The sequence below is a fragment of the Methylocystis sp. IM3 genome, from assembly GCF_038070105.1.
Taxonomy (GTDB): Bacteria; Pseudomonadota; Alphaproteobacteria; order Rhizobiales; family Beijerinckiaceae; genus Methylocystis.
Genome location: NZ_JBBPBZ010000002.1, coordinates 3,103,209 through 3,217,031, shown reverse-complemented (window position 1 = coordinate 3,217,031; position 113,823 = coordinate 3,103,209). Strand labels below are relative to the sequence as shown.

At 66.6% G+C, this 113,823-nt stretch carries 98 protein-coding genes and 1 tRNA gene (2 of these 99 running past the window's edge); 52 read left to right on the top strand and 47 right to left on the bottom strand.

Annotated features, from left to right (window positions below; genetic code table 11):
* The 9 genes from ccmI to WOC76_RS17555 form a co-directional block, all read left to right on the top strand.
* Window positions 1-348, top strand: the 3' end of a protein-coding gene (ccmI, locus tag WOC76_RS17595) for a c-type cytochrome biogenesis protein CcmI (RefSeq protein ID WP_341105002.1). It extends 855 nt beyond the left edge of the window; the window shows 348 of its 1,203 coding nt (coding positions 856-1,203); its start codon lies beyond the left edge, outside the window; its stop codon occupies window positions 346-348.
* A gap of 78 nt (window positions 349-426) precedes the next feature.
* Complete coding sequence (gene ccmE / locus WOC76_RS17590) at window positions 427-864, top strand: cytochrome c maturation protein CcmE (protein WP_341105004.1); 438 nt, start codon at window positions 427-429, stop codon at window positions 862-864.
* A 73-nt stretch (window positions 865-937) separates the two neighbouring features.
* The gene (locus tag WOC76_RS17585; protein WP_341108728.1) at window positions 938-2,914 is read left to right on the top strand and encodes a heme lyase CcmF/NrfE family subunit; all 1,977 of its coding nucleotides are present in this window, start codon (window positions 938-940) and stop codon (window positions 2,912-2,914) included.
* The gene (locus WOC76_RS17580) at window positions 2,911-3,417 is read left to right on the top strand and encodes a cytochrome c-type biogenesis protein (protein ID WP_341105005.1); all 507 of its coding nucleotides are present in this window, start codon (window positions 2,911-2,913) and stop codon (window positions 3,415-3,417) included. Before WOC76_RS17585 ends, WOC76_RS17580 begins: the two co-directional genes overlap by 4 nt.
* A gap of 77 nt (window positions 3,418-3,494) precedes the next feature.
* Window positions 3,495-3,740, top strand: coding sequence for a zinc-finger domain-containing protein (locus WOC76_RS17575; protein ID WP_341105006.1), 246 nt, complete (start codon window positions 3,495-3,497; stop codon window positions 3,738-3,740).
* A gap of 16 nt (window positions 3,741-3,756) precedes the next feature.
* Window positions 3,757-4,962 (top strand): FAD-dependent monooxygenase, encoded by a 1,206-nt coding sequence (locus WOC76_RS17570; RefSeq protein WP_341431520.1) that lies wholly within the window; start codon window positions 3,757-3,759, stop codon window positions 4,960-4,962.
* A 95-nt stretch (window positions 4,963-5,057) separates the two neighbouring features.
* On the top strand, window positions 5,058-5,909 hold the full coding sequence (locus WOC76_RS17565; RefSeq protein ID WP_341105009.1) for a MipA/OmpV family protein: 852 nt from the start codon (window positions 5,058-5,060) through the stop codon (window positions 5,907-5,909).
* Window positions 5,910-6,259: 350 nt separating this feature from the next.
* Window positions 6,260-6,889, top strand: a complete 630-nt coding sequence (locus WOC76_RS17560) for a transglutaminase-like cysteine peptidase (RefSeq protein ID WP_341105011.1) — start codon at window positions 6,260-6,262, stop codon at window positions 6,887-6,889.
* Window positions 6,890-7,081: 192 nt separating this feature from the next.
* Window positions 7,082-7,708, top strand: coding sequence for a transglutaminase-like cysteine peptidase (locus tag WOC76_RS17555; protein ID WP_341105013.1), 627 nt, complete (start codon window positions 7,082-7,084; stop codon window positions 7,706-7,708).
* A 4-nt stretch (window positions 7,709-7,712) separates the two neighbouring features.
* Here WOC76_RS17555 and WOC76_RS17550 read toward each other — a convergent pair whose 3' ends face one another.
* Window positions 7,713-8,246 (bottom strand): gamma carbonic anhydrase family protein, encoded by a 534-nt coding sequence (locus tag WOC76_RS17550; protein ID WP_341105014.1) that lies wholly within the window; start codon window positions 8,244-8,246, stop codon window positions 7,713-7,715.
* 284 nt (window positions 8,247-8,530) lie between these two features.
* Here WOC76_RS17550 and WOC76_RS17545 point away from each other — a divergent pair, with 284 nt between their 5' ends.
* The 3 genes from WOC76_RS17545 (at window position 8,531) to WOC76_RS17535 (ending at window position 12,320) form a co-directional block, all read left to right on the top strand.
* Entirely contained in the window at window positions 8,531-10,174 is a 1,644-nt protein-coding gene (locus WOC76_RS17545; RefSeq protein WP_341105016.1) for a heparinase II/III family protein, read from the top strand.
* Window positions 10,175-10,236: 62 nt separating this feature from the next.
* Entirely contained in the window at window positions 10,237-11,829 is a 1,593-nt protein-coding gene (gene purH, locus WOC76_RS17540; protein WP_341105018.1) for a bifunctional phosphoribosylaminoimidazolecarboxamide formyltransferase/IMP cyclohydrolase, read from the top strand.
* A gap of 164 nt (window positions 11,830-11,993) precedes the next feature.
* Window positions 11,994-12,320 (top strand): cellulose-binding protein, encoded by a 327-nt coding sequence (locus WOC76_RS17535; protein WP_341105021.1) that lies wholly within the window; start codon window positions 11,994-11,996, stop codon window positions 12,318-12,320.
* Window positions 12,321-12,380: 60 nt separating this feature from the next.
* Here the strand turns inward: WOC76_RS17535 and prfA are convergent, their stop codons facing one another.
* Both prfA and ptsP read right to left on the bottom strand, forming a co-directional pair.
* Window positions 12,381-13,457, bottom strand: coding sequence for a peptide chain release factor 1 (gene prfA / locus WOC76_RS17530; protein WP_445928476.1), 1,077 nt, complete (start codon window positions 13,455-13,457; stop codon window positions 12,381-12,383).
* Window positions 13,458-13,510: 53 nt separating this feature from the next.
* Window positions 13,511-15,775 (bottom strand): phosphoenolpyruvate--protein phosphotransferase, encoded by a 2,265-nt coding sequence (gene ptsP, locus WOC76_RS17525; RefSeq protein WP_341105025.1) that lies wholly within the window; start codon window positions 15,773-15,775, stop codon window positions 13,511-13,513.
* A 465-nt stretch (window positions 15,776-16,240) separates the two neighbouring features.
* Here ptsP and WOC76_RS17520 point away from each other — a divergent pair, with 465 nt between their 5' ends.
* Window positions 16,241-19,066 (top strand): EAL domain-containing protein, encoded by a 2,826-nt coding sequence (locus tag WOC76_RS17520; RefSeq protein ID WP_445730667.1) that lies wholly within the window; start codon window positions 16,241-16,243, stop codon window positions 19,064-19,066.
* Between the two features lie 150 nt (window positions 19,067-19,216).
* Entirely contained in the window at window positions 19,217-21,337 is a 2,121-nt protein-coding gene (gene ligA / locus WOC76_RS17515) for an NAD-dependent DNA ligase LigA (RefSeq protein ID WP_341431519.1), read from the top strand.
* Window positions 21,338-21,500: 163 nt separating this feature from the next.
* Here ligA and WOC76_RS17510 read toward each other — a convergent pair whose 3' ends face one another.
* From WOC76_RS17510 to WOC76_RS17495, 4 genes are all read right to left on the bottom strand, one after another.
* Complete coding sequence (locus tag WOC76_RS17510; RefSeq protein WP_341105029.1) at window positions 21,501-22,148, bottom strand: sterol desaturase family protein; 648 nt, start codon at window positions 22,146-22,148, stop codon at window positions 21,501-21,503.
* A gap of 5 nt (window positions 22,149-22,153) precedes the next feature.
* Window positions 22,154-23,149, bottom strand: coding sequence for a fatty acid desaturase (locus WOC76_RS17505; protein ID WP_341389178.1), 996 nt, complete (start codon window positions 23,147-23,149; stop codon window positions 22,154-22,156).
* Window positions 23,146-24,306, bottom strand: a complete 1,161-nt coding sequence (locus WOC76_RS17500) for a hypothetical protein (protein WP_341105033.1) — start codon at window positions 24,304-24,306, stop codon at window positions 23,146-23,148. The genes WOC76_RS17505 and WOC76_RS17500 overlap by 4 nt, the downstream gene beginning before the upstream one ends.
* 68 nt (window positions 24,307-24,374) lie before the next feature.
* Complete coding sequence (locus tag WOC76_RS17495) at window positions 24,375-25,619, bottom strand: aminotransferase class I/II-fold pyridoxal phosphate-dependent enzyme (RefSeq protein WP_341105035.1); 1,245 nt, start codon at window positions 25,617-25,619, stop codon at window positions 24,375-24,377.
* Between the two features lie 195 nt (window positions 25,620-25,814).
* On the opposite strand from WOC76_RS17495, the gene ccmA reads away from it, so the two are divergent.
* On the top strand, window positions 25,815-26,489 hold the full coding sequence (gene ccmA / locus WOC76_RS17490; RefSeq protein ID WP_341108729.1) for a heme ABC exporter ATP-binding protein CcmA: 675 nt from the start codon (window positions 25,815-25,817) through the stop codon (window positions 26,487-26,489).
* Window positions 26,486-27,157, top strand: coding sequence for a heme exporter protein CcmB (gene ccmB, locus WOC76_RS17485; RefSeq protein ID WP_341105037.1), 672 nt, complete (start codon window positions 26,486-26,488; stop codon window positions 27,155-27,157). Before ccmA ends, ccmB begins: the two co-directional genes overlap by 4 nt.
* An 18-nt stretch (window positions 27,158-27,175) precedes the next feature.
* Here the strand turns inward: ccmB and WOC76_RS17480 are convergent, their stop codons facing one another.
* From WOC76_RS17480 to WOC76_RS17470, 3 genes are all read right to left on the bottom strand, one after another.
* Window positions 27,176-27,967: an enoyl-CoA hydratase gene (locus WOC76_RS17480; protein ID WP_341105039.1), complete on the bottom strand. Its 792-nt coding sequence runs from the start codon at window positions 27,965-27,967 to the stop codon at window positions 27,176-27,178.
* Window positions 27,968-28,028: 61 nt separating this feature from the next.
* Window positions 28,029-30,431 (bottom strand): penicillin-binding protein 1A, encoded by a 2,403-nt coding sequence (locus WOC76_RS17475; protein WP_341105041.1) that lies wholly within the window; start codon window positions 30,429-30,431, stop codon window positions 28,029-28,031.
* 313 nt (window positions 30,432-30,744) lie between these two features.
* Window positions 30,745-31,938 carry an N-acetylmuramoyl-L-alanine amidase gene (locus tag WOC76_RS17470; RefSeq protein WP_341431518.1) on the bottom strand — a complete coding sequence of 398 codons (1,194 nt, stop codon included), beginning with the start codon at window positions 31,936-31,938 and terminating at the stop codon, window positions 30,745-30,747.
* Between the two features lie 776 nt (window positions 31,939-32,714).
* Here WOC76_RS17470 and WOC76_RS17465 point away from each other — a divergent pair.
* Window positions 32,715-35,825 (top strand): Rne/Rng family ribonuclease, encoded by a 3,111-nt coding sequence (locus WOC76_RS17465; RefSeq protein WP_341431517.1) that lies wholly within the window; start codon window positions 32,715-32,717, stop codon window positions 35,823-35,825.
* A 57-nt stretch (window positions 35,826-35,882) separates the two neighbouring features.
* Here the strand turns inward: WOC76_RS17465 and WOC76_RS17460 are convergent, their stop codons facing one another.
* Window positions 35,883-37,049: an aminotransferase class I/II-fold pyridoxal phosphate-dependent enzyme gene (locus WOC76_RS17460; protein WP_341105043.1), complete on the bottom strand. Its 1,167-nt coding sequence runs from the start codon at window positions 37,047-37,049 to the stop codon at window positions 35,883-35,885.
* Between the two features lie 120 nt (window positions 37,050-37,169).
* On the opposite strand from WOC76_RS17460, the gene WOC76_RS17455 reads away from it, so the two are divergent.
* Window positions 37,170-38,468, top strand: coding sequence for an MgtC/SapB family protein (locus WOC76_RS17455; RefSeq protein WP_341105045.1), 1,299 nt, complete (start codon window positions 37,170-37,172; stop codon window positions 38,466-38,468).
* Here the strand turns inward: WOC76_RS17455 and modC are convergent.
* From modC to WOC76_RS17430, 5 genes are all read right to left on the bottom strand, one after another.
* Window positions 38,463-39,542, bottom strand: coding sequence for a molybdenum ABC transporter ATP-binding protein (modC, locus tag WOC76_RS17450; protein ID WP_341105046.1), 1,080 nt, complete (start codon window positions 39,540-39,542; stop codon window positions 38,463-38,465). The genes WOC76_RS17455 and modC overlap by 6 nt on opposite strands.
* On the bottom strand, window positions 39,539-40,225 hold the full coding sequence (gene modB, locus WOC76_RS17445) for a molybdate ABC transporter permease subunit (protein ID WP_341105048.1): 687 nt from the start codon (window positions 40,223-40,225) through the stop codon (window positions 39,539-39,541). Before modB ends, modC begins: the two co-directional genes overlap by 4 nt.
* A gap of 51 nt (window positions 40,226-40,276) precedes the next feature.
* Window positions 40,277-40,597, bottom strand: a complete 321-nt coding sequence (trxA, locus tag WOC76_RS17440; RefSeq protein WP_341105050.1) for a thioredoxin — start codon at window positions 40,595-40,597, stop codon at window positions 40,277-40,279.
* Between the two features lie 573 nt (window positions 40,598-41,170).
* Window positions 41,171-42,706, bottom strand: a complete 1,536-nt coding sequence (locus WOC76_RS17435) for an acyl-CoA carboxylase subunit beta (protein ID WP_341105052.1) — start codon at window positions 42,704-42,706, stop codon at window positions 41,171-41,173.
* A gap of 43 nt (window positions 42,707-42,749) precedes the next feature.
* Window positions 42,750-43,427: a COG3904 family protein gene (locus tag WOC76_RS17430; protein WP_341105054.1), complete on the bottom strand. Its 678-nt coding sequence runs from the start codon at window positions 43,425-43,427 to the stop codon at window positions 42,750-42,752.
* Between the two features lie 297 nt (window positions 43,428-43,724).
* Here WOC76_RS17430 and WOC76_RS17425 point away from each other — a divergent pair, with 297 nt between their 5' ends.
* Window positions 43,725-44,060 carry a hypothetical protein gene (locus WOC76_RS17425; protein WP_341389170.1) on the top strand — a complete coding sequence of 112 codons (336 nt, stop codon included), beginning with the start codon at window positions 43,725-43,727 and terminating at the stop codon, window positions 44,058-44,060.
* A 106-nt stretch (window positions 44,061-44,166) separates the two neighbouring features.
* Here the strand turns inward: WOC76_RS17425 and WOC76_RS17420 are convergent.
* The 6 genes from WOC76_RS17420 to WOC76_RS17395 form a co-directional block, all read right to left on the bottom strand.
* Window positions 44,167-44,242: transfer RNA gene (locus tag WOC76_RS17420), tRNA-Val, on the bottom strand.
* Window positions 44,243-44,497: 255 nt separating this feature from the next.
* Complete coding sequence (locus WOC76_RS17415; protein WP_341105057.1) at window positions 44,498-44,773, bottom strand: HU family DNA-binding protein; 276 nt, start codon at window positions 44,771-44,773, stop codon at window positions 44,498-44,500.
* A gap of 288 nt (window positions 44,774-45,061) precedes the next feature.
* Window positions 45,062-47,488: an endopeptidase La gene (lon, locus tag WOC76_RS17410; RefSeq protein WP_341105058.1), complete on the bottom strand. Its 2,427-nt coding sequence runs from the start codon at window positions 47,486-47,488 to the stop codon at window positions 45,062-45,064.
* 298 nt (window positions 47,489-47,786) lie between these two features.
* Window positions 47,787-49,052, bottom strand: a complete 1,266-nt coding sequence (clpX, locus tag WOC76_RS17405; RefSeq protein WP_341389167.1) for an ATP-dependent Clp protease ATP-binding subunit ClpX — start codon at window positions 49,050-49,052, stop codon at window positions 47,787-47,789.
* 285 nt (window positions 49,053-49,337) lie between these two features.
* Window positions 49,338-50,555 (bottom strand): 6-phosphofructokinase, encoded by a 1,218-nt coding sequence (locus WOC76_RS17400; protein WP_341105060.1) that lies wholly within the window; start codon window positions 50,553-50,555, stop codon window positions 49,338-49,340.
* Between the two features lie 203 nt (window positions 50,556-50,758).
* Window positions 50,759-51,274: a helix-turn-helix domain-containing protein gene (locus WOC76_RS17395; RefSeq protein WP_341105062.1), complete on the bottom strand. Its 516-nt coding sequence runs from the start codon at window positions 51,272-51,274 to the stop codon at window positions 50,759-50,761.
* Window positions 51,275-51,670: 396 nt separating this feature from the next.
* On the opposite strand from WOC76_RS17395, the gene WOC76_RS17390 reads away from it, so the two are divergent.
* Window positions 51,671-52,648 carry a response regulator transcription factor gene (locus WOC76_RS17390; RefSeq protein ID WP_341105064.1) on the top strand — a complete coding sequence of 326 codons (978 nt, stop codon included), beginning with the start codon at window positions 51,671-51,673 and terminating at the stop codon, window positions 52,646-52,648.
* 375 nt (window positions 52,649-53,023) lie between these two features.
* Here WOC76_RS17390 and secA read toward each other — a convergent pair whose 3' ends face one another.
* Together secA and WOC76_RS17380 are read right to left on the bottom strand one after the other, a co-directional pair.
* Window positions 53,024-55,849, bottom strand: coding sequence for a preprotein translocase subunit SecA (secA, locus tag WOC76_RS17385; RefSeq protein ID WP_341105066.1), 2,826 nt, complete (start codon window positions 55,847-55,849; stop codon window positions 53,024-53,026).
* A gap of 215 nt (window positions 55,850-56,064) precedes the next feature.
* Window positions 56,065-57,048 (bottom strand): polysaccharide deacetylase family protein, encoded by a 984-nt coding sequence (locus tag WOC76_RS17380; protein ID WP_341105068.1) that lies wholly within the window; start codon window positions 57,046-57,048, stop codon window positions 56,065-56,067.
* Here WOC76_RS17380 and WOC76_RS17375 point away from each other — a divergent pair.
* Both WOC76_RS17375 and WOC76_RS17370 read left to right on the top strand, forming a co-directional pair.
* Window positions 57,047-57,484, top strand: coding sequence for a GNAT family N-acetyltransferase (locus WOC76_RS17375; RefSeq protein WP_341105070.1), 438 nt, complete (start codon window positions 57,047-57,049; stop codon window positions 57,482-57,484). The two genes, WOC76_RS17380 and WOC76_RS17375, sit on opposite strands and share 2 nt — an antisense overlap.
* A gap of 12 nt (window positions 57,485-57,496) precedes the next feature.
* Complete coding sequence (locus WOC76_RS17370) at window positions 57,497-58,480, top strand: zinc-dependent alcohol dehydrogenase family protein (protein WP_341108731.1); 984 nt, start codon at window positions 57,497-57,499, stop codon at window positions 58,478-58,480.
* Between the two features lie 29 nt (window positions 58,481-58,509).
* Here WOC76_RS17370 and WOC76_RS17365 read toward each other — a convergent pair whose 3' ends face one another.
* Both WOC76_RS17365 and mgtA read right to left on the bottom strand, forming a co-directional pair.
* Complete coding sequence (locus WOC76_RS17365) at window positions 58,510-60,015, bottom strand: bifunctional aminoglycoside phosphotransferase/ATP-binding protein (RefSeq protein ID WP_341105071.1); 1,506 nt, start codon at window positions 60,013-60,015, stop codon at window positions 58,510-58,512.
* A complete protein-coding gene (gene mgtA / locus WOC76_RS17360) occupies window positions 60,008-62,599 on the bottom strand; it encodes a magnesium-translocating P-type ATPase (RefSeq protein ID WP_341389162.1) in 2,592 nt (863 codons plus the stop codon). Before mgtA ends, WOC76_RS17365 begins: the two co-directional genes overlap by 8 nt.
* Before the next feature lie 99 nt (window positions 62,600-62,698).
* Between mgtA and WOC76_RS17355 the strand changes: the two genes are divergently transcribed.
* A complete protein-coding gene (locus WOC76_RS17355; protein WP_341105072.1) occupies window positions 62,699-63,931 on the top strand; it encodes a glycosyltransferase family 4 protein in 1,233 nt (410 codons plus the stop codon).
* Window positions 63,928-64,785 (top strand): glycosyltransferase family 2 protein, encoded by an 858-nt coding sequence (locus tag WOC76_RS17350; RefSeq protein WP_341105074.1) that lies wholly within the window; start codon window positions 63,928-63,930, stop codon window positions 64,783-64,785. The genes WOC76_RS17355 and WOC76_RS17350 overlap by 4 nt, the downstream gene beginning before the upstream one ends.
* On the opposite strand, the gene WOC76_RS17345 is transcribed toward WOC76_RS17350, so the two are convergent.
* The 3 genes from WOC76_RS17345 to WOC76_RS17335 form a co-directional block, all read right to left on the bottom strand.
* Window positions 64,782-66,182, bottom strand: coding sequence for a lipopolysaccharide biosynthesis protein (locus WOC76_RS17345; protein WP_341105076.1), 1,401 nt, complete (start codon window positions 66,180-66,182; stop codon window positions 64,782-64,784). The two genes, WOC76_RS17350 and WOC76_RS17345, sit on opposite strands and share 4 nt — an antisense overlap.
* A gap of 41 nt (window positions 66,183-66,223) precedes the next feature.
* The gene (locus tag WOC76_RS17340; protein WP_341105077.1) at window positions 66,224-67,858 is read right to left on the bottom strand and encodes an outer membrane beta-barrel protein; all 1,635 of its coding nucleotides are present in this window, start codon (window positions 67,856-67,858) and stop codon (window positions 66,224-66,226) included.
* 107 nt (window positions 67,859-67,965) lie between these two features.
* Complete coding sequence (locus WOC76_RS17335) at window positions 67,966-68,208, bottom strand: DUF2312 domain-containing protein (RefSeq protein WP_341389161.1); 243 nt, start codon at window positions 68,206-68,208, stop codon at window positions 67,966-67,968.
* 215 nt (window positions 68,209-68,423) lie between these two features.
* Between WOC76_RS17335 and WOC76_RS17330 the strand changes: the two genes are divergently transcribed.
* The 4 genes from WOC76_RS17330 (at window position 68,424) to WOC76_RS17315 (ending at window position 71,823) form a co-directional block, all read left to right on the top strand.
* Window positions 68,424-68,894, top strand: a complete 471-nt coding sequence (locus WOC76_RS17330; protein WP_341431516.1) for an RDD family protein — start codon at window positions 68,424-68,426, stop codon at window positions 68,892-68,894.
* Window positions 68,895-68,963: 69 nt separating this feature from the next.
* Window positions 68,964-69,695 carry an arginyltransferase gene (locus WOC76_RS17325; protein WP_341431515.1) on the top strand — a complete coding sequence of 244 codons (732 nt, stop codon included), beginning with the start codon at window positions 68,964-68,966 and terminating at the stop codon, window positions 69,693-69,695.
* Window positions 69,696-69,793: 98 nt separating this feature from the next.
* A complete protein-coding gene (locus WOC76_RS17320) occupies window positions 69,794-70,351 on the top strand; it encodes a LemA family protein (RefSeq protein WP_341105080.1) in 558 nt (185 codons plus the stop codon).
* A 179-nt stretch (window positions 70,352-70,530) separates the two neighbouring features.
* A complete protein-coding gene (locus WOC76_RS17315; RefSeq protein WP_445730668.1) occupies window positions 70,531-71,823 on the top strand; it encodes a L,D-transpeptidase family protein in 1,293 nt (430 codons plus the stop codon).
* Window positions 71,824-71,888: 65 nt separating this feature from the next.
* On the opposite strand, the gene WOC76_RS17310 is transcribed toward WOC76_RS17315, so the two are convergent.
* From WOC76_RS17310 to WOC76_RS17300, 3 genes are read right to left on the bottom strand one after another with little or no spacing between them, the layout of a single operon-like run.
* The gene (locus WOC76_RS17310) at window positions 71,889-72,206 is read right to left on the bottom strand and encodes a hypothetical protein (protein WP_341105082.1); all 318 of its coding nucleotides are present in this window, start codon (window positions 72,204-72,206) and stop codon (window positions 71,889-71,891) included.
* 16 nt (window positions 72,207-72,222) lie between these two features.
* Window positions 72,223-72,684 carry a hypothetical protein gene (locus WOC76_RS17305; RefSeq protein ID WP_341105084.1) on the bottom strand — a complete coding sequence of 154 codons (462 nt, stop codon included), beginning with the start codon at window positions 72,682-72,684 and terminating at the stop codon, window positions 72,223-72,225.
* Window positions 72,681-74,546 (bottom strand): methylmalonyl-CoA mutase family protein, encoded by a 1,866-nt coding sequence (locus WOC76_RS17300; RefSeq protein WP_341431514.1) that lies wholly within the window; start codon window positions 74,544-74,546, stop codon window positions 72,681-72,683. Before WOC76_RS17300 ends, WOC76_RS17305 begins: the two co-directional genes overlap by 4 nt.
* Window positions 74,547-74,819: 273 nt before the next feature.
* On the opposite strand from WOC76_RS17300, the gene WOC76_RS17295 reads away from it, so the two are divergent.
* The 7 genes from WOC76_RS17295 (at window position 74,820) to WOC76_RS17265 (ending at window position 80,622) form a co-directional block, all read left to right on the top strand.
* Window positions 74,820-75,095: an acyl carrier protein gene (locus tag WOC76_RS17295; protein WP_341105086.1), complete on the top strand. Its 276-nt coding sequence runs from the start codon at window positions 74,820-74,822 to the stop codon at window positions 75,093-75,095.
* Window positions 75,096-76,343, top strand: a complete 1,248-nt coding sequence (locus tag WOC76_RS17290; RefSeq protein ID WP_341105087.1) for a beta-ketoacyl-[acyl-carrier-protein] synthase family protein — start codon at window positions 75,096-75,098, stop codon at window positions 76,341-76,343. It abuts the gene before it with no gap.
* Window positions 76,336-76,725, top strand: a complete 390-nt coding sequence (locus WOC76_RS17285; protein WP_341105089.1) for a hypothetical protein — start codon at window positions 76,336-76,338, stop codon at window positions 76,723-76,725. Before WOC76_RS17290 ends, WOC76_RS17285 begins: the two co-directional genes overlap by 8 nt.
* Window positions 76,722-77,126, top strand: a complete 405-nt coding sequence (locus tag WOC76_RS17280; protein WP_341105091.1) for a MaoC family dehydratase — start codon at window positions 76,722-76,724, stop codon at window positions 77,124-77,126. The genes WOC76_RS17285 and WOC76_RS17280 overlap by 4 nt, the downstream gene beginning before the upstream one ends.
* Window positions 77,127-77,361: 235 nt before the next feature.
* The gene (locus WOC76_RS17275) at window positions 77,362-78,153 is read left to right on the top strand and encodes an SDR family NAD(P)-dependent oxidoreductase (RefSeq protein ID WP_341105093.1); all 792 of its coding nucleotides are present in this window, start codon (window positions 77,362-77,364) and stop codon (window positions 78,151-78,153) included.
* On the top strand, window positions 78,150-79,310 hold the full coding sequence (locus WOC76_RS17270; protein WP_341431513.1) for a glycosyltransferase: 1,161 nt from the start codon (window positions 78,150-78,152) through the stop codon (window positions 79,308-79,310). The genes WOC76_RS17275 and WOC76_RS17270 overlap by 4 nt, the downstream gene beginning before the upstream one ends.
* Before the next feature lie 7 nt (window positions 79,311-79,317).
* Window positions 79,318-80,622 carry a glycosyltransferase family 2 protein gene (locus WOC76_RS17265; protein ID WP_445730669.1) on the top strand — a complete coding sequence of 435 codons (1,305 nt, stop codon included), beginning with the start codon at window positions 79,318-79,320 and terminating at the stop codon, window positions 80,620-80,622.
* Between the two features lie 46 nt (window positions 80,623-80,668).
* Here the strand turns inward: WOC76_RS17265 and WOC76_RS17260 are convergent, their stop codons facing one another.
* The gene (locus WOC76_RS17260) at window positions 80,669-81,493 is read right to left on the bottom strand and encodes a protein-disulfide reductase DsbD domain-containing protein (RefSeq protein ID WP_341105097.1); all 825 of its coding nucleotides are present in this window, start codon (window positions 81,491-81,493) and stop codon (window positions 80,669-80,671) included.
* Between the two features lie 81 nt (window positions 81,494-81,574).
* On the opposite strand from WOC76_RS17260, the gene WOC76_RS17255 reads away from it, so the two are divergent.
* On the top strand, window positions 81,575-82,216 hold the full coding sequence (locus WOC76_RS17255; RefSeq protein WP_445730607.1) for a YqgE/AlgH family protein: 642 nt from the start codon (window positions 81,575-81,577) through the stop codon (window positions 82,214-82,216).
* Window positions 82,217-82,339: 123 nt separating this feature from the next.
* Here WOC76_RS17255 and WOC76_RS17250 read toward each other — a convergent pair whose 3' ends face one another.
* The 3 genes from WOC76_RS17250 to WOC76_RS17240 are packed head-to-tail and all read right to left on the bottom strand — an operon-like array spanning window position 82,340 to window position 84,984.
* Window positions 82,340-83,386, bottom strand: coding sequence for an aldo/keto reductase (locus WOC76_RS17250; protein WP_341105099.1), 1,047 nt, complete (start codon window positions 83,384-83,386; stop codon window positions 82,340-82,342).
* Between the two features lie 9 nt (window positions 83,387-83,395).
* Window positions 83,396-84,109, bottom strand: coding sequence for a hypothetical protein (locus tag WOC76_RS17245; protein ID WP_341105100.1), 714 nt, complete (start codon window positions 84,107-84,109; stop codon window positions 83,396-83,398).
* A 35-nt stretch (window positions 84,110-84,144) separates the two neighbouring features.
* Window positions 84,145-84,984 carry a hypothetical protein gene (locus tag WOC76_RS17240; RefSeq protein WP_341105102.1) on the bottom strand — a complete coding sequence of 280 codons (840 nt, stop codon included), beginning with the start codon at window positions 84,982-84,984 and terminating at the stop codon, window positions 84,145-84,147.
* 260 nt (window positions 84,985-85,244) lie between these two features.
* Here WOC76_RS17240 and WOC76_RS17235 point away from each other — a divergent pair, with 260 nt between their 5' ends.
* The 7 genes from WOC76_RS17235 to cysN are packed head-to-tail and all read left to right on the top strand — an operon-like array spanning window position 85,245 to window position 91,440.
* Entirely contained in the window at window positions 85,245-85,613 is a 369-nt protein-coding gene (locus WOC76_RS17235) for a 2Fe-2S iron-sulfur cluster-binding protein (RefSeq protein WP_341105103.1), read from the top strand.
* On the top strand, window positions 85,613-85,927 hold the full coding sequence (locus WOC76_RS17230; protein WP_341105104.1) for a DUF2849 domain-containing protein: 315 nt from the start codon (window positions 85,613-85,615) through the stop codon (window positions 85,925-85,927). The genes WOC76_RS17235 and WOC76_RS17230 overlap by 1 nt, the downstream gene beginning before the upstream one ends.
* The gene (locus tag WOC76_RS17225) at window positions 85,927-87,648 is read left to right on the top strand and encodes a nitrite/sulfite reductase (protein ID WP_341105107.1); all 1,722 of its coding nucleotides are present in this window, start codon (window positions 85,927-85,929) and stop codon (window positions 87,646-87,648) included. The genes WOC76_RS17230 and WOC76_RS17225 overlap by 1 nt, the downstream gene beginning before the upstream one ends.
* Window positions 87,632-88,138 (top strand): DUF934 domain-containing protein, encoded by a 507-nt coding sequence (locus WOC76_RS17220; protein ID WP_341105109.1) that lies wholly within the window; start codon window positions 87,632-87,634, stop codon window positions 88,136-88,138. Before WOC76_RS17225 ends, WOC76_RS17220 begins: the two co-directional genes overlap by 17 nt.
* Entirely contained in the window at window positions 88,135-88,893 is a 759-nt protein-coding gene (locus tag WOC76_RS17215) for a phosphoadenylyl-sulfate reductase (RefSeq protein WP_341105111.1), read from the top strand. Before WOC76_RS17220 ends, WOC76_RS17215 begins: the two co-directional genes overlap by 4 nt.
* Window positions 88,890-89,807: a sulfate adenylyltransferase subunit CysD gene (gene cysD / locus WOC76_RS17210; RefSeq protein WP_341105112.1), complete on the top strand. Its 918-nt coding sequence runs from the start codon at window positions 88,890-88,892 to the stop codon at window positions 89,805-89,807. Before WOC76_RS17215 ends, cysD begins: the two co-directional genes overlap by 4 nt.
* 1 nt (window position 89,808) lies before the next feature.
* On the top strand, window positions 89,809-91,440 hold the full coding sequence (gene cysN / locus WOC76_RS17205) for a sulfate adenylyltransferase subunit CysN (protein WP_341105115.1): 1,632 nt from the start codon (window positions 89,809-89,811) through the stop codon (window positions 91,438-91,440).
* 87 nt (window positions 91,441-91,527) lie between these two features.
* Here cysN and polA read toward each other — a convergent pair whose 3' ends face one another.
* The 3 genes from polA to eno all read right to left on the bottom strand — a co-directional run bounded on the left by polA (window position 91,528) and on the right by eno (window position 98,797).
* A complete protein-coding gene (polA, locus tag WOC76_RS17200) occupies window positions 91,528-94,521 on the bottom strand; it encodes a DNA polymerase I (protein WP_341105117.1) in 2,994 nt (997 codons plus the stop codon).
* Window positions 94,522-94,616: 95 nt separating this feature from the next.
* On the bottom strand, window positions 94,617-97,328 hold the full coding sequence (locus WOC76_RS17195) for a valine--tRNA ligase (RefSeq protein ID WP_341389874.1): 2,712 nt from the start codon (window positions 97,326-97,328) through the stop codon (window positions 94,617-94,619).
* Between the two features lie 185 nt (window positions 97,329-97,513).
* Window positions 97,514-98,797 carry a phosphopyruvate hydratase gene (gene eno / locus WOC76_RS17190; RefSeq protein ID WP_341105118.1) on the bottom strand — a complete coding sequence of 428 codons (1,284 nt, stop codon included), beginning with the start codon at window positions 98,795-98,797 and terminating at the stop codon, window positions 97,514-97,516.
* A 246-nt stretch (window positions 98,798-99,043) separates the two neighbouring features.
* Between eno and WOC76_RS17185 the strand changes: the two genes are divergently transcribed.
* Both WOC76_RS17185 and queF read left to right on the top strand, forming a co-directional pair.
* Window positions 99,044-99,811 carry a hypothetical protein gene (locus tag WOC76_RS17185; RefSeq protein ID WP_341105119.1) on the top strand — a complete coding sequence of 256 codons (768 nt, stop codon included), beginning with the start codon at window positions 99,044-99,046 and terminating at the stop codon, window positions 99,809-99,811.
* Between the two features lie 39 nt (window positions 99,812-99,850).
* The gene (queF, locus tag WOC76_RS17180; RefSeq protein WP_341105120.1) at window positions 99,851-100,312 is read left to right on the top strand and encodes a preQ(1) synthase; all 462 of its coding nucleotides are present in this window, start codon (window positions 99,851-99,853) and stop codon (window positions 100,310-100,312) included.
* A 5-nt stretch (window positions 100,313-100,317) separates the two neighbouring features.
* On the opposite strand, the gene WOC76_RS17175 is transcribed toward queF, so the two are convergent.
* Entirely contained in the window at window positions 100,318-100,953 is a 636-nt protein-coding gene (locus WOC76_RS17175; RefSeq protein WP_341105122.1) for a uracil-DNA glycosylase family protein, read from the bottom strand.
* 13 nt (window positions 100,954-100,966) lie between these two features.
* Window positions 100,967-101,578 (bottom strand): glutathione S-transferase family protein, encoded by a 612-nt coding sequence (locus tag WOC76_RS17170; RefSeq protein ID WP_341105124.1) that lies wholly within the window; start codon window positions 101,576-101,578, stop codon window positions 100,967-100,969.
* 111 nt (window positions 101,579-101,689) lie between these two features.
* Here WOC76_RS17170 and WOC76_RS17165 point away from each other — a divergent pair, with 111 nt between their 5' ends.
* The 4 genes from WOC76_RS17165 to ykgO all read left to right on the top strand — a co-directional run bounded on the left by WOC76_RS17165 (window position 101,690) and on the right by ykgO (window position 106,585).
* The gene (locus tag WOC76_RS17165) at window positions 101,690-103,246 is read left to right on the top strand and encodes a sensor histidine kinase (protein WP_341105125.1); all 1,557 of its coding nucleotides are present in this window, start codon (window positions 101,690-101,692) and stop codon (window positions 103,244-103,246) included.
* A gap of 45 nt (window positions 103,247-103,291) precedes the next feature.
* On the top strand, window positions 103,292-104,023 hold the full coding sequence (queC, locus tag WOC76_RS17160) for a 7-cyano-7-deazaguanine synthase QueC (RefSeq protein ID WP_341105126.1): 732 nt from the start codon (window positions 103,292-103,294) through the stop codon (window positions 104,021-104,023).
* Window positions 104,024-104,181: 158 nt separating this feature from the next.
* Window positions 104,182-106,368 carry a TonB-dependent receptor gene (locus WOC76_RS17155; RefSeq protein ID WP_445730608.1) on the top strand — a complete coding sequence of 729 codons (2,187 nt, stop codon included), beginning with the start codon at window positions 104,182-104,184 and terminating at the stop codon, window positions 106,366-106,368.
* A 91-nt stretch (window positions 106,369-106,459) separates the two neighbouring features.
* Complete coding sequence (ykgO, locus tag WOC76_RS17150; RefSeq protein WP_036283477.1) at window positions 106,460-106,585, top strand: type B 50S ribosomal protein L36; 126 nt, start codon at window positions 106,460-106,462, stop codon at window positions 106,583-106,585.
* Between the two features lie 84 nt (window positions 106,586-106,669).
* On the opposite strand, the gene WOC76_RS17145 is transcribed toward ykgO, so the two are convergent.
* Window positions 106,670-107,599, bottom strand: coding sequence for a histone deacetylase family protein (locus WOC76_RS17145; protein ID WP_445730609.1), 930 nt, complete (start codon window positions 107,597-107,599; stop codon window positions 106,670-106,672).
* A 258-nt stretch (window positions 107,600-107,857) separates the two neighbouring features.
* On the opposite strand from WOC76_RS17145, the gene WOC76_RS17140 reads away from it, so the two are divergent.
* Entirely contained in the window at window positions 107,858-108,466 is a 609-nt protein-coding gene (locus tag WOC76_RS17140; RefSeq protein ID WP_445730610.1) for a L,D-transpeptidase, read from the top strand.
* A 238-nt stretch (window positions 108,467-108,704) separates the two neighbouring features.
* Complete coding sequence (locus tag WOC76_RS17135; protein ID WP_341105132.1) at window positions 108,705-108,833, top strand: hypothetical protein; 129 nt, start codon at window positions 108,705-108,707, stop codon at window positions 108,831-108,833.
* 4 nt (window positions 108,834-108,837) lie between these two features.
* Here the strand turns inward: WOC76_RS17135 and WOC76_RS17130 are convergent, their stop codons facing one another.
* The 4 genes from WOC76_RS17130 to WOC76_RS17115 all read right to left on the bottom strand — a co-directional run bounded on the left by WOC76_RS17130 (window position 108,838) and on the right by WOC76_RS17115 (window position 112,473).
* Window positions 108,838-109,422: a hypothetical protein gene (locus WOC76_RS17130; protein WP_341431512.1), complete on the bottom strand. Its 585-nt coding sequence runs from the start codon at window positions 109,420-109,422 to the stop codon at window positions 108,838-108,840.
* A gap of 84 nt (window positions 109,423-109,506) precedes the next feature.
* On the bottom strand, window positions 109,507-110,919 hold the full coding sequence (gene lpdA / locus WOC76_RS17125) for a dihydrolipoyl dehydrogenase (protein WP_341105136.1): 1,413 nt from the start codon (window positions 110,917-110,919) through the stop codon (window positions 109,507-109,509).
* A 32-nt stretch (window positions 110,920-110,951) separates the two neighbouring features.
* Window positions 110,952-111,380: a DUF1772 domain-containing protein gene (locus tag WOC76_RS17120; RefSeq protein WP_341389134.1), complete on the bottom strand. Its 429-nt coding sequence runs from the start codon at window positions 111,378-111,380 to the stop codon at window positions 110,952-110,954.
* Between the two features lie 28 nt (window positions 111,381-111,408).
* Complete coding sequence (locus tag WOC76_RS17115; RefSeq protein ID WP_341105141.1) at window positions 111,409-112,473, bottom strand: GSCFA domain-containing protein; 1,065 nt, start codon at window positions 112,471-112,473, stop codon at window positions 111,409-111,411.
* A 160-nt stretch (window positions 112,474-112,633) separates the two neighbouring features.
* Here WOC76_RS17115 and WOC76_RS17110 point away from each other — a divergent pair, with 160 nt between their 5' ends.
* The gene (locus WOC76_RS17110) at window positions 112,634-113,701 is read left to right on the top strand and encodes a WcbI family polysaccharide biosynthesis putative acetyltransferase (RefSeq protein WP_341105143.1); all 1,068 of its coding nucleotides are present in this window, start codon (window positions 112,634-112,636) and stop codon (window positions 113,699-113,701) included.
* 51 nt (window positions 113,702-113,752) lie between these two features.
* Here the strand turns inward: WOC76_RS17110 and WOC76_RS17105 are convergent, their stop codons facing one another.
* A protein-coding gene (locus tag WOC76_RS17105; RefSeq protein ID WP_341105145.1) for a polyhydroxyalkanoate depolymerase crosses the window boundary here: on the bottom strand, window positions 113,753-113,823 show its end. It continues 1,186 nt past the right edge of the window; only the last 71 of its 1,257 coding nucleotides appear in the window; its start codon lies off the right edge, out of view; it ends in the stop codon at window positions 113,753-113,755.

Sequence of the window (113,823 nt, the reverse complement as noted above, 5' to 3'; positions counted from 1 at the left end):
GCGCCCTTGGCGCAAGCGCCGCAGGCGCCCTTGGCCCAGGCGCCGCGGGCCCCCATGGCGCCCATGGCGCAAGCGCCAGGCGGCGAGCAGGGCAAGGCCATCGCCGCCATGCCGGCGGATCAGCGCGAGGCGATGATCCGCAGCATGGTGGACCGGCTCGCCACGCGGCTCGAGACCAAGGGCGACGACGTCGAGGGCTGGCTGCGGCTCATCCGCGCCTACAGCGTCCTCTCCGAGTCCGAAAAGGCCAGGAAGGCCGTGGCCGACGCGCGCAAGGCGCTCGCCGGCAAGGAAGCCGAGGTCGCCCGCATCGAGGCGCTGGCGAGGGAATTGGACATCGGGGGATAATCCCTCGAACGGCCCGCTCGCGGCCCTCCTCCGCGCGGCGGAAGAGGGGCGGGGCGAGGAAATCAGGCGACGTGAAGCATGACGCGAAAAGGCAAGAGACTGACGCTGATCATCGGGGCGCTGGCGGCGCTCGGCCTCGCCGCCGGCCTCATCCTGTTTGCGCTGCGCGACAATATCGTCTTCTTCTACACGCCCTCGGAACTCGCCCAGAAGCAGGTCGCGCCCGGCGCGCGGCTGCGCATCGGCGGGCTGGTCAAGGAAGGCAGCGTCGTCAGGAAAGGGCGTGACATTTCCTTCGCCGTCACTGACCGGACGAAGGATCTCGACGTGACCTATACGGGCCTGCTGCCCGATCTCTTCCGCGAGGGGCAGGGCGTCGTCGTCGATGGCCAGTTGCAGCCGGGCGGCGCCTTCAGGGCCGACAGCGTTCTCGCCAAGCACGACGAACGCTACATGCCGCGCGACGTGGCCGACGCCCTCAAGAAGCAGGGCGTTTGGCAGGGAGAAAAGAAGTGACTCTTTGCGTAATTGGCCGGGGCAGGCCCGGCCATGACGCGGGAGACGGCGCCACTCGATGGGGCAACCGCTCATGATCGTCGAAACCGGACATTACGCCCTCGTTCTCGCCCTGGCTCTGGCGCTCATGCAGTTCGCCGTGCCCTTCGCCGGCGCGCGCCTCGACGACGCGGGGCTGATGCGGGTAGCGCGCCCGACGGCGATCGCACAGTTCCTCTTCGTCGCGCTCGCCTATGGCGCGCTCACCTACGCGCATGTCGTCTCCGACTTCTCGCTCGTGAACGTCATCGAGAATTCGCACTCGCTGAAGCCGTTCATCTACAAAATCTCCGGCGTGTGGGGGAATCACGAAGGCTCCATGCTCCTGTGGGTGCTGGTGCTCTCGCTCTGCGGCGCCCTGATCGCGATTTTCGCTTCGTCCATGCCGGACAGGCTCCGCGCCGACGCGCTTTCCGTGCAGGGCCTGCTCGGCGCGGCCTTCCTGCTGTTCATCCTGCTCACCTCCAATCCCTTCGCGCGCGTCGATCAGCCGCCGTGGGAGGGACGCGACCTCAACCCGATCCTTCAGGACCCCGGCCTCGCGATCCACCCGCCGCTGCTCTATCTCGGCTATGTCGGCTTCTCGATCGTCTTCTCCTTCGCGGCGGCGGCGCTGATCGGCGGGCGCATCGACGCCGCCTGGGCGCGCTTCGCGCGGCCGTGGACGCTCTTTGCCTGGGTGGCGCTGACGCTCGGCATCGCCATGGGCTCCTACTGGGCCTATTACACGCTCGGCTGGGGCGGCTTCTGGTTCTGGGACCCGGTCGAGAACGCCTCGCTCATGCCCTGGATCGCCGGCACGGCGCTCATCCACAGCGCGGCGGTGATGGAGAAGCGCGAGGCCCTCAAGGTCTGGACGATCTTCCTGTCGATCCTGGCCTTTTCGCTCTCGCTGCTCGGCACCTTCCTGGTGCGTTCGGGCGTGCTCACCTCCGTGCACGCCTTCGCCAGCGATCCCGATCGCGGCGTCTTCATCCTCGGCATTCTGGTCTTCTTCATCGGCGGCGCGCTGGCGCTCTTCGCCCTGCGGGCGGGGGCGCTGCCGGTCGGCGGGCTGTTCTCGCCGATCTCGCGCGAGGGCGCGCTCGTCGTGAACAATCTGCTGCTCTCGGCCGCCTGCGCGACGGTCGTCGTCGGCACGCTCTATCCGCTGGCGCTCGAGGCGCTCACCGGCGAGAAGATTTCGGTCGGCCCGCCCTTCTTCAACACGGTGCTGATCCCGATCGCCCTTCCGCTCGCCGTGCTCATGCCCATTGGCCAGATGCTCGCCTGGAAGCGCGGCGACCTGCCGGCGGCGCTCCAGCGCCTGCGCGCCACCTTCGCCGTCGGCGTGCTGGGGGCGGCGGCCTTTGGCGCTCTCTACGGGACGCCCTTCCTCTCCATCGTCACGGCGGGCCTCGCCCTTTATCTCGTCGTCGGCGGCGTGAGCGACATCGCCCAGCGCGCCGCCTTCCGCGCGTCCTCGGCGGGCGCCGTCTTCTCCCGGCTGCGCGGCCTGCCGCTCTCGGCCTGGGGCACGTCGATTTCCCACGCCGGCATGGGGCTGACGCTTCTCGGCCTCGCCGCGACGGGCTGGGGCGTCGAGACCATCGTCGCCATGAAGCCCGGCGATTTCTACGACGTCGGCCCCTACAAGCTCGCCATCGAAGCCATCGCTCCGCGCAACGGGCCGAATTATTCGGAGATTTACGCGCAGATGGCCGTGCGCGCGGGCGACAGGACGCTCGCCGAGATCGAGCCGGCCAAGCGGTTCTATCAGGCGCGCAAGATGCAGCGATCCGAGGCCGGCATCGTGACGCTGGGCCTGGGGCAGGTTTACGCCGCGATCGGCGACTCCCATCCCGACGGGACGATCGACGCGCGGCTCTACTGGAAACCGCTCGTGACCTTGATCTGGATCGGCGCGCTGGTCATGGCGTTCGGCGGCGCCTGCTCCCTCGCCGACCGGCGCTTGAGAATCGGCGTGGCGCGCCGCGCCCCGGCCGCGGCGATGCCGGAGGCGGCGGAATGAGGCGGAAGACCGAAACCTTTTCCGTCCGGCGCGTCGCGCTCGCGCTCACCGTCAGCCTCGCGCTCGCCCCCGCCTTCGCCGTCACGCCGGGCGAGATGCTGCCCGATCCGGCCATGGAGGCGCGGGCCCGCGCCATCACCAGCGAATTGCGCTGCCTCGTCTGTCAGAATCAGTCGGTCGACGATTCCGACGCGTCGCTCGCCAGGGACTTGCGCGTTCTCGTGCGCGAGAAGCTCAAGGAGGGCCTGAGCGACGCGCAGGTGAAGGACTATGTCCATTCCCGCTACGGCGATTTCGTGCTGCTGCGCCCGCCGTTGAAAGTCGAGACGATCCTGCTCTGGACCGCGCCGCTCTTCGCGCTGCTGGCCGGGGCTGCGGCCGTCTTCGTCGCCGCCCGCCGGCGCGCCATCCCGGCCGGACCCGCCGGCCTCACGGCTGAGGAGCGCGCGCGGCTCAAGGCGCTCGGCGTCGCCGACGAGGTCGACGAGACGCGCCCCCTATGAAACCGGGCCGCGCTGCAATATAGGGGGCGGCAGCATTTTTGAGCCGCCCGCGCGGCGCGAAGCGAAAGAAGCGGAACATGGCCGAACATTCCACGCCCCATTTCCACAATACGCCCGGCGTCGCCGAGATTCGCGTGGGCGCGAAGGAATTCATGTGCATCGGCGCACTGCCGCCCTTCGACCATCCGCATGTCTATATCGACATGGGCGCCGATACGCAGGCGGTCTGCCCCTATTGCTCGACGCTTTTCGTCTATGACGCCACGCTCCATGGCGGCGCCGAGCCCAAGGAATGCGTCTACCACGCCGAAGAGCCGGCCTGATATCGGCCGCCCCGGCGTGAGCGCCCCCCTCGTCATCGCGGGCGCCGGCATCGGCGGATTGAGCGCGGCCCTTGCGCTGGCCCGCGCCGGCCGGCGCGTCCTGCTTCTCGAGCGGGCGCCGAAAATCGAGGAGGTCGGCGCCGGCCTCCAGATCGCGCCCAACGCCGGCCGAATTCTCGCCGGCCTCGGCCTCGAGGAGGAGCTGCGCGCCGTGGCGCTGGAGCCCGCGGCGATCAACGTCCGGCGCGGTCATGACGGCGCGGTTCTGGCGCGGCTCGATCTCGCCGGGACCCGCGCGCGCTACGGCGCCCCTTTCCGCGTCTATCATCGCGGCGATCTTCAGCAGGTCCTGTTGCAGGCCGCGGACGACGAGCCGGCGATCGAGATTCGCACGGGCGCGCGCGTCGGCGATTTCGAGGACTGCGACGGGGCCGTGCGCCTGCGCGTCCATGCGGGAGAGGGCGTCGAGGAAATCGCGGCGGCCGGGCTCGTCGGCGCCGACGGGCAACGCTCGGCGGTGCGCGGCCATCTGCTGCCGACCGAGCGCGACGCGCCCGTCTATTCGGGCCTCACCGCCTGGCGCGCCCTCGTGCCGGCCGAAAGCGCCCCCGCCGCGCTGCGGGCGCGCGAAAGCAATCTGTGGATGCTGACGGGCGCCCATGTCGTCCATTATCCGCTGCGCGGCGGCGAGATCGTCAATGTCGTCGTGATCGTCGCGACGCCGCGCCAGGACGATCAGGCGGCGGTCCTTTCGCTCGACGGCGCGGCGCTCGCGCGCGCGCTGCACGGCCGCCGGCCGGCCCCGATGCTCTCCGCCCTGATCGAGGCCGGGGCGGTCTGGCGTCACTGGCCGCTCTTTGCGCGGCCGCCGCTTTCGAGATGGAGCCGGGGCGCCGTGACGCTTCTGGGCGACGCCGCCCATCCCATGGTCCCCTTTCTGGCCCAGGGCGCGGCCCAGGCGATCGAAGACGCCGAGGCGCTCGGCCGCGCCTTCCTGACCCTCGGGGCGAGCGTCGAGACCGCGTTTTCGGCCTATGAAAAGAGCCGCATCGACCGCGCCTCGCGCGTGGTGCGCGCCTCCCGGCGGCAGGGAGATTATTTCCACCTCGGCGGCCTCGGCGCCGTCGGCCGCGATCTCGCCATTCGCGCGCTCGGCGGGCGCGGTATGCTCGCCCGCAACGACTGGCTTTACCGTCAGCCCCGTGGCCAAAGCGCAACATAGGGAGAGGAGTCGTGATTTTCGCGCCATAGTCAGTAGCGCGGCGCCGCGCGGCTTGTTAGGAATTTGTCAAGAAATCTGAAACGGGGCTGTAATCCTTGCGATTCGGGGCGATACATCTGGCCTGCGGCGCCGCCTGGCTTGGCTTCGCCGGCGCGACAGCCGCCGCCGAGCTGACCCCGCCGCCCAAGACGGACGCCAAGGGCTGGATCGTCACGGTCAGCGCCATCGGCGCGGTGACGCCGAGCTTCCCCGGTTCGGGCCAGATGCGGCCTTATCCCTTTCCCTCGGTCTCCTTCCGCCGGGTGGGCGAGCCGGAGAGCTTCTCGACGCCCGACGAAGGCTTCGGCCTCGATCTCCTCGATCTCGGCTATATGAAAGCCGGACCGGTGGCGAATTTCGTGTTCCAGCGCGGCCAGCGGGACGGGCTTTTCGGCATGCGCCGCATCGGCTTGACGCATGAGATCGGCGGCTTCGTCGAACTCTATCCCGTCGACCATTTCCGCGTCCGCGCCGAGATGCGGCAGGGCATCGACGGCCACAAGGGCTTCGTCGCCGCCTTTTACGCCGACGCCTATCAGAACTTCGGGCCAATCCGGCTTTCGGTCGGGCTGCGGCTGAATTTCGGCGACAACACCTACGCCAACGCCTATTATTCGGTGACGCCGCTGGAGGCGATGCTGAACGGCCGGCTCACGCCCTATTGGGCCACGGGCGGCTTCACCGCCGCGGGCGGTATGGCCACGGTGCGCTACGACATCAACGAACTGACCAACGTCTCGATCTATGGCGGCGGCCAGCGCCTGCTCGGCAGCGTCGGCGCGAGCCCCATCCCGAATGTGATCGGCTCCCGCAGCCAGTTCACCGCGGGCCTCGCCGTCTCGCGCTCCTTCGTCGTCGACCCGAGCGACTATCTGCCCGACCTGCCGCAACTGCCGAAGGTCTTCTGAGGGGCGCGCGCCTCCCCTGTCTTTCCAATTTTCGCCGCATCCGCGCCACAGGACTTGACGCCCGGCCGGCCCGTTAACCAGCAACGCGCCGGGGCGTTAACGGCCGCCACCTCGAAGTCCATCCCGAGAAAAGCGAGAGGCCGCCCCAAGGCCGCGGTCTCTCTGACAAAACCGTTCAGAATCATGCCGTTACGAAGTAAGCATCGCATTTTAGCTATTTCATTCGCTGAAAATTATACTTACGAGAGATCGCCGCATTTCTGAATCGATCTGCGTAAAATGCGGCGGAATTACTTTCAAGGACGGCAAAAGGAGAAATCTATTCTCGCCTCATCGAATGGAGGCGGGCAATGCGTCGCGTGGTCGTCAACTGGCTTGTGGCTCTCGGACTCTGCAGCGCGGCTCTCGTCGGCCAGACGACGGCGGGCGTCGCCGGCGCGGACTTGTCGAGCTTCGCGACGCTCGGGTCCGAGACGAGCGTGCCCTATGGCTGGGTCGATTTCTGCAGCCGTTATCGCGGCGAATGCCCCGAGGAGACGACGGCGCCGCGCGATGTCGACCTCACCGCGGCGGCCCTGCGCCAGATCGCCCGGATCAACGGCTTTGTAAACAAGACCATCGACCCCGTGACCGACAAGGATCATTGGGCGGCCGTCGACGCCTGGGACTATCCCACGGACGGAAAAGGCGATTGCGAGGACTATGCGCTGCTCAAGCGCCGGATGCTGATGGAGGCGGGCTTCCCGCGCGAGGCCCTGCTCATGACGGTCGTGAAGGAAAAGAATGGCGACGGCCATTCCGTTCTGACGATCCGCACCAATCGCGGCGAGTTCGTCCTCGACAATCTCACTGACGCGGTAAAGCCCTGGACGCAGACGCCCTACCGTTTCGTCAAGCGCCAGTCCCAGGAAAACCCCAATGTCTGGGTCGCGATCGGCGCGCCGACGACAGCGCCCGCCTATGTCTCGAACGAACGCTAGAGGGCGCTTGCGGCGGCGCTGAACCGGGAGCGGAGCCAAGTATAGTTTCTTACTCGACAAGCCTGCCCGCGACGGGGCGCCGGCTCCGCCGTAAACCATAAGTTAAGAACTTCTTAACGCGGACCTTGGCAAAGCCGCCCTACTCGTTAAAGCTTTCTTAACGACGGGTTCGCGGGCGAAGGTTGCGTTAAGATGTGTGTTGCGCGTCAGTTCTCCAGGGTTCTGCTTCTCGGCCTCTTCGCCGTGAGCCTCTCGCCTCTCGCCGCCGCCGCCGGCGTCCGCCTTCCCGCCTCGTCTCTCTCGCCGCTCGGGCCGGAGACCAGCGTGCCCTTCGGCTGGGTGGATTTCTGCCAGCGCTACAGCGGCGAATGTGACGAGGCGCAGAGCGCCCCGGAGACGATCGAGCTGACGCCGGCCGCGCTCCAGAGGATCGAGACGATCAATGCGAAGGTGAACGCCAGGGTCGATCCCGTCGCCGACGCCGACCATGCGGGCGTTCCCGACGCCTGGGACTATCCCGACGACGACAAGGGCGATTGCGAGGACTATGCGCTGCTCAAGCGTCGCCTGCTGATGGAGGCGGGCTTCCCCCGCGCCGCCCTGCTCATGACCGTGGTGAAGGACGCGCATGGCGACGGCCACGCCGTGCTCATGGCGCGCACCAGCCGCGGCGATTTCGTGCTCGACAATCTCACCGACGAGGTGAAGCCCTGGACGCGCACGGCCTACCGCTTCGTGAAGCGCCAGTCACAGGAAAACCCGAATATGTGGGTGTCGATCGGCGCGCCGGTCAGCGCGCCGATGTATGTGGCGAAATGAGCCCTCAGGGCGCGATCTCGACGAGGCCCTTCAGGTAGCGCCCGGCGTTTTCCACATAATGCCGCGCCGATTCGAGATGGCTCGCGCGCGACTCGTCGCCGAGTTGGCGCACGACCTTGGCGGGTGAGCCGACGATCAGCGAATTGTCGGGATATTCCTTGCCGCCCGTCACCAGCGCATTGGCGCCGACGAGGCAGTTCCTGCCGATCTTGGCGCCGTTCAGAATGGTCGCGCCCATGCCGATCAGGCTGCCTTCGCCGATCGTGCAGCCATGCAGGATGACATTGTGGCCGATGGTGCAGTCCGGCCCGATGTCGAGCGGAAAGCCCATGTCGGTGTGCAGGATGCTGTTGTCCTGAATATTGGTGCGCGCGCCGATCGTGATCCATTCGTTGTCGCCGCGCAAAACGCAGTTGAACCACACATTGGCGTCTTCCGCGAGCTCGACCCGGCCGATGAGATGCGCGCCGGGCGCAACGAAATAACGCCCCGGCTGGGGCAGGCGCGGCGCGACGCCGTCGAGCGTGTAAAGCGGCATTTTCAGGATTCTCCTTGCATATGTCCGGCGCGACATTGCCATTTCTCGCGGCGCGAGCGAAAGGGGGCTCGCGCAAGGCGACGGCCGCTACAAAGCGGCCGAGCCAAGCGGCGCCTTGACGTCGCGCTCCTGGTCAAATTCGCCTGATGGCGAAAAACGTATATAAACAGCCATGCGCGCCGCGCATCCCGTCAGGCGCCGGCAAATGATCGTGGAATCTGCCGCTGACGCGACGCGCCGGCGAATCGGAGGAAGAGGACCTGAACGGCGGTTTGCGGGATCGGATGCGGCTCGCCGGCGCTTTCGCCGCGAAGACTTTCGCGCGCCGCGCGAGCGCGCCTTATCACATCGTGAAATCCATGGCGATCGCGCCGCCGGAGCGGCTGCGAATCGCGCCCCCCGACATTCGCACCGCCGATCCGACTGTCGCCGACGAGATCTATGCGGGATATTTTTCTTTCGCCGGCAAGACGGCGCAAAGCTATGGCGCGTCTCCCTTCGCGCTGACGCCGCCCTCTCCCGCCTGGCGCCGGGCGCTCACGGGCTTCTCCTGGCTGCGGCATCTGCGCTCGGCCGACAAGGCGCTGGCGCAGGCGAACGCTCGGGCGCTCGTCGCGGAATTTCTCGCGATCCGCAAACTCGCGCCCGACGATCCGGCGCTCGAGCCCGCCGTCGCCGCGCGCCGGCTCATGTCGTTTTTCGCGCAGTCGCCCGTGTTGCTCGACGGCGCGGAGCCGGAATTCTACGACGCCTTCATGCAGTCCCTGGCGCAGGGCGCGCGGCTGTTGTGGCGGGCGCTTGCCACCGGTCAGGCCGAGGGCGCCGACCGCGCCTTTTGCGCCATTGCGCTCGCCGAGTTCGCCGTCTGCGCCGACACTGGCCGCAAGATCGCGCCGCAGGTCTCGCGCCTGCTTTCAGCCGAGCTCGAGCGCCAGATTTTGCCCGATGGCGGCCATATCAGCCGCAATCCGCAGGTCGCGGTCGATCTTCTGCTCGATCTCTTGCCCCTGCGGCAGGTTCTCGACGCCCGCGGCCTTCAGCGGCCTTCAGCCCTGCGCGCCATCGACCGCATGATGCCGGCCTTGCGCATGATGCAGCATGGCGACGGCGCGCTGGCGCTGTTCAACGGGATGGGCGTGACCGAGCTCGACCGCGTCGCCAATGTTCTCGCCAATGAGGATACGCGCGGCGCGCCGCCGCTGAAGGCGCCCTATTCGGGCTATCAGCGCCTCGTCGCGCGCGACGCGGTGGCGATCGTCGACGCCGGCGCGCCGCCGCCGCCGGAATTTTCCCGAAGCGCCCACGCCGGCTGTCTCTCCTTCGAATATTCGCTCGGCGTCGAGCATGTCGTGGTGAATTGCGGCGCCCCCGCGCCGCCGCACGAGGAGCTGCGCGAGGTGGCGCGCGCCACGGCGGCCCATTCCACGCTCGTGATCGACGACCGCTCCTCCGCCCGCGTGGCTGCAAAAGATGCGCGCGCGGGCCGGATCGTCGCGGGGCCGCGGCAAGTGGAGGCGGAGCGGCGCGAGGCGCCCGCCGGCGTGACGCTCTTGCTGTCGCACGACGGCTATGCGCGCGACTTCGGCCTTCTCCACACCCGCGAGATCATGCTCGCCGCAGATGCGGGTTCGCTCTCCGGCTGCGACCGGCTGCGCGCCGCAAATGGCGGCGGCAGGGCGGGGGACGCCGAATTCGCGGTGCGCTTCCACCTCCACCCGCGCGTGCGCGCGACGGCGCTGGGCGAGGCGGTGGAAGTGGCGCTGGCGAGCGGCGAGACGCTCATTTTCGAGGCCGACGGCGCCTTTCCGCAGCTCGAGGAAAGCATATTTTTCGCCGCGTCCGGCGGGGCGCGCAAATGCGTCCAGATCGTGCTGCGCGGAAAGGCCGCGCCCGGCGCCGAGGTCAGCTGGTCCTTCCAGCGGGTCTGAGGCGTTCCGCCGCCTGCGGATGTGTGATAAGCGCGGCCAATTACAAGGGAGGATTCGAGCACATGCCGGTGGATCAGCGTAAAGTCGCGCGGGCGCTTCTCTCCGTCTCCGACAAGACGGGCCTCGTCGAATTCGCGCGCGCGCTCGCCGGCCATGGCGTCGAGCTGGTCTCGACGGGCGGCACGCGCAAGGCGCTCGCGGATGCGGGCCTGGCCGTCAAGGACATTTCCGACCTCACCCATTTTCCCGAGATGATGGACGGAAGGCTCAAGACGCTGCACCCGAAAGTACATGGCGGCCTGCTGGCGATCCGCGAGAATCCCGAGCACGAGGCGGCGATGCTCGCGCATGACATCGCCCCGATCGACCTGCTCGTCGTCAATCTCTATCCCTTCGAGGCCACGCTCGCGAAGGGTGCGCCCTTTGACGAATGCGTCGAAAATATCGACATCGGCGGCCCGGCGATGATCCGCGCGGCCTCCAAGAACCACGACGACGTCGCCGTGGTGGTCGACCCGTCGGATTACGCCGCCATCGTCGACGAGATGACGGCGACGGGCGGCGCGACGCTCATCGCCACGCGCCGGCGCCTCGCGCAGAAAGCTTTCGCGCGCACCGCCGCCTATGACGCGGCGATCTCGAACTGGCTCGCGCAGCATCTGGGCGAGGCGTCGCCGCCCGTGCGCGCCTTTGGCGGCCGGCTGGCCGAGCCCATGCGCTACGGCGAGAACCCGCATCAGGCGGCGGGTTTCTATCTCACCGGCGAGGCGCGGCCCGGCGTCGCCACGGCGCGGCAGGCGCAGGGCAAGCAGCTCTCCTACAACAATGTCAACGACACGGACGCGGCCTTTGAATGCGTCGCGGAGTTCGATCCGGCGCGCACGGCCGCCGTCGTCATCGTCAAGCACGCCAATCCCTGCGGCGTGGCGGAAGGCGCGTCGCTCGAAGAGGCGTACCGCAAGGCGCTGCGCTGCGACCCCGTCTCCGCCTTCGGCGGCATCGTCGCGACGAATCGCAGGCTCGACGCCGCGGCCGCGCGCGAGATCGTGAAGGTCTTCACCGAGGTCATCATCGCGCCGGACGCCGACGACGAGGCAGCGGCGATCGTGGCCGCCAAGAAGAATCTGCGCCTGCTGCTGACCGGCGGCCTGCCGGACCCGCGCGCCTCGGGGCTCGTGTTTCGCAGCGTGGGGGGCGGTTTCCTCGCGCAGTCGCGCGACAACGCCGTCGTCGACGACATGGCGCTGACGGTCGTGACGAAGCGCGCGCCGACCGAGCGCGAGCTTGCCGATCTGAAATTCGCCTATCGCGTCGTGAAGCATGTGAAGTCCAACGCGATCGTTTACGCCAAGGACCTCGCGACGGTCGGCATTGGCGCGGGGCAGATGTCGCGCGTCGACAGTTCGCGCACCGCCGCTCACAAGGCGGGCGAGGCGGCGCAGGCGGCGGGTCTCGCCGAGAGCCTCGCCAAGGGCTCGGTCGTCGCCTCCGACGCCTTCTTTCCCTTCCCCGACGGCCTGCTCGCGGCGGCGGCGGCAGGAGCGACCGCCGTCATTCAGCCCGGCGGCTCGGTCAACGACAAGGACGTGATCGCCGCCGCCGACGAACAGGGCCTCGCCATGGTGTTTACGGGCGTGCGGCACTTCCGTCATTAGGCGCGTTCCGCCGAAGGGGAGACCGGTTCGGCGGCAGAAAGCGCGGCGAAACAAGAGGCTGGAGCCTTTTCCGATCAGTTCCATCGGACCGGAAAAGGCTCTAGCGCAGGCATACCGGTTCCGGCTAAGGTGTTTTGGAGATTGTATTCTTTCTGGAGTTCGCCATGCGCCGCGCGGTTCGATTGTCTCTTTGTGTCGCTCTGGTCTCGGCGTTTGCCGGCGGAGACGCCGCGCTCGCGAAATCCCGCAAGCCGGCGCCGGCCCCGCAAGGGGCCGTGTCGCAGGATCCGAACGCCATTCCGCTTCCCAAGGATCTGACCACCAACAAGGACTGGCTCGACGACGGCGCGGGCAATCCGGCGAGCGGGACGCTCAAGCCGAACGCGCAGAACAACGACAATTATTTCCTCGAGCAGCGCGGCGGTTACGATCCGACCTGGTACACCGAAAACGGCAGCATCATGGATAACGGGACCGTCCCCGGCTGGTAAGGGAATCCAGCCTCGATCATTGCAAGGGGTGGCCGCGCTGGGTGCAGACGAGCGCGGCGCTCACGCCGCGCTTTGCGCCAGAAGCTTCTGCTGATGGTCGGTCAGCAGCGCGTCGATGATTTCATCGAACTCGCCTTCCATCACGCGGTCGAGCTTGTAGAGCGTCAGATTGATGCGGTGGTCCGTGACGCGCCCTTGCGGAAAATTATAGGTGCGGATGCGCTCGGAACGATCGCCCGAGCCGACCTGGCTCTTGCGGTCGTCGGAGCGCTCCTGATCGAGACGGCTGCGCTCGGCGTCGTAGAGGCGTGAACGAAGAAGAGTCATCGCCTTCGCCTTGTTGCGGTGCTGCGAACGCTCCTCCTGCATCATCACGACGATGCCGCTCGGGATATGGGTGATGCGGATCGCCGATTCCGTCTTGTTGACGTGCTGGCCGCCCGCGCCGCCCGAGCGCATCGTCTCGATGTTGAGGTCCTTGTCGTCGATGGTGATGTCGACGTCCTCCGCCTGCGGCAGCACCGCGACCGTCGCGGCGGAGGTGTGGATGCGCCCCTGCGTCTCTGTCGCGGGCACGCGCTGCACGCGATGGACGCCGGACTCGAATTTCAGGCGCCCATAGACGCCGCGCCCCTGAATCTCGGCGACGATTTCCTTGAAGCCGCCGAGCGCGCCGGGGCTCTCCGAGACGAGTTCGACGCGCCAGCCCTTCAGCGCGGCGTATTTCTGATAGGCGCGGAAGAGATCGCCGGCGAACAGCGCCGCCTCGTCGCCGCCCGTGCCGGCGCGCACTTCGAGAATGACGCCCTTTTCATCCGCCTCGTCCTTCGGCAGCAGGGCGAATTGCAGCGCCTTTTCGGTCGCCTCGCGCCGTTCGCGCGCCTCGTCGATCTCGGCTTGGGCGAGGGCGCGCATGTCGGGATCGAGCCCGCCGTCGGCGAGCATGGCGTCGAGATCCTCGACCTCGCGCTCGGCGGCGCGATGGGCGCGGATCGCCTCCACCACCTCGTCGAGGCTCGCGCGCTCGCGCGAGAGGGCGACAAAGGCCTGCCCATCGGCGCCGCTGGCGAGTTTCTCGCCGATTTCCTCATAGCGGCGCATGATGAGGTCGAGCTTGTCTTGTGCGAACATCTTGATCTTTTGAGAGAGGATAAAGGGGCGCGGCTTTTTTGGGCGGCAAGAAAGCGCCGCTACAAGGGCACGCCGCGCGCCAGCGCATAGTCGCGCAGCTTGTCGCGCAGCGAGGGCGCGCCGTCATTGGCCGCGAGCAGCGTCGCGAGATAGACCTGCGCCTCGTCGAGATCGAGGCTCAGGATCATCGACTTCACCGGGCCGATGGCAGAGGGCGACATGGAAAGCGAGCGGTAGCCGAGCGCGAGCAGGGCGAGCGCCTCGAGCGGCCGTCCGCCCATCTCGCCGCACAGCGTCACCGGCGTTCCGGCGCGCTTCCCCGTATCGGCGATGCGCTCCAGCGCGCGCAGCACGGGGGGCGAGAGATTGTCGTAGCGTTTCGACACGCGCGTATTGTCGCGGTCGGCGGCGTACATGTACTGGACCAGGTCGTTCGAGCCGACCGAGAGGAAATCGGCGCGCTCGGCGATGAGATCGAGCTCCCACAAAAGCGAGGGCACTTCCACCATGGCGCCGAGCCGGAGCGTTTGCGGCTCGGGATGGCGATGGCGCCTCAGATGCTCGAGCTCGCGCAGGGCGATGGACTTGGCCGCCTCGAACTCCGCGACATTGGCGATCATGGGAAACATGATGCGCAATTCGCGGCCCGCGCCCGCCTTCAGCATGGCGCGCAACTGCATCCGCAGCAGGCCCGGCCGGTCGAGGCCGATGCGGATCGCGCGCCAGCCCAGCGCCGGGTTTTCCTCGTCGATCTTCGCCATGTAGGGAAGAATCTTGTCCGAGCCGATATCGAGCGTGCGGAAGGTCACGGGACGATCCGGCACGGCGTCGAAGACGCCCCGGTAGAAGCGATATTGCTCGTCCATGCGCGGAAAGCGCGAGGCCAGCATGAATTGCAGCTCGGTGCGGAAGAGGCCGATCGATTGCGCGCCGGTCTCGTGCACATGCGGCACGTCGATGGCGAGCCCCGCATTCATGTGCAGGGCGATTTCGACGCCGTCCTTGGTCACGGCGGGCACGTCGCGCAGCCGGGCGTATTGCTCCTGGCGCCGCGCGCGCAGCCGCGCCTTCTCGGCATAGGCGCTCTGCACGTCGGGCTGCGGCCGCACATGCACTTCGCCCGTCGAACCGTCGACGATGATCGGGTCGCCCGTCTCGACGAGATCGATGATCCCCGGCACGAGGCCCACGGTCGCGACGCCGAGCGCGCGGGCGACGATGGCGACATGGCTCGACGGGCCGCCCTCCTCGAGCACGAGGCCGCGCAGCCGCGCGCGGTCGTAGTCGAGCAGCGCCGCCGGCCCCATGGTGCGGGCGACGATGATGGCGTTCTCCGGCACGCTGTCGCGGTCGGCGACGTAGCTTTGGCCGGTGAGCTGGTGCAGGAGCCGGTTGGCGATGTCGTCGAGATCGTGCAGCCGGTCGCGCAGATAGGGGTCGGTCTGGCGCTGCATGCGGGCGCGGGCGTCGCTTTGCACGCGCTCCACCGCGGCTTCCGCCGTCAGGCCGGATTTCACCGCCTCGCGCAGGCGGCGCACCCAGCCGCGGTCATAGGCGACCATGCGCACGGTTTCGAGCACGTCGCGATGTTCGCCCACGCCCATGCGGTCGCCATGGGCGACGAGCTCGTCGATCGACGCGCGCATGGCGTCGACCGCCTGCTCCAGACGAACGAGCTCGCGCGAGAGATCCTCGGCGACGAGCTGCTTCACGACGACGCGCGGCTCGTGCAGCAGCACATGGCCGAGGCCGACGCCCTCGCACATGGGGGCGCCCCTGAGCGTCGCGGGGCGGTAGAGGGCGAGGTCGCGCGGGTCCTCGATCGCCTGCAGCTCGCCCGAGGCGATGAGTTCGGCGAGCAGCATCGCCGTCGTCTGCAGCGCCTCGACTTCCTCCTCGGAATAGACGCGCCGGACCTTGTTCTGCACGACGAGGACGCCGAGCGTCGAGCCGCCGCGCAGGATCGGCACGCCCAGGAAGGAGTGATAGGCCTCTTCGCCCGTTTCCGGCTTGTAGGCAAAGGCGGGGTGATCCTGCGCCTCGGAAAGCGCCAGCGGTTCGGCGCTGCGGGCGATGAGGCCGACGAGGCCCTCGCCGGCGTGCATGGTCGTCTGGTGGACGGCCTCGCGGTTCAGGCCCTCGGTCGCATAGAGCTCGAGGCGCTGATCGGCGCGCAGCACGTAAACGGAGCAGACCTCGGCGACCATGTTGGCGGCGATCTGCACGACGATCTTGTCGAGACGCGCCTGCGCGCTCACCGACTCCGCGCTGATCTCGCGCAGCCGGCGCAGCAGAAGGCGGGGACCGCCGAGAGCGCTACGCATGCTCAATTCATTCCCATCCACAAGGCGACGCCCGCGGCCGGACCGTCGCGAAACCGCCGTTCGCCCTTTTTCGGGAAATCCGCGCGCGCCGCGCTGCTACGTCTACAAGGGTATATTGGCCGCCTTCGCCATTCGCAAGCGCGGCCGACCTTCCCTCGCAAGGAGCATACCGCATTTTCCCCGGTTTGAATCCGGCTTGCGGAAGAGGCTGGGAGGCACTAGTGCTTTAGGGTGAGAGCGCGCCTCCGGGCCCGGCAGGGCGGGGGTGGGCGGCCCGAGGAACCAGGGCCTCGGGCAAGTTGAGCGCCATGGGCTTCATTTTCGCCCAGCCTTTGTCGCGACCTGGCCGCGATCCGCGATTAGTGAACGCCTCCCGAGGAAGAGAAGAGCCGGCCCGCAGGCCGCAGCCGAGAAGAGAATGTGCGTCTTCAAAAGCTTCTGATCGCCCTTTTCGCCCTTCTGGCGATGACGACCGCGGCTTACTGCGTTGAATCGGTGCGCGTGCCGCAGGGCGCCCATGCGATCGACCTGACCCACGTCGTCGAAAAGCATTCCTCGCAGAGCGACCGGCTGCAGGTCTCGACCGCGCCGGGCTCGGACGGCATCGTGCGCCGCATCGAGGTCGGCGCCCGCGAGGCGGGCAGCCGTCCGAACTGGATCGTCTTCGCGCTGACGAACGATACGGACGAGCAGATCGAGCGCCTGCTCGTCGCCCCGCATTTCCGGCTCCAGGGCTCCGGCGTCATTTGGCCCGACCTCGGCTCGACCCGCATCTCCGCCATCACGGCGAGCCAGGGCTTCCCGCCCGAGGCCGAGGATTCCGCCGACGCCGACGTGTTCCGCCTCACCCTCGACCCCGGAACGACGGTCACCTATGTGGCCGAGCTGCGCACGCCGAACCTCCCGCAGCTCTATCTGTGGGAGCCCGAGGCCTATAAGGACAAGGTGACGAGCCTCACCCTCTACAAGGGCATCGTCATTGGCATTGCGGGCCTGCTCGCGCTCTTCCTCACCATCGTCTTCGTGGTGAAGGGGGCGGTGATCTTTCCCGCGGCGGCGGCGCTGGCCTGGGCGGTGCTCGCCTATGTCTGCATCGACTTCGGTTTCTGGGACAAGATCTTCGGTTCGGACGCCAATGCCGATCGCGTCTGGCGCGCGGGGGCCGAGACGGTGCTCTCGGCGACCCTTGTCGTCTTCCTCTTCGCCTATCTCAATCTCGCGCGCTGGCATGTGCGCGCCTGGCATGTCGCGGCGCTGTGGCTGCTGATCCTGCTCGATCTCGTGGGTCTCGCGCTCTTCGACGCGCCGGTCGCGGCCGGCGTCGCCCGCATTTCGCTCGCGACCATCGCCGTGGTCGGCTTCGTGCTGGTGCTCTATCTCGCCTCGCACGGCTTCGAGCGGGCGATCATGCTGATCCCCACCTGGTTCCTGCTCGTCGTCTGGGTGGCGACCGCGGGTTTCGCCGTCGCGGGCTGGATGACGAACGACCTCGTCTCGCCCGCGCTCGTCGGCGGCCTGGTGCTCATCGTCATGCTGATCGGCTTCACGGTGATGCAAAACGCCTTTGCAACAGGCGGATTGTCGCAAGGCGCGATCGGCGACGTGGAGCGCAAGGCGCTGGCCATGACCGGCGCCAATGAGATCGTCTTCGACTGGGACGTGCCGGCCGACCATATCTATGTGAGCCCGGAGGCCGAGGCGGCGCTCGGCCTCGACCGCGGCGGGCTCGAGGGCGCCGCCTCCTCCTGGCTCGATCTGCTGCATCCTTTCGAGCAGGACCGCTACCGCGCCTGTCTCGACGCGCTGCTGGAGCAGCGCCGGGGGCGGATCAATCAGGAGTTTCGCCTGCGCGCGGCCGACGGTCATTATCTTTGCTACCGGCTCAGGGCGCGGCCCGTCGTCGGCCCCGACGGAGAGGTGATCCGCGTCGTCGGCACGCTGACCGACGTCACCGATGAGCGTAACGCCCAGGAGCGCCTGCTCCACGACGCCGTCCACGATAATCTGACCGGCCTGCCCAACCGGGAGCTGTTCTTCGACCGGCTCGAGGCGGCGCTCGTCTTTGCGCGCATGGAGAAGGACGTGCGCCCGACGGCGCTCGTCATCGACATCGACCGTTTCCGCCAGATCAACGAGCAGGTCGGCGTCGCCATGGGCGACAGCATCCTGCTGACCGTCGCGCACCGCCTCACGCGCCTTCTGCAACCGCAGGACACGCTCGCGCGTCTCAACGGCGACACTTTCGCGATCATCCTCGTGTCCGAGACCCATCCGGATCATGTGATCACGCTCGCCGACTCGGTCCGCCGGTCGCTCGCGACGCCGGTGCGCTTCGCGGATCGCGAGATCGCGCTTTTCGCCTCGATCGGCATCGCGCTCTACGATCAGCAGGTGCATCCCGGCGCGAGCGACATGCTCGACGACGCCGAGATCGCCATGCGCTTCGCCAAGCGCACGGGCGGCAACCGCATCGAGGTGTTCCGCCCCTCCATGCGCGTGCAGCGGTCGGACCGGGTGACGCTCGAAGCCGACATGCGCCGGGCGCTGGAGCGCGGCGAGGTGAAGGTCTTCTTCCAGCCGATCGTGCGGCTCGAGGATCGCACCATTGCGGGCTTCGAGTCGCTCCTGCGCTGGGACCATCCGCGGCTCGGCCGTCTGGAGCCGGCGCAGTTCGTGCCCGTCGCCGAGCAGACGGGGCTCATCGTCGATTTTGGCCTGCTGGCGCTCGAGCGGTCGGCGCGCGAACTCGCCGCCTGGCAGCGGGCGCTCGCCGTCGATCCGCCGATCTTCGCCTCGGTCAACGTCTCATCGCGCCAGTTGCTGCGCCACGATCTGCTGCGCGACGTGAAAAGCGTGCTGATGCGCCACAATGTCGTCAAGGGCAGCCTCAAGCTCGAGCTCTCCGAGGGGCTCGTGATGGAGAACCCGGAATATGCCGCGCAGATGCTCGCGCGGGTGAAGGAACTCGGCGCCGGCCTCGTGCTCGACGATTTCGGCACGGGCTATTCCTCGCTCGCCTATCTGCAACGCTTCCCCTTCGACACGATCAAGATCGACCGCTCCTTCGTGAAGCAGAGCGGCAAGGGCGCCCGTCCCGTCATTCTGCGCTCGCTCATCGCGCTGGCGCAGGACCTCGGCATGGATGTCGTGGCGGAGGGCGCCGAGACCGAGGCCGACGCCATCGAGCTCTATCAACTCGGCTGCGGCTATGCGCAGGGCTACGCCTTCGGGCGCCCGATCAGCGCGCAGGAAGCAAGGCGCCTCGTCGGCGCGGCGCCGGAGGCGGCGTAGGCTCTCGCCGAAAGGCCCCGCGCGCGATAGGCTGCGGCTGACTGCTTCGTTTCTCCCGTCATTGCGAGCGAAGCGAAGCAATGCGCGGGCGGCGTCGACGCTGCGGCGCCGCTTCGCCCCTTCGCGCCGACGGCCGGGCCTTCACGCGAAATGACAAGAAAACCCGCCGATTCCGAATTCACGCCGCCCGAACGGCTCACGCTCCGTCAGGCCCGCGCCGAACATGCCCGCCTCGGGCAGGAGATCGCCGGGCACGACCGCCGCTACTATCAGGACGACGCGCCGGTCATTTCCGACGCCGACTATGATGCGCTGCGCCGCCGTTACGAGGCGCTGGAAAAGGCGTTCCCTCAGCTCGCGACGGCGGAGTCGCTCACCGGAAAGGTGGGCGCCAAGCCGTCCGAAAAATTCGCCAAGGTGAAGCACGCCGTGCCGATGCTGTCGCTCGGCAATGTCTTCTCCGACGAGGATGTCGAGGACTTCGTCGCGCGCGTGCGCCGGTTTCTGGGCCTGCCGCAAGGCGCCCCGCTCCCCTGCACGGCGGAGCCGAAGATCGACGGCCTCTCCTGCTCGCTGCGCTATGAGAACGGCCGGCTCGCGCAGGCGGCCACGCGCGGCGACGGCTTCGAGGGCGAGGACGTCACGGCCAATATCCGCACCCTCGAGGAAGTGCCGCAGACGCTGCGCGACGGCGCGCCCCAGACTCTCGAGGTGCGCGGCGAAGTCTATATGACCCACGCCGATTTCGCCGCGCTCAACGAGCGCCACCAAGCGGCCGGCAGGCAGATTTTCGCCAATCCCCGCAACGCGGCCGCGGGCTCCCTGCGCCAGCTCGACGCAAGGGTCACTGCCGAGCGGCCGCTGCATTTCTTCGCCTATGGCTGGGGCGAGGTCAGTGCGCTCCCCGCGAAGACGCAATGGGGGATGCTGGAGGCGTTCGAGGCGTTCGGCCTGAAGATCAATCCGCGGACGCGGCTCTGCCGGAGCGTCGAGGAGATGCTGGCGCATTACCGAGCGATCGAGGCCGATCGCGCGCGGCTCGGCTATGACATCGACGGGGTCGTCTACAAGGTAGACGACATTGCGCTTCAGGAGCGGCTCGGCTTCGTCTCGCGCGCGCCGCGCTGGGCGGTCGCGCACAAATTCCCGGCCGAGCGCGCGACGACGCTTTTGCGCGACATCGAGATTCAGGTCGGCCGCACCGGGGCGCTGACGCCCGTCGCGCGGCTCGAGCCCGTGACGGTCGGCGGCGTCGTCGTCTCCAACGCGACGCTGCACAACGAGGACGAGATCGCCCGCAAGGACATTCGCATCGGCGACACGGTCGTCGTGCAGCGCGCGGGCGACGTCATCCCGCAGATCGTCGAGGTCGTGACGGAGAAGCGGCCCGCCGGCGCGAAACCTTACGCGTTCCCGCATGTCTGCCCGCGCTGCGGCTCGGCGGCGCTGCGCGAGATCGACGAGAAGACCGGCGAGGCCGATGTGGTGCGCCGCTGCACGGGCTCGCTCGTCTGCCCGGCCCAGGCGGTGGAGCGTTTGAAGCATTTCGCCTCGCGCAACGCCCTCGACATCGAGGGGCTCGGCGACAGGCAGATCGAATATTTCTACGCGGAGGGCCTCATCCGCACGCCGTCCGACATTTTCAGGCTCGAAGAACGCGACCGCAAAAGCCTGACAAAGATCAAGAACCGCGAGGGCTTCGGCGAAACCTCGGTGAAGAATCTCTTCGCCGCCATCGAGGCGCGGCGGCGCATTCCGATCAATCGCTTCCTCTATGCGCTGGGCGTTCGCCATGTCGGCGAGACCAACGCCCGCCGCCTCGCCCGCCATTTCGCCGATTTCGAGTCGCTGCGCGAGACGGCGCGGGAGGCCGCGCCCGGCTCCGAGGCGCGGGCGCGCATCGACTGCATCGACGGAATCGGCCCCGTCGTCGCCGAGGCGCTACATGATTTCTTCGCCGAGCCGCACAATGAGACGGAGCTCGACGCGCTGCTCGCGCAGGTGACGCTGGAGCCGATGCCGGAAATCGCCTCAACCTCGCCCGTCGCCGGCAAGACGGTGGTCTTTACCGGCTCGCTGGAGCGCCTGACCCGCGACGAGGCCAAGGCGCAGGCCGAACGCTTCGGCGCCAAGGTCGCGGCGTCGGTGTCCAAGAAGACGGACCTCGTTGTCGCGGGCCCCGGCGCGGGGTCGAAGCTCGCGAAGGCGCAGGAACTGGGGATCGAGGTGATCTCGGAAGACGAGTGGTTTACGCGGACGGGGCAGGGGTAGGAGAACGATCGTCTCAACCGTCATGGCCGGGCCCGTCCCGGCCCTCCACGCCGGGCCGCAACAGCGCCGCCGAGTGGCGCCGTGGATGCCCGCGACAAGCGCGTGCAGGACGCGGGAAAGGTTGGCGTCCTTGCTTCGCCGACTTGGATCAAGCCTTTGTGGCTCAGACCGCCTTCGTCCCCGGCGTCTCTTCCTTCCGATAGGCCGTGCCGAAGACGTAATCCCACCAGATCGCGTGGACGCCGAAGCCTTTCTCGGCGTCGCGGAAATGGTGAAGCATATGGAGCCGCTTCACCCACTTGCCGAAGTCCGAGGTCGGCTGGCCGTGATGCGTCCAATAGTGCACGCAATCATAGATGACATAGCCCGTCATGAAGCCCGCGAGCACCGGCCAGCAGAAGCTCGCGCCGAACAGCGGGCGGATGATCGCGAGCGCGATCAGCATGATCGGCGCCGAAAGGAGCGGGGGCATCACGAGCCGCAGCGGGTCGTTGGGATAGATGTGATGCACGCCGTGGATCAGGAACTGGAAACGCGGTCCGAGCCCGAAGGGCAGCGAAAACACCGTATGGAAGAGATAGCGATGGCCGAGATATTCGGTCAGCGTCCAGGCGACATAGCCGATGAGGAGTCCGGCGAGCAGCAGTCCGGCGCCGACGGATGACAGCGAATAGAAGGTCAGGCCCAGAATGATCGGCGTATAGACGATCACCGGCGTGAGATGATGCACGCGCGAGAGCTTGTCCAGAAGGTCGCTCTCGAACAGGCGCGGCGAGGCGTCGAGCGCTTCGGTTCTGGTGTCCTGCGTCATTTGGCTTACTCCGCGGGGGCCGCGACCGGAGGGGTAGGTTCGGCCGCCTGCGTGACATTTTCAGAACGCGTGCCGAGCGAATAGGTCGGATCGAAGACGAAAGTGACGAGCAGCGCCACCCAGGAACGGTGGGCGCGCAGCGTATCGTAGAATTCCGGCGCCATCGCCTTCAGCTCGGGGAGACGCGTCCACGGAATTTCGTGAAAGTCGTGGTGCTCGTTGTGGTAGCCGATGTTGAGCGCGAGCCGGTTCAGCGGCCCGTAATAGTCGAAAGTACCCTGATGGGGTCCGAAGGCGAAATGCTCCTGAAGCCAGCGCGCGCTCAACGGATGCAGGCCGCCGACCGAAAACCAGAAGGAGAAGAAGAGATAGAGCAGGGCGTTGGGGCCGAAGGTCCAGAGCATGAAGAGATCGAAGGCGACGATGACCGCGATGTTGATATAGGTCCATTTGCCCATGATCGGCACGGTCCCCTTCAGCCGCGACAGGCGCGCGAGCTGAATGGCGGGGAAGCCGAAGAGCCAAAGCGCCTTTCGCCATGTGCTGTTGCCCACCCACTCGACTTCCCATTCGCTCGGAATGTCGGCGTCGTAATCATAGGCCGAGAGATGCGAATGGTGCTTGATGTGGTAGCAGCGAAAGCCCATCGCGGTCGGAAAGGCGTTGGGCAGATCGGCGAGGATCGCCGTCCATTTGTTGGCGAGCGGGCTCTCGAACACGCAATTGTGAATCGCGTCGTGAATGACGACGAAATTGGCGTGATTGGCGAAGGCGCCGACGCAAATCGCGAGGATGAGCGACAGCCACCAATAGGAGAGGCCGAGCCAGCCGAGCCAGGCGGAGATGGCGAATTGCAGGGCGAATATGCCGGCGGTGATCCTGAAGGTAACAGGGTCCTTGCCGAAGAGCTCCCGCACCTGCGGATATTTTTCGAGGATCTGGCGCCGGCGTTCGACATGCGAGCGGTCGGCGCCCTGGGCGGTGACGGAAATGCCGGTCATGAAGATGCTCCCGAACTGTCGAGACGCTTCTCGTAAATGCGGTGGATCTTGTCGATCTGCCCGCCGAACATTTCGATCGGACGGCGCATGGCGATATTGTCCTCGAGCACCCAGCCGGCTTCGAGATTCCTGAGCGAGGCCGAGGCGCCGCGCCGGCGCATCTCCTCGATCATGCCGAGCAGAACGGCGCCGCCGGTGGCGCTGTTCTGCAACGCCTTGCGCGTGCCGAGCAAAACGATGCGCGCCGCGTCGAATTTGTGGTTGCGCATGCGTGAAATCAGCTTCGGCAGGCCGAAGGGGAAAAGCCGGCCGTCGAAATCGGAGACGATCTCGAAGAGATTAGGCAGCGCGATGACGAAGGACTGCGGCTTGCCGTCGAGCTCGGCGACGACGCCGAATTCCGGCGGCATGACGAGCTTGAGCGCGTCGGCCGTCGAGTCGAACTCCGCCTTGGTGAAGGGCACGAAGCCCCAGTTCTCGCTCCAGCCGTCGTTGAAGAGCTCCTCCATCAGAGCCGTCTCGCCGGTCTTGAGCTTCGCCATATCGAGCGGGCGAAGCGTCAGGCGGTCGCGCCATTCCTTGCGGCTGGTGATGCGGGGCTTCTCGTTGAGCAGGGCCTCGTCGATGGCGAAGCGATAGGAGAGGAGATCCTTGGCCTTGCCATAGCCCAGCGCCTCCAGATGGCGCGAGAGATAGGGCGGGTGCCAGGGCATGAAAATCATGGGCGTCGCCTCGAAGCCCTCGACCAGCATGCCGCATTCGCCATTGATGGTCGGCGAGAAGGGGCCGTTGATTCGGGTCGCGCCCTTTTCCGCGAGCCAGCCCTCGGCGGCCTCCGTCAGCGCCCGGACGACCGCGGGATCATCCACGGCGTCGAGCGCGCCGAATTGCGCCGGGCTCGCGCCGACGGGCGTGATCCCGTCCTTGTAGACATGGGCGGAGATGCGGCCGACCCATTCCCCGTCGCGGCGGGCGAGGAATTTCTGGTCCTCGACGAGCTTGTAATGCGGATTGAGGAAATGGGCGAAGAGCGTCCAGCGTTCGAGGTCGAGCGGCGCCGCGAAACCCGGCGCGCCCTTGTAGAGAAGGCGCGGCAGCTTGCAGAAGGTAAGAAAATGCGAAAGTCCCGCGACCGGAACGATGTCGATTCGCGCCATATCTCAAATTCCTACTCTTCAAAAACTCTGCGCAAAAGGGCGTCAAGATGACGCGGAAGGCGCCGCGTTCACGCGGCGGCGCCGGACATGGCGGCGGCCACGATGCGCTGCGCTTCTTCAGAGACGGGCGGAATCTCGCGCAGCGCCTGGACCACGCCGCGGATTTCGGCCTCCGTGTGATTGGCGGAGAAGAAGAAACGAAGACGCGGCCCATCCTTGGGCACGCCGATGCGCACGACCGGGGGCACGTAATAGCCCTTTTCGAGCAGGTGACGCGCCGCCCACATGGTTTCGAGGTCGCTCTCGAAGAGGATCGGCACCACGCCGCGGCCGATGGCCGGGCCCGTCGAGAAGCCGTTTTCGTGCGCCACCTGTCGGAAGAGTTCGGCGTTTTTCGCAAGCTTGTCGATGCGCCAGGTCTCTTCCTGCATGAGCGTCAGCGCGGTGCGCGCCGCCGCGAGAACGACGGGCGAGAAGCCGACGCTGTAAACGAAGCCCGGCAGCGTGAAGCGGAACCAGTCGATCACTTCCTTTTTGGCGCAGACATAGCCGCCGCAGGACGCGAGACTCTTTGAAAGCGTGCCGATGATCAGATCGATGTGGCCCGGATCAACGCCCTGATGCTCGGCGAGGCCGCGGCCTGTCGCGCCGAGGACGCCGAGGGAATGGGCCTCGTCGACCATCAGCCAGATCTTGTATTTGTCCTTGAGCGCATAGAGGCGCGGCAGGTCGGCCGTGTCGCCGTCCATGCTGTAGACGCCCTCGACCACCACGAGCACGTTGCGATATTCCTCGCGGTGGCGGGCCAGCAGATGGTCGAGATGGTCCATGTCGTTGTGACGGAACTTCACGACATGGGCCGGCGCGCCCTCGGCGCCATAAACGATGCTGTTGTGCGCGAGCTCGTCGATGAAGATGGCGTCGCGCTTGCCGTTCATGAGATAGGCGATGGTCGTCACATTGGCGAGATAGCCGGAGACGAGCGCCAGCGCGCTTTCCATGCCGATGAATTTGGCGATCTCGGCCTCGAATTGCTTGTGCGTCGTGCGTTCGCCGCCGACGAGCCGCGAGGCGAGCGCGCCAATGCCGAGTCCGTCGACCTCCTCTTTGGCCGCCTCGCGGATGCGCGGATGGTTGGCGAGGCCCAGATAGTCGTAATTGGCGAAGCTGACGAAATGGACGCCATTGGCCTCGAAGTCCGCCTTCAGCTTGTCGATCTGGGCGAAGAACGGATTGTTGAATTCGAGGAGGGCGTTGCCGGCAAGGCGGAATCGCCGCGACGCGTAATCCGAGAGGCTTCTGTGTCTCGTCACTGAATTCGCAGTCCCTGATGGCCTGGCGCGCCGCGCGCACATGTTTCACGAAGAATCGGGGCGGAAGGCCCCCTTGAAGTGATCGCGTCCCTTATCACCCCGAGCCCCCGCGCGCCAGTGCGCCTCTCCGCCGGGCAGGCGGGCGGGCGCGGCGCCTATGGCGCTTTGGCGCGGCTTTCTCTATTGGCTTCCCCGATGGAGACAAGCCCGAAGCGCCCTCACGCCGCTCCCCACGCCGAGCGCCACGCCGTCCCGAAGCTCAGGGTCGAGAATCTCGCCGTCGCGCGCGGCGGCCGGCCCGTCTTGTCGGGCGTGAGTTTCTCGCTTTCGGGCGGCGAGGCGCTGGTCGTGACCGGGCGCAACGGCGTCGGCAAATCCACCTTGCTGCGGGCGATCGCCGGCCTGCTGCCCATGGCGGCCGGAACAGTCGCGCTCGAGGGGGCGGGAGAGGATCGCGAGCTTGCCCAGTCGGCGCATTACCTTGCCCACGCCGACGGCATGAAGGCGGCGCTCACGCTCGAGGAGAATCTCGATTTCTGGGCGAATTATCTTGGCCGGGGGGAGGATCGCCGCAGCCGCCCGGTCGCCGAGGCGCTCGCGATGGTCGGGCTCACCCATGCGCGCCATGCGCCTTTCGGGGCGCTGTCGGCGGGGCAGAAACGGCGCGCGGCGCTCGCGCGGCTGCTCGTCGCCTTCCGGCCGCTGTGGCTGCTCGACGAGCCCCTGACCGCGCTCGACCGCGCCTCGCGCGAGAAATTCGCCGCCGTGCTGCGCGATCATTGCGCCCTCGGCGGACTCATCGTCGCCGCGACCCACGAGCCATTGGGGCTCGAGGAGGCGGGCGAACTGCCGCTCGGAGCCCCGCAATGACCGCGCCGCTTTCCGCCCTCTTCCTGCGCGAATGGCGCATCGCCCGGCGGGTCGGCGGCTCGGGCGCCATGGGCGTCGTGTTCTTCCTCACCCTCGTCGCCATCGTGCCCTTCGCGGTCGGGCCGGACCCCAATCTCTTGGCGCGCATCGGTCCGGCGATCCTGTGGATCGCGGCGCTGCTCGCGAGCCTTCTCGCCTTCGACCGGCTGTTTCAGGCGGACGCCGAGGACGGCTCGCTCGATCTCCTGCATCTTTCCGATACGCCGCTGGAACTCGCCGTGCTCGTCAAATGCGCGGCGCATTGGGCGGCGACGGGGCTGCCGCTCATCGTCGCGGCGCCCTTTCTGGGCCTGATGCTCCAGCAGGAGACGATGGCGCTCGCCGGCGTCGTGGCGACGCTCCTCGTCGGCACGCCGGCGCTGACCCTCATCGGCGCGATCGGCGCGGCGGCGACCGTCACCGTGCGGCGCGGCGGCCTGCTCATGGCGCTGCTCGTCCTGCCGCTGACGATCCCGGTGCTGATCTTCGGCGTTTCGGCGTCGGAGGCCGCGACGGGGGGCACGGTCTCCTTCCTGTCGCCCTTCTCCATCCTCTGCGCCATCACCCTCGTCGCTTTGGCGCTTTGTCCCTTCGCGGCCGCCGCGGCGCTGCGCAATCTCGGGGAGTGAGCCGCCGCGCCCGGCCGCTCAGCCCCAGGCCGGCGCGCGCTTTTCCAGAAAGGCCGCGATCCCCTCCTTGGCGTCGTCGGCCAGCATGTTCTCGGTCATGACGGCGCTCGCGAGCGCATAGGCTTCGGCGAGCGGCTTCTCGCGCTGGGCGTAGAAGGCGCGTTTGCCGAAGCGGATGGCTTCCGGCGATTTTCTGGCGATCTGCTCGGCGAGGGCCAGCGCGCCGGTGCGTGCGCCGTCGGGAGAGACGCGATTGACGAGCCCGATGCGCAGCGCCTCCTCGGCCCCGATGGGCGCGCCGGTCAGAAGCATCTCCATCGCCTGTTTCGGCGCGACGGCGCGGGCGAGGGCGACGGCGGGGGTCGAGCAAAAGAGGCCGATGTCGACGCCCGGCGTGCAGAAGCGCGCGCGCGGACCGGCGACGGCGAGATCGCAGCTCGCCACGAGCTGACAACCCGCGGCCGTGGCCATCTCGTCGACGGCGGCGATGACGGGCTGGGGCAGGGCCACGATGCTCTGCATCAGCGCGGAGCAGGCGCGCATGGTCTCCTCGAAGAATGCGCGGCCGCGGTCGGGGTCATTGCGGCGGGCGGTCAGCTCCTTGAGATCGTGGCCGGCGCAAAAGGCCGGACCCTCCGCCTGCAGCAAAACGACCCGAATGCCCCGCCGCGCGGCGACATCCTCGAGCGCCGCCGACAAATCGGCCATAAGCGCGCGCGACAGGGCATTGCGCGAGCCGGGGCTGTTCAGCGTCAGCGTCGCGATTGGGCCGTCGATCGCGATCTCGACCGGCGAGGCTTCGGGGGTCATCGGGGCGCTCCGGAAAAGAAAACGGCGGATGACGCCTTTTGGCCTCATCCGCCGTTCGGGATCAATAGAGCCCGCCGGTTCCGGTGCCGACGCGCTGGTCGACGTCCTGCGTATTGACTTGGCGCGGGCCGTCGCCGCCGCCCGAATAGGAGTCGGGCGGGGCCGTTCCGGGCTTGAAGGGCCAGAGCTCGCCGCCGCTCGCCGTGCGCAGGCCCGAGCTCGGATTGACCGAGATGAGCTTGATGCCCGGCGGCACGCGGAAGGGCGTGTCGGGCTTGTCCTTCAGCGCGACCGTCATGAAGTCGCGGAAGATCGGCGCGGCGAAGAGGGCGGCCTGGGCGTGGCTGCCGAGCGAGCGCGGCCGGTCGTAGCCGATATAGACGCCGACGCAGAGATCGGGCGAATAGCCGACGAACCAGAGATCCTTCGCCTCATTGGTCGTGCCGGTCTTGCCGGCGAGGTGCTTGCCCACCGACTTGATCGACACGCCCGTGCCGCGCTGGACGACATGCTCCATGATGGTGGTGATCTGATAGGCGGTGAGCGGGTCGAGCACCTGCTCGCGCTTGTCGATCAGCTTGGGTTCGTTCTGATTGTCCCATTTCTCGGCGTCGCAGCCGAGGCACTGGCGCTCGTCGTGGCGGTAGATGGTCTTGCCCCAGCGGTCCTGCACGCGGTCGATCAGCGTCGGCTTGATGCGCTTGCCGCCATTGGCGAACATCGAATAGCCCGTGACCATCTTGAGCAGCGTGGTCTCGCCCGCGCCGAGCGACAGGGAGAGATAGGGCCCCATGTCGTCGTAGATGCCGAACCGCTTGGCGTATTCGGCGATGAGCGGCATGCCCACGTCCTTGGCGAGACGCACCGTCATCATGTTCTTGGAATGCGCGACGCCATAGTCCAGCGGATGCGCGCCCGTGCCGTGGCCGCCCTCGAAGTTCTCGGGCGTCCAGTAGCTGCCGTCGGCCTGCTGGATCGAGATCGGCTCGTCCAGGATCGAGGAGGAGGGCGTATAGCCATTGTCGAGCGCCGTGGCGTAGACGAAGGGCTTGAAGGACGAGCCCGGCTGGCGCAGCGCCTGGGTGGCGCGGTTGAACTCCGACTGGTCGAAGGAGAAGCCGCCCACCATGGAGAAGACGCGGCCCGTATAGGGGTCCATCGCCACCATGGCGCCGGAGATTTCGGGGATCTGGCGCAGCCGGTAGCGGCCCGGCGCGCCGATCATCGGCTCGACATAGATGACGTCGCCGACGGTGAGCGCGCTCTTGGGGCTGCGGCCCGTCCAGCGCATCCCTTCGGCGGTGAGCGTCCCCGTCTCGCGCTCGCGGGCGACCTCGCCCGAGGCCTCGCGGCCCGGCTGGAGGCCGATGCGCGCGCCGGCGTCGGTGAGATCGAGCACGACGGCGAGCCGCCAGGGCTTGATGTCGCCGAGCGAAGGGATGTTGGCGAGCGGCGCGCCCCAGTCGGACGAGACGTCGATGTGGTTGATCGGGCCGCGGAAGCCATGCGCCTCGTCGAAGCGCACGAGGCCGTCGGCGAGCGCCTTGCGGGTCCAGGCCTGCATCTTGGGGTCGAGCGTCGTGCGCACCGACAGGCCGCCCTCGTAGAGGCCCTTCTCCTTGTAACGCTCCAGCAGATCGCGGCGCACTTCCTCGGCGAAATAGCCGGCGACATAGGTATTGGGCGAGAGCGCGCGCGGATTGACCCCGAGCGGCTCGGCCTTGGCCTTCGTCGCCTCCTCATGGGTCACGAAGCCGTCGGCCTCCATGCGGTCGATGACATAGTTGCGGCGCTCGATCGCGCGGTCGCGATGCTGGAAGGGATGATAGTTGTTCGGCCCCTTGGGCAAAGCCGCGAGATAGGCGGCCTCGGCCAGCGTCAGCTCGTTGACCGATTTGTTGAAATAATTGAGCGCGGCGGCCGCGACGCCGTAATTGCCGAGTCCGAGATAGATTTCGTTGAGATAGAGCTCGAGGATGCGCTCCTTGGAATAGGCCGCCTCGATGCGGAAGGAGATGAGCGCCTCGCGAATCTTGCGGTCGATCGAGCGCTCGTTGCCGACGAGGAAGTTCTTGGCGACCTGCTGGGTGATCGTCGAGGCGCCCTGCACGTGGCGGCCGCCTTCGAGCAGCACGCCGACGGCGCGCAGCACGCCCTCGGGATCGACGCCGTTGTGCGTATAGAAATTCTTGTCTTCGGCGGAGATGAAGGCCTGCTTCACGAGCGGGGGAATCGCCGAGCTCGGCAGGAACAGGCGGCGCTCGCGCGAGTATTCGGCGAGAATCGAGCCGTCGCTCGCATGGAGCCGCGTCGTCACCGGGGGCTCGTAATTCTGGAGCTGCGCCGTGTCGGGCAGATCCTTCGAATAATAATAGATCAGCCCGGCGCCGGCGACGGCGGCGATCAGGAAGACGATCGTGCCCGTCGCAAAGACAAAACCTAGAAATCTTGCGAGAAGTCGCATGAAAATCTTCCTCTCAAGCGGTTAGCGAACCGCTCCTCTTCCGGCGCCTGCCTCTATATGGCGCCTGCCTGCCCCTTTTTCAGGGAGCTCCAGCGGGGCGCGCCTGCGCCGTTTGGGGCTGCTTGCTTGCGTCGTCGCGGGCTCGCTCAGACACGGCGAACGCCGTCCATTTCCGTTGCGCGCGGCACTGCCTTAGCATTGCCCGCGTCCGTCGATCCAGTGGCTGCGGCCCCTCGCCGCAAGCCCGCTCACGCGGCCGGCGGAGCCCCCGCTCCGAATCCGGTCGATCGCCCAAGTGACGCGATTTTGTGTTTTATTGTGGGCGCGGCTTTTCGGGCGCGCGCGCCTCGCGCGAACGCGCCGCGAAAAAGGCCTCGATCGCCTCGGCGGTCTTGCCGGCCGCCTGCTCGCGCCATTCCGGCGAGGTGAGCCGCGCGAGATCCTTTTCGCTCGACAGATAGCCGAGCTCCAGCAGCGCCGAGGGAATGTCGTAGGATTTCAGCACGACGAAGCCCGCCGAGCGGGCGGGGTTCTTGTTGAGGCTGCCGGCCTCCTTCCAGCGGGCGATCAGCGATTGCGAGAATTGCGCGCTGAACGCCCGCGTCTCGCGCTGGGTGAGGTCGAAGAGAATGTCGCCGACCTGCCCGCTCTCTTCCTTGCTCTCAAGGCCCGCCGCCTGATCGGCGAGATTTTCCTTCTCGGCGATGCGCGCGGCTTCCGCGTCGGAGGCCCTGGCGGAAACGGTGTAGACCGTCGCCCCCTCGACATGGCCCTCGGCGAGCGTGTCGGCGTGAATCGAGAGAAACAGCGCGGCGTTGTTGTGATGGGCGATGCGCACCCGCTCGGCGAGCGGCAGGAAAATATCCTCGTTGCGCGTCATCACGGCTTTGATTCGACCGCCCTGCTCGATCTTGGCCGCGAGAGCGCGGGCGAATTCGAGGACGATCGTCTTTTCCTGCTCGCCATGCTTGCCCGTCGCGCCCATGTCGACCCCGCCATGGCCGGGGTCGATCATCACCACGGGCTTGTCGGAGGGCGGCGGCGCCGCGGTCTCGGCGCGCGTGGCCGGCTGCTCGGCAGGGGCGGCGGCGGCGCTCTGCGCGACGGCCGCATTGAAGTTCGCTTCCGTCGTTGGGGCGAGATCGATGATGAGACAATTCCCTTCGACCCCGGCCTTCATGATCCGCGCGGGAGAGAGAAGATCGACGACGACGCGCGACCGTCCGGCCGCGAACTGGCCGTAACGGTAGGATTTGATCAGCTTGGAGCCCGCGGCCGACCGACCCTGGCCGGGGTCGATGCGAAAGGCCACTTCGGGCAGATCGACGATGATCCGGGGCGGATTGGCCGCCGGATGGGCCCGCGCCTCGACCGCGCCCGTCAGGTCGAAGACGAGGCGGGAATGGTCGGGGGCGGCCTCGACATGGCTGGAAATCGCGGAGACAGACTTCTCGGCCTCGGCCGCTTCGGCGACGCCGAGTCCGAGGCCGAGACCAATAAAAATCATTCCCGCCGCGTCGCGAAGGCGCCGGGCGGCCCTCTTCCGGTAAAAGGGCGGATGCGTCATGGCCAGGGTCCCGCAGGTTTCAGGCTCGCTCATATATAGGCAGATATTTCGAGCCTGTCCGTTGAGGTTTCGTTAACTCCCACAGCTTGCGCCACCCTTGCCGGGCGCCGCCGACGGGATGCAGCGGCGGCGCTTGCGCGTTTCGCGGGCGACCGCTATGAAGGAGCGGCGCTCTCTGGGAGTCGGCTGGCGCGCGCCGTCAGCGGCGCGTCTCGCCATTATGGCCGGCGCCTTCCAGGATGGGCTGAGGTCTCTTGTGTCGCCAGCGGCTTCCGGCCGGATGCGACGCAAAATCGCCGCCTTCAGGCGTCGCGAAAGGTTTTTTGACGATCTCATGGCCAGGACCATGATATGCGCAGCAAGTGAAGTTCGCCTCGCCGGGTCCGTCCGCGCGGCGCGTCCCGCTTCACGCCGCGCGCCTCCCGGTCCGTTTTCCGGCGCTCGCGCCGCGAAGGATCTTCGGGCTTGGGGTCGTCATCTTGTCCGGCTCTGCGCCGTAGGGGCGGGTTTGCGCCCGCTCGCGGCGACGAGCCCAGCCTATCTGTGCGCCGGTCAAAGCGCCGGCCAGAGCGTTACGGGCCTGCGGCCCTTCCCCTTTTCTCGCACAACATGCGTTCGCGCCCGCTGGCCCCGCCGAGCAGCGGCCGCCGCGTCCCCGACCGGACTGCGGCGCCCTCCGGCGGCCGCCGCGCGCGCAGCGCCCCAAAGAGTCCCACATGGCAAACAAGATGCTGATCGACGCCTCCCACCCGGAGGAAACCCGGGTGGTGGTGCTGCGCGGTAACCGCGTTCAGGAATTCGACTTCGAGGCCGCCGACAAGAAACCGCTCCGCGGCAATATTTATCTGGCCAAGGTAACGAGGGTGGAGCCCTCGCTTCAGGCCGCTTTCGTTGATTACGGCGGCAATCGCCACGGCTTTCTGGCCTTCGCCGAAATCCATCCGGATTACTATCAGATCCCGGTGGCCGACCGTCAGGCGCTCCTCGAAGAGGAGAGCCGCGCTCATCGGCAGGACGAGGAGGAGGAGCCGCAGCATCGTCCGCACGGGCGACGTCGCTCCCGCCGTCGTCAGCAGGAGGGCGCCGAAAAGCGCGCCGGCGCCGACGAGACGCTGGTCAGCGAGCCCGTCGACCTCGAGGCGCTGATCGAGGCCGCCGACGAGACCGAAGGGTCCGGCCAAGAGATCGCCGAAGAGGCTGGCGAAGAGGCCGTCGTCGGGTCCGAGGCCGTCGCCGCCCTTGCTGCGGAGCCGGCCCCTGCGCAGACCGAGGCGCCCACCGACATCGAGGTCGAGGCCGAGGCGGTCGAGGCGGTCGAGGCCGCCGGCATCGTCGAAGCCGACGAGGGCCATCACACGATTTCCGTCGATCCGTCAGGCTTCGGCTCCGTGGAGGAAGGCGCGGCCGAGGAATTCGTCGAGGCGACGGCCGAGCCGGACCACGAGCTGAAGGCGCGCCGGCAGGACGAGCGCGACGAGGAGCGCGAGCGCGCCCGCGAGGAAACCGAGGAAGCTGGAGAAGGGGCCGAGGACTCCGGCGAGGCGGAAGCGGCGGGCGAGAGCGAGGCGCTCGAGGCTCGCGCGCCGCGCGGGGAGCCGGGCGACGAGGACCACGAGGACGAAGAGCACGACGAGGAAGAGCACGTCGAGCATATCGGCGGCGACGCCATGGACGAGGCGCCGTTCCGGGTCGCGCGCCCCCGCCGCCAGTACAAGATCCAGGAAGTCATCAAGCGCCGCCAGGTGCTGCTCGTCCAGGTCGTGAAGGAGGAGCGCGGCAACAAGGGCGCGGCGCTCACCACCTATCTCTCCCTCGCGGGCCGTTATTCGGTGCTGATGCCCAACACTGCGCGCGGCGGCGGCATCTCCCGCAAGATCACCGACGGCGCGGACCGCAAGCGCCTCAAGGAGATCGTGCACGATCTCGAAGTGCCGGAGGGGATGGGCGTCATCCTGCGCACGGCGGGCGCGACGCGCACCAAGGCGGAGGTCAAGCGCGATTTCGAATATCTGCTGCGGCTGTGGGAGAGCGTGCGCGAACTGACGCTGCGCTCCAGCGCGCCGACGCTCGTCTATGAGGAAGGCTCGCTCATCAAGCGCGCCATACGAGACCTTTATGGCCGCGACGTCGAGGAGATCGTGGTCTCCGGCGAGGACGCCTATCGCGAGGCCAAGGATTTCATGCGCATGCTCATGCCGAGCCATGCGAAAAACGTGAAGCAGCATCGCGAGCCCTATCCGATCTTCGCCGAGGCGGGGGTCGAGGCGCAGCTCGACGCGATGTTCTCCAATCACGTGACGCTGAAATCGGGCGGCTATCTGGTGATCAACCAGACCGAGGCGCTGGTGGCGATCGACGTGAACTCGGGCCGCTCGACGCGCGAGCACAATATCGAGGACACGGCGCTGCGCACCAATCTGGAGGCGGCGGACGAAGTCGCCCGCCAGCTGCGCCTGCGCGACCTCGCCGGTCTGATCGTCGTCGATTTCATCGACATGGAGGAGAGCCGCAACAATCGCGCCGTCGAGCGCCGGCTCAAGGACGCGCTGAAGAACGACCGCGCGCGCATCCAGGTCGGCCGCATCTCGCATTTCGGCCTCCTCGAAATGTCGCGCCAGCGCATCCGCGCCGGCGTCGTCGAGGGCTCGACCGTGCCCTGTCCGCACTGCGCCGGGGCGGGCCATGTGCGCTCCACCGCCTCCATCGCGTTGCATGTGCTGCGCGTGCTGGAGGAGGCGTTGATCAAGAGCGCCGCGCATGACGTGACGCTGCGCACGCGCGGCGTCGTGGCGCTCTACATCCTCAATCAGAAGCGCGCGCATCTGCATGCGCTGGAAAGCCGCTTCGGCGTCCACATCACCGTCGCCGCCGACGACACGCTGACGGGCGCGAATTATCATGCGCTGGAGCGCGGGGAGCTTGCGAGCGGACCGCGCGTCCCCTCGGCGCCCGCGCCGCTGCGCGTCGATTCGATCCGGGCCGAGCCGCTCGAGGAGGACATTCTCGAGGAAGAGGCGCTGGCCGAGGAAGAAGCCGCCGCCGGCGGAAGCCAGGAGACCCGCGCCGAGGGGCGCCGCGACCGCGAGCAACGTCGCTTCGCGGGCGAGGAAGGCGAGGAGGGCGCTGGGCGCGGACGCCGCCGCCGTCGCCGCCGCGGCCGTGGCGGCGCCCAGAATGGCGAGGTGTTCGCGCCGGGCGCCGAGCAGCCCTCGGACGAAGGCCTCGCGATCATGGCGGAGATCGAAGGCGCGCCGGCGCCGCGCGAGCCTCGTGAGCCGCGCGTCAGCCGGGGACGCGGGCCCGGCCGCTGGCGCCGCTCCGCGCCGCTGCCGGAGGAATTCCGCGATCCCTCCGCGCTTTTCCCGCTGGATGAAGGCGCGCAAGAGGCGCAGACTTTCGTTTCGCCGCAGGAGGCTCATATCCCGGACTTCGCTCCGGCGCCGGAGGCCTTCGCCCAGACTCCGATCGAGCCGTCCGCTCCGGCGGCGCCCGCCGGAGATGTCGAGGGGGCGCCGGCCGCAGCGGCGGACGCCGTTACGGCAGTCGAGGCGGCTCCGCCCGCGGCGCGTGAAGCAGAAGCAGCTCCGCCGCCGGTGCAGGAGGCTGCGATCCAAGCGGTCGACCAGCAAGCGACGCCTGGGCAAGAAGCAGGCGCGGTCTATGAAGCCGCGCCGCAGCCGCCCGAGACGACGCCCGAAGCGCCCGAGCCCGCCGCTGCGCAGGAGCCCGCCCCCCCGCGCGAGCCGACTCAGGTCGTCATCACGCAGGCCGACCCCAACGCGCCCAAGAAGGGCGGTTGGTGGAGCCGCGTGCGCGCGCCGGAATAAGGCGCGCCTCACGTCGAGAAAGCAGCCCGGTCCGGCGTCGTCGGACCGGGCTTTCTTTTACTTCGCGCGCGATAGCCAATCGCCGAGCCGCGCGACGCCTTCCGCCACATCGAGCTCCGCGCCGGCGTAGGAGAAACGCACGCTGGTCGCGCCGCCGCGCGGGTCGAAATCGACGCCCGGCGTCGCTGCGACGCCCGCCTCGGTGAGCAAACGCGCGCAAAAATCCATCGAATCTCGCGTGAAGGCCGACACATCCGCATAAATGTAGAAGGCCCCGTCGGGCGGCGCGAAGCGGTCGAGCCCCATCCACGGCAGGCGCTCCATCAAGAGCGCGCGGTTGCGCGCATAGGCCGCGCGGTTTTCTTCGAGCTCCTCGGTCGCGTCGAATGCGGCGAGCGCCGCGCGCTGCGAGATGGTCGGCGCGCAGATCGCCAGCGACTGCTGGAGACGCTCCAGCGGCCGCACCAGTTCCTCGGGCGCGACGAGCCAGCCGAGCCGCCAGCCGGTCATGGCGTAATATTTCGAGAAGGAGTTGATGACGATCGCGCGGGGCGAGAAGCGCAGGGCGGTCTCGGCGGGCGCCGCATATTCGAGCCCGTGGTAGATTTCATCCGAAATGAAGACGATCCCCGCCTCCTCGCAAAAGGCGCAGATGCGGGACAGCTCCCCGGCGTCGATCATGGCGCCCGTCGGATTGGCGGGGCTCATCAGCAGCGCGCCGCCGAGGGGCCTCTCGCGATGCGCGGCCTCGAGCATCGCGGCCGTCGGCGCGAAGCGGGTCGCCTCGCCGACGGGCAGGGGCGCCGCTTCGAGGCCGAGAGAGGACAGGAGATTGGCGTAGGCCGGATAGCCCGGCGCCGTGACGGCGATGCGCGCGCCGGGATCGAAGGCGGCGATCAGCGTCAGCATGAAGGCCCCCGACGAGCCCGTCGTCACGATCACCCGATCGGGCGCGATCTCGACGCCATAGCGCGTCAGGTAATGGCGCGCGATTTTGTCCCGAAGCGCCGCGTCGCCCATGGCTTCCCCGTAGCCGAGGCCCCCGGAGGCGAGCGCCGATTCGGCGGCGGCGCGCACGCGCCGGGGAACCGGCGCGCCAGGTTCGCCAAGCTCCATATGGATGATGCGCCGGCCCGCCCGCTCCAGGCTCCGCGCCTCGCGCAGGGTCTCCATCGCCATGAAGGGGGCGACGGCGGATCGGCGTGACGGGCGCAGGCGCGACATTTTTCGACCTTTCGGTTGCGGGGCGGCGGTTGATAAGGATTTTGCGCTAGTGAAACTCTCTAAGGCGCCTCGATTTTCCATGCGAGTGTTTGCATCGCGCCGAGCGGAAGGCTTTTGGAAATGTATGAGATGGGCGCGGCTGAAATCATTCGGCGCCTGGCCTATGCGTTGGCCATCGGCCTGCTCATCGGTCTCGAACGCGGGTGGGGCGCGCGCGCCGAGCAGGAGGGCGAGCGCACGGCGGGCGTTCGAACCCATGGCCTCGCCGCTTTGCTCGGCGGCGTCTGGGGGGCCATCGCCCTCCAGTTCTCGCGGGATGGCGGCGCGATGGCGCTCGGGCTCTCCTTTGTGCTTTTCGGCGCGGCGATGGCGGTCTTCCGCTTCCGCGAGACGGAACACGACAAGACCTTCGGCGCCACCTCCGTCGTCGCCATGATGCTCGCCTATGGGCTCGGCGCCTATGCGATCGTCGGCGACGAGGCGGCGGCGGCGGCGGGCGCCGTGGCGGCCACGACCCTGCTGGCTGCGAAGGGCCTGTTGCACGAATGGGTGCAGAAGCTCACCTGGGAGGAATTGCGCTCGGGCCTCGTGCTGCTGGTCATGAGCTTCATTCTCCTGCCCGTTCTGCCCGACCGCGACATCGACCGCTGGGGCGCGGTCAATCCTCATGAGTTGTGGCTGATGACGGTGTTGATCGCCGCTGTCTCCTTCTGCGGCTATCTCGCCGTGAAGGTCGTGGGCTACCGGCGCGGGATCGCGGTCGCGGGGCTGGCGGGCGGGCTCGCCTCCTCGACGGCGACGACGGCGGCCATGGCGCGTCTCGCGGATGAAAATCCGGGCGCGGCGGGCGTGCTCGCCGCGGGCGCTCTTTTCGCCAACGCCGTCATGGGGCCGCGCGTGCTCGCCATTCTCGGCGTGGTCAATCCCGGCTTGGCCCTGCGCCTTGCGGCGCCGCTGATCGCGATCGGCCTCGTCTATCTGCTGGCCGGGGCGCTGCTCATCGGACGCGGCGCGAGTCCGGAGGACAGGGCGCGCAACCCCGCGGCCTCGGGGAATCCGCTCGATCTGCCGGCGGTGCTGAAATTCGGCGCGCTTCTCGCCGCCGTGATGGTCCTTTCCAAGGTCCTCACCAGAGTCGCGGGCAGTTCGGGCGTCTATGCGCTGGCGGTCGTGTCTGGCCTCGCCGACGTCGACGCCATTTCGCTGTCCATGGCGCGGCATGGCGCGCAGGAGATCGGCTGGACCGCCGCCTCCCTTACCGTGCTCATCGCCGTCCTGAGCAATACCGCGACCAAGGTCGGGATCGCCTGGTTTCTGGGTGGCGCGGCCATGGGGCTCAGGCTCGCCGTCGCTTCGATTCTGGCGCTCGGCGCCGGCGCGGCGGCGCTCGCCTTCGTCCCTGCGCCTGCCGGCCTATAGCGCGCGTTCGTCGAGCGCGACGGCCTTGACGAGCGCAAAGACTTCAGCCCCGCTCTGCAACCCGAGGTCGTCGAGCGCCAGACGCGTGACAGCGGCGACGAGCCTGTCGCCGCCGACGAGTTGCAGCGTGACGAAGGCGAGGGCGCCGTCGCCGGCGTCGATCCGCGCGATGCGCCCCCGCAGAATGGTGCGCACGCTGGTGTCGGCGGGCCGGGATTTCGCCAGCGCCACATCCGTCGCCCGAATGGCGACGCGGGCCGTGCGCATCTGGCTGAGCCGCGCAGTCACGAGAATTTCTCCCGCCGGATGGGCGAGGCGGGTGACGCCATAGGCCGCATCGACCGCTGCGACGCCGGCTTCGAGCGAATTCACGAGCCCGAAGCGCCCGCCCTCGATCAGGCGGCTTGCGCCAGGCAGAACGTCGAGCGGCGGACCCTGGGCGACGACGCGGCCGCGGTCGATGATCACCGCCTCGTCCGCGAGCCGGGCGATTTCCTCGGCGGAATGGGAGACGAAGACGATCGGCGTATCGAAGGCGTCGCGCAGCTTTTCGATCAGGCCCATGATTTCCTGGCGCCGCGCATGGTCGAGCGCCGCCATGGGCTCGTCCATCAACAGCAGCCGCGGCGAGGAGAGAAGCGCCCGCGCCAGCCCCACGCGTTGGCGCTCGCCGCCCGAGAGCGTCGCGGGACGCCTCTCGAGGAGCGGGCCGACGCCGAGCGTCTCCACGATCGCCTCGTAAGGAGCCTGGCGCTCGGCCCTCGGCGTGAAGAACCGGCCAAAGAGGATGTTTGTCCGCACGCTCAGATGCGGAAACAGCAGGGCGTCCTGAAACACCACGCCGATGCGCCGCCTCTCGGGCGGCAGAAAGACACGGCGCGCCGTATCGACGAGCGTGACCCCCTCGACGACGATCGAGCCCTCATCCGGGCGCAGGACGCCGGCGATGAGATGGGCGAGCGTGGATTTGCCGGCGCCCGAGGGGCCGTGCAGCGCCAGCGCCCGCGCGCGGCTCTCGAAGGCGCAGGCGAGGTCGAAGCCGGGGCGCCGGAAGCGCAGGTCGAGGGAGATCATCTCGGCGGACCGAGTCGCGACTGCAACGCTTCAGAAGCGAGCAGCGCCCCGACGGCGATCGCCGCCGCAATGGCGGCGAGTCGCAGCGCCGAGGCGTCGCCGTCGGGCGTCTGGAGCAGCGCATAGATGGCGGCGGGGATGGTGCGCGTTTCGCCCGGAATGCTGGAGACGAAGGTGATCGTCGCGCCGAATTCGCCGAGCGCCTTGGCGAAGCCGAGAATCGCGCCGACCAGCACGCCATTGGCGGCGAGAGGAAAGTCGATGAGCGCGAAGCTCCACAGGGGGCTCGCGCCGAGCGAGCGAGCGGCGGCGGTCAGGCGCGGATCGACGGTCTCGAAGGCGAGCCGCACCGGCCGCACCATCAGCGGGAAGCTCATCACAGCGGCCGCGAGCGCCGCGCCCGTCCAGCGGAAGGCGAAGACGAGGCCCAAATGGTCGGCGAGAAAGGCGCCGATGGGACCACGCCGCCCGAACAGCAGCAGCAGCGCAAAGCCGGTGACGACCGGCGGCATGACGAGAGGCAGGTGGACAGCGGCGTTGAGCGCCGCGCGGCCCGGAAAGCGCCAGCGCGCCAGCGCATAGCCCACGAAGACGGCGACGGGGAGAGAGGCCGCGACCGCCACGGTCGCGACCTTTACGCTCAATCCGATGGCGACGAGATCTTCCGACGTCAGGTCGAGCACAACGCCGCCATTCGCTTCGCGGGGCGCTTATCCGGCCCTCGCAAGATTGGTTCAGACGGCGGCGGAGATCCAGCGCGTCAACTCGCCCTTCGGCGCGGCGCCGACCTTCTGCGCGGCGGCCTTGCCGTCCTTGAACAGAATGAGCGTCGGGATCGAGCGGATGCCCAGCGTGCCGGCGACAGCAGGATTCTCATCGATGTTGAGCTTGACGATCTTGACCTTGCCCTTCATCTCGGCCGCGATCTCCTCGAGCGCGGGGGCGATCATGCGGCAGGGGCCGCACCACTCGGCCCAGAAATCGACGACGACGGGCTCGGCGGATTTCAGGACTTCCTGCTCGAAAGTGGCGTCGGTAATTTTCTGCGTGGACATGAGAGCGCTTTCGTTGCGGGCCAGGACAGGTATGGCGGACAGGTGAGGATTCGAGATGGAAACGTAGGAACGGGCCAACCGCGCGTCAAGCAGCGGTCCGAGGCGGAGCGGGCGTGGCGCCTATGGCGCGAGAGGGAAATTCTATAATGCCCCCTCAAACACAAAGAGCGGGGACGGCCGGGCCGCACCCCACTCTTTGGCACCCTGTCCTTTAACCGGAATCCACGCCTGGCCTCGAAGTCTTTGCGCTCCGATAACCGCTTGCCTCGGCTCGTCTCTCGAACCCTCGCAAGCTGCGTTTTCTCCGGCGTCCTCCCCGACTTGGACCGTTGCTGGGAACAGAAAGCTAAACGCTTTAAACGCTTAGGCTTACCCAACCAACTTGGCGAGGGGGACATTATGCCAAAACCGAAAGTCTGTCATCCGAAAATCGAGCAGTCTGTCGAAATTTCGAAAAGGGCGCCCGGCGTTTGGGCAGGGTAGCAGGACGCCGTTCCAAAAGGGCACAAAATGAAAATGGCGCGGCGATAGGCCGCGCCAATTCAACTTACCAGAAGTTGTGACAACTCGCCGTCACAGCGGAATGTTGTCGTGCTTCTTCCAGGGATTCTCCAGCTCCTTGTGACGCAACAGCGCCAGCGCGCGCGCGATTCGCCGACGCGTCGAATGCGGCATGATCACTTCGTCGATATAGCCGCGCTCCGCCGCGACGAAGGGCGAGAGGAAGCGGTCCTCATATTCCTTCGTGCGCTGCGCGATCTTCTCCGGGTCGCCGAGGTCGGCGCGGAAGATGATCTCGACGGCGCCCTTGGCGCCCATCACGGCGATCTGCGCCGTCGGCCAGGCGTAGTTCACATCGCCGCGCAGATGTTTGGAGCTCATGACGTCATAGGCGCCGCCGAAAGCCTTGCGGGTGATGACCGTCACTTTCGGCACGGTCGCTTCCGCATAGGCGAAGAGCAGCTTGGCGCCGTGCTTGATGAGGCCGCCATATTCCTGCGCCGTGCCCGGCAGGAAGCCCGGAACGTCGACGAGCGTGACGATCGGGATGTTGAAGCAGTCGCAGAAGCGAACGAAACGCGCCGCCTTCTTGGAGGCGTCGATGTCGAGAACGCCCGCGAGCACCATCGGCTGATTTGCGACGAAGCCGACCGTGCGGCCCTCGACGCGGCCGAAGCCGACGACGATGTTTCTGGCGTGCGCCTCCTGAATCTCGAAGAAGTCGCCCTCGTCGACGATCTTCGAGATCAGCTCCTTCATGTCATAGGGCTTGTTCGGATTGTCCGGGATGAGCCTATCGAGGGACGTGTCGAGACGGTCGACGTCGTCGAAGCTCGGCCACTCCGGCGGCTCCTCCGTGTTGGAGGAGGGCAGGAAGTCGATGAGCCGGCGCATCTGGAGGAGCGCCTCGACGTCATTGTCATAGGCGCGGTCGGCGATGGAGCTCTTGGTCGTGTGCACCGAGGCGCCGCCGAGTTCCTCCGCCGTCACGGTTTCATTGGTGACGGTCTTCACCACGTCCGGGCCGGTGACGAACATGTAGCTCGTGTCGCGGACCATGAAGATGAAATCGGTCATCGAGGGCGAATAGACGTCGCCGCCGGCGCAGGGGCCCATGATCACGGAAATCTGCGGAATGACCCCGGACGACAGCACATTGCGCTGGAACACCTCGCCATAGCCGCCGAGCGCCGCGACGCCCTCCTGGATGCGCGCGCCGCCGGCGTCGAAGATGCCGATGATCGGCGCGCGATTCTTCAGCGCCATGTCCTGAAGCTTGATGATCTTCTGCGCATGCGTCTCGGATAGAGAGCCGCCGAAGACGGTGAAGTCCTTGGCGAAGACGAAGACCGCGCGGCCGTTGACCGTCCCCCAGCCGGTGACGACGCCGTCGCCCGAGGTCTTCTCGCCCTGATCCATGCCGAAGTCCGTGCAGCGATGCGTCACGAACATGTCGAACTCCTCGAAGGAGCCCTGGTCGAGGAGAAGTTCGATGCGCTCGCGCGCCGTGAGCTTGCCGCGCGCGTGCTGTGCGTCGATGCGCTTGTGGCCGCCGCCGAGGCGCGCCGAGGCGCGGCGCTGTTCGAGGCCATCGAGAATATGTTTCATGTCCAGCCCTGCTTCTGTTCTCTCGTTTTTTGCTGCGCTTCTCTTAGAGCTTGCGCGACCCGAGCCGCCAGCGCGCGATGTCCTTGCCGCTCAGCATGTAGAGCTGATCCGGCGAGGTGCGTTCCGCGAGATTGACGAGTTCCGGGGAAACCCCCATGCCGCTGGCGTAATGCGAGAGCATCTCGCGCATGCCGCCGTCGTCGTAATTGCGTTCCTTCACGAGACCCTCGGAAAAATCGAAGCTCGTGGAATAATTGAACATGCGGTGAATGCCAACGCGGCTTTCGGGCGGAATCACCCGCCGCTTGCCGCCCATCAGCGCATAGACGCAGGCGGAGTAGCAGCGCCCCGAGACGAGCGCCACGGAATCCCCCGACTGCGCCGCCGGGCGCGCCACGATCACCGCCATGCCGAGCCGGCGGAGCGCCTGGCCGAGCTCCATGGAGGCCACGACCTTGCCGCCGGGCGAGTCGAGAAGCAGAATGCCGTGCAGATTTCCCGAGCCGACATTCTCGCGCACGAAGTTCACGAAGGCGTCCGGCGTCCCTTCCCCGATCTCGCCCTGCGCGGCGATCATCTGCGGGCAGCGCGCGCCGCAATTTCCGCCAGTGGCGCCGACCAGGCGGAAGCTCATTTCCTCGGCCCGCGCGGGAGCGGCGACGAGGCCCGCCTGAGCCAGAAGGCCGAATGCGCACAGAGCCAGGAACCTCAGTCTCGTCATGATTGCGGACGCCTCGTGAATCCGAACGGATCTCAAGCCTAATTGCTCGTCTGCGCGCGGCAAAGGACTTTCGCACGGCGCCGCGAAAAGCGGGCGCTCTTTACCGCAGTTTCGCGCAACCGACCAACCCCCGCAGCGCTACGGGCCTCGAGCGGGCGCGTCAAGCCATCCGGAGCCTCCGGGACGATGGCCGACGATCTTCCGCCCGACAGCCCGGCGCTCCCCTTCCGGGGGGCTGGACAGCCCCCCTTGAAAAGAGCCATGTTTTTGCAAAATGGCCTGTGGCGGGAGAAAGCTATGCTCAAAAAAATCTTGCAGGCGACGGCGCTCCTCGCGGCCATCGCCGCGCCGCTCCCCGAAGCGGCGGCGCGCGCCGGCGCCGCGCATGGCAAAAACGCCTACCATCGCGGCTTCCATGTCGGATACCGGAATGGCTATGTCGCCGGTTATCGACAAGCCTATCTCGGCGGGGGCCCACAGGTGTCCGCCGCGGGCGCATCCTCCGCCGCGGCCTTCGGCGCCGCGCTGCTGGGCGCGACCTATGGCTATTGGAGCGACGGGGTGCGCACCTACGGGGGCGATCCGTGCTATGTCTACAATGATCGGGACTGGGACTTCGAGCGGGTCTGCTAGAGTCTTTTCCGAGGCTCCAGCTTATTGTTCCGTCGCGCTGTCTACCGCCGAACCGGCTCCCGCTTCGGCGGAAAGCGCCGCGCTAGAAGCAAGCGTCGGATGTCGATGGTGGGCGGTGAGAGGTTCGAACTCCCGACATTCTCGGTGTAAACGAGATGCTCTACCAGCTGAGCTAACCGCCCGGCGCGCTTCGTCGAAGCAATGAATCTGAAAGGCCGGCGGCCTTTCTCTCCCGCCCGCGCGACCATGCGGGCGGCTGCGCTTCGACGAGGCGGCGGCAGGGTTTTAAAGAGGGCGAGCGCCAATGGCAAGCGCCGAAGCGCCCTTATGGAAAGCGCTGAAGCGCCCATATGGCGAGCGCCGAAGCGCCGCTGACGGCGGAACGGCCGCCGAGATCGCCCGGCGGCCGTGCCCGTAAAACGAAAGCCGTGGTCTTTCTACTTGTTCAGCTCGCCCTTCAGCGCGGCGCCGGGCTTGAAGCGGGCGCTCTTCGAGGCCGGAATATCGATTTCGTCGCCGGTCGCAGGATTGCGGCCCTTGCCGGCAGCGCGCTCCTTGACAGAAAAGGTGCCAAAGCCGACGAGGCGCACTTCGTCGCCGTTCTTGAGCGCATTGGTGATGCCCTCGAGGACGGCGTCGACAGCCGCCGCAGCCGCCGCCTTGGACGTCTCCGTCTCGGCCGCGACATGCTCGACCAGTTCCAACTTGTTCATGGCCTATTCCTTTTATTGACGCGCTGGGAGGCCGGCGATCAAACGCTTTTCAACCGGCAATCTCGAATCGTCGGCGCGCAGCGACGGCGAGTGTTGGTGCTGAATTCAAGGAAAAGCAAGGCGTTCACCGCCCCGCCCTTCAAAAAATGCCGGAAAACCGGGGGAAATCGCCGGGTGCGCTGCGAAAAAGCTGCGAAAATATGACGTTCCCGAGGATTTTCCGCCGCGCGCGCGCGCGAAAAAGCCCCGTCCGACGGACGGGGCTCTTCTGGCCTGCGGCCGCTTGCCTCAGTGGGCGCGGACGCCCGTGTCGTCCTCGGCCAGGGCGGCGGTCCGCTTGGAGAGGGCGGAGGCGTCCTCTTCCCAGACGATCGGCGTCGGCTGGGAGACGAGGGCGTGCTGGAGCACTTCCTCCATGCGCGCCACCGGCACGATTTCGAGGCCGTTCTTCACGGCGTCTGGGATCTCGGCGAGGTCCTTGGCGTTCTCCTCCGGGATCAGCACCTTCTTGATGCCGCCGCGCAGCGCCGCGAGCAGCTTCTCCTTCAGGCCGCCGATCGGCAGCACGCGGCCGCGCAGCGTGATCTCGCCGGTCATGGCGATGTCCTTGCGCACCGGAATGCCGGTGACGATCGAGACGATCGCGGTCGCCATGGCCACGCCCGCCGAGGGACCGTCCTTCGGCGTCGCGCCTTCCGGCACGTGCACATGGATGTCGCGGCGGTCGAAGAGCGGCGGCTCGACGCCGAAATCCACCGCCCGCGAGCGCACATAGGACGCGGCCGCGGAGATCGACTCCTTCATCACGTCGCGCAGATTGCCCGTGACCGTCATCTTGCCCTTGCCGGGCATCATCACGCCTTCGATCGTCAGCAGCTCGCCGCCGACCTCCGTCCAGGCGAGGCCGGTGACGACGCCCACCTGATCCTCGAGCTCGGCCTGGCCGAAGCGGAACTTCGGCACGCCGAGATAGTCGGAGATGTTCTCGGCGGTGACGACGATCTTCTCGGTCTTCTTGAGCAGGATCTCCTTGACCGCCTTGCGGGCGAGATTGGAGACCTCGCGCTCCAGATTGCGCACGCCCGCCTCGCGGGTGTAGCGCCGGATGAGTTCGAGCAGTCCGTCCTCGGTCACCATCCATTCCTCGGGCGCGAGCCCGTGCTTGTGGACGGCGCTGGGGATCAGATGCTTGCGGGCGATCTCCAGCTTCTCGGCCTCGGTGTAGCCGGCGATGCGGATGATCTCCATGCGGTCCATCAGAGGCGCCGGAATGTTGAGCGTGTTGGCCGTCGTGACGAACATCACATTCGACAGGTCGTAATCGACCTCGAGGTAATGGTCGTTGAAGGTCTGGTTCTGCTCGGGGTCCAGAACCTCCAGCAGCGCGGAGGAGGGGTCGCCGCGGAAGTCCATGCCCATCTTGTCGATCTCGTCGAGCAGGAAGAGCGGGTTCGACGACTTCGCCTTGCGCATCGACTGGATGATCTTGCCGGGCATCGAGCCGATATAGGTGCGCCGGTGGCCACGGATCTCGGCCTCGTCGCGCACGCCGCCCAAGGACATGCGCACGAACTCACGGCCCGTCGCCTTTGCGATCGACTTGCCGAGCGAGGTCTTACCGACGCCGGGCGGGCCGACGAGGCACAGGATCGGGCCGGTGAGCTTGTTGGCGCGGCTCTGCACGGCGAGATATTCGAGGATGCGCTCCTTGACCTTCTCCAGGCCGAAATGCTCGGCGTCGAGCACCTCCTCGGCCTGCTGGAGATCGCGCTTCACCCGCGAGCGCTTGCCCCACGGGATCGAGAGAATCCAGTCGAGGTAGTTGCGCACGACGGTCGCTTCCGCCGACATGGGCGACATCTGCCGCAGCTTCTTGAACTCGGCGACCGCCTTGTCGCGGGCCTCCTTCGACAGCTTGGTGTTCTTGATGCGCTCCTCGAGCTCGGCGAGATCGTCCTTGCCGTCCTCGTCGCCCAGCTCCTTCTGGATCGCCTTCATCTGCTCGTTGAGATAGTACTCGCGCTGGGTCTTCTCCATCTGGCGCTTGACGCGCGTGCGGATGCGCTTCTCGACCTGAAGGACCGAGATTTCGCTCTCCATCAGCGACAGGCACTTCTCCAGCCGCCTGGCGACGTTCAGCGTCTCCAGAACGTCCTGCTTGTCGGGGATCTTGACCGAGAGATGCGAGGCGACCGTGTCGGCGAGCTTCGAGGGGTCGTCGATCTGCGTCACCGCGCCGACGATCTCCGAGGAGACCCGCTTGTTGAGCTTCACATAGCTTTCGAATTCCGAAACGACCGAGCGACCCAGCGCCTCGACCTCGACCGGCGAGCCGGCGTCGTCGGCGAGCGCCTCGGCTTCCGCCTCATAGAAATCATCGGCGCGCGTGTAATCGCGCACGGCGGCGCGGGCCACGCCCTCGACCAGCACCTTGACGGTGCCGTCGGGCAGCTTGAGAAGCTGGAGCACGGAGGCGAGCGTGCCGATGGAATAGATGGCGTCCGTCGCCGGATCGTCGTCGCCGGCGTTCTTCTGTGTGGCGAGAAGAATCAGACGGTCGCTCTTGGTGACTTCCTCGAGCGCGCGGATCGACTTCTCCCGCGCGACGAAGAGCGGCACGATCATGTGCGGAAACACGACGATGTCGCGCAGGGGAAGGACGGGATAGCTTTCGACCGACCCCGGCGTAATGGCTTCGCGCTTTTCGTTACTCATCTTCGTGTCCTGCTTTCGTCTGCGCACCCCGCTCGGCGGCGATGCGAAAAAGCGAGCGATCAGTATGCGTCGAAACTAGCAAGACGTAGGCCGTCAAATTCGACCGGCGATCCCTAGTCAGACCCTGGCCGCCTGGACGTTCGCTCTTTCGTCCATGCGCCATCGATGAGGCTGCGGCGTTCAAGCCCAAACGGCCCCGTTAACGCAGGAAATGGGATACGCGAACAACTGATTCAAGGACGGCGATTGGCCGCAAATCGCGGCCTGTTCGTCTGAAATCGCCGCGGCGCGCGCGACTTTACGCGCTCGCGCCGCTTTTTTCGTTGCGCTCGGCGTAGATGTACAACGGCCGCGCCTTGCCTTCCACGACTTCCGGCCCGATCACCACCTGCTCGACGCCCTCGAGGCCGGGCAATTCGAACATGGTGTCGAGCAGGATGCCCTCCATGATGGAGCGCAGGCCGCGCGCGCCGGTGTGGCGCTCGATCGCCTTGCGGGCGACGGAGGAGAGTGCGTCGTCCTGGAACGTCAGCTCGACATTCTCCATCTCGAAGAGGCGCTGATACTGCTTGACCAGCGCGTTCTTGGGCTCGGTGAGGATCTTCTTCAGAGCCTCTTCGTCGAGGTCCTCGAGCGTCGCGATCACCGGCAGACGGCCGACGAACTCGGGGATGAGGCCGAATTTCAACAGATCTTCGGGCTGCACCTGGCGGAAGATGTCGCCCGTGCGGCGCTCGTCGGGAGCCTGGACATTGGCGCCGAAGCCGATCGAAGTCGACCGTCCCCGCGCGGAAATGATCTTCTCGAGCCCGGCGAAGGCGCCGCCGCAAATGAAGAGGATGTTGGTCGTGTCGACCTGCAGAAACTCCTGCTGGGGGTGCTTGCGGCCGCCCTGCGGCGGTACGGAGGCCACTGTGCCTTCCATGATCTTGAGCAGCGCCTGCTGCACGCCCTCGCCCGACACGTCGCGGGTGATCGAAGGATTGTCGCTCTTGCGCGAAATTTTGTCGATCTCGTCGACATAGACGATGCCGCGCTGGGCGCGCTCGACATTGTAGTCGGAGGCCTGGAGCAGCTTCAGGATGATGTTTTCCACATCCTCGCCGACATAGCCCGCCTCGGTGAGGGTCGTGGCGTCGGCCATGGTGAAGGGCACGTCCAGAATGCGGGCCAACGTCTGGGCCAGCATGGTCTTGCCGACGCCCGTGGGGCCGATCAGCAGGATGTTCGACTTGGCGAGCTCCACGTCCCCGTGCTTGGTCGCGTGGTTGAGGCGCTTGTAATGGTTGTGGACCGCGACCGAGAGCACGCGCTTCGCCTGCGCCTGGCCGATGACATAGTCGTCGAGGACCTTGCAGATTTCGCGCGGAGTGGGAATGCCGTCGCGCTGCTTGACCAGCGAGGATTTGTTCTCCTCGCGGATGATGTCCATGCAGAGTTCGACGCATTCGTCGCAAATGAAGACCGTGGGGCCGGCGATCAGCTTGCGAACTTCGTGCTGGCTCTTGCCGCAAAACGAGCAGTAAAGCGTATTCTTGGAATCGCCGCCGCCGACTTTGCTCATGATTTTCTCCTGATGAATCAATCCGCCGGGCGAATCGATCCAAACATGTGATACCGGCTTGGGCCTAACAAAAGGTGGAAAGCGCCCCTCGACGTTCCCCCACCCCTGCCGGTCCGAAATGGGCGGCCCCGCCGGGGCGCGCCCAAAACCCCGCGCGGGCCGCTCGCTCCCCCGCGCAAGCGCCTAGTCTATTTTAGGCCCGCCCGAATTTGCAACCTTTCCGCAATCTGGCGGCGAGCGCAAGCTCGAAACCCCGCCGGGCGGCCGTTTTCCGGGCGCGCCCGGTCAGCCAAGAATCTTCGGCACCCGGTTGAGGCGCAGCCGGAAGGCGTCCGGCATGCCGCTCCCCAGAAGCGGCCGCAGATACATTCTGAAAGCGTCCGTTACGTCCGTGCCGCACGGGCTGATGAATTCATCGGGCATGACTTTTGTTTTCGCCGCGATTTGTTCAAGGGGCGTGAGCTGATAGTCGACCGAATAAAAGCCCGTGCGGTGGATCGTCACGGAGCCGTCGCGATCTCCCCAAAGCGCATATTGGACGGCCTTCTCGCCCACTTCGCGGGCCTCGCGCTGGTCCACGTCCGAGACGCAGCCCACGAAGCTGCGCTGGACATAGCCGAAAGTATCCGCCCGGACGCGCTTGAAGCCGAGCTTTTCCTTGACGAGCTGGGTCAGTTCGTCCGCCAGCGCGCCGCCACCGAGATGGACGTTGCCATGGGCGTCGCGCTCCACCTTTTTGGCGAGCTTTTCGGCGATCGGCACATGCTTTTCGTCGCTTATGCCTTCGGACACGGCGACGACGCAGCGGCCGTATTTGTCCATGGTCGCCTTCACGTCGGCCAGGAACTTGTCGATGCTGAAGGCGCGTTCGGGGAGATAGATGAGATGGGGGCCGTCGTCGGGGAACTTCTTGCCGAGCGCCGAGGCGGCGGTGAGGAAGCCGGCGTGCCGGCCCATGACGACCGCGATATAGACGCCCGGCAGCGCCCAATTGTCGAGATTGGCGCCGGCGAAGGCCTGCGCCACCCAGCGCGCGGCCGAGGGGAAGCCCGGCGTGTGGTCATTGACCATCAGGTCGTTGTCGATGGTCTTGGGGATATGGACGGCCCGCAGCGGATAATTGGCGTTGCGGGCCTCCTCCGAGACGATGCGGACGGTGTCCGACGAATCATTGCCACCGATGTAGAAGAAGCAGCCGACGCCATGGGCGCGCAGCACCTTGAAGATTTCCTGGCAGTATTTCAGATCGGGCTTGTCGCGGGTGGAGCCGAGCGCCGAGGAGGGGGTGCAGGCCACGAGCTCCAGATTGTGCGTGGTCTCCTGGGTGAGGTCCACGAACTCCTCGTTGACGATGCCGCGCACGCCGTGGAAGGCGCCGTAAACGCGCTCGACTTCGCGGAACTTGCGGGATTCGAGAACGGCGCCGACCAGCGACTGGTTGATCACGGCGGTGGGACCGCCGCCCTGAGCGACGACGACCTTGGAAAAATCGATGGACGACACGCGAAGCTCCTGTCGAGGCGCCGGTTGACTCGCCGCATCGGAGACGGGCGGCGTTGGCGGCGGTTTGAACGGCCGGGGCGGGCGGCGCGAGCCCGGCGGGATGAATCGCCGTCCTTCGCATGAAGTAGCGGGCGCTCGCCGCGCGGCACTCTTATTACCAATCGGGCGTCTTTTCCACGAGAAATCGTGGGGAAACCTTGCGCCTAGATCAGCGGCCGGATCGCCCGGCCGAGCCTGACGATGCGGCGTATCTCACGCTTGGTGAAATCCTCGAGGCTGGACGCTACGTCCACATGGCCGTTGGAGATGGCCATGCGCCAGGTCGCGCGCTCGGTCTTCTCGATCCAGCCGCGCGCCTCGAGGGCGACGAGCTTGCGCCGCACCGTTTCGCGCGACATGCCGGTCTGGGCGGCGATGCGGCTCGCCGAAACGGCCCGCCGCTCCGGCGCGCCGCCGTTCTCGTGGGAAACCCGGTCCCGCAAATAGCGCTGCGCGACCACGGTGAAGACTTGCATCTCGTGCAGATCGCTGAAGACCGCGCAGCAGTCGGCGAGATGCGCGGCCATGAAGTCGACGACGTGAAGATGGAAAAGCCCGTTGCTCTCCCGCAGGATGCGGTGGACGGCGGCGTCCAGATCCTCCGTGGCGCCGTCGTCCGTCGTGGCGGCTTCTCGCGCCTTCGCCGGCGCTGCGGACCCGTTTCCCGCCATCAGGCGCATGAATTAGCTGTCACGATTTGCATAGCTCTTCAACTGCGCCGCCTCATAGATCGTGCGCGATAGTCTCGGTTGCACCCTATCATATTAGCGGCGTTGGCGCGACATGGCGGCAGATCAACCACGCAGAGATGCATTGACTGCCAATGTGACGAGAGCGGCTGTCGGATCGCTGTAGAGGAGATGTTGTGGTTAACGTGCAGCTTCACATGCCGTGTAACACGACATTGATGCGGCTGGAGTAGGGAGATTTTTGGGCTATCTGCATAAGATCTCACCTAAAATCATGACTTTATGATGGGCAGCTGTTTTGTCGCCATAGCTACGATATGCATCGCTGTTTTGCGCTCAGGTAGATGTCGGAAGTTGAAGTCTGTGTTCTGTTAAACATAGCTGGTCGTGGTCTATCTTTGTTTCAATAAAGAGGTGGATGCGACTGGCGCGAAAATGGCGCTGTTACTGGCTCTAGCGTGTAAGGCGAAATTATGTTACACACAGTTGTTCAAAGTTGCGTTCTTTGAAAGACGCCCATTTTTAGTGGAAATAGAAATGCCTGCGGTAAGCCCATCGGTCAAAATACTCACAGCAAGCGACCTTAATCGGAAAAGCATTTTGTTGGCGGAATGCGGTTCTACTTTTGGCGCGAAAGTTCAGTCGAGCCTCATAAAGCATGGGTATGAAGTCAATGCAACAGCATCTGGCTCCGAAGATTTGCGTTTTATAGCTGAAAAAGATCCAGACATAATAATTCTCAACCTCGACATTGAGGGTTGCGACGAACTTGAGATTTTGAGGAAAATGCGCGAATTAACTGATGCGACTATCATCGCCATCTCAGCCGCGGAAGACGAAACAGAAGAAATATTGGCTCTTGAAGTCGGCGCTGATGATTACATCAAAGTGCCATGCAGAACAAGAATGCTGCTTGCGCATCTCCATGCAAACTTCAGGCGACATCTACGGATTTTAAACAATAATTCGGCGCCGAGCAGGGATCGGACTGGACAAATACAATACGCCAATCACCAACTTGATGGGAGCGCAGAGAATGGGCGAAAGGTGCACGCATTTGCAGGCATAATCTACGACGGGGATGGAATTAATTTCAGGACCAAAGACGGCGTTGCTATAAATTTTACCGGATTAGAGCTCATGTTGCTGCAGCGTCTGATTAAAAACGTTAATGCTTATGTGTCGCCACGTGATCTTCAAAAACAATTGTATAATATTCGAGGCGCGAGTAATTCACCCAGGCTCCGCATGCAGGTCAGCAGACTAAGGCGCAAACTGGAACGGCATTCAACCAACGGCAAGCTAATTTTTAACTCGAATGGACGAGGCTACATGCTGGCAGCTGATATAACGGAAATTGAATAGGCGTCGGTAACGGTGTCGAATCTTCGGTGCTCTGGATGTCTGGCACGGATGGAGTAGTAACATGGTTTTGTTTGCAATATAGGCAGATATGTATTTGGAGATGCGCTCAATTTGACTGTGTACCAGCGCGTTTGAATATATTAACGCCGTCCCGAACATGGATAGAGTTGGTATCAATGACTGCAGCCGTCGTGGCAGTGCTAGTCTTGTCAATGACTGCATGAAATAGTTGTTCTGTTTGTTGACTTGTTGGTTGTCATTGGAAGATGCCACGCTTTTGTGAAAAAGCACCGCATATCTACTTAAAGATATGCAGTGCTTTGGCGTTTTTGCATAACTTTGCATAACCGCCAACGGCGGTTAAGTCATTGTTGTTTAAGCTTCTCCGAGCTTGCCGTGACAATGCTTGTATTTCTTGCCCGAGCCGCAGGGGCAGGGCTCGTTGCGGCCGACCTTGCCCCAGGTCGCCTGATCGGACGGATCGCGCGCCGGCGCCGGGGCGAGCGCCTGCGTGGAAAGGTCCATGCTGGCGAGACGGGCGTTCAAATCCTCGAGCGCGGTCTGCTCGACGCTCGCCGTCGAGGACAGCGTGACCGGGCTGGGGTGGGACATTTCCATCGGGGGCAGTTCCGGCGGCGCGGAGGGCGGCGCCTCGAAGCTCACCTCGACGCGCATGAGCTGCGCCGTGACGGATTCGTCCCAGTGGCTCATCAGGCTGCGGAACAGCTCCAGCGCCTCGGACTTGTATTCGTTGAGCGGGTCGCGCTGGGCCATGCCGCGCCAGCCGATGACCTGACGCAGATGGTCGAGCGCCACGAGATGCTCGCGCCACAGCGTATCGAGCGACTGCAGGACCACCTGTTTCTCGATCATGCGCATCAGCGGCGGCGTGTTGCGCTCCACGCGCTCGGCATAGGCCGCGTCGGCGGCTTCGAGCAGCCGGTCCTTGATCTCCTCGTCGGCGATACCCTCTTCCTTCGCCCAGTCCACGACAGGGGCGTCGACGTTGAGCTTGGCGCGCACATCCTCTGCGAGCCCCTCAACGTCCCAGGCCTCGGCATAGGCGTCGTGCGGAATATGGCGCGAGACGAGATTGTCCACGACCTCGGCGCGCATGTCGCCGACCTGCTCCTCGACGCTCTCCTCGCCCATGATCTCGCGCCGGCGCTCGAAGATGACCTTGCGCTGGTCGTTCATGACGTTGTCGAATTTGAGGATGTTCTTGCGGATGTCGAAGTTGCGCGCCTCGACCTTGTGCTGCGCCTTCTCGATCGCCTTGTTGATCCAGGGATGGACGATCGCCTCGCCCTCCTGCAGCCCGAGCTTCACGAGCATGCTGTCCATGCGCTCGGAGCCGAAGATGCGCATCAGATCGTCCTGAAGGGACAGGAAGAACTTGGAGCGTCCGGGATCGCCCTGGCGGCCCGAGCGGCCGCGCAGCTGGTTGTCGATGCGGCGGCTCTCGTGGCGTTCCGTGCCGATGATGTAAAGGCCGCCGGCGGCCAGCGCCCGCTCCTTGAAGTCGGCGATTTCGGCGCGGATTTCGGCTTCCTTCGCCGCCCGCTCGGCGCCCTCGAGATCGGCGCATTCCTGCGCGACGCGCATCTCGACATTGCCGCCGAGCTGAATGTCGGTGCCGCGGCCAGCCATGTTCGTCGCAATCGTGATCGCGCCGGGAACGCCGGCTTCGGCGACGATATAGGCTTCCTGCTCGTGGAAGCGCGCGTTGAGCACTGCGAACATCTTCGAGGGCTCGCCGGAGCGCGCCGCCGCATAGAGCCCCGACAATCCCTTGGGATCGGCGAAGTCGATCATCGTGTAGCCCTGCTGGATCAGGAATTCCGCGAGCTGTTCCGATTTCTCGATCGAGGTGGTGCCGACGAGGAGCGGCTGCATCCTCGAGTTCGCGTCCTTGATCTCCTCGAGGATCGCGCCGAGCTTTTCCTTCGCCGTGCGATAGACTTCGTCGTCGTCGTCCCGGCGCTGCACCGGGCGGTTCGTCGGGATTTCGACGACGTCGAGTTTGTAGATCTCGGCGAATTCATTCGCCTCGGTCGCCGCCGTGCCGGTCATGCCGGCGAGCTTGTCGTAGAGGCGGAAATAATTCTGGAAGGTGATCGAGGCGAGGGTGACGTTCTCGGGCTGGACCTGCACCCGCTCCTTCGCCTCGAGCGCCTGATGCAGGCCTTCCGAATAGCGGCGCCCCGGCATCATGCGGCCGGTGAATTCGTCGATGATGACCACCTCGCCCTTGCGGACGATATAGTCCTTGTCCTTCTGGAAGAGCTTGTGGGCGCGCAGCGCCTGATTGACGTGATGGACGAGGGTGACGTTGTGCGCTTCGTAGAGGGCGCCGTCGGTCAGCGCGCCGACCTCGATGAGCAGCTCCTCCATATGCTCGTTGCCGGCGTCAGTGAGGTGGATGGTGCGCTGCTTCTCGTCGAGCTCGAAGTCTTCCTTCAAGAGCTTGGGAATGAGCCGGTCGATCGTATTGTAGAGGTCCGACTTGTCGTCGACGGCGCCGGAGATGATGAGCGGCGTGCGCGCCTCGTCGATGAGGATCGAGTCCACCTCGTCGACGATCGCGAAATTGTGCCCGCGCTGAACCATCTGCGCGAACTCATATTTCATGTTGTCGCGCAGATAGTCGAAGCCGAATTCGTTGTTCGTGCCGTAGGTGATGTCGCTCGCATAGGCCGCGGAGCGCTCCTCGTCGCTGATGTCGTGCACCACGCAGCCGACGGACATGCCGAGGAAGCGGTATATCTGGCCCATCCATTCGCTGTCGCGCTTGGCCAGATAGTCGTTGACCGTGACGACATGCACGCCCTTGCCGGCGAGCGCATTGAGATAGACGGCGAGGGTGGCGACGAGGGTCTTGCCTTCGCCGGTGCGCATCTCGGCGATGGCGCCTTCGTGCAGCACCATGCCGCCGATGAGCTGCACGTCGAAATGGCGCTGGCCGAGCGTGCGCTTGGCCGCCTCGCGGACGGTCGCGAAAGCCGGGACGAGAAGGTCGTCGAGGCTCGCGCCAGCCGCGAGCTGCTCGCGGAACTGGACCGTGCGGGCGCGCAGCTCGTCATCGGTCAGGGCCGCGACCTGCGGCTCCAGCGCATTGATGGCCTTGACTTTCGGCGCATAGGTCTTGAGGCGGCGGTCATTGGCCGTGCCGAAAATCTTCTTGGCGAGGGCGCCGAGCATTCCCGCGAACCTTTCTCGATGGCGCGCCGCGAGAGCCTGCGCCAAGTCGAGGGGCGGCCAAAGCGGAGCGTCGCAAATGCTTTGGAAAAGCAACCGCTTGCGACAGCGTCCGGGACTCCGGGCGTTCAGGCCGACGCGGCATTTCCGCCGGACAGATAAGGGGAGGGGCAACCCTTGTCAATGTAAGCCAAAGGGGCGCGGGCGGCGCGGGCGCCTCACGGCGCCTCGTTGATCGCCCGGAACGGCTTCGGCATCCGCCCGCTCTTGAGCAAGCGCGAGAAGATCTGCAATCCGCCCGGCTCGTTGCCGTTGGGATGCACCAGCACGATGGAGCCGGCGCGCGGCGGCGGGCCGAGTGCGAGCCAGCTGTCCGCCCCGAGCGCCACGAGATGGCGCGACTCGAGCCTCTCCAGCAGGGCGCTGTCCGAGACGAGGCCGGGGAAGCGGAAGAAGACGGAGGGCGTCTCGCCATGGCTGATGAGAAGCTTCTCGGTCTCGAAAATCTCGGCGTCGAGGTCCACGCCGGGGCGCAGCAGATAGTTTTGCGCATCCGCGCGCCCGCGCACGTAAGGGTGCGTATAGGAATGGTTGGCCCAGGCGATATCGAGCGCGCCGGAGCGGCGCTTGTCCTGAAGCCAGGCGAAATCCGCGGCGTGATGGGCGATCCAGCCGCCGGAGACGGCGAGCGTGATCGGCGTCCCCGGCCCCTGCGCCGCCACCTCCTCGATGAAGGCGCGGTCGAGCGGCTTCTGGCTCGGGCAGAGGTCGCCCGTCACATAGGAGCCCGCGCCTTGCCCGTGAACGTGCCCGGCGTTGACCAGCGTCGGCGGCCGGTCAGGGTCGGCCGGCGGGCGCACGGCCTTCATGAAGCGCGTTTCGGCTTGGTCCGCGTCGCTCGTCTCGACGCAGCGCCAGCAGGCGGCGGGTTCGAGCGCGGTGGCGAGGCTTTGCGGATCGACTGTCAGCAGCAGCGCGTCGCCGTCGATCCGCATCCGGCGGGTGGCGAGCCGCGTCGCCTCGCCTCTTGCGCAGCTCTCGAAGACCGGCGTGTATTCCGTAATCTGCGCGCCCGACGAGACGGCCGCCGGCCCGCACGTCTCCTCCCCGCGCGCCGTTGCGGCGGCCGCGAGCGAGGCGCAAAATAGGAGCAGGAGCGAAGCGGGTTTCACGGTCGCGATGTGTAGCAGAAACTCTGCCATGGAAAAGCCGGGCCTCGAGATGGAGGCTGTGGAATCAGCCGAGGTCGCCGCCCGCCTCGGGGCGGAGATCGCGGCGCGCTACGGCCCGCGCGAGGAGGCGCCTCTCTCCCTCGTCATGCGCGACGGGGCTGGCGCGCTCGTCGCCGGGCTCAACGGGCTTACCCATTGGCGCTGGCTTTATATAAGGCATCTGTGGGTCGCGCCCGCTCGCCGGCGCGAGGGTCTGGCGTCGCGGCTGATCGAAGCGGCCGAGCGCGCCGCTTGCGACCGCGGCGCCATCGGGGCCTATATCGACACCTTCGACTTGCGCGTCGCCGCCTTCTATCTGCGGCGCGGCTTCTCGCAGGTGGGGGAAATCGCCGATTTTCCGCCGGGCGGCCAGCGGATTTTCCTGAGCAAGCGGCTGGCGCCTCAGGGAGACGCCGGGGAGGGGTAGATGCCCGAGACGATGTCCGCCATGGTGCTGCGGGAACCCGGAACGCCGCTCGCGATGGAGGAGCGCCCGCTTCCTGCGCCCGGCGCCGGCGAGCTGCTGCTGCGCATCGAGGCCTGCGGCGTCTGCCGAACCGATCTTCACGTCGTCGACGGCGAGCTGACGCGGCCGAAGCTTCCGATCATCCCCGGCCACGAGATCGTCGGCCGGGTCGCGGCGGTCGGGCCGGGCGTGACGGGCGTTGCGCTCGGGAGCCGCGTCGGCGTGCCCTGGCTCGGCCACGCCTGCGGCCATTGCCCCTATTGCGCCAGCGCGCGCGAAAATCTCTGCGACGATCCGCTCTTCACCGGCTACACGCGCGACGGCGGCTACGCCACGCATACGCTCGCTGACGCGTCCTTCAGTTTTCCGCTGCCCGAGGGGGCCGACGCCGCGACGCTGGCGCCGCTGCTCTGCGCGGGGCTCATCGGCTGGCGCTCGCTCAAGATGGCGGGCCCGGCGCAGGCGATCGGCATTTACGGCTTCGGCGCGGCGGCGCATATCATCGCGCAGGTGGCGATCCTTCAGGGCAAGCGCGTGCACGCCTTCGTGCGGCCCGGCGACGATGCGGCGGCCGCCTTCGCCTTGTCGCTCGGCGCGGCGAGCGCGCAATCGTCGAACGCGCCCGCGCCGGAGCCGCTCGACGCCGTGCTGATCTTCGCTCCCGTCGGCGCGCTGGTCCCGCAGGCGCTCGCGGCCGTGAAGAAGGGCGGCGCCGTCGTCTGCGGCGGCATCCATATGAGCGACATACCGGCCTTCCCCTATGCGCTGCTGTGGGAGGAGCGCCGGCTCCTCTCCGTCGCCAATCTCACCCGCGAGGACGCCCGCGAATTCCTCGCCCTCGCGCCGACCCTGCCGCTCGAGATGCACGCCGTCCCCTATCCGCTGGCGCAGGCGAACGAAGCCCTGAGCGATCTGCGCGACGGGCGCCTGCAAGGCGCGGCGGTGCTCGTGCCGTGAGCCCTCTCCCCCGCTGGCGGGGGAGGAGGTCACGCGCGGCGTAACGAAGCCGGTAGAGAGGCGGAAAGCGCCGCCGCCACTTCGCAAACTTCGCCGGCCGCCTCGATCCGCCGCCAGCCGATTTCGCCCGTCTCCTTTTTGATCTGCGCCTCCAGCACCTCAGCCGTCGCGTCCGACACGTCGCCGATGCGGCGCTCGACGCGGGCGAGGCGGTGTCCAAGGTCGACATCGAGCCAGAAGCCGAAGAAGGGAACGCCGGCCGTTCGCGCCACCGCCTCGATCGCCGCGCGGTCCTGCGGCCGGTCGAAGACCGCGTCGACGACGACCGGCCATCCGGCCGCCGCGACGCGCGCGGCGCTCGCGAACATGTCCGAATAGACTTTCGCGGAGACGGCGCTTTCATAGGCCGCCGCCGGCAACCGCTCGGCGGGGGCGGCTTCGAACAATCGCTTGCGGATGCGGTCGCTGTTGAAAATGCGCGCGCCCGGCGCGGGCATGAGGGTCGGCGCCAGCGCCGCTGCGACGCTCGATTTGCCGGAGCCGCTGAAGCCACCGATGGCGACGACCGCGCCGGCGCTCGGACGCAGCAGGGCGCGCGACGACAGGAAAAAGGCGCGCGCCGTCTCGCCATGGCCCTGCGCGGCCTCGACATGGGCGCGGATCGTCGCGCGCAGCGACATGAAGACGGGCAGGAGCGGCAGCCCGTCGTCCTCTTCCTCCCGCCGCGCGTCGAGATAGCGGTTGAAGGCGACATTGGCGAGGGCGGGAAGGCCCATGCGGCAAAGATCCATCAGCAGGAAGGCGATGTCGTAGAGAACGTCGATCGTTGAAATATCGTCGGAGAATTCGATGCAGTCGAAGGGCGTGGGTTCGCCCTCGAAGAGGCAGATGTTGCGCAGATTGAGATCGCCGTGGCAGGGCCGCACAAGACCCGCGCGCCGCCGCGCGTCGATCAGCGCGCCCGTCTCGGCCAGCGCGCCGCGCAAGCGGGAAAGATGCGCGTCGGTTTCCTCGCCGTCGCCCGCGGGCGCCTGCCGCAGGCTTTCGGCCATGCTGTCGATGATGCGCGCGATCGCCTCCGCGCCGCCGCGGCTTCTGTCGGGCGGCGCCGCGTCATGGGACTGCGCCACGCGCCTTGCGAGGCGTTCGATCAGCGCCGGCGTTAGCCGGCTCCGGCGGGCCATGTCCTCGAAGAGCGCGTCGTCGGCGAAGCGGCGCATATCCACGACGGCGTCGACGAAGGCGCCGGCGCCGTCGAGCGCGAGCGCGCCGTCGGCTTCCCGCGTTACGCGGCGCGCACCGAGATAAAGCGCGGCCGAAAAGCGCCGGTTGAGCGCAACCTCTCGCGCGCACATGTCGAGCCGCCGCGCCGGCGTCGAAAAATCGAGGTAGGGCAGACGCACGGCGCGCTTGAGCTTGTAGACGCGCGTCGCGCCGAGCATCACGACCGAGATATGCGTCACGATGATGCGTGTCGCGCCGAGGCTATTTGCGAGAAACTCGACGGTCTCCTGTTGCGGACCGAGATCAGTCATCGTCGAACTGCCGGAAAAAGGCCGTCTTGGCGAGATGCGCGAGGATGGCGTAGCCGAGCAGGAAAAGACCGACCGCCGGCCAATAGGATGCGGGCAGGGGCGTGAAGCCGAAGATCGGCGCGAAGGACGAGAAGGGAAGAACGGCGCCGACAAGACAGACGACGATCGTCGTCGTGATCAGCGCCGCGCTCGCGCGGCTCTCGATGAAGGGGAGCTTGCGCGTGCGGATGATGTGGATGATGAGCGTCTGGGTGAAGAGCGACTCGACGAACCAGCCTGTCTGAAAGAGCTGCGGCTTGTCCCAGGCGTTGAAGGCGACGAGCATCAGGATGAAGGTCGCATAGTCGAAGATCGAGCTCACCGGCCCGAGATAGAGCATGAATTTCGCGATGCCGCCAATGTCCCATTTGCGGGGATGGGCGAGAAACTCTTCATCCACATTGTCCGTCGGGATCGCCGTCTGTGAAAAATCATAGAGCAGGCTGTTCGTCAAAATCTGGATCGGCGTCATCGGCAGAAAGGGCAGGAAGACGCTCGCGCCGAGCACGCTGAACATGTTGCCGAAGTTGGAGCTTGCGCCCATGCGCACATATTTGAGGATATTGGCGAAGACCTTGCGGCCTTCCAGCACGCCGTCGTTCAGCACCGAGAGGCTCTTTTCGAGCAAGATAATGTCGGCGGATTCGCGCGCGATGTCGACCGCCGTATCGACCGAGATGCCGACATCCCCCGCTTTCAGCGCGGGGCCGTCATTGATGCCGTCGCCCAGATAGCCGACGACATGGCCGTTGCCGCGCAGCGCCGCGACGACGCGCGCCTTTTGCGGCGGCGACAGCTTGGCGAAGACCGTGACGGCGGAGACGCAGCGGGCGAGCGCCGCGTCGTCCATGGCGTCGATATCGGCGCCGAGCAGAAGCGCATCGATGTCGAGGCCCACGTCCCGGCAGACCTTGCGCGTGACGATGTCATTGTCGCCGGTCAGGATCTTCACGGCGACACCGCCCTTGCGCAGATCGGCGATGGCGCGCGCCGCGCTTTCCTTGGGCGGATCGAGGAAGGCGATATAGCCGAGCAGGATGAGGTCCTGCTCGTCGGCCGCCGTATAGACGTGCTGCGGCGACACCGTCCGATAGGCGACGGCGATCACGCGGAAGCCGTCGGCGTTGAGTTCGGCCGTCTCGCGCTGGGCGCTTTCGAGATGGGAGGCGTCGAGCGCGCCGCTCGTTTGCGCGGTCTCGAAGCGGGTAGAGACGGCGAAGATTTCCTCGACGGCGCCCTTGCAGATCAGCAGGTGTTCGCCATCTTCGCTCTCGACCACGACGGAGAGCCGGCGCCTCTCGAAGTCGAAGGGGATTTCGTCGATTTTCCTGAAACTTCTGTGGGGCTCGAGCCGCGCCTCGATCTCGGCGTGCTGGAGAACGGCGACATCGAGGAGGTTGCGCAATCCCGACTGAAAATGGCTGTTGAGATAGGCGAACTCCAGCACGCGGTCGAAGTCCTCGCCATAGATGTCGAGATGGCGCTTGAGGATGATGCGGTCCTGCGTGAGCGTGCCCGTCTTGTCGGTGCAGAGCACGTCCATGGCGCCGAAATTCTGGATGGCGACGAGGCGCTTGACGATGACCTTCTCGCGCGAGAGCGCCATGGCGCCCTTGGCGAGATTGACGGTGACGATCATCGGCAGCATTTCCGGCGTGAGGCCCACCGCGACGGAGATGGCGAAGAGAAAGGCCGCCAGCCAGTCGCCCTTGAAATAGCCGTTAATGAAGAACACGGCCGGCGCCATCACCGCCATGAAGCTGATCATCAGAAGCGTGAATTTCTTCACGCTCTCGTCGAAGGCGGTGGAATCCTCTTCCTCGCCGATCCTGTCGGCGATCTCGCCGAAGGCGGTGTGCGCGCCGGTGACGACGACGACGGCCTCGCCATAGCCGCTCACCACATTGGAGCCCATGAAAGCGAGGCAGGGCGCCTCGAACGGCTCATGCGTCGGCGCGGCGGCGGCGAATTTCTCGACGGGCATGGACTCGCCGGTGAGCGTCGATTGATTGACGAAGAGATCCTTGGCGACGATCAGCCGCACGTCGGCGGGGATCATGTCGCCGGCGGTGAGGCGCACGATGTCGCCGGGGACGAGCGCCTCGAGCGAGGTTTCGACGAAGGGATCGTCTCCCGCGCCGGGGCGCCGCACGGAAGCGTGGGTCCGCACCATGGCGCGCAGCTTCGCGGCCGCCGCGTTGGAGCGATGCTCCTGCACGAAGGCCAGAAGCACGCTGAGCACGACCATGGCGGAAATGACGATCGCCGCGCGCCGGTCGCTGAGCGCGAAGGAGGCGGCGGCGAGCGTCAGCAGCAAGCCGTTCAGCGGATTGAAGACATGCCGGGCGAGTTCGCGCAGCGCGCCGCCGCCGGCTTCGCGCGCGACTTCGTTCGGGCCGACGCGCCTGAGGCGACGCGCCGCTTCCTCCTGTGCGAGGCCGTCGCGCGACGCGTCGAGCGCCTGAAGCAGCGCGCCGGGATCGGCGGCGGCGGCCCGCAAAAGCGTCGCGCGCGTGGCGCTGTCTTCGTGGGGGAGGAAATTCATTGCGCTCCTTTCGGGCGGCGAACTGTCAGGTTCACGTTCGCGTAACCTGCGCGTTCTAGGATAGAGGCGTCGTTTTCACGGGAAAAGTCCAGCAGCGCGGTGACCGCACGCCTCGTCGTCATCAATGACCATGCGTATATCAACGGCGGCGCGGCCAAGGTCGCCATCGACAGCGCGATCGGTTTCGCGCGCCGCGGCGTCCGCGTCGATTTTTTCGCCGCGGTGGGGCCGGTCGAGCCGGGACTGATCGAGGCGGGGGTGGACATCACCCTGCTCGCCCAGTCCGACGTTCTTTCCGCCTCGTCTCTGACGCGCTTCGGCGCGCAGTGGCTGTGGAATGTGACGGCGGCGCGGCGGCTTTCCGCGCTGCTTGCCGGTTGCGACCCGGAGCAAACGATCGTCCATCTGCATGGCTGGGCCAAGGCGCTGTCTCCTGCGATCGGCCCCGCGCTCATGCGCGCGCGCCTGCCTGTCGTCGAGACGCTGCACGAATATTATCTCGCCTGCCCCAATGGCGGCTTCTACGATCACGGCGCGGGGCGCGATTGCGGACGCATGGCGATGTCGCCGCGCTGCGTGCTGCACAATTGCGACTCGCGGGGCTACCCGCGCAAGGTGATGCGCGTCGGGCGTCATGCGCTCATGCGCCATGCGAGCGGCCTCACGAGCCTCGCGCGCCATGTCGTCACGCTTTCGAAATTGCAGCGCGCGGCGATGGCGCCCTATCTGCCGGGCGCGGTTTTCCACGAGATTTCCAATCCGATCGACGTCGCCGATCCCGGCCCGCCCGACGGCGCGGGCGCGACGGACTTCCTCTTCGTCGGGCGCCTGTCGGCGGAGAAGGGGCCGCGTTATTTCGGCGAGGCCGCGCGGCTCGCCGGGGTGACGCCGGTCTTTGTCGGCGACGGGCCGGAGCGCGCCGCGCTGGAGAAGGAATTTCCGCAAGCGCGCTTTCTTGGCTGGCTCCCGCCCGCCGGCGTGCGCGACGCGCTGCGACGCGCGCGGGCGCTGGTCTTTCCCTCTGTCTGGTACGAAGGCCAGCCGCTCACGATCCATGAGGCGCTGGCGCAGGGCGTCCCCGTGATCGTGAGCGATCTCTGCGCCGGGCGCGAGACGGTCGCCGACGGCGAGACGGGCTTCTGGTTCGACTGCGGCGACGCGCGGTCGCTCGCCGCGCGCATCGAGTTGCTGAAGGATGATGAATTGGCGCGGCGCCTGTCGCTCGCCGCCCATGCGCGCTACTGGGCCGAACCGCTTACGCTCGACCGCCATCTCGACGCGATCGCGGCGGTCCATGCGGCCGCGCGCGCCGACTGGGACGCCCTGCAATGAGAATCGTCGTCGTCATTGCGACGGCGGGCCGCCCTGCCATCGCCGGCCAGGCGCTCGCGCGGCTCTCGCGGCTCCGGCGCCCGCCGAGCGATCTTCTCGTCGTCGGCGCCGCGCCCGAGGATGCGCCAGAGGCGCTCGGCCCAGCGCGCTATGTCGTCGCGCCAAAAAGAGGCCTCGCCGCCCAGCGAAATCAGGCGCTCGACCTCATCGGCGCCGAAGCCGACATCGTCGTTTTCGTCGATGACGATTACGCGCCGGCGCCCGGATTCGTCGAGGGCGTCGAGCGCCTGTTTGCGACGCATCCGGATATCGTCGCAGCCTCCGGCCATCTCATCGCCGACGGGATCAACCGGGGCGGCCTCACCTTCGAACAGGCGGACGCCCTGATCGCCTGTTACCGCCCCGCGACTCCCTGGCTGAAAGACTCCTCGGGAACCTATGGCTGCAACATGGCCTTTCGGCTCAACGCGGCGCCGCATCTGCGGTTCGATGAAAATCTGCCGCTCTACGGCTGGCTGGAGGATACGGATTTTTCCGCGCGGTATGCCGCCTTCGGGCGCGTCGTGCGGACCAATCATTTCGCGGGCGTGCATCTCGGCGCGCGGACGGGGCGCCTGTCGGGGGTGCGGCTCGGCTATTCGCAGATCGCCAATCCGCTCTATCTCTGGCGCAAGGGGACGGCGTCGGCGCGTTTCGCGCTCCTGACAGCCTTGCGCAACATGCTCGCCAATCTTGTGCGGTCGCTGCGTCCCGAGGCGCATATCGATCGGCGCGGCCGCCTGCGCGGCAATCTTTTGGCGCTCTCGGACATGCTGAACGCAAGATGCGCGCCGGTGCGCATTCTCGATCTTTAGGCCGAGCGTTTCACCATGGCGCGAAAGCCCGCGATGTCGAAGGCGAAAGCCAGCGCGCCGTAGAGGCCTGCGCCCGCGACGAGCTGAAGGGCGAGCGTCGATGCGCCGGGCGGCAGGGCGCGCAGCGGCAGCCCAGCGGCGAGCATGACGCCGGTCGCGGCGAGGGCGCCGAGAATGTCGCGCGCGCGGGGCCACATGGGCTCGAGGACAAAGAGCATGGCGACAAGGACGGCGAGCCCGCTCATGCTCGAAACCGACTGCGCCACAGCAAAGCGCGCGGCGCCGGGCGAGGCTGGCAGGAGGGCGAGGGCGAGAAAATTCGCGAAGACGGCGACGAGCGCTGCGATGACGAGCGGCCGGAGCCGCTGCGCGAGCTGGAAAGCCGTGTTGACGCCGTAATTCACCATGCCAAAAGCGAAGAGCGCGGGCGCCGTCAGCGTGAAATACGCCGCGAAGGCGCCCTGAAAGGCGCGCGGCGCGAACAGCGCCTCGAAGCTCGGGAGAATGAGCCAGGCGCCCGCGACGGCAGGCAGCAGAAGGGCGAAGACCGCGCCGAGATTATCCGCGATCTGCGCGCGCGCCGCCCCGGCGCCGTCGGTTCTTTCCCTGTGCACGGCGATCTGGAACAGGATCGCGTCGATCGCCGAGCCCACGGCGCCGACGATCCGGACGCCGGTCTCGAAGGCGAGGGACAGGAGGCCCACCTCCGCGAAACCGCCGGAATGTGCGAGCAGCGCGCGGTTGGCGAGGGGCACGCTCTGATAGAGTGCGGCGGCGAGGATGATGGGAAGGCCATAGGCGAGAAGACGCGCGAGCAGAACGCGCTCGGCCTTGTGAAGGCTGGCGCCGGGATCGATCAGATGGCGCCGGCTCGCGGCGAGGGCCGCGAGAACGGAGATCATCATGCCGACGAGCGCCGCCTTTGCCGAGCCGAAGAGAAAGGCGCCGCCGACCGTCGCGAGAAGCGCGAGGCCGTTCTTGGCGATCACGAGCCGTCCATAGGCGGCTGTGTGAAAACGCGCCCGCAGCAGGGCCGCCGCAAAGTCGAAAAGCGCGTTGGTCAGCGAAACGCCCACGGCGAGCGCCGCGAGACCGGGGTCGAGCGGCAGGCGGGGTCGAAAGAATGCGATGGCGAGCGCGAGGAGGATCGCGAAGGCGGCGAGCGCCGCGAAGGACGCGTCGAGCGTTGCGCGGATTTCCGGCCGTTCGTCGCGGTCGCGCGCGGAATAGAAGCGCGTCGCGGCGAGGCGCAGCCAGTCGAAGAGGAGCGTCTGCAAGACGATCGCGACGGCGAGCGCCAGCATGAAACGGCCATATTCGGAAGGCCCCAGCGCCTTCGCCACCATGAGGCCAATGGCGAAGTTCAGCAGGCTGTTGAGGAGAAAGGGCGTCGCCATTCCCCATGACCCGCCGCGTCCGGCTGCATGCGGCCCAAGGCTCAAAGCTGGAATCTCAGGCCGGCCGAATAGACGTTCGCGGTATAGTCGGCGTTCGGATAGGAACTGTCGAGCATCTCGCGCATATAGCCGCCACGAAGCGAGACGCTTCTCGTGATCTTGTATTCGAGCCGCACGCCGACGCCGCCGCCGCGTTCCTGCACATCCGTCCCCTGATAATTATTGGTGAAATAATCGCCGGTGAGGGTGACGTTGAGATTGCGCAGGAGGTCATGCGACAAAGTCGCCGTCAGCGAGCGACTGAGCGCGCCGCTGGCGCCGGCCAGCGTCGTTTCGTTCAGGCTCGTCGCGCCGCGCAGCGTCACGGTGGTCAAAGCGGACGGCGTATAGATCAGCGCCGCGTCGATGACCGGGCCGCGCAGCGGCGTCAGGCGCGGGTCGGCATAATCGCGCCGCCCATAGCCGCCCGAAATCTCGCCTCTGACCAATGCTGTGAGATTGACGTCGGCCCCCGCGCGCAGCACATAGCCTTTGCTGTCACGATAGAAGCCGTTGAAGTCGGTGGGCGCATCGTGAATGCGCCGGTCGAGCGTTGCTTCGACGAAGGGCTCGGCGTCGGGCGTCGCCTCATAGGAGACGCGCAGCAAGCCGCCGAAGTCGTTGTAGCTCGAGCGCGCTAGTTCGAGAGTGGAGCCGTCCGAATAGCGCCCGTTCTCGTACCAGACGCGGTCGAAGAGGCCACGCAGCGAGACATTGAAGCGCCCAAACTTCTGCCGAGGTCCGGCCTGCGCGCCAACGCCCAGCACGACCGGACGGTTGACGACGTAAACGCTCGGCAGGCCGGAGGCGAGCGCGGGCGCGCCGGGGCGCATGGTGTCAAGCGACAGACGGCCGCGCAGATCGAGGGCGGCGTCGCGCGTCACGTCGAGGCGCGCCGCCGCCTGGCCCGTCGCGTCGGGGCGGCTCGCTTCGGCGTAATCGACATATTCCGAATAGCCGCCCCGCAGTTCGCCTTCGAGACTGTGGCGGTCCCAGCCGGATTTGACCCTCACGCCGCCTTCGCCCCGGAAAAAGGCGGAGGGGCGCGGGTTGAATTCCGGGGCGAGGCGATTGGGATTGTCGTCGTAGCCTCCGCTGGCCTGGACATAGGGGAAAAGCAGCGTCGAGCCGACCGCGACGCCAAGCGGATCGAAAGGATTCTGCTCTGCCTTTGGCTTGGGCCTCTGCTTCGGCGTCGGCGTCACGGCGACCGTCGGCGGCGGCGTGACGGCGGGCGGCGTCGCGTTCGGGCGCAGGCGCAGGTTTTGGCGCGCGACATAAGACGTCCGGTAGGACTCGAGCGGCGGCAGCGGGGTCTTCGGCGCGAAGGGCGGCGGATAGGGCGCGCGGGGCGCGGGATAGGGCGCAGGGTAGCCCTTGGGGCGCCGCGCCGGCGCCGCATCGGCGCTGGCGGCGAACCTCGGCCCGCCGTCCTCCAGGGATCCGCGCAGGGGCGGCGCGGGCTCCGCCGGGATCGACACGTCGTCGCCCGGATCTTGGGCTGGTGCGACGGGCGCGAGGGTCGACAGGGGGGCGTCTGAACGGGATTGCGCACCGGCCGGCGCGGGGGCGAGCGCCAGCAGCGCCGCGCAAAGCGCGGCGGAGGCAATGCGGCTCCGCGGTGTTTCAGACGGCACGTCGTCCCTCGCCAAGGCGCGCGCGGAAGCGCAGGCGCGGCCTTAGCAGTAGGGAGGCATGGTTAACGCAAGCTTACGGGCGGGCTCACTCCGGGCGCACTCCGGCCTCACTCCATGCCGAGCGCGGAGAGATAGAGGCCGAGAATCTCTTCCTCCTCCTGCCGCTTGTGCTTGTCCAGGCGGCGCAGTGAAACGATCTTGCGCATCACTTTCGGGTCGAAGCCCGTGCCCTTGGCCTCGGCGTAGACATCCTTGATGTCGTCCGCGATGGCGCGTTTCTCCTCCTCGAGCTTCTCGATTCGCTCGATGAAGGCGAGCAGATGGCCGCCGTCGACGCCGTTGGTGTCCATGTCACTTTCCCGATGAAGGTTGCGCCGGAGCCGACCTCCGCCGGCTGGGTCGCGGCGAGGGTTGCGACAGCTTCGTGACCGCGTCAAGGCGCGCGCCCGCCTAATCCCCATAATCCCGAGGCGGCGGCGGCCTTGAAAGCCGCGCCGGCGCGTCCGACATTGGGGCGGCGGCGGGCGCCCCGCAATGGGCCGGGACCCCGCCCGGAGCAAGGAACATGACCGGCGATTTTCGTGGGAATTACCCCCATTCCCCCCCGCAGACTCAGGCCCCCTACATCCCGGCGGCGGCGCTCGAAGGCGTGCGCACGCGCCGCGTCATGGCGGTTGGCCTGGATCTCATCCTGGTGTCGGGCCTCTCCGTGGCGATCTTCCTCGCCCTCTTCATTCTGAGCTTCGGCATGTCGGCCCTGCTGCTGCCGCCGCTCTTTCCCATCGTGGCCTTCTTCTACAACGGCCTCACCGTGTCGGGCTGGCGCATGGCGACGCCCGGCATGGCCTTCATGGATCTCGAGATGCGCACCATGCAGGGCGCGCCCGTTCCGTTCCTTCAGGCGGCGGTCCATGCGGTGCTGTTCTATGTGACGTGGATGTTCCCGCCGCTGTTCCTGCTGTCGCTGGTGACGCGCGACAAGCGCTGTCTGCACGACATGCTAGCGGACGTCGTCGTGCTTCGCCGCTCCGCATAAAAAGAGACATTGGCGGGCCGACGGTCGCCGCCCTATTCTCGAAAGAGCAAGAGAGCGAACGAGTCGAGCGTGACCAGAGAACCTCGCGATGCGCCGCAATTCTACCTGACCTCGCCTGCGCCTTGCCCCTATCTGCCGGGCCGGGCGGAGCGCAAGGTGTTCACGCATCTCATCGGCCTGCGGGCGCCCGCGCTCAACGACTCCCTGACCCAGGCGGGCTTCCGACGCTCCCAGACGATCGCCTACCGCCCGGCCTGCGAGCATTGTCGGGCTTGCGTCTCCGTCAGGGTCAAGATCGTGGAGTTTTCGCCCTCGAGGGGCCTGCGCCGCGTGCTGCGCCGGAACGCCGACATCGTGGCCGAGGCGCGGCCGGCGCGCGCCACGCCGGAGCAATATGCGCTGTTTCGGCGCTATGTCGGCGTGCGCCACGCCGACGGCGGAATGGCCGACATGAGCATGGTCGATTACCAGATGATGATCGAGGACAGCCATGTGGAGACGCGGCTCGTCGAATACCGCCTGCGGGCGGATGCGAACGGCGCCGGCCGCCTCGTCGCCTGCTGCCTCACCGACCGGCTCGCCGACGGCCTGTCCATGGTCTATTCCTTCTATGAGCCCGAGTTTGTCGAGCGATCGCTCGGCGCCTTCATGATCCTCGACCACATGCGCCGCGCCAGGGCCGCCGGCCTGCCGCACCTCTATCTCGGCTATTGGGTCGAGGGCTCGCGCAAGATGGATTACAAGGCGCGCTTCCTGCCCCAGGAGCGGCTCGGCCCCGAGGGCTGGATACGCATCGGGTGAGGCGGGTCATTCTTTGATAACCATGCGCCGAAAGGTTCCGACAAGGTAACTTTTTTGCAAGCGCCGGCGGGCGATTATGCTCCTCGAAGAGGCTCGCCATGCTGTTTTTCTCGATTGCTTTCGCCGTGATCGGCGTCGCGGGGGCGGTTTTGCTGAACGCGCGGCGCCGCCTTCTGGCGCTCGATGCGCGCTGCGTCGACGCAGCGGCCGACGTCGAGGCCGCCTCCTTGCGCCTGCATTCCCTCTTTCCCGCGCTCGTCGGCCTGATGCGCGCCTTCGCGCCGCAGGAGCGCGTGGCGATCGACGCCGTCGCCACCGCCTATGCCGGCGCGCGCCGGGCGCATTCGCCGCAAGCCCGGCTCTTCGGCGAGACGCGTCTGGCCGATGGGGTTCACGCGCTTCTGGGCCGGGCGCAAGGCGTCCCGCAAATCCAGACCCTCGATGACTTTCGGGAGCTTCGCATCCGCATGGACGAAGCCGAGCGCCAGCTCGCCGCCGCGCGGCGCGGCCTCAAGGCGGCGACCGACGCCTATAATGAGGCGCTCTGCCAGTTTCCGGAGAGCCTGTTCGCCGTTCGGCTGCGGCTCGCGCCGCGCCCGTTCTACGACATCGGGGAGGAGCAGCCCGACGGGGAAGGCTCCGGCCCGACGGGGTGACGGCCGAGGCCAGGTTTTGCGACGCCACAAAATCGCCCGGTGTTATCGCTTTGTTAAGTTTAAAAGCGGTGATTTGCAGAAAACCGCATTCGACGTCTCGGCGCGGCCGCGTCCCCGGGACGTTTTTTCTCTAACGCCGTCGTGAAAGACGGCGGCGACTGGAGCGACTGGTGCAGAAAATAGCGATTCTCCCGCTTTCCCTTTTCCTCGCGCTCGGCTCGGCGCTTCCCGCGCGGGCGGAGACCGGCCAGGCCGAATGGGCTCAGCGTTACGACGCCGACGCGCGCCTGACCGTGTCGCGCTCGACGACGCCCATCCTCTCCGAACAGACTGTCGCGGCGACTGAAGCCGCCATCGAGCGTTACCGCCAGATCGTCGAGTCGGGCGGCTGGCCGACGGTGCCGAATCAGACGCTGCGGCTCGGCTCCAACAACGGCGCCGTGTCGGCGCTGCGCCGCCGTCTCATCGTCTCCGGCGACATCGGGTCCGAGACCGGCACGAGCCCGATTTTCGACTCCTATGTCGAGGCGGCGGTGCGCCGCTTTCAGGCCCGCCACGGCGTCATCGAGACCGGCGTCGTCAATCAGCAGACGCTCGCCGCGCTGAACGTTCCAGCCGAGACCCGCCTGCGCCAGCTCGAGACCAATCTGGTGCGGCTGCGCAGCTTCTCGCGCGACCTCGGCGCCCGCTACGTCACCGCCAATATCCCGGCGGCGCAGGTCGAGACGGTCGAGAACGGACAGGTGGTCACGCACCACATCGCCGGCGTCGGCAAGATCGACCGCCAGTCGCCGGTGATGCAGACCAAGGCCTATCAGGTCAATTTCAATCCCTTCTGGACCGTGCCCGCCTCGGTGATCCGCAAGGATCTCATCCCCAAGATGCAGGCGGATCCCAATTATCTGCACGACAACCACATCCGCGTTTACAACAAGGAAGGCCAGGAGCTTCAGCCCGAGCAGATCAACTGGCGCTCGCTCGACGCGATGAACTACAAGTTCCGCCAGGACATTGGCGGCGACTTCAACTCCCTCGGCGTGGTGCGCATCGACATCGCCAACCCTTATGGCGTCTATATGCACGACACGCCGGCCAAGGGCGTCTTCGGCGACGACTTCCGCTTCGTCTCCTCGGGCTGCATTCGCCTCCAGAACGTGCGCGACTATGTGGCCTTTCTGCTGCGCGAGACGCCGGGCTGGGACCGCGACGCGATCGACCGCGCGATTGCCTCGGGCGAGCGTATCGACGTGAAGATCCAGCCGGCCGTCCCGGTCTATTGGGTCTATGTGACCGCCTGGGGCACGCCCGACGGGATCACCCAGTTCCGCGAAGACATCTATCAGCGCGACGGGCTGAATTCTGCGCGCGCAGAGCCGCCGGATTATTCCCAGGCGCCGGCGCCCGTCACGCAGCAGGCCGCCGCGCCGCGTGCGACGCGCGAGCCGCTCCTCCCGCGCGACGACGAGAATTAACGGGCGACCAACGGCCGGGACCTGCGCCCCGGCCGCATTGGCGTGACGCGGGCAAGCTCCGCCTGTCACCGCGTGATCAGCCGCGCGCCGCGATGGTAGGTGAAATAGGCCGCGATCCAGCTGATGGCGACGAAGAGCCGGCTGCGCAGATTGACCAGAAAATAGACGTGGACGACGCTCCAGAAGAGCCAGCCGACGAAGCCTGTCAGCTCCAGACGGCCGAGTTTCACGATGGCGGATTTTCTGCCGATCGTCGCCAGAGTTCCATGGTCGCGGTAGCGGAAGGGTTTTCTGGGCGCTTCGCCTTTCAGCCGCCGCCGGATGGCGCGGCCCGCATACCAGCCCATCTGCTTGGCTGACGCGGCGAGCGCCGGAATTGGCACGCCGAGGCGCCCGGTCTCAGCGTTGCGCGCTCGCGCTCTCGTCCGCGAGATGGGCGAGCGGGGAGGAAAGGGCTGATTTCTGACGCTCGGCGCGCCAGGTGCCGCCGCACATGTCGGTCGAGGAGGACCAGGCGCCCGCGCCCTTGCCACCCTTCAGAGCGCCGTGGAAGCGGGCGACATGCTCGCCTTCGCCTGTGAAGCGCGCGACGATGTTGCCCGCGTCGTCCACATAGCCCCAACTCGCGATCCTGGCCCCGCCGGCGTCGGCGATCCGGTTGTCGGCGACGGTCAGATCGGTCGGAATCAGCGACGGGCACTCGCCGACGGTCGTCGTCGCCTCGATCGTCCAGGATCCGTTGGGACCGGCGGGCGCCGTCGCCAGCGCGGGCGACGCGGCCGGCTTGTGGTATTTATGGGGTTTCGCCATGGCGCCGCCCGCCACGAGCGACGCCGCAAGACCAACGGTAAGAAATCTCATTTCGCCTCCTCCAGCGCATGCTGAAGCACGTCATACATGTCGCAGCCCACGTAGATGAACTCTGCGACGCCTGCATTACGCAGCGTCTCTTCGAGCTCGCCGGGGCGTCCGGCGGAATAAAGCCGCGCGCCGGCGCCCCTCAGGGCGATCGCGGCGGGCGCGGCGACATCTGCGTAAATCCGATCGGACGAGCACAGGCAAGCGATTTTCGCGCCAGACTCGCGGAAAGCCGCGGCGAGCTCGATGGTCGACTCCGTTTCGGGTCCAAAAACAGCTTCGATTCCGCCCGCCTCGAAAAAATTCTTGGCGAAATTGGCGCGGGCCGTAAAGGCGGCGACCGTGCCGAGATTGGCCAGAAACACTTTCGGCCGCCTGCCTGTTTTCTGGGCATAGGCGTCGGAGTCATCGCGTAGGCGCTCGAAAGGTTCGGCGAGGCGGCGGGGCGGGAGCGGCGCGGACCTCACGGCGCTGGCCGGCGCCTCGGCCGTCTGGCGCGACGCGTCGAAGGGGGCGAGCACGTCGAGCGCCTTTTCGTGGATGTCCGGAAACTCGTTGGCGCCGATCACCTTTTCGCGGGCGCGCGCCACCCGCTTGGCGCGCTCGCCGGCGGTCGCCGCCACGCGGCCCTGGAAGCTTCCCTTCTCCAGCGCCGCGGGCAGGCCGCCCTCGGCTTCGATCTCCTGAAAAGCGGCCCAGGCGCGGGCGCAGAGATCGTCCGTCAGCGCCTCGAATCCGCCGGCGCCGCTCGTCGGATCGTCGACCGCGTCGATGTGGGATTCATCCTGAAGAACGAGCTGCGTGTCGCGCGCGAGGCGGCGGGCGAAGCCGTCGGCCGCGCCGAAAGGCTGCGTGAAGGGCAGGACCGTGATCGTATCGGCGCCGCCGACGGCCGCCGAGAAGGTTGCGAGCGTGCCGCGCAGGATGTTGTTCCAGGGGTCGCGGCGCGACATCATCCGCCAGGCGGTTTCGGCGAAGATGAGGACGGGCGCGGGCGCGAGGCCGCAGGCGTCCTCGACGCGGGCCCAGAGGCGGCGCGCGGCGCGGAACTTGGCGACGCCCATGAATTCGTCCGCGTCCGCCGCGAAGCGCAGCGCGACGAGCGAACGCGCGGTCTCGATGTCGAGGCCGTTGTCGGTCAGCGCGCGCAGATAGGCGACGCCGGCCGCAAGCGCGAAGGCGAGCTCCTGCGTCTCCGATCCGCCCGCCGCATGCACGACCCGCGCGTCGGCGACCGCGACGCCCGCCTTGTAGCCAGCCCTGCCGATGGTCTTCGCCGCCTCGGCGAAGGTCTTCGACGCTTGTGTCCACGGCGCCGGCGCGAAACCGTGCAGCGCCTGAAGCCCGAGCGGATCGAGCCCGAAGGAAATGCGCGTGATCGAGGGGTCGATGTGTTGGGCGTCGACATGGCGCATGACGGCCGCCGCGGCATGGGCCGCGCGCGGCGACGCCTCCACGAGCAGGGGAATGCCGTAGTCGAGCCGAATGTTGGCGAGGAGCTGGGCGATCGTTCCGTCGCCGTCGCTCGTCAGGCCCGCGCCATAGGCGCCCTGCGATCCGGCAAAGACAATGTGCAGCCCGTCGGCGCCGCCCTCGAGGTCTTCGAGCGCCAGCCGATTGGCGGCCTCCGCGTCGGCGAGGTCCACGCGGCCGAGGATCGACCAGCGTCCCGGCGTGCGGCGCAGCGCGCGCGGGCCGGCCTCCTTCGCGCGGGCGTAGAGCGGAGCGATCGCCGCGCCGTCATAGGTCCTGGAGACGAGCGCGTCGAATGAGCCGCCTTTCAGAGCCTTGTCGACGAGCTTGCGCCACTGCTCCTCGGTCGGCTGTGGAAAAACCCCGGCGATGGCTGTCTCATTGGCGCTCATTTGGACCTGACCCCTCGTGTTTTGCGGCCTTTTGCCACGAAGCGCCCGCTTGGGGAAGCGGCCCCGCCGCCGCAGGGCCTCGGGCCGGGCTTTATTTTCGCATCCAAAACCCGTAACCAAGACGCATCCGCGCGCGCCGGGTGGCGAAGGGGCCGCGCGGCGCGCGCCCCCGCCTGCGTCAATGCGCCGCGTGCGGCGCACAAGACTTGTAAAAGCGCCGCGCGAAGGCCCTTGCTCTTTCGCGGGACCGCGAGACCTAACGGAGCCATTTTCGTGACCGATCAACCCCAGGACATTGCCAAGCTCAAAGAAGAGATCATCGAAGTCATTGCCTCGGAGGGAATGGTCGACCGCAGCAAGGTGACGCCCGACGCGACGATCGAGAGCCTCGACCTCAAGTCCGTCGACATCGTCATGATCCTCACCGCGCTCGAAGAGAAGTTCAACGTCTACATTCCCATGGATGGCTCCCTGCAGGAGGCGAAGACGGTCGAGGCTCTCATCGGCGCGATCGCCGAGCACATCCAGAAAGAGCGCGAGAACCAGTAAATGGCGGTTTCGCTCGGGGGAGCTTCGCTGGGGGGAGGGCGAGGACGCCGCGTCGTCGTCTCCGGCATGGGCGCCGTTTGCGCCTCGGGCGTGGGCGCGCGCAGGCTGTGGGAGGCCGCGCGCGACGGCGTCTCGCAAATCCGCCCCCTGAAGACGGTGCGTCCCTATGACGGGCGCATCAAGATCGCGGCTCAGGTCCCCGATTTCGATCCGGCCGCCTTCATCGAGCCCAACGTCCTGCCCTTCTGCGACCCCTTCACGCAATTCGCCGTCGTGGCGGCCGACGAGGCCATGGCGCAGGCGGGCTTCGGCCGCAAGGACATCGCCGGGCCGCGCACCGCCGTCATCATGGGCACCGGCATCGGCGGAATGACCACGATCGAGGACGGCATCTACAAATATTACGTCGAGCATACGCGGCCCGATACGCTGAGCGTGCCAAAGCTCATCCCGAGCGCCATGCCCACCACCATCGGCGCGCGTTTTTCGGCGCTCGGGCCGACTTTCGCCATCGGCAGCGCCTGCTCCTCGGCGAGCCAGTCGGTCGGCCTGGGCATGCAGATGATCCGCTCCGGCATGGTCGATCGCGCCATCGTCGGCGGCGCCGAAGCCTGCGTCATCAACGCCACCATCCGCGCCTGGGAGGGCCTGCGGGTGATGACTCCCAGTCTGTGCCGCCCCTTCTCGAAGGGCCGCAATGGCATGTCGCTCGGAGAGGGCGCCGCCGCCTTCGTTCTGGAGACCGCCGAGGCCGCGCGGGAGCGGGGCCACGAGCCGCTGTGCGAACTCGCGGGCTACGCCACGACGAGCGACGCCAAGGACCCCGTCCGCCCCGATCTCGACGGGGCGTCGAGCTGCATCGCGCTGGCGCTGGAGGATGCGGGCCTTTCGCCCCGCGACGTGCATTACATCAACGCCCATGGCACGGCGACCCACGCCAATGACATCACCGAGTCGGAGGCGATCCTGCGCGTCTTCGGCGATTACGGGCGCGAGGTTCCGGTTTCCTCCACCAAGCCGATCCACGGCCATGCGCTCGGCGCGAGCGGCGGGCTCGAACTCGCCATCACGATTCACGCGCTGCGGGAGCAGATCGTCCCCCCGACGATCAATTTCCTCGAATTTGATGAAAGCTGCCCGATCGACGCCGTGCCCAATGTCGCGCGCAAGCGCCGGATCGAGGCGGCGATCTCCAATTCCTTCGCCTTCGGCGGCATCAACGCGGTTCTGGCGGTGCGTCATGCCTGACGCGCTGGCCATTCTCGGACCCTTTCGTTTCCGGGTCGATCCCGCGCGCGCCGCCGCCTTCGCGCGCGAGACCGGGGGCGACGGCGCGAGCGTGCCGCTTTCCTATCCCGCGATCTGGATCGCCGATCCGAGGCTCTTCGATCCGGTGCGCGATCTCTGCGCGGTCGAGGGCGTCGTCCCGGTGCACGAGTCGCAGAGCTTCTCCTTCCAGGCGCCGCTTCGCGCCGGCGCCGACTATGACGTGACGGTCGCGCTGCGCCGCGAGGAGACGCCGCCGCGCCTCATCCTCGACGCGACCATCGCCGCCGACGGCGCAACAGTGGCCAGAGCCGAGACAATGCTGCGTCTCGTGCCGCGCGCGGGCTTTGGAGAGGGGGCATGAGCGGCGAGATCAAGATCGGCGACAAGCTGCCGGAGACCGTCATGGGGCCCTTCGACGCCGAGGCGCTCGCGCGCTACGCGGAAGTCTCGGGCGACGACAATCCGCTGCATCTCGACGACGCGGTGGCAGCGAAGATCGGCCTCGCCGCGCCGCCAGTGCACGGCATGAAGCTGCTCGCGGCCTTCGAGCCGATGATCAAAGGCTGGCGGAATGATCTCCGCCTCGTCGGGCTTTCGGCGAAATTCATCCAGCCTATCCTGCGCGGCGAGACGGTGACGCTCTCCGGCCGGGTGCTGCGGGCGTCGGACGATGAAGTCTTCGTCCGCCTCTTCGCCCATGGCGCGGCCCGCACGCCGGGCGTCATCGGCGAGGCGACGCTGCGGCGTGGGACGCGGTCGTGATCGGCTTGTCTACCCCCACCCCTAGCCCCTCCCCGCAAGGGGGAGGGGAATCCAAGCGGCGCGGCGGTTCATTGGCGATGGAGGTGCGGGCGGCTGCTAGACCCGAGTCAAAGCCCTCGCCCTTGCCGATGATCCCCTCCCTCCCCCTTGCGGGGACGGTCGGGGTGGGGGAAAGCCGCAATACCCCCCGTCGATCGTCGGCGCGCACTTCTTCCCAGCCTCAGGAGGGGCGCTCGTGACGAAACGCCTGCTCATCACCGGCGCCTCGTCGGGCATTGGCCGCGCTTTGGCGCTGGCGTATGCGAAGGACGGCGCCAGTCTCTTTCTGCTCGGGCGCGACAAAACGCGGCTCGAGGCCACGGCCGAGGCCTGCCGCGCCGCCGGCGCCGCCGATGTCGAGACCCGCATCGCCGATGTGCGCGACCGCGAGACCATGGCGCGGCTCGTGGAGGCGGCCCATGCAGCGCGCCCGCTCGATATCCTCGTCGCGAACGCCGGCGTTGCGACGGGGCTGTCGCCCGGCCAGATTCTCGAAACGTCCGACGCCGTCCGCGCCATGATGGCGATCAATGTCAACGGAGTCTTCAATACGGTCGAGCCGGCGATTCCGACGATGTGCGCACGGGGCGCGGGTCAGATCGCCATCGTCGGCTCCATGGCCGGCGTGCGGAGCCTGCCCTATTCGCCCGCCTATTGCGCGGCCAAGGCCAGCGTTCACATGTGGGCGGATTGCCTGCGCGGGCGTCTGGCGCCGCATGGCGTGAGCGTGAGCCTCATCGTGCCGGGCTTCGTCGAGACGCCCATGGCGGCGCGCACCAAATCCTGGCAGCCGGGCGCAATGTCGGATGCGAGAGCGGCCGAGATCATCAGGCGCGGGCTCGACCGGCGCCGCCCGGTCATCGCCTTCCCGGGCTATATGTATCACGCCATGCGCTTCTTCACCCTGCTGCCGCCGGGCCTCGTCGATGGCGTCATGCGCCGTTTCCATGTCGAGGTGCCGGAAACGAGCGAGCGCGAGGCCTCGTGACCTTTTCCGACATTCTGACATGGGCCGCCGCCGCTTATTGGGTCGTGGCGATGGGGCTTCTCGTCATTTCGGTCGTGGGCACGATCCTCCAGCCGCGGATCGCCGCTCGCCGCGCGACGCGGCGCGATCAGCCGCCGGTCTCCATCGTGCTGCCGGTGAAGCTGCTCGAAGACGGTTTCGATCGCACGCAGGAGTCCGCCTTCGCGCAGGCCTATCCCTCCTTCGACGTGACCGTCTCCTCGGCGGAAGCGGAGTCTCCGGCGGTGCGAAGGATGCGGGAGATTTTCGCCCGCCATCCGGAGCGGCCCTCGCGCGTGCTGCTTTCCACCGCGCGTTTCGCCGCGAGCCCTAAGGTCGACAATCTCTTCGCGCCCTTCATGCAGGCGCAAAACGACGTGATCCTGATGAAGGACGCCAATGTGCTGCTGGAGCCCGACGCGTTGGCCCAGCACATGCGCCAGCTCACCGACGAGGTCGGCCTCGTCTGCGCCATCCCCTATTGCGCCGGGCTCGAGAACTTCGCGGCCCATGTCGAGGCCGCGATCATCAACGGCCCCCATGCGCGCATGCTGTTCCTGGCCTCCTGCCTGGGGCAGGGGCATGGCGTCGGCAAGATCATGCTGTTCCGCCGCTCGGATTTTCTGCGCGCGGGCGGTTTCGACGCGATTTCGCACACGGTCGGCGAGGACAATGCGCTCGCCAAGGCGATGCGGCGAATCGGGCGGCGGCCGGTCTTTTCGCACCGGCCTGTACGGCAAAAGCTGGGCGCGCGCGCCTATGGGGATGTTTATCACAGGCAATTGCGCTGGAGCGTGATCCGCCGCAACGACGAGCTTCTGTCTTTCCTGCTGGAGCCGATTTGCCAGGCTTTTCCGGCGGTTATCGCCGGATCTCTGGCCGCGCCGCTCCTTGGCGCCTCTCACGCCGCAGGCTTTGCGGCGACCTTTCTGGTCTGGTTTGCGCTGGAGACATTGCTTTCCGTGGCCAAAGGATGGCAGTTATCGGTAGCGGCGCCAGCGGTTTTTATTGTCCGCGAGGCTATGATGATCGCGGTCTGGGTGAACGCCTGGATGACCGACCGGGTGGTCTGGGCGAAGGACAAGGTCCATGCGCGCGTCGCGGCGCCGCCGGCGCCCCCCGCGCAAGAAGAAGGATAACCTTTTGCTGCTCGGACTCCTCCAGTTCCTGGTCGACGCGGTCGCCTATCTCTGCGTCTCGATCCTGGTCGCCATCGGGCTCGGCTATCTCGTCGTCATAGGCCGCTTCCTCTATGACTGGATGCGCGGCGCGCGCGACCCGGAGGCGCCCGCCGTTCCCGACGCCGAGCTGCCGCATGTGCTGTTGCAGATTCCGGTCTTCAACGAGCCGCTCGTCACCGAACAGTCCCTGCGCTGCGTCGCCCAGCTCGACTGGCCCAAGGACAGGCTGCGCATCCAGCTTCTCGACGATTCGACGGACGAGACCACGGCCCGCGCCGCCGCCGTTGCGGAGGAACTCCGCGCGAATGGGACGATCATCGACCATGTGCGCCGCACCGACCGCTCGGGCTTCAAGGCCGGGGCCTGCGCCCATGGGCTGACGCTGACGAACGAGCCCTTCATCGCCATGCTGGACGCCGATTTCCGTCCCCCGGCGAATTGGCTCAAGCGCACCGTGCCGCTCTTTCTCACCGACCCGCGCGCCGGCTTCGTGCAGTCGCGCTGCGAATTCCAGAATTACGAGACCAACTGGCTCACGCGGGCGCAGGGCCTCATTCAGGACGGCCATTACATGGTCGAGCAGCGTTCGCGCGCGCTTGCGGGCTGGCTGTTCCAGTTCAACGGCACGGGCGGAATCTGGCGCCGCGCGACCGTCGAGGACGCCGGCGGCTGGTCGGATTATTCGCTCTGCGAGGACCTCGACCTTACCGTGCGCGCGGAGCTCGAGGGCTGGCACGGGCTCTTCGTCTCGGAGCCGCCCATTCCCGGCCAGGTGCCGGACGGCATTCGCGACTTCCGCCGCCAGCAGCGGCGCTGGTCCAACGGCTTCGTGCAGGTCGCGCAGAAGACCATCCTGCCGATCTGGGAAGCGCCCTGGCCGCTCGCCAAGCGCGTGATGGCGATCTCGCTCATCGCGCATCAGATTTTCTTTCCCTCGGCGGCGATCGGGCTGATCGCGCTCCTCATCGGCTCCCTGCTGCATGGTTCGGTCGCGCCCTATTACGGGCTTCTCGGGCTCGTCGCCGTCATGACGCTGATGGTGGCGCTCGGCATCACCCTTGCGCCATATCTCGCCCTCAAGCGCGGGACGGTCGTGGATTACGCCAAGACCGTGGGATCGGTTCCGCCGCTCTTCATTTATCTGGCTTTCGCCAATGGGGCGAAGATCCTGCAAACGCTGCGCGGCCGCAAATCCACTTTCAAGCGCACGCCCAAGCAGGAGACGGCGCCCGCCGGCGAGGCCGCCCCCTTCGACGCCGAGGCGGAATAGGGGGGAGCCCCGCAATCAAGGGGAAGGGGCCTGTCCGCCCCTTCTCTTACTCCAGCCGCACCGGCGCTTCGAAGGCGCCCTTGTCGGTGACGATGGTCAGGGTTGCGTCCGCGCTTTTCTGCGATTGGCCGGCGCCGAACAGCGTCAGCGAAAAAGCGTCGCCCTCTTTCTTGGCATCGAGGAAGAGCGGCTCCTTCACCTCCGCGAAGACATCCTGCGCCTTGCCGGAGCCGGAGAGGCCGACGCGCCAGACCCCCTCGCCGGTCTTCGTCACGGCGAGCCGCTTTCGCGCTTCAGCGGCCCCGATCTTAACGGGCGCCTGTTTTTCGGCCGCCGCAATGGCGCCCGCATAGGGCGAGGCGCCCGTCTGCGGCAAGGCGAGCGACAGCTCCGCCTTCGCCGGCAGGCAGATCTTGCCGCAGGCGGCGTAGTCGAGCTTCATGGCGAGCGTCGCCGGCGCCTTCGGGTCTTTCGGGGTGACCTTCAACGGGAAGATCACGGTCTCGTCATAGCCGGCGACGATCGTGCCGGCCTCGTCGATATGTTTGGGGAGCGGGAAGACGGGCTCGACGCTGGCGACATTCGCGGATTTCGAGAAGTCGAAGACCGGCGGCGAGCCGGCCTCTCCCGGCTGGCGCCAGTAGGTTACCGTCTTGGGATCGAGGGCGATCTCGACGCCGGCGCGATAGGCGCCGTCCTGCATCGGCCCCGCCGACAGCAGGCGGACGGCGGAGACGCTGCCCTTTGCCGGGGCGGTGGCGAAATCGGCCTCGGCGGCCAGCCCCGGCCCGACGGAGAGCGCCGCGCCGGCGGCGAACAGGGCGGCGGGGAGGGCGCGGCGAGCGCGCATCTTGAACCTTGTCTCGGGCATTGCCTCTCACGTGGGTGGGGACGCTTGCGATGTTCCCTTACGCCGCTTGTTAAGGGGGCGTTGCGGGCGTAGCATGACCCTATGAGCGCATTGCACAGGAAGCAAGAAGTGGCTGGACCGGAGCGGTTCGCTGGGAATGGCGGGCGTCGTTTCCTCGACGGACAGCTTCTGGTCGCCATGCCCGGAATGTCGGACGAGCGTTTCGCGCGCTCGGTCATCTATCTCTGCGCGCATTCGGAAGAAGGCGCCATGGGCATCGTCGTCAATCAGCCGTCCCGGGTGAAGAACTTTCCCGAGCTTCTCGTCCAGTTGCAGGTGATTGCGCCGCAGGAGCGCATCAGCCTGCCGCGCGGCGCGGAGGAGATTCAGGTCCTCTCCGGCGGCCCGGTGCAGACCGACCGCGGCTTCGTCTTGCACACGCCCGATTTCTTCCTCGACAATTCGACGCTTGCGATCGACGACGGGGTGTCGCTCACCGCGACCGTGGACATTCTGCGCGCCATCGCGGCGGGCGAGGGGCCGGACAGGGCGGTGCTGGCGCTGGGCTACGCCGGCTGGGACGCGGGCCAGCTCGAGGATGAGATTCAGAGAAACGGCTGGCTGCATTGCCCGGCCGATCCGGCGCTGCTCTTCGACCGCGATCTTTCCAGCAAATACACGCGCGCCCTGCGCTCCATGGGCGTGGACCTCGAGCGGCTCTCGTCGAGCGCCGGACACGCTTAGGCGTTCCGGTCGCGGATGGCCGGGACGAGCCCGGCCATGACCTTGGGCGAGGACGGATGGCTCCAACGCGCCCCACCGTGACGTTGACGCGTCATGCAGCGCTCGTCGCGGGCATCCCGCGCCTCACGGGGCCGGATTGCTATGGAGCTGGTGGATCTCATCGATCCGCGCTTCGATCTCGGGCGTGATCGTCACCTGCGCCGAGGCGAGGTCTTTCTCCAGTTGCGCCATCGTCGTCGCGCCGATGATGTTCGAGGTCACGAAAGGCCGCGACGTCACATAGGCGAGGGCGAGCTGCGCCGGATCGACGCCGAGGTCGCGGGCGAGCGACAGATAGGCGTCGATGGCGGCTTCCACGCCCGGCTTTTCATAGCGCTGGGCGCGTTCGAAGAGCGTGGTGCGCGCGCCCGCCGGCCGAGCGCCGCCCTGATATTTGCCGGTCAGATAGCCCTGCGCCAGGGGCGAATAGGCGAGAAGGCCCACCTGCTCGCGCTCGGCGAATTCCGCGAGCCCCATCTCGAAGGCGCGGTTGATGAGATTATAGGCGTTCTGGATCGAGACCACGCGCGGGCCGTGGCCGAGTTCGGCGGCGCGCAGAAAGCGCGCGACGCCCCAGGGCGTCTCGTTCGAGAGGCCGACATGGCGCACGAGGCCGTTCCGGACCAGTTCATCGAGCGCCTCCAGCGTTTCCTCGATGGGAACTTCGGCGCGTCTGGAGGGCGGCCGATAGGTCGTTCCACCCGCGCCCCAGAGCGGCAGCGAGCGGTCGGGCCAGTGCAGCTGGTAGAGATCGATGTAATCGGTTTGCAGGCGCTTCAGCGAGCCCTCGATCGCGAAACGGATGTTCTTGCGGTCGAGAACGGGCGCCGCGCCCTCGCGCAGCCAGCGCGCGTCGCCCCGGCCTGCGACCTTGGTCGCGATAATCGCCTTGTCGCGGTTTTTCCGCGCGGCGAGCCAGGAGCCGATGATGCGCTCGGTCGAGCCCTGCGTCTCGGGACGCGGCGGGATTGAATAGATTTCCGCCGTGTCGATGAAATTGACGCCCTGCGCAAAGGCGTAGTCGAGCTGCGCATGGCCTTCCTCTTCCGTGTTCTGCTGACCCCAGGTCATGGAGCCGAGACAGAGGGCGGAGACGGCGAGGTCGGTGCGGCCGAGCTTTCTGTATTCCATTGCGCGATCCTAGCGAAGAAACTGGCTCGATTGCAGCGCAAGGCGCAATTCGAAGCTCTGGAGCTGAGTGAAGATGGGCAGGAGCCAGTTGCGGATGGCGGCCCGCACGACGAGCGACATGGCGGGCGGCGGCTGGCGGAGGAATTCGGACAGCAAGAAGTCCGGGTCGTCCAGAAATCTTGCGATGGGGCGTTCGAGCTTCGAGATCACGAGCTTGCCGCGCGCCCGATAGTCCGCGAGCGTTTCCCGCGCCTCGAGCCCGAGCGGCGAAGCGCCCTCGTTGTGGACGACGGTCACCCACAGCTCGGGCCAGGTCGCGCCCAGGATGCGGCAATGGTTCGCCGCCATTTGCGACATGTCGGCCTGGAACATGACGACGGGCGTCACCCCGGCGCGCGCCGCCTCCTCGAAGAAGCCGATCTCGGAGATGATGGCGAAGAGCTGATCGAAGGAGTAGCTCCACACATCGACGACCTTGGGCGCGTCGTTTGGCACGAGCAGCCTGTCGAAGAGGGCGATCTGGCCCCGCACGTCGAAAATGTCGACGGCCTGCGCCAGGCCCGGAAAACGCTCGGCGTAGGAGGGTTCGCGGGCATCCGTGTCGAAGCCTTCGACCGGGACGCCGCGCGAAAGATAATAGTCCGTGACCAGCCGCGCCGTGGTTGTGACGCCGGTGCGCGAATGAGGCGAGCAGACGAAATAGACGAGCGTGCGGCGACTCATATGATCCTCGCGGACGAGGCGGCGCCGCCATCGCCTCAGGCCTTCGCTGCTCCGTTGATGAGATCGAGGAGGCCGACCCGCTCGAATTCGTCCGCGACGCGCGACAGCCAGCTCTTGACCTTGCCCCGCAACACGAAAGAGTAATTCGCCGCCTCGCCCGCCGACGTCTGATTTTCGATGAAGGTCATGAAGGGCGCGCCGGCGAGTTCGACCTGCTCATAGGCGAGCGCATCGAGCTTGGGGATGGTGATTTCGCCCGTCGTGACCACTTCCTCGAAATATTTCGCGTGGGTCTGCGGGTCCCACTCGAAGAACGTCGTATCGTTCACATGGTTTTTCACCATGAAATAATTCGCGTCGGTCATATAGGGCGCGATTTCGGCGATCTCGTCCAGCGACGCGATCGACGGGCCGATGACATGCAGCAGGATAAAGCGGAATTCGCCCGCAGCGACGGCGTCGAAGAAGCCGATTTCGTCGAGCGCCTCGAGCGCGGGGCTCAGGCCGCCGGCCCGCACGTCGATGACGCTGACTTTCGTGTCCGCCGAGTTGAGCGTGTCGATGATCTTCATCTGGTCGGCCGTCGAGGTCAGATCGACGATCGCCGTTTCATCGGGGTGGAAGCGGTAGAGCGTGCCGCGCGGCGTCTCCGTGTCGAAGGCGCGGGTCTCGATGCCGTTGAGCGAGAGGAAGTCGAGAATGGCGCGGGAAATCGTCGTCTTGCCGACGCCGCCCTTGTCCGCGCCGACGACGATCACCGTCGGTCGGACATCGACGACGGGCGCCTTCTGCACCGGTTTCGTCTCCCGGCGCGGCTCCGGCTCCGGCTTGGGAGACGGCGTCTGCTTCACGGGTTTCATTGGCCTTTTAACCATGCGGTCTCCTATGGCGCTCGAGCGTTGCGCCGCTCCTTGTACCTGTGATTCTCGGCAAACATACAACGCGCATGCTTGCCATGCCCCAGCTTTCTCGGCATTGCAAAAATCAATTCAACGTATTTTGAATGTTGATTGTGGCATAGGGCGCTATTGGAAAGTGAATTGACTTGCGTGCGATTTAAGGTATCTAACCGTTCGAAATACAGAACGCCAAGGCTGTTGGCGGCGAGGTTTTCGAAAGATCGAAGAACGAGCCCATGAGTATTGCATTGGACATAGTCGACACGCGCGCTGCGCCGCTGGAGCCCGAGACGCCCGTTTTGCGCGTCGAGGACCGCAATGGCGTCGTTCATGAGCTCGCGGCCGTGGAAGGCTGGAGACTTATGGAAATCCTCCGCGATTACGGCATCGGTATGGAGAACACCTGCGGCGGCGCGCTCGCCTGCGCGGAATGCCATGTCGTGCTCGACGCGAAATCGGCCGCCCGCGTGCCGCCGCCGCGCGAGGACGAATTGGAGAAGCTCGACGAATTGCCGATGCTTTATGAAAACTCCCGTCTGAGCTGCCAGATCATCTGGTCGGACGAGATGAACGGGCTCACGCTCAAGCTGGCGCAGGAGACATGATGTCGGCGCTCAAGAACCCCCAGATTCTGCTCGCCTCCAATCTCGCCGACGGCGAGGTCGTGTTTCTCGGGCCTTCGGGCTGGGAGCGCGATCACGCGCGGGCGCGCGTCGCGCGCGACAAGGATGAAGCCGCCGCGCTCGAGGCCTTCGGCAAGGCGGAAATTGCAGCCAATCGGGTCGTCGACGTTTATCTCGCCGATGTGGCCCTTGGCGCCGACGGCGCGCCGACGCCGATGCATTATCGTGAAAAAATGCGCGTGAAGGGACCGAGCGTGCGCCTCGATCTCGGCAAGCAGGCCGCGGGAGCCGCATGATGACCGCACATGATCCAAGCCTCGCCCGGCCGAATGCGCCGGTGACGACCTATCGCTACGACGATTTCGACGCCGCCTTCGTGCGCGAGCGCGTCGCCGAATTTCGCGAACAGGTGAGACGGCGCCTCGACGGCAAGCTGACCGAGGACGAGTTCCGGCCCTTCCGTCTGATGAACGGCCTCTATCTGCAGCTCCACGCCTATATGCTGCGCGTCGCCATCCCCTATGGCACGCTGACCGCGCGGCAGATGCGCCGCCTCGCCGACATCGCCGACAAATACGACCGCGGCTACGGTCATTTCACGACGCGCCAGAATCTCCAGTACAACTGGCCGAAGCTCGTCGACACGCCCGACATTCTCGAGGCTTTGGCCGAGGTCGAGATGCACGCCATCCAGACCTCCGGCAATTGCATCCGCAACGTCACGGCCGATCACTTCGCCGGCGTCGCGCCGGACGAGATCGAGGACCCGCGCGCCACGGCTGAATTCCTGCGCCAGTGGTCGAGCGCGCATCCGGAATTTTCCTTCCTGCCGCGCAAGTTCAAGATCGCCGTCACCGGCGCCGCGCATGACCGCGCGGCGATCATGGTGCACGACATCGGCCTCGCGATCGTGAAGAATGACGCGGGCGAGATCGGCTACAGGGTCGTCGTCGGCGGCGGCCTCGGCCGCACGCCTTTCGTCGGAAAGGTCATTTCCGACTTCGTGCCGCGCGCCGAGCTCCTCGCCTATCTCGAGGCGATCATGCGCGTCTACAACCGCTTCGGCCGGCGCGACAACAAATACAAGGCGCGCATCAAGATCCTCGTTCACGAGAAGGGGATCGACGAAGTGCGCGCCGCCGTCGCGGCGGAATACGCGGCGATGGACCGCTCGGTCTTCTCCTATGATCCGGCGGAATTCGAGCGCATCGCGGCCTTTTTCGCGCCGCCGCCCTATGAGGCGCTGCCGGCCGAGTCGCAGAAGCTGCGGGCCGCTCGCGTCGAGCATCCGGCCTTCGGCAATTTCGTCGAGGTGAATGTCGCGCGTCACAAGACGCCGGGCTACGCCATCGTCACCGTGTCCCTGAAGCCCATCGGCGGCATTCCCGGCGACGCCACCTCGGCGCAGATGCGCCTTCTCGCGGAGGCGAGCGAGCGTTTCGGCTTCGGCGAATTGCGCATCTCCCACGAGCAGAACGTCATCCTGCCGCATGTGAAGCAGGACGACCTCTTCGATCTGTGGCGGATGCTCGACGCCGCCGGCCTCGCCACTGCAAACGCCGGGCTCGTTTCCGACATCATCTCCTGCCCCGGCCTCGATTACTGCTCGCTGGCGACGGCGCGCTCGATTCCGGTCGCGCAGGCGATCTCGAAGCGGTTCTCCGATCTCTCGCGCCAGCGCCGCATCGGCAAACTCGGGATCAAGATTTCGGGCTGCATCAACGCCTGCGGCCATCATCACGTGGCGGCCATCGGCGTTCTCGGCCTCGAAAAGAAAGGCCAGGAATCCTATCAGATCACGCTCGGCGGCGATCCGACCTTCTCCGCCTCGATCGGCGAGATTCTCGGCCCCGGCGTCACGGCCGAGCAGGTGCCGGACGTGATCGAACATCTCGTCGATTTCTATCTGGCGGAGCGCCGGGAAGGCGAGGCCTTTATCGAAACCTGGCGGCGCGTGGGCCATGCGCGCTTCAAGGACGTTCTGCGTCGGGAGGGCGAAGATGGCGCTGATATCTGACGGCCGCTTCGTCGAGGACGGCTGGCGCCGGCTCGCCGAGGAAGAGGCGCTGCCCAAGACCGGCAAGGTCATCGTGTCGCTTTCGCGCCTTCCGCATGCGCTGGAGGTCCACGGACCGGGCGTCGATCTCGGCGTCATCGTCCCGAACACGACCGAACCCGCGGCGCTGGCGGAGGCGCTGCCCAAGCTCGGCCTCGTCTCCATCGTTTTCCCGGCCTTCGCCGACGGGCGCGGCTTTTCGCTCGCGCGTCTCATTCGTCGCGCGGGCTTTACGGGCGAATTGCGCGCCAGCGGTCGTCTGCTGGCGGACCAATACGCCCATGCGCTGGGCTGCGGCTTCGACACGGTCGAGATCCCCGACGACATCGAAGAGCGGCAGGATGAATCGCAATGGCGCGCGGCGCGCGACGCCCATGCGCGGACCTATCAGCGCGGCTATGTCGCGCAAGGCTCGATCCTCGACGCGCGGCGAAAGGCGCTCGCGCGATGACGGCTTCGATCCCGGAAATTCTCGCGCCGCGCCTCGCGCCGCTCGATCTCGATCACCGGCTCCAGCTGGTGCGCGAACTCATCCCCGGCCGCATCGTCTTCACGACGAGCTTCGGCATAGAGGATCAATTCATCACCCATTCGATCTTCACCCAGGGTCTCGACATCGACGTCGTGACGATCGACACGGGGCGGCTCTTTCCCGAGACCTATACGCTCTGGGAGGAGACCGAAGCGCGTTACGCGCGCCGCATCCGCGCGGTCTATCCGCAGGCCGAGCCGCTCGAGAAACTCGTCGAAGCGCAGGGCGTGAACGGTTTCTATAAATCCGTCGAGGCGCGCAAGGCCTGCTGCCATGTGCGCAAGGTCGAGCCGCTCGGGCGGCTTCTGCATGGCGTCTCCGGCTGGATCACGGGCCTGCGCGCCGATCAGTCGGCCGCGCGCGCCGACGTTCAGATGGTCGCTTTCGACGCCGCTTACAGGACGATCAAGATCAACCCGGTTCTCGATTACACGCGCGACGCCATCGCGGCCGCGACGGAAGAGTTTTCCATCCCCGTGAACGCCCTTCACGGACAAGGCTTCCTGTCCATCGGCTGCGCGCCCTGCACGCGGGCGATCGAGCCCGGCGAGGATGAACGCGCCGGCCGCTGGTGGTGGGAGCAGGACGACAAGAAGGAATGCGGCCTGCATGTCGGCGAGGACGGCGTCCTGCGCCGCGGGCCGTCGCAGAAGTCGCCGGAGGCGTTTCAATGACGGCTATGCCCACGCGGTCCCTCGGCCATCTCGACCGGCTCGAGGCGGAGAGCATTCACATCATGCGCGAGGCCGTCGCCGAATGCGAGCGGCCGGTGATGCTGTTCTCGATTGGCAAGGATTCCATGGCGATGCTGCATGTCGCCATGAAGGCCTTCTATCCCTCGAAGCCGCCCTTCCCGTTGATGCACGTCAACACGACGTGGAAGTTTCGCGAGATGATCGAGTTTCGCGACCGCATCGTGAAGGACTGGGGCCTGGAGCTCATCGAATACATCAATCCCAAGGGGATCGAGATGGGCATCGGGCCGTTCAGCCACGGCTCCAAGCTCCATACCGAGATCATGAAGACGGAGGCGCTCAAACAGGCGCTGGACAAGTATAAATTCGACGCGGCCTTCGGCGGCGCGCGCCGCGACGAAGAGAAGTCGCGCGCCAAGGAGCGCGTGCTCTCCTTCCGCACCGCGCAGCACCGCTGGGACCCGAAGAACCAGCGCCCGGAATTCTGGCGCCTCTACAATACGCGCAAGGCGCCGGGGGAGAGCCTGCGCATCTTCCCCATGTCCAATTGGACCGAAGCGGACATCTGGGATTACATCGCGCGCGAGAACATCCCCGTCGTGCCGCTCTATTTCGCCAAGGAGCGGCCGGTCGTGCGCCGCAGCGGCACGCTGATCATGGTCGACGACGACCGCATGAAGCTCGAGCCCGGCGAGGTCATCGAGCACAAGATGGTGCGCTTCCGCACGCTCGGCTGCTATCCACTGACCGGCGGCATCGAGAGCGAGGCGGCGACCCTCGACGAGATCATCACGGAAATGCGCGAGAGCCGCTCTTCCGAGCGGCAGGGCCGCCTGATCGACCACGACGGGTCGAGCTCCATGGAACAGAAGAAGCAGGAAGGGTATTTCTGACATGCAGGGCGTCGAGCTCATCGAAGGGGCCGCCCGGACGGCGGCCGCGCGCGTCCCCGCCGACAAGCCGCTCCTGCGCTTCATCACCTGCGGCTCGGTCGACGACGGCAAGTCGACGCTGATCGGCCGCCTGCTCTATGACGCCGATCTCGCGCCCGACGATCTGATCGCGGCGCTCGAATCGGATTCGAGGAAGCACGGCACGCAGGGCGACGATCTCGACTTCGCGCTGCTCGTCGACGGCCTCGCCGCCGAGCGCGAACAGGGCATCACCATCGACGTCGCCTATCGCTATTTCGCGACCGACAAGCGCAAGTTCATCGTCGCCGACACGCCCGGTCACGAGCAATATACGCGCAACATGGCCGTCGGCGCCTCGACGGCCGATCTCGCCATTCTGCTCGTCGACGCGCGCAAGGGCATTCTGCCGCAGACGCGCCGGCACAGCGTCATCACCTCCATGTTCGGCGTGCGCCATGTCGTCGTCGCCGTCAACAAGATGGACCTCGTCGGCTACAGCGAGGAGACCTTTCGCAAGATCGAGGCGGATTTCCGCGCCTTCGCGAAACATCTGCGCTTTTCCTCCATCTATGTGCTGCCGCTCGTCGCCAAGGACGGCGACAATCTCGTGCATGGCGCGAAGACCATGCCCTGGCACGACGGCCCGCCGCTCCTGACCTATCTCGAAGGCGTCGCGGTCGAGGATGCGATGCGCATCGCGCCCTTCCGTATGCCGGTGCAATGGGTCAACCGCCCCAATCTCGATTTCCGCGGGTTCTCGGGCTTCATCAGCGGCGGCAACATCCGCCCGGGCGACATCGTCCGCATCTTGCCCTCGGGGCGCGACACGCGCATTTCCCGCGTCGTGACCTATGACGGCGATCTCGACAGCGCGGTGTCCGGCCAGTCGGTGACGCTGACCCTGACCGAGGAAATCGACTGCTCGCGCGGGGACATGCTGAGTTCGCCCGTGTCGCCCGCGAAAGTCGGCGACAGGCTGGAGGCGAAGCTTCTGTGGCTCGTGCGCGAGCCCCTCGCCATCGGCAAGAGCTATCTCCTCAAGATCGGGGCGAAGACCACACCGGCGAACGTCGCCGCCGTCGATGCGCGCATCGAGATCGAAACGGGACTCGCGGCGCCGATCCCCGCGGGCGAGACGCTCGCCTTCAACGAAATCGGCGAGGCGAGCCTCTCGCTCGAAACGATGGTCGCCTGCGACCCTTACGTCGAGAATCGCGAGACCGGCGGCTTCATCCTCATCGACCGCATCACCAATGAGACGGTCGCCGTCGGCATGGTGAAGACCGTCGCCGCCTCGACGCGCCGCGCCGAGACGCCGCTCGCCGATCTGAGCTACGCCTCCATGGAGGGCGTCGAGATCGAGCGCGAGAGCTATCGCCCCTCGCCCAGGCGCAGCCTGGCCAAGGCGGCCACCTGGCTCCTGCCGGCGAGCGTCTCGACCTTCTTCGTCGCCTACGCGTTTCTCGAAGACGCGAGCCGCGCCGTCGAAATCGCCGGCATTGAGGCCGGGATCATGTTCCTGCTCTATTACCTCCACGAGCGCCTCTGGACGCGCGTCGCCTTCGGCCTCGAAAGCGACAAGCCGCCGCCGGCGAACGATCCGTCGATCTGAGGCGGGGCCTCATTCGCCACGCCTCGCGGGAGAGGGCGGCCCTCGCGTCAGCGAGGGTTCACAGTCACTCTATGCGCCTCGTCCCATTCAATGCGCCTCGTCCCAATTGTGCGCGGCGCGGGCGTCGACCTTGAGCGGCACTGTCAGCTCGACGGCGGGGAGGGCGGCCTGCTCCATCACGCGGCGCGCGAGCGCGATCGTCGCCTCGGCTTCCGCCTTCGGCGCCTCGAACACCAGTTCGTCGTGCACCTGCAACAGCATTTGCGCGGACAGGCCGGCGCCGGCCAGCGCTGCGTCCATGCGCGTCATGGCGCGGCGGATGATGTCGGCGGCGGCGCCCTGGATCGGCGCATTGATCGCCGCGCGCTCGTAGAAGGCGCGATCGGACGGATTGGCCGAGGCCATGCGCGGAAAATGCAGGGCGCGGCCGAAGATCGTCGTCACGCACATCTTCTCGCGCACGGTCTTCTTCGTCGCCTCCATATAGTCGCGGATGCCGGGAAAACGCTCGAAATAGCGCTTGATATAGGCGCCCGCCTCCTCGCGCGGGATGGAAAGCTGATTGGCGAGGCCGAAGGCCGAAATGCCGTAGATGATGCCGAAATTGATCGCCTTGGCGCGGCGGCGCACCTCGGGGGACATAGCCTCGACCGGCACGCCGAACATTTCGGAGGCCGTGAGGGCGTGAATGTCGACGCCGTCGGCGAACGCCTTTCTCAGTTGCGGAATGTCGGCGATATGCGCGAGCAGGCGCAATTCGATCTGTGAATAATCGGCGCTGATCAGCACATGGCCGGGGGCGGCGACGAAGGCCTTGCGAATCTTGCGGCCCGCCTCGTTGCGCACCGGAATGTTCTGTAGATTGGGCTCCGACGAGGAGAGCCGCCCCGTCGTCGTCGCGGCGAGCGAATAGCAGGTATGGACGCGGCCGGTCTCGTTGTTCACGAAACCGGGCAGGGCGTCGGCATAGGTGCTCTTGAGCTTGGCGAGCTGCCGCCAGTCGAGAATGCGGCGGGCGAAGGCGTTGCCCTCATTGGCGAGGTCCTCCAGCACGCTCGCCGAGGTGGACCAGGCGCCGGTCGCGGTCTTCTTGGCGCCCGGCAGACCCATCTTGCCGAAGAGAATGTCGCCCAGCTGCTTGGGCGAGCCGAGATTGAACGTCTCGCCGGCGAGTTCGAAAATATCGGCCTCGAGCCGGGCCATGTCCTGCGCGAAATCGCCCGAGAGGCGCGAGAGCATGTGGCGGTCGATGGTGATCCCGCGCCGCTCCATGCGGGCGAGCGTTTCGACCATGGGCCGCTCCAGCGTCTCATAGACGGCGGCCTTGTGTTCGGCGGCGAGGCGCGGCTTCAGGGCGCGCCACAGCCGCAGCGACACGTCGGCGTCCTCGGCGGCGTATTCCGTCGCCCGGTCGAGCGGCACGCGGGCGAAACCCTTGAAGTTGCGCCCCGTGCCGGCGACTTCGCCGAAAGTGATGTTCTGATGGCCGAGATGTTTTTGCGCCAGCTCGTCGAGGCCGTGATTGTTGCGGCCCGTATCGAGCGCGTAAGAGATCAGCATCGTGTCTTCGATCGGCGCGACGCCGACCCCGTAGCGCGCGAGCACGAGCAGATCATATTTCATGTTGTGCGCGACTTTCAGCGTCGCGTCGTCCTCGAAGAGGGGTTTGAGTTTTTCGAGCGCGGTCTCCAGTGGAATCTGGCCGTCGACCAGCTCGGCGCCGCCAAAGAGATCGCCGTCTCCCGCCTCGCGATGCTGCAAGGGAATGTAGCAGGCGCGGCCGGGCTCCAGCGCCAGCGAGACGCCGACGAGCTCGCAGCTCATGGGGTCGAGCGAGGTCGTCTCGGTGTCGAGCGCGACGACGCCGGCGGCGAAGGCGTCCGATATCCATTGATCGAGCCGCTCGCCCGACAGGACCGTCTCGTAGGTCGAGCGGTCGATCGTCGCAGCGAGGGCCTGCGCCTTTCGTTCCGCGGCGAGCGTCGAGGGGGCGAAGGCTTTGGCGCTTGCCGGGGCGGACGGTTCGGCGGCTTTCGGCGCGGGGCGCGGGGCGCCGGCGGCCTGGCCGTTACGCGCGCGCCAGCCTGCTTCGCCGACGAACTCCGCGTCGGGCTCCACCTCGTGAACGTCGACGCCGTAAAGCTCGCCGACGCGGCAGGTGATCGTCGTGAACTCCATCGCCTGAAGGAAGGCGACGAGCTTTCTGGCGTCCGGCTGATGCAGGCCGAGATCGTCGATCGCCGTTTCCAGCGGAACGTCGCGCACGAGTTCGACGAGCCGTTTCGACAGGCGAATGAGCGCCACCGCCTGCGGGTCGGTCAAAGCCTCGCGGCGCTTGGGCTGCTTGATGGCGTGGGCCTTTTCCAGCAGCGCGTCGAGATCGCCATATTCGTTGATGAGCTGGGCGGCCGTCTTGACGCCGATGCCCTTGGCGCCTGGCACATTGTCGGTCGAATCGCCCGCGAGCGCCTGCACGTCGACGACCCTGCCGGGCGGCACGCCGAAATAATCGACGACCTCGGCCTCGGTGATGAGCCTTTCTTCGCGTGCGCCCTTGGCGCCGGCCGTCCCGGAGGCGGGGTCGTACATGGTGACGCCGGGGCCGACGAGCTGCATGAGGTCCTTGTCGGCGGAGACGATGAGGACATCCGCGCCTTTCTTGCGCGCCTGATCGGCATAGGTCGCGATCAGATCGTCGGCCTCGTAGATATCCTGCTCGATGGGCGTGAGGCCGAAGGCGCGCACGGCCGCGCGCATCAGGGGAAACTGCGGGACGAGATCTTCCGGCGGTTCGGTCCGATGCGCCTTGTATTCGGGATAGATCTCCTTGCGGAAGGAGTTCTCGCTCTTGTCGAAGATGATGGCGAGATGGGTGGGCGTCACCCCCGCCGCGCCCTCGCGCACGAATTGCAGGAGCTTGGTGCAGAAGAGCCGCACCGCGCCGGTTGGCAGACGGTCCGAGCGGTAATTATATTTCGCGTCCTGCCGGATAGACTGGAAATAGGCGCGAAAGACGAAAGACGAGCCGTCGACGAGGAAGACGTGGCTGCCGGGGCCGACAGGTTTGTGCGTGAGGGTCATGGCCTATTGTAGCCTCCCGTCTTTTCGGCGTCTCCCCTTGCTTTGCTTGCCTTCCGTCATGGCCGGGCTTGTCCCGGCCATCCCTGCGACCGGCCTTACCCCAACCGCCCGAGAGCAGCGGTGAGCTTCTCGATCCGCGCGAGCGCCTCCTCGCGGCGCTCCTTGTGCTCCTCGATCACGTCTTCGTCGGCCTTGGACATGAAGCCCGGATTGCCGAGCTTCGCCTCGACCTTCTTCACCTCGCCCTCGAGCCTGGCGATTTCCTTGGAGAGGCGGGCTTTCTCGGCGGAAAGATCGATCACGCCTTCGAGCGGCATGGCGACGACGCCGCCACGCACGATGATCTGCGCCGAGGATTTGGGCGCCGCCTCCGCGAAGCCGATGCGCGACAGGCGCGCGAGCTTGCGGATCGTCTCGTCCCAGCGCGAGGCGCGCGCCTCGACCTCGACATTCGCGCCGATCAGCAGAAGCTCGGTCTCGCTCGTCAGATTCATCTCGGCGCGCAGCGACCTGATTTCGGAGACGAGGTCGACGACCCAGCCGATTTCGCTCTCCGCGAGCGAATCTTCGAGGCCATGGAGCGACGGCCATTCGCTGAGCGCCAGCAGAGCCTCGCGCTTGGGGCCTTCCGCGCCCTTGATCGCCCACAGCTCCTCGGTGATGAAGGGCATGAAGGGATGCAGCAGCGCATAGATCTGGTCGAGAACGAAAGCGGCCGTTGCGCGCGTCTCGTCCTTCTGCGCGCCGTCGGCGCCCTGAAGCAGGGGCTTGGCGAGCTCCAGATACCAGTCGCAGAAGACGTTCCAGACGAAGCGATAGACCGCCGCCGCCGCCTCGTTGAAGCGATAGGCGTCGATGGCGGCGGCGACATCCTGCGCGGCGCGCGACGCTTCGCCGACGATCCAGCGATTGAGCGTGACCTGATTGGCGCGGGGGTCATAGCCCGAGACGCGCGCGCAGCCGTTCATCTCGGCGAAGCGCGAGGCGTTCCAGAGCTTCGTCGCGAAATTGCGGTAGCCTTCGACGCGCTGGGTCGAGAGCTTGATGTCGCGGCCCTGCGCGGCCATCGCCGCAAGCGTGAAGCGCAGCGCGTCGGCGCCGTAGTCGTCGATGAGATGCAGCGGATCGATGACATTGCCCTTCGACTTCGACATCTTCGCGCCCTTCTCGTCGCGGACGAGCGCGTGGATATAGACGTCGCGGAAGGGAATCTCCTTTTTGAAATGGAGGCCCATCATCATCATGCGGGCGACCCAGAAGAAGATGATGTCGAAGCCGGTGACGAGCACATTCGTCGGATAGAAGCGGGCGAGCTCCGGCGTCTCCTCCGGCCAGCCGAGCGTCGAGAACGGCCAGAGCGCGGAAGAAAACCAGGTGTCGAGAACGTCCTCGTCGCGCGTGAGCGTCACATCCGAGCCCGTCCGGTTGCGCGCGGCGGCGTGGGCCGCTTCCTCGCTCTCCTCGACATAGACATTGCCGTCGGCGTCGTACCAGGCGGGAATGCGGTGGCCCCACCAGAGCTGGCGCGACACGCACCACGGCTTAATGTTTTCGAGCCAGTCGAAATAGGTCTTTTCCCAGTTCTTCGGCACGAAGGTCGTGCGGCCCTCGCGCACGGCGGCGAGCGCCGGCTGGGCGAGCGTCTTGGCGTCGACATACCACTGGTCGGTGAGGCGCGGCTCCAGCACCGCCTGCGAGCGGTCGCCATGCGGGACCATGTGCCTGTGATCGTCGATCCCGTCGAGCAACTCGCGCGCCTCCATCATTTCGACGACGCGTTTGCGCGCGGCGAAACGGTCGAGCCCGTCGAGTTCGGCGACGGTGGCGACAAGTTCGTCCGAAGACGCCACGCCCTCATGGAAATCGGCGTTGGCGGCGAGCGTCATGCGCGCCTGCGCGTCGAGCACATTGACGAGACGCAGCCCGTGGCGCTTGCCGACTTCGAAATCGTTGAAGTCATGCGCGGGGGTGATCTTCACCGCGCCCGTGCCTTTTTCGGGGTCCGAATACTCGTCCGCGACGACCGGAATGAGGCGCCCGACGAGCGGCAGGCGCAGGCGTTTGCCGACGAGCGCCGTGTAGCGTTCGTCCTCGGGATGCACCGCGACGGCCGTGTCGCCCAGCATGGTCTCGGGGCGCGTCGTGGCGACGACGATATATTCGCCCGTCTCCTCGCCCGCTTCGTCGACGACCGGATATTTGAAGCGCCACAAATAGCCCTTCACGTCCTGCTGCAAGACTTCCAGATCGGAGATCGCCGTGTGCAGCACCGGGTCCCAGTTGACGAGGCGCTTGTCCTTGTAGAGCAGGCCGTCGCGGTAGAGCTGCACGAAGACCTTCACGACGGCGCGCGACAGACCCTCGTCCAGCGTGAAGCGTTCGCGCGACCAGTCGCAGGAGGCGCCGAGGCGCTTCAACTGCTCGACGATCTTGCCGCCCGATTCCGCCTTCCACGCCCAGACGCGCTCCAGGAACTTCTCGCGGCCCATCTCGCGGCGGCCCGGCTCCTGACGCTCCATGAGCTGGCGCTCGACCACCATCTGCGTGGCGATGCCGGCGTGATCCGTGCCCGGCTGCCACAGCACGTCCTCGCCCTTCATGCGGTGATAGCGCACGAGAATGTCCTGCAGCGTATTGTTGAGCGCGTGGCCCATGTGCAGGCTGCCGGTGACGTTGGGCGGCGGAATGACGATGGAATAGGGCGCGGCCTTCGCCCGCTCGGGGCGCCCGGCGCGGAAGGCTTGCCGCTCTTCCCAGGTCTCGCGGATGCGGCTCTCGATGGAGCGGGGGTCGAAGGTTTTTTCCATGGTCATGGGTGAAGCCGGGTGTCTGTTACAAAAATCCCTCCCCTTTACGGGGAGGGTGGCCCGGCGAAGCCGGGTCGGGTGGGGAATGTCGCAATAGACTGAGCCGGACCCCACCCGGCTCGCTGCGCTCGCCACCCTCCCCGTAAGGGGAGGGAGAGAGCGGCCAGATCGGTTTTTGCAACCGATCAGGCCAGCGCCTTCAGCGCGCTCTTGCCGGCGTAGATCGCCGCGTCGCCCAGTTCTTCCTCGATACGGATGAGCTGGTTGTATTTGGCGGTGCGGTCGGAGCGGGCGAGCGAGCCGGTCTTGATCTGACCGCAGTTCAGCGCGACCGCGAGATCGGCGATCGTGGAGTCCTCGGTCTCGCCCGAGCGATGCGACATCACGCTGGTGTAGCCGGCGCGATGGGCCATATCGACCGCCGCAATGGTCTCGGTGAGCGAGCCGATCTGATTGACCTTGACGAGGATCGAATTCGCCGTGCCCGTCCTGACGCCCTGCGAGAGGCGCGTGACATTCGTCACGAAGAGATCGTCGCCGACGAGCTGCACCTTCTTGCCGATGGCGTCGGTGAGCTTCTTCCAGCCCTCCCAGTCGTCCTCGGCCATGCCGTCCTCGATCGAGACGATCGGATAGCTCGAGGCGAGCTTGGCGAGATAGGCGACCTGCTCGTCGATCGAGCGCGTCACGCCCTCGCCTTCATAGACATATTTGCCGTCCTTGAAGAATTCGGTCGAGGCGCAGTCGGCGCCGAGCAGCACGTCGACGCCCGGCTTGAAGCCCGCCGTCTCGATCGCCTTCATGATGAAGTCGAGCGCCGCCTCGGCGGAGGGAAGATTGGGCGCGAAGCCGCCTTCGTCGCCGACCGAGGTCGAGTGGCCGGCTTTCTTGAGCGCGCTCTTCAGCGTGTGGAAGATCTCGGCGCCCCAGCGGATCGCGTCGCGGACGCTCTCGGCGCCCGTCGGCAGGATCATGAATTCCTGGAAGTCGATGGGGTTGTCGGCATGGACGCCGCCGTTGACGATGTTCATCATCGGCGTGGGCAGGACGCGGGCCTGCGTGCCGCCGATGTAGCGGTAGAGCGGGAGGGTGGAGGCTTCCGCGGCGGCCTTGGCGACGGCGAGCGAAACGCCGAGAATGGCGTTGGCGCCGAGACGCGCCTTGTTCGGCGTGCCGTCGAGCTTGATCATCGTCTGGTCGATTACGACCTGATCCTCAGCGTCGAGGCCGAGCAGCTCGCCGGCGATCTCGTCGTTCACATTGTCGACCGCCTGGAGCACGCCCTTGCCGAGATAGCGCTTCGGGTCGCCGTCGCGCTTCTCGACCGCTTCATGCGCGCCGGTCGAGGCGCCCGAGGGAACGGCCGCGCGGCCGAAGGAGCCGTCCTCGAGCGTCACATCGACCTCGACGGTAGGATTCCCGCGCGAGTCGAGAATTTCACGGGCGTGGATGTCGATGATCTCGGTCATTGGAAGGGCCTCTTTCAGATGCGCCGCGAAGCAGCGCCGCCTTTTAGCCTTATTAATCGGCGCGGGAAAGCCTCGGCGCGCGCCGAATGAGCGGCATTTGGCCTCCCCCCGCCGCTTCATGGCGGGGAAAGCGGTTGACTGGCGCGAGGGGGCGGTTACCTTGAGCTTTATCAAGAAAAACGCGGGCCTGCGCCGAGTTTTCCGGCCTCTCGCGGATAAACATAAGAAAAAAGCGGGAGAGGAAAGATGACGTTCGGCGCAAGAACGTGGGCGCTCGCCGCTGCGGCGCTCATCGGCGGGCTCGAGGGCGCTTCGGCGCAGACGGCGGAACATGCCGCCGCGGTAAAGGCCGTCTTCGACAAATCTCCCGTCCGGGCGGGCGCCTGCGCGCCCGTTTCCGAGGATTTCATGGGCTGGTCGGCCTCGCTCGTGCAGCGCTGCGAATATGCGCAAGGGTCGGCCCAGAACGTGGCCTATGTCCTCGACGTGAAGCCCGAGACGATGGCCAAATGGATCGAGACCGGCTGCGCCGCACATATGTCCGGCGTCTCCGCCTGTTTCGACCGCATGCTCAAATGCGCGGTGGAAAAGTCCAACGCCACTTTCGTCATCGGCGGCAATCTCGCCGCCGAGCGCAAGGGGGCGGTGACGAACCTCTTCTATCGCAATGGCGTCGTCGTCGCCGCGCCCGCGAACGGCAAGGCCGAGGCCGTGTCGGCGGCCGAGCAGGAGAAGCTCGCGCGCCTGCCCGAATCGGCGATCGAGGCCATGCCGGGGGGCGGGGCCGTGGCTTTCTGGCACACCCAGCCCTTTCAGTTCGCGGTGAAGGCGATCGACCTCGGCGTGCCGGCGGAGATGAACACGCTCGACCGCCGGCAGAAATGGCTGGAGGTCATCCGCCTCGAAATGCAGGCGGCGCTGAAATCCGACGCGAACCGCTTTCTTTCCGGCTGGATGACCGCGCATCCGATCACCCTGCGCACGGGCGAATGCGCAGATGATCGCGACCCGTGAGAGCTTGACGCTGCCGGCGCGGCGTTATCTCTAGCCCTCATGACCAAAATCCATGAAGGCGCGTCGCTTCTCGGCGCGCAGACGAAGCTTCCCGCCTCGCCGGACGAGGCGGAGCTCGACCTCGTGCCCAATCCGCACAAGGGCGTCGCCTATCTCGTGCGATTCACCGCGCCCGAGTTCACCTCGCTCTGCCCTGTGACGGGTCAGCCCGACTTCGCGCATATCGTCATCGACTACGTCCCCGGCGAATGGCTCGTCGAATCGAAGACGCTGAAGCTCTATCTCGGAAGTTTCCGCAATCACGGCGCCTTTCACGAGGACTGCACGCTGCGCATCGCGCGCGACCTCGTGGCGGCGATGAAGCCTCAATGGCTGCGCATCGGCGGCTATTGGTATCCGCGCGGCGGCATTCCGATCGACGTGTTCTGGCAGACCGGCCCGGCGCCCGAGGGCCTGTGGCTGCCCAATCAGGGCGTGCCGTCCTATCGCGGCCGGGGGTAAGGCCGTCAGTCGCGCGTCAGGCGCGCGACCTCCGCGCGCAGGGTCGGCAACACTTCCGCCTCGAACCAGGGATTCTTCTTGAGCCATCCGGTATTGCGCCAGGAAGGATGCGGCAGCGGGAAGACGAGCGGCTTCGCGCCCTGAAACTCCCGCCAGCGGGCGACCGTCTCGGAGACGCTGGCGCCTTTCGGCAAGGCGTGGCCGAGCCGGGCGAAATGATAGGCCTGCGCATAGCGGCCGATAACCAGCACGGTCTCGATCTGCGGCATGGCCGCGAAGAGGGCGTCGTGCCAGAGATGGCGGCATTCGGGGCGCGGCGGCAGGTCGCCGCCGGCCGCGTCATTGCCGGGAAAGCAGAAGCCCATCGGCACGATGGCGACGCGCGAGACGTCGTAGAAGGTGTCGCGATCGACTCCCATCCAGGCGCGCAGCCTTTCGCCCGAAGGATCGTTGAAGGGGATGCCGGTCTGATTGACGAGATTGCCCGGCGCCTGGCTCGCCACGAGAAGCCGCGCCGTGGCCGAGACCCGGAACACGGGACGCGGGGCGTGCGGCAGGGGCGCGAGCGCCTGCGCGCAGTGGCGGCAGGCGCGAATCCGCGCCGCCAGTTCGTCCAGGGTCTCGGCGGCGTCGCGCCTCATGCCGGTCCGATTCTCACGCGGCCGCGCTCGGCCGCGCCCCCACATCCGCGCGCCACCGCGCGAGATGCGCCAGCTCCTCGGGAATGTCGAGGCGGGCGAGCGGCGTCAGCTCCAGGGCGACGAAGGCGGTGATGTCGGCGATGGTGAAGGCCTCGCCCGCGACATGGCGGCGCTCCGCCAACTCGCCGTCGAGCCAGCGCATCGAGCCGCCCGCCCGCGCGCGCTGCGCTTCGGCAAATTCAGGAAACTGCGGCTGCTCCAGCGCGGCGAGCCGAGGATGGCTGTGGCGGAAGGCGTGCGCCACCGGCATGAACAGCTCGAACTCCATCCGCCGCTGCCACATGTCGACGAAGGCCGCTTCGCGGCCGTCGCGGCCGAAAAGGTTGGGCTCGGGATAGAGCGTCTCGATATAGCGGCAGATGGACACGCTTTCGGTGAGCACCGCGCCGTCGTCGAGCACGAGGGCCGGCACGCGCATCAGCGGGTTGATGCGAGCGTAATCGTCGCCCTTGTGCTCCAACGCCATGAGATCGATCTCGCGGATCGGGACAGGGACGCCCTTTTCCGCGAGAAACATGCGAACGCGCCTGGGGTTGGGCGCGCGCGGCGTGTCGTAGAGAAGCATGAGGACTCCTACCATCGCAAAGGCGCCAGGTTCAATTCGAACCGCAGCTTGAGCGTGTCATTAAGATTTGGAGCGCAGAGTCCCTGTTCGTCGTTTCACCGCAGTGTGAGCATGAGCGAAGTCACCGCCGAGATGATCGAACGGGGCCGCGGCCTCGACCCGCAGACCGCGACCCGCAAGCGCCGCATGGGCGCGCGCCTGCGCGAGGCGCGCGAGCGCCTGACGACCTCCGACACGGGCCGCCGGGGCGCCGATCTCGAGCTGCTGCGCGCCTACGCGGAAACGCGAGACAATTCGACGCTTTTTGCGGCATGGCTCATTCTGGCGATGGCGCTTCTCGCCTGTTTCTGGGTTCCCGGCCAGAGGATGCTCATCTGGATCGCGCTCGCTTTTTCGAGTCTGATCCTCTGCCGCTTCATGGCGAGGAGCCTGCGCGGCCTGGAGGATTCCAGGGTCTCCGTGAGGGAGTGGCGGACCAAATTCATGGCGGCCGAATTCCTGCATGGCGCCGTCTGGGCCGGCTATGCGGCGATGCTGCTCAGCGTCAAGAATCCGGACGCACGCACGCTCGTCGTGGTCATGCTCCTGCTTTCCTCCGCCTTCAACACAATGATCACGGCGACAGTGCCCGCCGCGGTTTACGCGGCGATCGCGCCGAGTTCGATCACGGCTGTCGCCTATGTCGCCTTCATCAATCGCGGCGCCGCAGAGACGCTCGTGGCCCTGCTGGCCATGGTCGCGTCCGCGCAGTTCTTTTTCTACAGCCTGGCCAGACGCTTCCATCATCTCGCCTCCGAGAGCCTGTTCGTCCGCGCCGAGAAGAACGAACTGATCGCGGAGCTCGAGCAGGCCAAGGCCAATTCCGACGAGGCGCGCCGGCGCGCGGAGGAGGCCAATCTGGCCAAGTCGCGCTTCCTCGCAACGATGAGCCACGAGCTTCGGACGCCCCTGAACGCCATACTGGGCTTTTCCGAAGTGCTCAAAAGCGAGCTGTTCGGCGCCCACGCCAATCCCGCCTACCGCGACTATTCCGCAGACATTCATGCGAGCGGCCAGCATCTCCTGATGCTCATCAACGAGATTCTCGATCTCTCGCGCGTCGAGGCGGGGCGCTACGATCTCAAGGAGGAGAGCGTCTCCCTCATCGCCATCGCTCAGGATTGCCGTCATCTTCTCAACCTGCGCGCCGAGAAGCGGGACATCGAGCTGATCGAGGCGGTCGAGCCCAGCCTGCCGCGCATCTGGGCCGACGAGCGCGCGGTGCGCCAGGTCATCCTCAACCTGCTGACCAATGCGATCAAATTCACGCCGCGAGGCGGGCAGGTGACGCTGAAGGTCGGCTGGACCAGCGCCGGCGGCCAATATATCGCCATCACCGACACGGGTCCGGGCATTCCCGAGGAGGAGATCGCCGTCGTCATGTCCTCCTTCGGCCGGGGGGCGCTGGCGCAGAAGAATGCAGACGAGGGCTCCGGCCTCGGCCTGCCGATCGTCAAGGGGCTCGTCGAGCTCCATGGCGGGCAGTTCATGCTTCGGTCGAAGGTGCGCGAGGGCACGCAGGCGATCGTCATCTTCCCCCCGCAACGCGTCATGAACGCTCTGCCAAGGTTCGATACGACAGGTCGTCAGCGAGGCAAGGACGCCGGCGCCAATCGCCCGGCGGCCTGACGCCGGACTTCTGACGGGCGCAAAACTGGTCTAGGCTCGCGCGCCATGACATCCCACGACGCTCATCCTTCTCCCGACTCCGCCGCTCTGGTGCTCTTTTCGGGCGGACAGGATTCGACGACCTGCCTCGCCTGGGCGCTCGCCCATTTCGCCCGTGTGGAGACGGTCGGTTTCGACTATGGGCAGCGCCACCGCATCGAGCTCGCCCAGCGCGAGAAGTTGCGCGACGGCCTCGCGGCGATCTCGCCGCTCTGGCGCCAGAGGCTCGGCGAGGATCATACGCTGTCCCTCGAGGCGCTCGGCGCCATCTCTGACACGGCGCTGACCCGCGACGCGGAAATCGCCCTGCGCGAGGACGGCCTGCCCAACACGTTTGTGCCGGGGCGCAATCTCGTCTTTCTCACTTTCGCGGGGGCGCTCGCCTATCGCCGCGGCGTGTCCGATCTGGTCGGGGGCATGTGCGAAACGGATTATTCGGGCTATCCCGACTGCCGCCATGAGGCCATTCGCGCCATGAACCGCGCGCTCTGTCTCGGCATGGCCGCCGAAATCGAAATCCACACGCCCCTGATGTGGCTCGACAAGGCCGCGACCTGGCGGCTGGCCAAGGAGTTGGGCGGCTCTGCGCTGGTCGAGCTCATCGTCGAGGAAAGCCACACCTGCTACCTCGGCGAGCGCGGCCGCCGCTTCGACTGGGGCCATGGCTGCGGCGAATGCCCCGCCTGCAAGCTGCGCGCGGCCGGATGGCAAAAATTCTCGGCCGAGGCGGAGACTTGACCGGCTGAGACCATAAAATGTTATAACGTGCATGTTATAACATTACATGGGTGAGCGCCTTGCTGTTGCGCGATGTCTCTGCCGGAGCCGAGAGGAGCGCCGCGCGCGCCGGGTCCGCGTCACGGGGTTCGAGATTTGGCGTCGCGGCGCTCCTTGCGATGGCGCCGGGCTTGGCGGATGCCCAGCAGGCGCTGCCAGCGATCGAGATCGGCGCCGCGAAGCGCCGCCCACCAGCGAAGATCGCAAAAGCGCAAAGCGCCACGGCGCAACGTCGTCCCGCCGCTGCGCCGGTTTTGCCCGCCACCGCCCCGCCGGTTGCGCTGCGAGACGATCTGCCCATCGTGGCGGACCAGATCGGTTCGACTCTGGTCGTTTCCAGAGAGGCGCTGCGGCGTCTGCCCGGCGCGACGCTTGGCGACGTGCTCTTCGACAAGCCTGGGGTCACCGGGTCGAGCTATGCGCCGGGCGCCGCGAGCCGCCCCGTGGTGCGCGGGCTCGACAATTACCGGGTCCGGATTCAGGAGAACGGCGTCGCCGCCAGCGGCGTCTCGGAACTGGGCGAGGACCACGGCGTCCCGCTCGATCCGCTGGGCGCCAATCGCCTTGAGGTGATCCGCGGCCCCGCGACCCTGCGCTGGGGCGCCGCCGCCATGGGCGGCGTCGTGAACGTCGAAAACAACCGCATTCCCGACCGACCGCCCTGCGACGACGCCGTCCGGTTCCGCGAGTCGGGATGCGCGGCGGTTGAAACTCGCGCCGCCGCCTCTACCGTCGACGGCGCGCTGGAGAACGCCACCCTGCTCGACGCGGGGCGCGGCGCCTTTCTCGTCCATGCAGATGTCGCTGGCCGTCGCGCCGGCGATTACGCCATCCCCGCCTATCCCTATCTCTTCCCGCCCGATCCGCCGCCGCCGGTCTATGGACGCCAGCCCAATTCGGCGATGCGCATGGGCTCGGCCGCGCTCGGCGGAACCTATCTCTTCGACGCGGGACGCGTCGGCTTTTCGGTGACGCAATTCGCCAGCCGCTACCACATCCCCGGCGTAGAGCCGAGCGAGGCGGATGCGCGGATCGACATGCGCCAGACGCGCATCGCCTCGAAGGGCGAAGTGCGGCCCCGCGGCGGCCATGTGCGCGCCATAAGGTTCTGGGTGGGCCTCGGGGACTACAGGCACAATGAAATGGCCTTCGCCGACGGCTTGGACGGGGCCCAGCAGACCTTTACCAATCAGGAGCTCGAGACGCGGGTCGAGACGCTGCTCGAGCCGGTGGCGCTGCCCTTCGGGACGCTCGAGACCTCCTTCGGGCTCCAGGGCGCCCATCAGGCCCTGACGGCGTCAGGCGCGGAAGGCGGGCTCTTCGATCCCAACCGCACGAGAAGCGTCGCAGGCTTCCTGTTCAACGAGCTGATCTTCAACCCGGCGCAACGCCTGCAATTCGCCGGCCGGGTCGAACATGCGCAAATTCTCGGGGCCATGCCCGATTCGCGGATCGACCCGGGCGTTTCCTTCCCGCGCAGCCGCGCCTTCACGCCCGTCAGCGGCGCGCTGGGTTTCCTGCAGGACCTGCCGGGCGACATGACCGCGAGTCTGACGGCGCTATACGCGGAGCGCGCCCCGCGGGCGGCCGAGCTCTTCTCCCGCGGCCCGCACGAAGCGACCGGCACATTCGACATCGGCGACCCCAGGCTGAACATCGAGGGCGCGAAAACCTTCGAGCTCAGCCTGCGCCGCGCAACGGGAGGGCTGCGCTTCGAGGGCAGCCTTTTCTATACGCGCTTCGATGATTTCATCTTTCGCAATCTCACGGGCGAGAGCTGCGCGGCTCTTGCCGCAAGTTGCACGCCCTTGGGCGAGGGCGGCGATCTGGCGCAGGCCTTCTATGCGCAGCGCGACGCGGTTTTTAGAGGCGCAGAATTCCAGAGCCAGATCGATCTCGCGCCGCTCGCGGGCGGGACCCTCGGCGTCGAGAGCCAGTTCGACGTGGTGCGGGCGAGCTTCACGGGCGGCGGCAATGTGCCCCGCATCCCTCCGGCGCGGCTCGGCGGCGGCCTCGTCTGGCGCGACGCCCAGTGGGTCGCGCGGGTCAATCTGCTGCACGCCTTCGCGCAGAACGCGATCGCCGAGACAGGTGAGACGCCCACGAAAGGCTATGATCTGCTGAAGGCGGAATTGAGCTACCGCATCGCCTTCGCCCCCGGCCACCCGGTCGCCCGGGAGATGACTCTCGGCCTCGCCGGCAATAATCTCCTCAATGCGGACATCCGCAACAGCGTCTCTTTCCGCAAGAACGAAGTCCTGCTGCCGGGGGCCAATCTGCGGATGTTCGTCAATATCCTGTTTTAGCTTGATCCGCGGCGCGAAATTTGGCATAGGCGTCGCCAACGAGGCGCTGGGCGTTATCCCCGGCCAGTGTTCTATTGCCGAGGATAGAAAGATGAAAGTCCGCAACTCTCTGAAGTCCCTGCGTTCGCGCCACCGCGCCAACCAGATCGTGCGCCGCAAGGGCCGCGTTTACGTCATCAACAAGGTCCAGAAGCGCTACAAGGCCCGCCAGGGCTAAAAGCCCCCGCCCAGCCCTTCGAGCCATTTCAAAAACCGCGAGACGTCTCGTCTCGCGGTTTTTTGTGTTTTTCGATCGCGCCGCTCAGGCCCCCATCAGCGCGCGCACATGCGCCGAGACGCTGCGGGAGAGGCCTTCGAGGTCGTAGCCGCCTTCGAGCAGCGACACGATCCGGCCGCCGCATTTTCTGTCCGCGACATCCATGAGGCGCTTGGTCGCCTCGCTGAAATCCTGCTCGGTGAGGCGCAGGCCGCCCAGCGGGTCGCGCTCATGGGCGTCGAAACCCGCCGAGATGAGAATGAGATCGGGGCCGAAGTCGCGCAGGCGCGGCAGGATGCGCTCGGCCAGCGCCTCCTGGAAGACGTCGCCCGTCGAGCCGGCGCGCAGCGGCGCATTCACGACCGTGTCGTGCTCCCCGGTCTCGTTGTAGCCGCCGGTGCCGGGATAGAAGGGCGCCTGATGGGTCGAGCAGAACAGCACGCTGTCGTCGGACCAGAAAATATCCTGCGTGCCATTGCCATGATGCACGTCGAAATCGACGATCGCCACCCGCTCGGCGCCATGGGCGGCCTGCGCATGACGCGCGGCGACGGCGACATTGTTGACGAAGCAGAAGCCCATCGGATTGCGGACGCCCGCGTGGTGGCCCGGCGGGCGCGCCGCCACGAAGGCCGTGTCGGCGGCGCCGCGCATCACCTCGTCCACGGCCGCCACGGCCCCGCCGGAAGCGCGCCAGATGGCTTCCAGCGTCCTGGGGCACATCACCGTGTCGCTGTCGAGCGCCGCATAGCCCTCCCGCGGCTGCGCCTCCTGGAGCGCCGACAGATACTCCTGCGGATGCACCCGCAGCAGCGCCTCGAAGGGCGCGGCGGGGGCCTCGACGCGGCTGAGGAACTGGAAGGCCTCCCCCTCGAGCTCGCGCTCGATCGCGCGCAGCCGATCGGGGCGCTCCGGGTGGCCCGGACCCATCTCGTGCGCGAGGCCGCTCGCATGTGTGAAGAGAAGGGTTTTCACCAGCTCGCCGCTTTACCGGCCGCCACCCGCGGACCGCCTTTTATTGGGCTGTTTTTCGCCAATGTCCATGAAAAATGGAAGACGGTCCTTCGGCCTCCCCGTTCCCGAGGCGGCCGCGGACGGGGGGGCCTTCCCGTGGCGCTCGCGCAACACCTCCAAGATTATTGGCGATAGCAGGGCGGAAAGCGGACTATGGGCGGCGGGTTCGTGGTAAGGGATTTTCAAGAATTGGGACTTGCGGCGGAGAGGAGCGTGCTGATGAAGTGGGAGACTATGGCTGCGATTTCGCTGTCCGCACTCGTTTTGGCGGGCTGCTACAGCGGCGTTCGGGTGCCTGACCCCAAACTCTCAGCGCGCGACGCGGAATTTCTGGCCCTTGCCCCCAAGGCTCAGATCAGTTCGGAGTTCGACCGCTACCTCGTCGATTACAAGACGAATGAGCCCGTGGGCTCGATCGTCGTCGATTCCCGGTCGCATTTCCTTTACTACATCATGCCCGGCGGCAAGGCCGTGCGCTACGGCGTGGCGACGGGGCAGGAGGCGATGGGCTGGACCGGTCGCGCCTATATCGGCGGCATGCAGGAATGGCCGCGTTGGGTTCCGCCCAAGGACATGCTCGAGCGTTGGCCGCATCTCCAGCCAACGGCAGACGCCGGCGGCCTGCCCGGCGGTCCCGACAATCCGCTCGGCTCGCGCGCGCTTTATCTTTATCAGGGCGGCAAGGACACGCTTTACCGCATCCACGGCACCAACGAGCCCGAGAAGATCGGCCAGGGCGTTTCCTCCGGCTGCATCCGGATGCGGGACATCGACGCGATCGACCTTTACAACCGCGTCAAGGTTGGCACGCCTGTCGTTGTGATTTAAGCGCCTGAATTTGCATTCGGAGAGCCCTTCCCCGGCGCGGGGAGGGGCTTTTTTGCGCTGAACGAGCAGCGCGGCGTCCACAATAATTTTTGCAAGCTTGGCGAATATTTACGGAACGGAGGCGCGACCACGGCGTTATCCGGGCGTTCTCGTCCGGCTGAGCAAGAGACGCCGGGACGGGGCCGTCGGGAGCATTGCGACCCAAGTTGATTGCGACGAGACAGGGCGGGAGGGAAGAATGAGAAAAGCCGCTATTTTTGGGATTATAGCTTTTCTGCTGGCGGTGAGCTTCGCGAGCGCCGCGTCGATGATCAAGCCTGCGGACAGCGACGAGGATTTCTGCTTCGGCTACGCGGTCTGCGAATAAGAGTTCAGGCGGGGGGCTTCTGGCGCAAAGCGTTCCGCAACAGAGCGGCGCGGCGCAGGAAAACCCCGCCGTTCTTTCCCATGATGGCGACGGCCCTGGCGCGTACACGTGCAAAAGAGGCCATCGCGCGCAACTTCAAGGGCCTTACCAACGCCAGAGACCAGTCGCGTATCTCGATGACGATCGAATAGAGCCGCGCGAACCACGCCATTTGCAGGAGTTTGTCGCGGCAGATGTCGAAGAGGAACGCCTCGACGCCCAGCGTCAGCGACTTCGAGAAAAAGATGAACAGAACGCCGAGAAAGACGTGACCTGATGCCAGCAGGGCCAGCGCCGCGACCTTGATCGGCAGCACGCCCACCATCGGAACCGCGAACAGCGCCAGCGTCATCGGCGGCGACAGCCGGTCCACCAGATCCGAAAGCCAGGGCTCGATGCGCTCCAGCCCGAGCGCCCGTTCGAGCTGGCGCAGCCAGTCCCGCACATGGTCCCATATCCAGGCCTCGATCAGGAAAACGATCGCGAGCGTCAACCAGAACATGCGGCCGAGAAGAGACTTCAGCCGATCCATAACTTCCGGGCCTTCCATGCCGTCGCTCCTTCCAGCTGGCGGGGCGCCGCCGTCTCGAGCAGCATGTAGGCGCAAAGGCGGACAGCGCCAAGGTCTGGGCGATCAGATGTGAAGCGCCCGCTTCGCCACCGCCAGCGCCGCCTCCTTCATTGCTTCCGACATGGTCGGATGGGCGTGACAGGTGCGCGCCAGATCTTCCGACGAGCCGGAGAACTCCATCAGCACGGCGGCTTCCGCGATCAGCTCCCCGGCGCCGGCGCCGAGAATGTGAACGCCGAGCACGCGGTCGGTCACGGCGTCGGCGATGATTTTCACGAAGCCTTCGGTCTCCCGCATGGAGCGCGCGCGGCCATTGGCCGAGAAGGGGAATTTGCCGATCGCGACATTCAGCCCTTGGCCCCTTGCCTCTTCCTCGGTGACGCCGACGGAAGCCACCTCCGGCGAAGTGTACACGACCCCCGGAATGACCTTGTAATTTACATGACCGGCCTGGCCCGCGAGAATTTCGGCGACGGCCACGCCCTCGTCCTCCGCCTTATGGGCGAGCATCGGACCGCGCACAACGTCCCCGATGGCGTAGACGCCGGGGACGTTGGTCGCGAAATGCGCGTCGATGACGATGCGTCCGCGCTCCAGCGCGACGCCCGCCTCTTCGAGCCCGAGCCCTTGCGTATAAGGAATGCGGCCCGTGGCGATCAGCACGACATCGGCCTCGATCTTGTCGGACGTCGCGCCATCGACGGAAGAATAGGAGACGACGACGCTTTCGCCCCCGCTCGCGACGCTCGTGACCTTGGAGGAAAGCTTGAAGGCGAAGCCCTGCTTTTCGAGAACCTTCTGAAAGCGCGACGCGACTTCGAGATCGAAACCGGGCAGCACGCGGTCGAGATATTCGATCGCCGTCACCTGCGCGCCGAGCCGGCGCCAGACCGAACCGAGCTCGAGGCCGATGACGCCCGCGCCGACGACGACGAGCCTTTGAGGAACCTTCTCCAGCGCCAGCGCCCCGGTCGAGGAGACGATCGTCTTCTCGTCGATGGGGATGTCGGCGCCCGACGCGTCGCGCAACGGCGCGACCGCCGAGCCCGTGGCGATGACGACGTTCTTCGTCTCGAGAGTCTGGATCGCGCCGTCCGGCCCGGTTACGACGACCTTGCCGGGACCGGCGAGGCGGCCGACCCCGCGATAGGGATCGACCTTGTTCTTTTTGAAGAGAAAGGCGACGCCAGTGACATTGGCGCCCACCGTGTCGGCCTTGTGCTTCATCATCGCCGGGAGATCGAGCCGGGGCGGATCGACGATGACGCCGAGCGGCGCAAGGCCATGGGCGGCCTCGTCGAACATATGCGAGGCGTGAAGCAGCGCCTTCGAGGGGATGCAGCCGACGTTCAGGCAGGTCCCGCCATAGGTCGCGTCCTTCTCGACAACGGCTGTCTTCAGCCCCAGTTGCGCCGCCCTCAGAGCGCAGACATAGCCGCCCGGCCCGGAGCCGATCACCACGAGATCATAGGTCATGAACGCCGCTCTTCAAAAATGGCGCCGAAGCGTCAGCCCGCCGCCCAGACGAAAATCGCGAGGCCCAGTACTCCGATCGCGGTCTGCCCCAGCTCCAGCCGGCCCCACAGGTCGATGACCTTGCGGGCCTCATGGGCCGCATCGGCCCCGATGAGGCCCAGGATGCGGTTGTTGAGCGGCACGATCGCCCAATAGGTGTAGGGCCATGAGGCGAGCATGACGAGGGCGCCGAAGAGCCAGCGCAGATCATCGAGCTCGCGATAGGCGATGAAGCCGAAAATTGCGGCAGCCGCCGCCAATCCGGCGAGCAGGAGGAAGCCGCGATGATCGGAGGGCTCCCACTCCTTGATGAGCGCGTCGTCGCTTAAGGCCAGACGCGCGGGCTGCTCGACATAATTGACGTAAAGAGACGCGCCGGTGAACGCGCCCGCCGCCGCGAGCGCAAGCGAACCAATGATCATCCTGCAATCCTTGTATGAGGTGAAAAGCTCAGGCCGACTCGATTGCTTCCTCGTCGCAGACGACGCGGGCGTTGGCTTCGGCCTCGGCGGCCACATCGACCTTGAGCGCGCGCACCGCCTCCTCTTCGCGCGCGCGGTCGGTGAAGTGATCGAAGAACATCTTCATCGTGCGGTCGATGCCGTGCGAATTGATGCGCCGCGTATCCTCCCGATAGAAGCGTCCGGCGTTCGGCGAGACGTTGACGAGATCGTAAGAGGGGAAATAAGCGATGTTCGGCCGCGCCCGCACGACCTCGTCGGCGGCCGCGCGCAGGATCGACTTCACCGCCGTATTCGATACGACGACATGCCGGTCCTCATAGGTCGCGATGATGCCGACGGGCGAGACGCTGAGAATGATGCGCACTTTCGGATTGACGGCGCGGATGCGGTCCACGGCGGCGAGGAAGTCGCGGACGACCTCGCTCACCGTCATATTGTAGAACTCGTAGACGCTATCGTCCCACGTCCCGCCGGCGACGCCTGGCGCGAGTTGCAGGATCGCGCCGTCCGCCTTGTGGCGCCAGGTCTCCGTGTGCCCGAAAGTGAAGACGAAGACGTCCATCGTTTCGAGCATGTGGCGCACGGCGGCGAGGTGACCCTCGCGGTCGGCCCGCATGTCCTCCAGCGTGGCGTAGCCCTCAGGTTCGATCCGCGGGCGGAAGGGATCGACGAATCGGCCGTCGTCCGGGCTGTTCCAGTAATCGAGCGACGGCTTGAAATCGCCGTAAGCGCGGTCGAGGAGCTGGCGGAACTGCGCGGTGGTGTAGATATTGCCGTAGCGGCAGGAATACATCGAGTAATTGCGGCGCAGCGCCTCCTCGGCCGACATGCCCTGCGGCGGCTTTTCGGCGAGATAATAGGTGTAGCCGCTCGTCTGGAGGCGGTGGGCGATTTCCTGCGCGAAGCAGCTTCCGGCCGTCGCCACGCGATCCTCGCGCGCGATCTTGAACGGCGTCGACATCAGCGGATCGATGGCGAAGGGCGGCAGACCGGTCACAGCCTTGCGCCAGAAGCGATGGTCGGGTAGGGAGCTATAGGGATTGTCCGCCACGGGGCAAACTCCTGATCGCGGTGTGAATCAAGTCACGGATGGCGCTTGGCGTGTTGTTGTGGCGCGCCATCGCTCGTGAGCGGACCATAGACGAAGGCGCCGCCGCTTGTCACCAGCCGCAGGCCGGCGGACGACGCGGCCCAGGCGGCAAGGCCGGTGAATGACCCAAATGTTCTCCCAGATCGAGAAGCAGATTTTCAAGTCCTGGATCCAGTACGCCATCGAGCCGCGCATAGCCAAGCTGACCGGGCGCCAGATCCGCACCACCGGCCCGCGCATCGCGGTGATGGGCAATTGCCAGGCGTTCGGCGTCGCCTATGCGATGAAGGTCATGGACCCGAGCGCCACCGTCCATCATTTCTCGGCGATCGGGCATTCGCGCTTCGCCAATTTCGATCTCTTGGTCAAGACGCTCGAAACCTATGATTACGTCTTCTCCCACGAGTTCCTCTCGGGTCATTTGCGCGGGCCGGGAGATTCGGCCGAGCTGCGCCAGCGCCTGCCGCGCGTGACGCGGCTGCCGGCCGTGACCTTCGCGGCCTTTCATCCCGATCTCATTTACATCCAGGACCCCACGCAGCCGCTGCACGGCTTCATCTTCGGGCCGCTCGGCCCCTATCATTCGGCGATCGCCGTCTTCGGCTATCGGGCGGGCCTGTCGCTCGACGAGACGCGGGCGTTGTTCAACGAAAACGTCTTTCAGGCGGCGGGCTATCTCGACATCTGGAACGACGCGGCGCGCGAACTGCTCGAAACCACCAAGCGGGATTTCGACGTCGATCTCTCGACGGAGCTGATGAAGTGGTCGCGCCGCGGCGTCTTCATGTTCAGCCTCGTGCATCCCATGCATTACGTGCTCTTCGATATCGCGAAGATCATGTGGGAGAAGGTCGGGCTGAAGCCGCCGGCCACGGATTTCAGCTATTATCAGATCCACGATCTCGCCCGCGCCGAGATTTTTCCGGTCTATCCGCCGATCGCGAAACACTTCGGCGTGCAGGGCGGCTATCTGTTCAAGCTGCAAAATCACCATCTCGCCAATGACGTGGGCGATTTCCTCACGCTGCCGCAATATCTCGCGGCCTGTTTCCGCACCTATGAAAAAGAAGGCGCCGCGCGTCTCGGCAATCCGCGCGTCGACGCCTGGCTCGCCGACGAGAAGACGAAGAACCTGCTCGTCGGCCTCGCGCGGGAGAATCTGAAGGCGGGTCGCCTGCCGACGCTCTGAGGGGAGAGGCTTCGCCCTCTCCCTGCGAGCCGGGAGAGGGCTGAGGACGCCTTACGCCTCGACGCGCTCCATGTCCCCGGTGAAGGCGCAGATGCGCGGCGCAATGTCGCGGCGAAAGCGGG

Excerpts from the sequence above, each read along its gene's own strand:
- WOC76_RS17290 (WP_341105087.1), top strand. The coding sequence starts at position 75,096 with ATGGCGGTTTCGCTCGGGGGAGCTTCGCTGGGGGGAGGGCGAGGACGC.
- ccmA (WP_341108729.1), top strand. The coding sequence starts at position 25,815 with ATGGAGACAAGCCCGAAGCGCCCTCACGCCGCTCCCCACGCCGAGCGC.
- WOC76_RS17550 (WP_341105014.1), bottom strand. The coding sequence starts at position 8,246 with ATGCCGCTTTACACGCTCGACGGCGTCGCGCCGCGCCTGCCCCAGCCG.
- WOC76_RS17305 (WP_341105084.1), bottom strand. The coding sequence starts at position 72,684 with ATGAGATTTCTTACCGTTGGTCTTGCGGCGTCGCTCGTGGCGGGCGGC.
- WOC76_RS17185 (WP_341105119.1), top strand. The coding sequence starts at position 99,044 with ATGACGTTCGGCGCAAGAACGTGGGCGCTCGCCGCTGCGGCGCTCATC.
- WOC76_RS17195 (WP_341389874.1), bottom strand. The coding sequence starts at position 97,328 with ATGGAAAAAACCTTCGACCCCCGCTCCATCGAGAGCCGCATCCGCGAG.
- WOC76_RS17285 (WP_341105089.1), top strand. The coding sequence starts at position 76,336 with ATGCCTGACGCGCTGGCCATTCTCGGACCCTTTCGTTTCCGGGTCGAT.
- purH (WP_341105018.1), top strand. The coding sequence starts at position 10,237 with ATGCCGGTGGATCAGCGTAAAGTCGCGCGGGCGCTTCTCTCCGTCTCC.
- WOC76_RS17375 (WP_341105070.1), top strand. The coding sequence starts at position 57,047 with ATGGAAAAGCCGGGCCTCGAGATGGAGGCTGTGGAATCAGCCGAGGTC.
- ligA (WP_341431519.1), top strand. The coding sequence starts at position 19,217 with ATGACAAGAAAACCCGCCGATTCCGAATTCACGCCGCCCGAACGGCTC.
- WOC76_RS17170 (WP_341105124.1), bottom strand. The coding sequence starts at position 101,578 with ATGCTTCTCTACGACACGCCGCGCGCGCCCAACCCCAGGCGCGTTCGC.
- cysD (WP_341105112.1), top strand. The coding sequence starts at position 88,890 with ATGACGGCTATGCCCACGCGGTCCCTCGGCCATCTCGACCGGCTCGAG.
- WOC76_RS17370 (WP_341108731.1), top strand. The coding sequence starts at position 57,497 with ATGTCCGCCATGGTGCTGCGGGAACCCGGAACGCCGCTCGCGATGGAG.
- polA (WP_341105117.1), bottom strand. The coding sequence starts at position 94,521 with ATGACCCTCACGCACAAACCTGTCGGCCCCGGCAGCCACGTCTTCCTC.
- WOC76_RS17425 (WP_341389170.1), top strand. The coding sequence starts at position 43,725 with ATGCTCAAAAAAATCTTGCAGGCGACGGCGCTCCTCGCGGCCATCGCC.
- WOC76_RS17110 (WP_341105143.1), top strand. The coding sequence starts at position 112,634 with ATGACCCAAATGTTCTCCCAGATCGAGAAGCAGATTTTCAAGTCCTGG.
- WOC76_RS17130 (WP_341431512.1), bottom strand. The coding sequence starts at position 109,422 with ATGGAAGGCCCGGAAGTTATGGATCGGCTGAAGTCTCTTCTCGGCCGC.
- ptsP (WP_341105025.1), bottom strand. The coding sequence starts at position 15,775 with ATGCGTAGCGCTCTCGGCGGTCCCCGCCTTCTGCTGCGCCGGCTGCGC.
- WOC76_RS17585 (WP_341108728.1), top strand. The coding sequence starts at position 938 with ATGATCGTCGAAACCGGACATTACGCCCTCGTTCTCGCCCTGGCTCTG.
- secA (WP_341105066.1), bottom strand. The coding sequence starts at position 55,849 with ATGCTCGGCGCCCTCGCCAAGAAGATTTTCGGCACGGCCAATGACCGC.
- WOC76_RS17320 (WP_341105080.1), top strand. The coding sequence starts at position 69,794 with ATGCTGTTTTTCTCGATTGCTTTCGCCGTGATCGGCGTCGCGGGGGCG.
- WOC76_RS17260 (WP_341105097.1), bottom strand. The coding sequence starts at position 81,493 with ATGCCCGAGACAAGGTTCAAGATGCGCGCTCGCCGCGCCCTCCCCGCC.
- WOC76_RS17230 (WP_341105104.1), top strand. The coding sequence starts at position 85,613 with ATGTCGGCGCTCAAGAACCCCCAGATTCTGCTCGCCTCCAATCTCGCC.
- cysN (WP_341105115.1), top strand. The coding sequence starts at position 89,809 with ATGCAGGGCGTCGAGCTCATCGAAGGGGCCGCCCGGACGGCGGCCGCG.
- WOC76_RS17520 (WP_445730667.1), top strand. The coding sequence starts at position 16,241 with ATGACGACCGCGGCTTACTGCGTTGAATCGGTGCGCGTGCCGCAGGGC.
- WOC76_RS17575 (WP_341105006.1), top strand. The coding sequence starts at position 3,495 with ATGGCCGAACATTCCACGCCCCATTTCCACAATACGCCCGGCGTCGCC.
- WOC76_RS17225 (WP_341105107.1), top strand. The coding sequence starts at position 85,927 with ATGACCGCACATGATCCAAGCCTCGCCCGGCCGAATGCGCCGGTGACG.
- WOC76_RS17175 (WP_341105122.1), bottom strand. The coding sequence starts at position 100,953 with ATGAGGCGCGACGCCGCCGAGACCCTGGACGAACTGGCGGCGCGGATT.
- WOC76_RS17535 (WP_341105021.1), top strand. The coding sequence starts at position 11,994 with ATGCGCCGCGCGGTTCGATTGTCTCTTTGTGTCGCTCTGGTCTCGGCG.
- WOC76_RS17475 (WP_341105041.1), bottom strand. The coding sequence starts at position 30,431 with ATGCGACTTCTCGCAAGATTTCTAGGTTTTGTCTTTGCGACGGGCACG.
- modC (WP_341105046.1), bottom strand. The coding sequence starts at position 39,542 with ATGATCTCCCTCGACCTGCGCTTCCGGCGCCCCGGCTTCGACCTCGCC.
- ccmE (WP_341105004.1), top strand. The coding sequence starts at position 427 with ATGACGCGAAAAGGCAAGAGACTGACGCTGATCATCGGGGCGCTGGCG.
- WOC76_RS17465 (WP_341431517.1), top strand. The coding sequence starts at position 32,715 with ATGGCAAACAAGATGCTGATCGACGCCTCCCACCCGGAGGAAACCCGG.
- WOC76_RS17510 (WP_341105029.1), bottom strand. The coding sequence starts at position 22,148 with ATGACGCAGGACACCAGAACCGAAGCGCTCGACGCCTCGCCGCGCCTG.
- WOC76_RS17580 (WP_341105005.1), top strand. The coding sequence starts at position 2,911 with ATGAGGCGGAAGACCGAAACCTTTTCCGTCCGGCGCGTCGCGCTCGCG.
- WOC76_RS17460 (WP_341105043.1), bottom strand. The coding sequence starts at position 37,049 with ATGTCGCGCCTGCGCCCGTCACGCCGATCCGCCGTCGCCCCCTTCATG.
- lpdA (WP_341105136.1), bottom strand. The coding sequence starts at position 110,919 with ATGACCTATGATCTCGTGGTGATCGGCTCCGGGCCGGGCGGCTATGTC.
- WOC76_RS17140 (WP_445730610.1), top strand. The coding sequence starts at position 107,858 with ATGAAGTGGGAGACTATGGCTGCGATTTCGCTGTCCGCACTCGTTTTG.
- WOC76_RS17240 (WP_341105102.1), bottom strand. The coding sequence starts at position 84,984 with ATGGTTAAAAGGCCAATGAAACCCGTGAAGCAGACGCCGTCTCCCAAG.
- clpX (WP_341389167.1), bottom strand. The coding sequence starts at position 49,052 with ATGAGCAAAGTCGGCGGCGGCGATTCCAAGAATACGCTTTACTGCTCG.
- WOC76_RS17220 (WP_341105109.1), top strand. The coding sequence starts at position 87,632 with ATGGCGCTGATATCTGACGGCCGCTTCGTCGAGGACGGCTGGCGCCGG.
- WOC76_RS17455 (WP_341105045.1), top strand. The coding sequence starts at position 37,170 with ATGTATGAGATGGGCGCGGCTGAAATCATTCGGCGCCTGGCCTATGCG.
- WOC76_RS17155 (WP_445730608.1), top strand. The coding sequence starts at position 104,182 with ATGGCGCCGGGCTTGGCGGATGCCCAGCAGGCGCTGCCAGCGATCGAG.
- WOC76_RS17480 (WP_341105039.1), bottom strand. The coding sequence starts at position 27,967 with ATGACCCCCGAAGCCTCGCCGGTCGAGATCGCGATCGACGGCCCAATC.
- WOC76_RS17500 (WP_341105033.1), bottom strand. The coding sequence starts at position 24,306 with ATGGCGCGAATCGACATCGTTCCGGTCGCGGGACTTTCGCATTTTCTT.
- mgtA (WP_341389162.1), bottom strand. The coding sequence starts at position 62,599 with ATGAATTTCCTCCCCCACGAAGACAGCGCCACGCGCGCGACGCTTTTG.
- WOC76_RS17555 (WP_341105013.1), top strand. The coding sequence starts at position 7,082 with ATGTGTGTTGCGCGTCAGTTCTCCAGGGTTCTGCTTCTCGGCCTCTTC.
- WOC76_RS17350 (WP_341105074.1), top strand. The coding sequence starts at position 63,928 with ATGAGAATCGTCGTCGTCATTGCGACGGCGGGCCGCCCTGCCATCGCC.
- ccmB (WP_341105037.1), top strand. The coding sequence starts at position 26,486 with ATGACCGCGCCGCTTTCCGCCCTCTTCCTGCGCGAATGGCGCATCGCC.
- WOC76_RS17215 (WP_341105111.1), top strand. The coding sequence starts at position 88,135 with ATGACGGCTTCGATCCCGGAAATTCTCGCGCCGCGCCTCGCGCCGCTC.
- queC (WP_341105126.1), top strand. The coding sequence starts at position 103,292 with ATGACATCCCACGACGCTCATCCTTCTCCCGACTCCGCCGCTCTGGTG.
- WOC76_RS17235 (WP_341105103.1), top strand. The coding sequence starts at position 85,245 with ATGAGTATTGCATTGGACATAGTCGACACGCGCGCTGCGCCGCTGGAG.
- WOC76_RS17330 (WP_341431516.1), top strand. The coding sequence starts at position 68,424 with ATGACCGGCGATTTTCGTGGGAATTACCCCCATTCCCCCCCGCAGACT.
- WOC76_RS17255 (WP_445730607.1), top strand. The coding sequence starts at position 81,575 with ATGAGCGCATTGCACAGGAAGCAAGAAGTGGCTGGACCGGAGCGGTTC.
- WOC76_RS17505 (WP_341389178.1), bottom strand. The coding sequence starts at position 23,149 with ATGACCGGCATTTCCGTCACCGCCCAGGGCGCCGACCGCTCGCATGTC.
- WOC76_RS17395 (WP_341105062.1), bottom strand. The coding sequence starts at position 51,274 with ATGCGCCTGATGGCGGGAAACGGGTCCGCAGCGCCGGCGAAGGCGCGA.
- lon (WP_341105058.1), bottom strand. The coding sequence starts at position 47,488 with ATGAGTAACGAAAAGCGCGAAGCCATTACGCCGGGGTCGGTCGAAAGC.
- ykgO (WP_036283477.1), top strand. The coding sequence starts at position 106,460 with ATGAAAGTCCGCAACTCTCTGAAGTCCCTGCGTTCGCGCCACCGCGCC.
- WOC76_RS17345 (WP_341105076.1), bottom strand. The coding sequence starts at position 66,182 with ATGGCGACGCCCTTTCTCCTCAACAGCCTGCTGAACTTCGCCATTGGC.
- WOC76_RS17165 (WP_341105125.1), top strand. The coding sequence starts at position 101,690 with ATGAGCGAAGTCACCGCCGAGATGATCGAACGGGGCCGCGGCCTCGAC.
- WOC76_RS17470 (WP_341431518.1), bottom strand. The coding sequence starts at position 31,938 with ATGATTTTTATTGGTCTCGGCCTCGGACTCGGCGTCGCCGAAGCGGCC.
- WOC76_RS17245 (WP_341105100.1), bottom strand. The coding sequence starts at position 84,109 with ATGAGTCGCCGCACGCTCGTCTATTTCGTCTGCTCGCCTCATTCGCGC.
- WOC76_RS17300 (WP_341431514.1), bottom strand. The coding sequence starts at position 74,546 with ATGAGCGCCAATGAGACAGCCATCGCCGGGGTTTTTCCACAGCCGACC.
- trxA (WP_341105050.1), bottom strand. The coding sequence starts at position 40,597 with ATGTCCACGCAGAAAATTACCGACGCCACTTTCGAGCAGGAAGTCCTG.
- WOC76_RS17250 (WP_341105099.1), bottom strand. The coding sequence starts at position 83,386 with ATGGAATACAGAAAGCTCGGCCGCACCGACCTCGCCGTCTCCGCCCTC.
- eno (WP_341105118.1), bottom strand. The coding sequence starts at position 98,797 with ATGACCGAGATCATCGACATCCACGCCCGTGAAATTCTCGACTCGCGC.
- WOC76_RS17415 (WP_341105057.1), bottom strand. The coding sequence starts at position 44,773 with ATGAACAAGTTGGAACTGGTCGAGCATGTCGCGGCCGAGACGGAGACG.
- WOC76_RS17435 (WP_341105052.1), bottom strand. The coding sequence starts at position 42,706 with ATGAAACATATTCTCGATGGCCTCGAACAGCGCCGCGCCTCGGCGCGC.
- WOC76_RS17135 (WP_341105132.1), top strand. The coding sequence starts at position 108,705 with ATGAGAAAAGCCGCTATTTTTGGGATTATAGCTTTTCTGCTGGCGGTG.
- queF (WP_341105120.1), top strand. The coding sequence starts at position 99,851 with ATGACCAAAATCCATGAAGGCGCGTCGCTTCTCGGCGCGCAGACGAAG.
- WOC76_RS17365 (WP_341105071.1), bottom strand. The coding sequence starts at position 60,015 with ATGACTGATCTCGGTCCGCAACAGGAGACCGTCGAGTTTCTCGCAAAT.
- WOC76_RS17280 (WP_341105091.1), top strand. The coding sequence starts at position 76,722 with ATGAGCGGCGAGATCAAGATCGGCGACAAGCTGCCGGAGACCGTCATG.
- WOC76_RS17430 (WP_341105054.1), bottom strand. The coding sequence starts at position 43,427 with ATGACGAGACTGAGGTTCCTGGCTCTGTGCGCATTCGGCCTTCTGGCT.
- WOC76_RS17335 (WP_341389161.1), bottom strand. The coding sequence starts at position 68,208 with ATGGACACCAACGGCGTCGACGGCGGCCATCTGCTCGCCTTCATCGAG.
- WOC76_RS17380 (WP_341105068.1), bottom strand. The coding sequence starts at position 57,048 with ATGGCAGAGTTTCTGCTACACATCGCGACCGTGAAACCCGCTTCGCTC.
- WOC76_RS17120 (WP_341389134.1), bottom strand. The coding sequence starts at position 111,380 with ATGATCATTGGTTCGCTTGCGCTCGCGGCGGCGGGCGCGTTCACCGGC.
- WOC76_RS17545 (WP_341105016.1), top strand. The coding sequence starts at position 8,531 with ATGCGGCTCGCCGGCGCTTTCGCCGCGAAGACTTTCGCGCGCCGCGCG.
- WOC76_RS17560 (WP_341105011.1), top strand. The coding sequence starts at position 6,260 with ATGCGTCGCGTGGTCGTCAACTGGCTTGTGGCTCTCGGACTCTGCAGC.